Raw genomic sequence first — 115,343 nt, 5'->3', positions numbered from 1 at the left:
TGGTGTCGTTCCGCCACCACAATGAATTCCATGAACAGTGCGTCGAACGCATCTTTAATGATGTGCTGCGTTTCTGCCGTCCGGAATCGCTTTCCGTGTACGCTCGCTACACCCGCCGCGGCGGCCTGGACATCAATCCGTGGCGCAGCAACGGTGAATTCGTGCCGGCAACCGGCCGTCTGGCGCGGCAATAAGCGAAATTTTTCACACTTTGCGTGCGTTAACGCGTACGCAAGGTTGTGGAAAGACTACGGCCAGGGCTATTGTAATCACAGGAAGACGATAATCGTCCTGTAAGGAGTTCACTTGATTACACACGTTAGCCCGCTTGGTTCAATGGATATGCTGTCACAGCTGGAAGTGGATATGCTTAAACGCACCGCCAGTAGTGACCTGTATCAACTCTTTCGCAACTGCTCGCTTGCTGTGCTCAACTCGGGGAGCCTGACCGATAACAGCAAGGAGCTACTGTCTCGTTTTGAAAACTTCGATATTAACGTGCTGCGCCGCGAACGCGGCGTGAAGCTGGAACTGATCAACCCGCCGGAAGACGCTTTCGTCGATGGCCGTATTATCCGTTCCCTGCAGGCCAACCTGTTTGCCGTGCTGCGCGATATCCTGTTCGTCTACGGGCAGATCCACAACACCGTCCGCTTCCCGAATCTCGATCTCGAAAGCTCAATTCACATCACCAACCTGGTGTTCTCTATTCTGCGCAACGCCCGCGCGCTGCACGTCGGCGAAGCGCCGAATATGATTGTCTGCTGGGGCGGCCACTCTATTAATGAAAATGAGTACCTGTACGCGCGCCGCGTCGGTACCCAGCTTGGCCTGCGCGAACTGAACATCTGCACCGGCTGCGGGCCAGGCGCCATGGAAGCGCCAATGAAAGGCGCCGCCGTCGGCCACGCCCAGCAGCGCTATAAAGACAGCCGCTTTATCGGCATGACCGAACCTTCCATTATCGCCGCTGAGCCGCCAAACCCGCTGGTCAACGAACTGATCATCATGCCGGATATCGAAAAGCGTCTCGAAGCGTTCGTACGCATCGCCCACGGTATTATCATCTTCCCGGGCGGCGTGGGTACTGCGGAAGAGCTGCTTTATCTGCTGGGCATCCTGATGCATCCGGATAACAAATCACAGGTGCTGCCGCTTATCCTCACCGGGCCGAAAGAGAGCGCCGACTACTTCCGCGTGCTGGACGAGTTCATCGTTCATACCCTCGGCGAATCGGCTCGCCGCCACTACCGCATTATTATCGACGATGCCGCGGAAGTGGCGCGCCAGATGAAAAAAGCGATGCCATTGGTCAAAGAGAGCCGCCGCGAAACCGATGACGCCTATAGCTTCAACTGGTCAATTCGTATTTCGCCGGACCTGCAGATGCCGTTTGAGCCAACGCACGACAATATGGCTAATCTCAAACTTTATCCGGACCAACCGGTGGAAGTGCTGGCCGCCGACCTGCGTCGCGCCTTCTCCGGTATTGTCGCCGGCAACGTGAAAGAAGTCGGTATTCAGGCCATCGAGAAATATGGCCCTTACAAGCTGCATGGCGATCCGGAAATGATGCGCCGCATGGACGATCTGCTGCAGGGCTTCGTTGCCCAGCACCGCATGAAGCTTCCGGGCGGCAGCGCCTACATTCCGTGCTACGAAATCTGCTCCTGATAACGTGATACCTCTCCCGGGCGGCGGTCGATACCCTGCCCGGGTACTCCCGCCCGCAATTTCCAGTTAATTAATTTTTCTAATTAATGATTCGTAGAGTTTCCACATAGCCAATCGTTTGCGTTTCCAAAAAGAGCAATAAAATTCACCATAAAAATAACATTATGGCGAAAAAACGTCGTTTACATCACTTTTTTGCAGCAAAAACCTCGTTATTTGGTAACAGAGCTTTTATCTCATGTGCTGCAAATGATAGCCTTCGCGCCACATTTATCTGGCTGATCACCATAAACAGACTGTTGGGCTAAAAACGTTCAGATTTAAAGTGGATTATTGCATTTGGGATCCCGATCACTGATGTATTTTCCATATAAATGTATCTTGCCGCCCAATTGTTACGGAGAAAATTTCTAAAAAACCGTAAAGCAACGAATTTCATATTATTTAATCGTTTTTATTTACTAGATTTTGTTGATTCCTCCAGGAGATACAGATGGAAACCACACAAACCAGCACTATCGTTTCGGGTGAAACCCGCAGCGGATGGCGCAAAACGGATACCATGTGGATGCTGGGCCTGTACGGCACGGCGATCGGCGCGGGCGTTTTGTTCCTGCCAATCAACGCCGGCGTCGGCGGTATGATCCCACTGATTATCATGGCTATTCTGGCCTTCCCGATGACCTTCTTCGCACACCGCGGTATGACCCGCTTCGTGCTTTCCGGTAAAAACCCGGGTGAAGACATCACCGAAGTGGTTGAAGAACACTTTGGCGTGGGTGCAGGTAAGCTGATTACTCTGCTCTACTTCTTCGCAATCTATCCGATTCTGCTGGTTTACAGCGTGGCTATCACCAACACCGTCGAAAGCTTCATGGCGCACCAGCTGCACATGACGCCGCCGCCGCGCGCCATTCTGTCCCTGATCCTGATTGTCGGCATGATGACCATCGTTCGTTTCGGCGAGCAGATGATCGTTAAAGCAATGAGCATCCTGGTATTCCCGTTCGTTATCGCGCTGATGATTCTGGCTCTGTATCTGATCCCACAGTGGAACGGCGCGGCGCTGGAAACCCTGTCGCTGAGCAGCGCGACAACAACCGGTAACGGTCTGCTGATGACCCTGTGGCTGGCGATCCCGGTGATGGTCTTCTCCTTTAACCACTCGCCGATCATCTCCTCCTTCGCGGTCGCGAAGCGTGAAGAGTACGGCGAAGGCGCTGAGAAGAAATGCTCCAGCATCCTGGCGCGCGCTCACATCATGATGGTGCTGACCGTTATGTTCTTCGTCTTCAGCTGCGTACTGAGCCTGTCTCCGGCAGACCTGGCGGCGGCGAAAGAGCAGAACATCTCGATTCTGTCTTACCTGGCGAACCACTTTAATGCACCGGTTATCGCCTGGATGGCGCCGATCATCGCGATGATCGCTATCACCAAATCCTTCCTCGGCCACTATCTGGGCGCTCGTGAAGGTTTCAACGGCATGGTGATTAAGTCTCTGCGCGGCAAAGGCAAAACCATCGAAATCAACAAACTGAACAAGCTGACCGCGCTGTTTATGCTGGTCACCACCTGGATTGTGGCCACGCTGAACCCGAGCATCCTCGGCATGATTGAGACCCTGGGCGGCCCGATTATCGCGATGATCCTGTTCCTGATGCCGATGTACGCTATCCAGAAAGTTCCGGCCATGCGCAAATACAGCGGCCACATCAGCAACGTCTTCGTTGTGATTATGGGCCTGATTGCCATCTCCGCGATTTTCTACTCTCTGTTCAGCTAATTCTCTTAAGACCTCCCCTCGCGCCGCTTAACGGCGGCGCGCTTTCCGACAGTACTGGAATACATCATGATCAGCGTATTCGATATTTTCAAAATCGGCATTGGCCCATCCAGCTCCCATACCGTTGGACCGATGAAAGCGGGCAAACAATTTACTGACGACCTGATTGCGCGCGGCCTGCTGGCTGACGTCAGCAAAGTCGTCGTTGACGTTTACGGCTCCCTGTCCCTGACCGGTAAAGGCCACCATACCGATATCGCCATTATCATGGGGCTGGCCGGCAATCTGCCGGATACCGTCGACATCGACGCGATCCCGGGCTTTATCCAGGACGTTAACACCCACGGCCGCCTGCTGCTGGCGAACGGCCAGCACGAAGTCGCGTTCCCTGTCGACCAGTGCATGAATTTCCATGCCGACAACCTGTCTCTGCATGAGAACGGCATGCGCATTACCGCGCTGGGCGGCGACAAGGTACTCTACAGCCAGACCTACTACTCCATCGGCGGCGGCTTTATCGTCGATGAAGAGCACTTCGGCCTGACCACCGAAGCGCCGGTTGCCGTGCCTTATCCGTACAAAAACGCCGCCGACCTACAGAAACACTGCAATGAAACCGGCCTGTCGCTCTCCGGGCTGATGATGCAGAACGAGCTGGCGCTGCACAGCAAAGAAGAGCTGGAACAGCACTTCGCCGCGGTGTGGGAAGTGATGAGCGCCGGTATCGAGCGCGGTATCACCACGGAAGGCGTGCTGCCGGGCAAACTGCGCGTTCCGCGCCGCGCCGCCGCGCTGCGCCGCATGCTGGTGAGCCAGGACAATACCAACAGCGACCCGATGGCGGTCGTGGACTGGATCAACATGTTCGCGCTGGCGGTAAACGAAGAGAACGCCGCCGGTGGCCGCGTTGTCACCGCGCCAACTAACGGCGCGTGCGGTATCGTTCCGGCGGTACTGGCCTACTACGACAAGTTTATCCGTAAGGTGAACGCTAACTCTCTGGCCCGCTATATGCTGGTCGCCAGCGCCATTGGCTCGCTGTATAAGATGAACGCCTCTATCTCCGGCGCCGAAGTCGGTTGTCAGGGCGAAGTCGGCGTGGCCTGCTCGATGGCCGCGGCCGGTCTGGCGGAGCTGCTGGGCGCCAGCCCGGCTCAGGTGTGCATCGCCGCGGAAATCGGTATGGAACATAACCTCGGACTGACCTGCGACCCGGTTGCCGGCCAGGTGCAGGTACCGTGCATCGAGCGTAACGCCATCGCGGCGGTCAAAGCGGTTAACGCCGCGCGCATGGCCCTGCGCCGTACCAGCGAACCGCGCGTGTGCCTCGATAAGGTTATCGAGACCATGTATGAAACGGGCAAAGATATGAACGCCAAGTACCGCGAAACCTCTCGCGGCGGCCTGGCGATGAAAATCGTCGCCTGCGATTAACGCCTCTGGCCCGGCACGCTTCGGTATGTCGGGCCAACTCTCCTCCAGCCCTGGCTCATTCTGCGAGCCTGCTTCCCGAACTTCGCTCTACCAATAGCCTCGCCTTGCCACCGATGTTACCCTTACAACCTGAGAACAAAGGGAGGTATCTTGTGGCTGTTCATCTGTTAATTGTCGACGCGCTCAACCTGATCCGCCGTATTCATGCGGTACAGGGTTCACCCTGCGCGGATACCTGCCTGCACGCCCTGGAACAGCTTATCGTCCACAGCCAGCCGACGCACGCCGTGGCGGTGTTCGACGATGAAGACCGCGCCCACGGCTGGCGCCATCAGCGGCTGCCGGAATATAAAGCCGGGCGCGCGCCGATGCCGGAAACGCTGGAGGCGGAAATGCCGGCGCTGCGGGCGGCCTTCGAACAGCGCGGTATCCGCTGCTGGGCGCTGGCCGGCAGCGAAGCGGACGATCTGGCGGCCACACTCGCCGTTAAAGTTGCCCAGGCCGGGCATCAGGCGACTATTGTCTCGACCGATAAAGGCTACTGTCAGCTGCTGTCGCCGACCATCCGCATCCGCGACTATTTCCAGAAACGCTGGCTCGATGCGCCGTTTATCGCCAATGAATTCGGCGTGACGCCGGAGCAACTGCCGGACTACTGGGGTCTGGCGGGGATTAGCAGTTCGAAAGTACCGGGCGTTGCCGGAATTGGGCCGAAAAGCGCGGCGCAGCTGTTAACGGATTATCAGGATTTAGAAGGCATCTACGCGCGGCTTGCGGATGTGCCGGAGAAGTGGCGTAAGAAACTTGAAGAGCATAAAGAGATGGCGTTTACCTGCCGGGAAATCGCCCGCCTGCAAACGGATTTACAGCTCGATGGCAACCTGCAACAGCTGCGTTTGCCATCCGCGTGATCCCCGGCCGCGCTGATGCGTGGCCGGGGCTGCTGAGCGCTGATTAGCGCTCGTCGCGGCGGCCGCCGACCGCCGCCCACAGGCGACGCACGTGCACGGTCACTTCCTCACGGTCGTGATACAGCTGACGGGCCTGAATCTGCGCGTTAATACCGTGCTCATCAAGCTGCGCCTGGATATAGGCCAGGTTTTGCGACACCTCTTCATAGCGCTTTTTCATCGGCAGCTTAAGGTTAAAAATGGTCTCGCGGCACCAGCCGTTCACCAGCCACTGGGCCATTAACGCCGCCACCTTCGCCGGTTTCTCAACCATGTCGCACACCATCCACGAGATGTTGTTGCGGTTCGGACGATAGCGGAAGCCATCTTCACGCAGCCAGGTCACCTGTCCGGTATCCATCAGGCTCTGCGCCATCGGGCCGTTATCGACCGAAGAGACCCACATGTTGCGCTTCACCAGCTGATAGGTCCAGCCGCCCGGGCAGGCGCCGAGATCCACCGCGTACATGCCATTCGCCAGACGCTCGTCCCACTCATCCGCCGGAATGAAGACGTGAAATGCCTCTTCCAGCTTCAGCGTCGAACGGCTCGGCGCATCGGAAGGGAACTTCAGGCGCGGGATCCCCATATAAAACGGCGAGTTGTTATTGCTAAAGGAGTAGCCGGTGTAACAGCAGCCGGGGGCGATAAAGAACACGTGCACCACCGGACGCTTCGGCGTTTCATAGTTGGTCAGCACGCCGGCTTCACGCAGCGCCGCGCGCAGCGGCACCGTGAACTTGCGGCAGAACTTCATCAGCTCTTTGCTTTCGTTGGTATCCGCGACCTCAACGCGCAGATCGCCGCCCTTTTCCACCACGCCCTGCAGCATGCCGACGATTGGCGTGATTCGGTCTTCCGGCGGCAGGTCGCGCAGCAGTTCGCCAACAACGAACATCTGACGCGCGAAAATCAGCGAGCTAAACGGTAGATCGCGCACCAGCTTCTCGCCATCGCCCTGCTGATAGCACTCAAAAATCACATATCCGGAGTCGTCTTTGACCCGGGCAAAACCAAATACCTCAAGGCGGGCTGCCTTATCGGTAATTTCTGCTGCGCACTCTTTCTCAAACCCGGGGCGACAATAGAGGACAACCTTATTCATGAACAACGCCCTTACGTTTCAGACGAATTGCACCAATTAACATTAATACCCAACCGGCAAGGAAGCAGACGCCGCCTACCGGGGTAACGAACGCCCACAGGCGTAAATGCGACAGCGCCAGGCAATATAAGCTGCCGCTGAACAACACGGTTCCCAGCGCCAAAAACACGCTGCTCCAGTAAAACCAGATGCTTATCCGCCGCTGCATGGCGACAGACAGGCCTAAAATCGCCAGCGTATGAAACGCCTGATACTCAAGGCCGGTGTGGATCCAGGCCATTTCGGCCGCACCCAGCGATTTACTTAATACGTGTGCGCCAAAGGCGCCCAGAGCCACAAAAATAAAGCCGCTGATGGCGGCAAAAATCAGCATAAAACGGCTGGTCATGTTGATACCCTACAAAGTCAGTTAACGCCTGGTCATCAGGCCGTTATTGTTCGTAACGAAAGCGGAATTTTTCTTGTTCGCTCGCCGCCTTCGCTAAAATCCACTGGCGGAAAGCGGCTATTTTACCCAGTTCAGCCTGACTGTCATGACAAACAAGGTAAAACGCGTTCTTACTGACCAGAACATCATTAAACGGGCAGACCAAACGGCCTGCTTCAATTTCGGACTGGGCCATGACGTTATTGGCCAGTGCGACGCCTTGTCCATGGATTGCCGCCTGCAGCACCATCGCGCTGTGGCTGAATATCGGTCCCTGTTGCACATTGATATGATTTAGACCCAGTTGCCGGGTATAAGTTTGCCAGTCGCGGCGAGAGGCATCATGTAACAGCGTATGTTGCGCCAGATCGGCAGGCGTTTTCAACGCTTTGTCACCGGTTAACAACAACGGCGAACAAACCGGTAGTAAATATTCGGCGTACAGTTTTTCAACACGCAGCCCCGGCCAGTTGCCGCGGCCATAGAAAATCGCTACGTCGACGTCGTCGGCCAGTTTGTCTTCCTGACGGTCCACCGCCTGGATCCGCACGTCGATCCCCGGATAAGCTGAGTTAAAGCTTGAGAGTCGCGGCACCAGCCACTGAATGGCGAAACTGGGCAATAAACTAACAGTTAGCGCCCCTTTCGCGCTGCGCGCCTGCAGTTTACGCGTCGCTTCGGTGAGCTGCGAAAAAATCTCTTTAATATCCTGAAAATAGCTTTGCCCCTCTTCCGTTAACAGCAGCGAGCGATTGCGTCGACGAAACAGCTTCAGGCCCAGAAAGTCCTCTAGTGACTTGATTTGGTGACTTACTGCGGCCTGCGTCACAAAAAGCTCATCGGCTGCGCGAGTGAAGCTCAGATGACGTGCGGCTGCATCAAAAACACGTAATGCATTCAGAGGTGGTAATCGCTTCGACATGGTTATTCTGACTGAGATGTTAACGAGTTTTAACAAATAGGAAACAACAGTTAACCTATTAGTTTTTTTTATCTGAGCCATTATAAATTGTCCGTTGAGGTTCTACCAGCAAATACCTATAGTGGCGGCACTTCCTGAGCCGGAACGAAAAGCTTTTTTTGGAATGCGTGTTCCAACAAGCTTTTGGCTTACGGTTGTGATGTTGTGTTGTTGTGTTTGCAATTGGTCTGGGTTTGCAGACCATGGTAGCAAGGCTACCTTTTCACTTCCTGTACATTTACCCTGTCTGTCCATAGTGATTTAATGTAGCACCGCAATGCGCGGTGCTTTTTTTTGCCGAAAAATCACCGTTCTCCCCGCCTCCTCGCTATCACCAGCCTTGCCCTAATGGGGAATTTGCGCGACGATCGTGATATCGATATGAGGAATTCCATGAACGCATTCAATCCCGCCCACTTCCGCGCCCAGTTTCCAGCCCTGGCGGATGCCGGCGTCTACCTGGATAGCGCGGCGACGGCGCTAAAACCGCTGGCCGTGATCGATGCCAGCGACCAGTTTTATCGCCTGAGCGCCGGCAACGTCCACCGCAGCCAGTTTGCCGCCGCCCAGCGTCTTACCGAGCGCTACGAGGCGGCGCGCGAACGCGTCGCCAGCTGGCTTAACGCCTCTTCTGGCAAAGAAATCGTCTGGACCCGCGGCACCACAGAAGCCATCAATATGGTCGCACAGAGTTACGCGCGCCCGCGCCTGCATCCTGGCGATGAAATAATCGTCAGCGAAGCCGAACACCACGCCAATCTGGTGCCGTGGCTGATGGTTGCCGAACAAACCGGCGCGCGGGTGGTCAAGCTGCCGCTGGGCGCCGATCGTCTGCCGGATATCACTCAACTCCCTTCGCTTATCTCTCCGCGCAGCCGGGTGCTGGCGATTGGCCAGATGTCTAACGTCACCGGCGGCTGCCCCGATCTGCGACTTGCTATTGATTTCGCCCATCGGGCGGGAATGATAGTGATGGTTGATGGCGCGCAGGGCGCGGTGCACTTTCCGGCCGACGTGCAGGCGCTGGATATCGATTTTTATGCCTTCTCCGCCCACAAGCTGTATGGCCCAACGGGTATTGGCGCGCTGTATGGCAAAAGCGAGTTGCTGGCGGAGATGTCGCCATGGCTCGGCGGCGGCAAAATGATTACTGAAGTCTCATTCGATGGCTTTAAAACCCAGCCCGCCCCCTGGCGGCTTGAAGCCGGGACGCCCAACGTCGCCGGCGTTATCGGCCTCAGCGCCGCGCTGGAATGGCTGCAGGAAATCGATCTTTCACAGGCGGAAAGCTGGAGCCGTAGCCTGGCGACGCTTGCGGAAGATGAGCTGGCAAAGCGGCCCGGTTTTCGTTCGTTCCGCTGCCAGGATTCGAGCCTGCTAGCCTTTGATTTCAAGGGTGTACACCATAGCGATATGGTTACGCTGCTGGCGGAGTCTGGCATTGCGCTGCGCGCCGGGCAACATTGCGCGCAACCGCTGCTGGCGGCATTAGGCGTCAGCGGTACGCTGCGCGCCTCATTCGCGCCGTACAATACGCAAGATGATGTTTATGCGCTGGTGCACGCTATCGACCGCGCGCTGGAAATACTGGTGGATTAATGATGACCTCGCAACCTTTAAGCGCCGCGCTCAGCGAAGCGACGCTGCGCCAGACCTTCGCCCCGCTGACTCAGTGGGAAGATAAGTACCGCCAGTTGATTTTAGTGGGTAAGAAACTGCCGCCATTAACGGACGCCCAGCGGACGCAGGCGAAAGAGATTGCGGGCTGCGAAAACCGCGTCTGGCTGGGGTATCAGGTTGATGCCGAGGGCAAGATGCGCTTCTTTGGCGATAGCGAAGGGCGTATCGTGCGCGGTCTGCTGGCGGTGCTGTTAGCCGCCTGCGACGGAAAAAGCGCCGCTGAGATTTTAGCGAAAGATCCGTTGGCGCTATTCGATGAGCTGGGTTTGCGCGGGCAGCTTAGCGCTTCACGCAGTCAGGGGCTGCAGGCGCTAAGCGACGCGGTGCTCGCCGCCGCCCGCGAGAACTAATTCAAACGCCGTCTCCCCGGCTTGCGCTACGCTGAGCCGGGCTACGGTTCTGCGCCGTCCGGGGAAACGCCTGCCGGGCTATTCCCCCTGACGCTGCGCTTTCGCCAACATCTTCTTCAACGCATGGGATACGGCGACAAAACCAAAGGTCGCCGTCACCATAGTCGCCGCGCCAAAACCGGAGGCGCAATCCATCCGCTTCGGCCCTTCCGCCGTGCTTTTCATTGCGCATACGCTGCCATCCGCCTGCGGATAAACCAACGCTTCGGTCGAGAAGACGCAATCGACGCCCAGCTTTCCTTTACTGTTCTTCACTACGCCGAACTGGCTTTTCAGCCGCTCACGCAGTTTCGCCGCCAGCGGATCCTGAATTGTTTTCGCCAAATCGGCGACCTGGATCTGCGTCGGATCAATTTGCCCGCCGGCTCCGCCGGTCGTGACCAATGGGACTTTATAACGCCGGCACCAGGCGATCAGCGCCGCTTTTGGCCTGACGCTATCGATAGCATCGATAACATAGCTAAAGCCCGCTCCGAGGTATTCCGCTACGTTCTCCGGCGTGATGAAATCATCGATAACCGTAACCCGGCACTCCGGGTTAATGAGACGTATACGCTCGGCCATCACTTCCGCTTTCGCCAGCCCAACGTTGCCGCCAAGGGCGTGGATTTGGCGATTGGTATTGGTGACGCAGACATCATCCATATCAATCAGCGTAATCGCGCCAATCCCGGTTCGCGCCAGCGCTTCCGCAGCCCATGAACCGACGCCGCCGATCCCGACCACGCAAACATGCGCCTCGGCAAAACACTGCAGCGCCTTTTCGCCATATAAACGCGCCGTGCCGCCAAACCGCTGGCGCCAGGCATCGCTGATTACTACAGACATAAAACCTCAGAATAAAGTGGAGACCCCGGACCGGCGCGTTGCGCGGATCCGGGTTAGAAACATACGGACGTTTAAACGTTAACCGCTAAAGACGCTACCGGCGCCTGGCGCGTTTTTCAGTACCCACACGCGGCCATAGTGGTTATACCAACCGGCGCGATGACCCGCATCCGGGCCGATGCCCTGGTAGATATCGAAGTGCTGGCCTTTAATCGCCCCGCCGACATCCAGCGCCACCATCAGGCGTAGCTCGTATTGACCGTTAAACTTACCGTTATTATCCAGCAGAGGCACCTCGGCCAGCAAGGTGGTTCCCGGCGGAATAATCGAACGGTCAGAGGCGACCGACGCGCGGCCAATCAACGGTACCGCGCTCGCTCCTTTCACCGGCGCGTAGGACTGCGGTTTAAAGAAGACGAAAGAGGGGTTCTGTTCCAGCAGCTCGCGGACTTCCGCTTCGCTATGCTTTTCGCCCCATTCACGGATCGCCTGCATCGACATATCTTCCCGCTTCACTTCGCCGCGGTCTATAAGCACTTTACCGATGCTACGGTAAGGCCAGCCGTTTTTCCCGGCGTAGCTGAAGAAATTAAGCGGCGAACCGTCGCCAAAGTCGATATAGCCGCTGCCCTGAACGTCCATGATGAAGTTATCCATCAGCGAGTTGCTGTAGGCCAGCACGTAGTTATCGCTGAGCGCTCCGGCATAAATGCTGGCGCGGGAAGGCAGTTTGCCGTTTTTCGGCGGCATACGGTAAATAGGATACTGGAACTCGCCCTGGCGAGTGTGGCGGGCCTGCACGACCGGGGTGTAGTAGCCGGTAAACTGCACGTTGCCGTAGTTATCGGCCCCCTGCATCTGCCAGGCATCAATACCAAACTGGCGTAACGTGCGGGTATCGCCGCCGGAACGCAGCCACTCCTGAATCGCGTTATAAACGCTGCTCTGGCTATTATAGAGACGCGGAGAGGCGCTACGAATCTGACCAACCTGCTGAGAGAAGTCACCGGCGTTAATCGGCGCGCCGACCGCATCAGGTTGGTTTACCAATGAAAACGGCTGGGTAAACTTGCCATCACTATATTGCTGACCGCGATCGGTCGGTTTCGAGGAACAGGCGGCGAGCATCGCCAGCATTGCCCCCGTCGCTACATATTTTGCCCAACGTCCTTTCATGGTATCTCTTCTTTATTGCTGCTAAGCCTTAGTGCGTGATGAAGATAACAAACCCATGCGGCTAATGAAATGCGCGAAAGCGCGCCGCAGCCCAAATTGTGTAAAAATCCGCCCATCACTGTCTATTTCGCCGCCACACTTTACAAAATTGACGATTTCTACGAAAAAAGGTTGCATCAGAACGCTAGCGGAGTATAGTGCGCTTCCACGGACGCGGGGTGGAGCAGCCTGGTAGCTCGTCGGGCTCATAACCCGAAGGTCGTCGGTTCAAATCCGGCCCCCGCAACCAATTAAAATCTGAAGTAAATCTACTCGATGGAAGAGTAGACGCGGACGCGGGGTGGAGCAGCCTGGTAGCTCGTCGGGCTCATAACCCGAAGGTCGTCGGTTCAAATCCGGCCCCCGCAACCAATTACAATCAGAAGCAAATTTACTCGATGGAAGAGTAAAGACGGACGCGGGGTGGAGCAGCCTGGTAGCTCGTCGGGCTCATAACCCGAAGGTCGTCGGTTCAAATCCGGCCCCCGCAACCAACACATTGAACACCCTAAAGGGTGTTTTTTTGTTTCTGCCATCCGTAAATACCGCTACAAAAAAAGCGCCCGAAGGCGCTATTTTTTTATCCGCGTCTGGCCAACGTCGCCCCATCGGCAAAGTAGGCTTTGATCCCCGCCAGAATCGACTCCGCCACTTCCTGCTGGAATTTCGCGGTCTTCAGTTTACGCTCTTCTTCGACGTTACTGATAAAGGCCGTTTCGACCAGAATCGAAGGGATATCCGGCGCCTTCAGCACCGCAAAGCCCGCCTGCTCCACCTGATTTTTATGCAGCTTATTAATATTGCCCATTTTTTGCAGCACCGCTTTACCAAATTTCAGGCTGTCGGCGATGGTCAATGACTGCACCATATCGAACATGGTGTGATCGACGTAACGATCGCCGCTCTTGCTGACGCCGCCGATTAAGTCCGAGGCGTTCTGCGTTTGCGCGAGGTATTTTGCGGCGGTACTGGTCGCGCCCTTGGTCGAGAGCGCGAACACCGAAGAGCCGCTCGGCTGACGGCTGGTAAAGGCGTCGGCGTGAATCGAAACGAACAGGTCGGCACGCTGCTTCTGCGCCTTGGCGACGCGCACCTTCAATGGAATAAACACGTCTTCGTTACGGGTCATAAAGACCTTCATATTGCCTTCACGCTCAATGAGCGCGCGCAATCGACGGGCAATCTGCAGCACCACGTCTTTCTCACGAGTACGGTATTTACCAATCGCGCCGGAGTCTTCACCACCGTGGCCGGGATCGAGCATGATAACGATAGGACGATCGCGCCCGGCTTTCCCCGGCTGCGGCCCGCTCTCTGCCGGCGGTACCTGACGTTCCAGATCGCCTTTGTTGTAATCTTCCAGTAACGCCAGTAGCGGATCCTGCACATCGGTGGCCGTAGAGGGATAAAGGTCCATCACCAGACGCTCTTTAAAACCGGCGACCGGCGCCAGCGCAAACAGCTGCGGTTTGACGTTTTGTTTCAGTTCAAACACCATCCGCACGGTTTGCGGGTCGAACTGGCCCACGCGCGCGGATTTGATATACGGGTCGTCGTCGCGGATCTGCCCGCCCATCCCTTTCAGGACCGAATTCAGGTTAACGCCTTCAATATCAACCACCACTCGCTCAGGATTGCTTAACGCAAACTGCCGATATTTCAGTACATGATTGGATTCCACCGTGACGCGGGTGTAGGTCGACGACGGCCAGATACGCACCGCGACAACCTGCGCGGCGGCGGCCAAACCGACCGGACTTACACTCATTAACCACATGGCGCCCGCCCCTTGTAAAAAACGACGGCGGCTTAATCCCGACTTGTATCCCGACATGCCACTCCCAAGCAAAAAAACGCGTTTGAAGCCAAAATGAACAGATTGACCAGAAACTTTAACTAAAGCCGCATAACCTGTCATCTATAAAAGGGTAAACAAACTTTGACACCCAAGGTTTTGTCACAATGTTTTCGCAAATTAGTGACAAATTAGGGGTTGCGCCACGAAGCAAAACAGAATAAAAATACACTTATTACGAATAATCATGCATTGAGGATTTGTTATGGTGAAGGAGCGTCGCACTGAACTGGTCGAGGGATTCCGCCATTCTGTTCCCTATATAAACGCGCACCGGGGAAAAACGTTTGTCATCATGCTGGGCGGAGAAGCCATCGAGCACGATAACTTTTCCAGCATAGTCAATGACATTGGCTTATTGCACAGCCTCGGTATTCGCCTGGTGGTGGTCTATGGCGCCCGCCCGCAGATTGACGCCAATCTCGCGGAACATCACCACGAGCCGGTTTATCACAAGCAGACCCGCGTCACCGACGCCAAAACCCTTGAGCTGGTTAAGCAGGCCGCCGGTATGCTGCAGTTAGAAATTACCGCCCGCCTGTCGATGAGCCTCGGCAATACGCCCCTGCAGGGGGCGCATATCAACGTGGTGAGCGGCAATTTTATTATTGCTCAACCTCTTGGCGTCGATGATGGCGTGGATTACTGCCACAGCGGCCGTATTCGCCGCATCGATGAAGAAGCCATTCATCGCCAACTGGACAGCGGCGCAATCGTGCTCATGGGCCCAGTCGCGGTATCCGTCACCGGCGAGAGCTTCAACCTCACTTCTGAAGAGATAGCGACCCAACTGGCGGTAAAGCTGAAAGCTGAAAAGATGATCGGCTTCTGCTCGTCGCAGGGGGTCTACGACCAGCATGGCGAGATCGTTTCCGAGCTGTTCCCTAACGAGGCGCAGGCGCGGGTAGAGGAGCTGGAAGCGGAAGAAGACTATAATTCCGGTACCGTACGCTTCCTGCGCGGGGCGGTGAAAGCCTGCCGCAGCGGCGTGCGCCGCTGCCATTTAATTAGCTATCAGGAAGATGGCGCGCTACTGCAGGAGCTGTTCTCACGTGACGGTATCGGTACGCAGATCGTCATGGAAAGCGCCGAGCAGATCCGCCGGGCAACCATTAACGATATCGGCGGCATCCTCGATCTTATCAGCCCGCTGGAGCAGCAAGGCATTCTGGTGCGTCGTTCGCGCGAACAATTGGAGATGGAGATAGATAAATTCACCATTATTCAGCGCGACAACACCACAATCGCCTGCGCCGCGCTCTATCCGTTCCCGGAAGAGAAAATCGGCGAAATGGCCTGCGTAGCGGTGCACCCGGATTACCGTAGTTCGTCACGCGGCGAGGTACTGCTGAGCCGTATCGCCGCCCAGGCGAAGCAGATGGGGCTCAGCAAGCTATTCGTGTTGACCACCCGCAGTATTCACTGGTTCCAGGAACGCGGCTTTACCCCGGTGGATATTGATTTGCTACCGGAGAGTAAAAAACAGATGTACAACTATCAGCGTCGTTCGAAGGTGTTGATGGCTGACCTCGGCTGACGGATACTCCCCCGGATAGCGGCTTGCGCCTTATCCGGGCTACGGTTCGGTAGTCGGTTGGTAGCCCCGGTAAGCGTAAGCGCCACCGGGGGAGGATTCCCGGATAGCGGCTTGCGCCTTATCCGGGCTACCCGACTGCAAATAGGCATATCCCACGCCTTCAGAACAGTAATTTTGTTCTATCACCGCCACATCAGTGATACATTTCCAGCATCCGGGCTTTATTCCTGGTTTAATGTCGATGTATATCTTTATCACTGCATCAACGCTATGATCCCCCCTAACGAATGAAATCCCAGAACATTATTTATAAACATGATGGATAATGCCTAAATCTGATAATTGGATTACTAGTCGATCGCGGAAGGTTGTTTCCACCATTGCTATATATCCATGGTTAATAATATTGATAGTACATATTAATCAGAGTCTCACCCCCGACAATTTTACGGAAGATGGATTACATCTACTGGCTCTTATCACTTTATTATCGATTATTAACCTTACGCTTTCGCTTATCACTATCGGATGCATGAGTGTTTTTACATTGCTAAAACCGAGAAGGCTAAAAATCTATTTCTGCGCAATGAACACCATGTTACCGCTTTGGCTATATCTTTATACTTAACAGCAAATTACGATGTATTTCCGGTAAGAATAGTTCAAAAGCGCCATCAAGGACAGATATAATTATGGAAAAGAAAGGCAATTGGCTGGTCAGAAACATAGGATGTATTTCAACATTTATTGCATTGTACCCCTGGTTTTGTTTACTACTGGTGCACTTAACGAATAATGGCGTTGCAGCATTTTTCGGCTATTTGAAGGTTAGCTTTTTATCATCCATAGCCAACTTAATCATTTCAACAATCATCATTATTAATGCAAAACACTCAACACAACGGATAAGAAATAGTGCAATATCATATTTCTTTTACATGAATTCAATAGCGCCAGTCTGGATGATATTAATGTTTATAATATATTAAGCACATTCAAACAGAACAATATAGCCAATTATATTAGAGAACCACTCCAAAAGATAAAGGTTAACAATGAAAAAGAAAACCAACGTAATTACCAGAAACATAAAAAAATCACCACCGTGATTTCTATTTACCCTTGGATATTATTACTTTTAGCAATGATGAACCGTGGACCGGCCTATGCAGCCCTTGCCGCTGCCGCTATGGTTATTCTTTTATTTATCGTTTTATCCATCGTTAATCTTATTATTTCAGTGGTAATTATTGTTATTGCTGATATATCAACACCAAGTACTCCCAAAAGCTATGTAGCCTATTTCTTTGCCATGAACTCAGTCTCTTTACTCTGGCTATTACTTTTATTTGCTTACTAATCAGAGGTGAAGAGCGTATTCATGCCCTTCCCCACTACCCGTGTCCGGCGAAAATCTCCGCCAGGCCGCTGCGCCGCTCGGTCCGCGTCATGATGGCCTGCGCCAGTACCTGCTCGTCGGCGTAAAGCGACAGGCGCCGTTTGGCGCGGGTTATCGCGGTATAAACCAGCTCGCGGGTTACCAGCGGTACGCTACGAGAAGGTAAGATCAGCGCCGCATGATCGAACTCCGACCCTTGCGACTTATGCACCGTCATTGCCCAGGCGGTATCATGTTCCGGCAAGCGGCTTGGCTGCACCGATTTAATACTGCCATCCGGCATCGGGAACCACACGCGAAGTTCGCCATCCCTTTCCAGCGCAATACCGATATCGCCGTTAAACAGCCCCAGCGCGCTATCGTTGCGGGAAATCATCACCGGACGGCCATCGTACCAGCGTGAATGGCGCGGTAGCGTAATCGCCCGCTTACGGTGGAGCATCAGCTCCAGCTGTTCATTCACGCCGCTTACTCCATAAGGCCCTTCACGCAGCGCGCACAGCAGCTGAAACTCGCCAAAGGCGGCAATCATCTGTTCCGGCGCGGCCTGCTCGCGGCGAAGCTGCAGATAACGGCCGTAGCCCTCCTGCGCCGCCATCAGCATCGCTTCATACTCCTCGGTGGTACTGAGCGGCTGCAGAACGATATCCTCAAACGGCTGGCGTAACGTCGCTTTCACGTCCGCACGCGCACCGGCGTTGACCGCCCGCGCCAGGCTGCCGATACCGGAATGGCTGCCAAAGCGGTAGCTTTTTTGCAGCAGACACAGACTATCACGCAGCGCTCCGGCCATCTGCCCCTCGCCCGCCGGCACCGTTGCGCCAGTCAGCCGCGACAGCTCTTGCGCTCGCGCCGCGGTATAACCGGACGTCGCCCAGGCACAGATATCGCCAAGCACCGCCCCGGCTTCCACGGAGGCAAGCTGATCGCGATCGCCGAGAAAGATCACCCGCCCGTGTTCCGGTAAAGCATCAATCAGGCGCGACATCATCGGTAAGTCGATCATAGACGCTTCGTCGACCACCAGCACATCCAGATGCAGCGGATTACCGGCGTGGTAGCGCATGCGCTGGCTACCGGGCTGCGCGCCCAACAGGCGATGCAGCGTACTGGCATCGGCGGGAATCAGCGCTTTTTGCTCCTCGCTAAGCGGAAGTTTTCTTAACGCCGCCCCAAGGGATTCCGTCAGACGCGCTGCGGCTTTGCCGGTCGGCGCCGCCAGCCGAATTCGACAACGCGGCGTGTCGTTGATCTGAATCAGCGCCGCCAGCAGCTTCGCGACGGTAGTGGTTTTTCCCGTACCCGGGCCGCCGGAGATCACCGAAATGCGCCGGGTCAGCGCCACCGCCGCGGCGACTTTTTGCCAGTCGATATCGTCGGTTGCCGGAAAGAGTTCATTCAGGGTTGCCGTTAGCCGCTCTTCATCGACCTCAAGCACTCGGTTCGTCTCATTAAAGAAGCGGGCGACGGTGAGTTCATTACGCCACATGCGGTTCAGGTACAGCCTGTCGCCGCATAAAATCATCGGCGTCGGTTCGTCGCCGCGGCTCACCGCTGACGAAGAAAGCAACAATTGAGGCCAGTCCTGCGGCTCTCCGGCCATCGCCAGCAACTGGTCACGGATCTCGCCGGCCTTGCCGCTTAGCGCTTCTTCAGCGTTGAGGCGCGACAGCGGCAGACAGACATGACCTTCTCCGGCATCCCGGCTCAGCAGCGCGGCGGCCAGCTTCACTGCCGGAGGGGCATCCTGCGCCACCATCAGCGCAAACTGAACGTCCAACGGTCGCAGCAGGCGCTGCTCGGCGGCGGCCAGCAGCAGTTCATCCATAGTCATGAGTCCACCTCCAGGGTAACGCCGGCAAATAGCGCGTCGAGACCGTCAATCAGCGGCTGCGCCGGACGGGTGGTGAAGATCCCCTGCCCGCCTTCCTGCCCATCCATGCCGCGTAAAAAAAGATAAATGACGCCGCCAAAGTGCCGCTCGTAGTGATAATCGGCAATACGGTGACGCAGATAACGGTGTAGCGCCAGGCTATACAGCTGGTACTGCAGATCATAGCGATGCAGGCGCATCGCCTGGATCATCGCCTGCTGGGTGTAGGCTTCGCAGTCTTCGCCCAGCCAGTTCGATTTGTAATCCAGCAGGTAATAGCGGCCATCGTGACGAAATACCAGATCGATAAACCCTTTCAGCATCCCGCGGACCTGGCGGAAATCGAGCGCCGGGGTATCAGCCGAGAGCGGATCATAGCGGCGGATCAGCGCGTCCAACCGCAGCGGATCCAGCGGTTGTTCAATCGGTAGATAGAAGGCCATTTCCACCTGTTTATCCCGCGCGCCCAGCTGATTCAGAGCGATTTCCGCCCCCGGCAGGCGTGTTCGCAGCACACCGTCCAGCCATTCGCTCAACACCGGCGCCCACTCTTCGCCAAAACCGTGCAACTGTAGTTTTTGCGCCATCCAGTCAACCGGTACCGGCTGGCTGAAATCAAGATCTTCAAACAGGCTATGCAGGAAAGTCCCCGGCGACGCGCCGCGCGGGAACTGATGAGGCGTGAGCTGCGGCTCTTCCGCCACCTCGCCAACACCCGCGGCGTCGATATCGAGCCGCGGCAGCAGGTCCTGACCGGCGCTGGAACCATGCTGCTGCAGGCCGGAATAACTGGTCACCCGCCAGTCGTCCATAACCTGACGTTCAAGCGTCCGCGCCGAAAGCGGCGGTAGCGCGTTTTCCGGCGCCTGCCACGGCGTCTGGTCCATGGTATCGGGAAGACATAGCGCAATATCATCGTTGCACAATGCCTGTAGCCGCGCGGTCAATCCCGCCGCGTCCATCGGCTCGCCGTCCTGCAGCAGGCGGCCGAGGGCGCTGTGATGAAAATCGCTGTTGCCAGGTTTGTCGCTACGACGGGTACTTAACGGCGCGATCCCGAGACTGCAGTGCCACACCGCGCGGGTCAGGGCGACGTACAACAGGCGTAAATCCTCCGCCAGGCGCTCGGCTTCCGCCAGCTCAAGGCTATTCTCCCCCTCTCCGAGGTCGAGTACCGCAGCAAAGGAATCGCGATCGTGGTAGAACGCCTGCTCCTGTTTGCGAAAGCGCGCAATAAAGGGCAGCCAGACCAGCGAATATTCCAGTCCTTTTGATTTGTGGATGGTGACGATTTGCACCAGGTGCTTATCGCTCTCCAGACGCATCTGCTGGCTGGAAGCATTGCTGTCCGGTTCGGCGATATGTTGCGTCAGCCAGCGCACCAGCGCGTGCTCGCTCTCCAGCTGATTCGCCGCCTCTTGTAATAATTCGCTGATATGCAAAATATCGGTCAAACGGCGTTCGCCGCCGTGGGTCGCCAGCAGGTTTTCGGCGATATGACGCGCCCCCATCAGCGCGCGCAGCATCGGCATTACGCCGCGCTGGCGCCAGATGTGACGGTATTCACTGAACTCCTCTACCAGCGCATCCCAGGCACGTTCATCCTGATTGAGGTTTTCGATATCCTGCGCATTAAGGCCAAACATCGACGTTGCCAGCGCGCTGCGTAGCGTGTTTTCACGCTCTGGCGCCAGTACCGCCTGTAGAACCCACAGTAATTCCTGCGCTTCCGGGGTTTCAAAAACGCTGTCGCGGTTTGAGAGATAGACCGACGGGATCGACAAGAGCTGCAGCGCATCGCGAATAAGCGCCGCTTCGAGACGGTTACGCACCAGCACGGTGATATCGGAGGCGCGCACCGGCTCGGCTTTTTCGCCGCGCCACAGCAGCGCGCGCCCCTGCTGGCCTGCGCTGAGCCAATCGCGGATCTGCGTCGCGCACAATTGCGCCATAAAAGACTGATAATCGCCAGAACCGACGGCTTCGCCAGGCATTAACCACATGTTCATCGCCGGGATCGGCTTCTCATCAATGGTAAAGCGCAACGTCTGATTTTTAGCGGCAGGCTTCACCGGCAAGAATGGGATCTCGCGGAACATGAATGGATTATCACTCAGGCCGAACAGGCGGTTTACGCTCTGTACCATGCCTGGCGCCGAACGCCAGTTGGTATCCAGCGTATAGTGGGCAGCGACATCGCCGCGCGCTTTCATATAGGTAAAAATATCGGCGCCGCGGAAAGCGTAAATCGCCTGTTTCGGGTCGCCAATCAGCAGCAGGGCCGTATCCGGCTGACGGCGCCAGATGCGGCGGAAGATGCGATACTGCTGCGGGTCGGTATCCTGGAACTCATCGATCATCGCCACCGGGAAACGCTGACGAATAGCGCTGGCCAGCGCTTCGCCGCTGTCGCCGCGCAGCGCGTCGTCCAGGCGGCTGAGCATGTCGTCAAAGCCCAGTTCGCCTCGACGCCGTTTTTCGCGGGCGACCGCTTCGCGGATCTCCACCATCGCCCTGGCGATAACCAGATCGTTTAAGGTAAGCGGTGAGGCGAGCAGCGCTTCTACCGCGCTGAATAAGGGATGCAACGGTGGTTCGTCGCCGTCTTTGGTGCGCTCAATGAGGAACGGTTGCGAGAATTTTTCCAGCGCATCAGGCAACTGATAACTCAGCGTTTCTTCCTGCGCCCAGGCGCTTACCTTTTCGATCCACTTGCCCTGGTTGCCGCGGTTGAACTTGCGGCGATCGAGCCCTGAGCTTTCCAGCACGTTTTCAATTTCACCCACCTGTTCCCGCCACTGCTGCTTCAGCGCATTGATACGTTCCAGGATTTGCTGATGGCGGCTTGCCAGCGTCTCTTCCGCGGGCGGCGGCGATTTTAGCTGCGGCGCTTCGCCCTGCAGCCAGCGGTCGATCGCCTTAAGCAGGTCACGCGGCCCTTTCCACTGTTCATGGATCACCGCGGCGATATCGCGCGGCAGCGGATAGCAGTGGCGACGCCAGAAGTCGGCGCAGGCCTGATAACGCAGGCGGGACTCGTCTTCGATCAGTTGCTGTTCAAACAACATGCCGGACTCGAAGGCGTTGAGGCTCAGCATTCGCTGACAGAAACCATGGATGGTAAAGACTGCCGCCTCGTCCATCTGGCGCTCCGCCAGCATCAGCGTTTGCGCCGCCTGGTTTTTATCGGCGATTTCCGCGAGCAAAGAGGCATAGAGCGGATCGCTGGCGCTTTCGCGCAGGCAGGCAATCCGTAGCTCGTGGATATTACTGCGAATACGCCCGCGCAGCTCTTCCGTCGCCGCTTCGGTAAAGGTAACTACCAGCAGCTCTTCCACGCTGACCGGCCGGGGGAAAGCGGATTCTCCCCCCAGCCCCAGCAGCAGCCGTAGATATAGCGCGGCGATGGTAAAGGTTTTTCCGGTGCCCGCAGAGGCTTCTATCAGCCGCTCGCCCGTCAGGGGCAAGCGGAGTGGGTCAAGAGACTCAGCGGTTTCGGTCATTCATTCTCTCGCATCAGGGGTAAGGATTTCTGCAATGCGCTGACGCTTTCCCATACTTTACCGCCTTCAGGGGCGGCGTATTCCGTCTTGCCGTTCTGGCTGCCGGAAACTTGGGATAACAGTGCCATGCCTTGCGGATCCACCACCGTCTGATGGAAGAAATCGGCAAGTTTTTGCGGCGTCAGCAGTTTAATCTGAGCCACTACTTTATCACGTGAATCGAAGCGCATATTACCGCGATCGAAATCTTTGCTCAGCTTTGATGCTTCTTCGCTCAACGTTTGCGGCGCCTGCAGCATCTGGCTAATCGCCGCCTGCTGGATCTGAGCAAACTCTTCCGGTTTCATCGCCCGCAGTTTGGCTTCCGCCGTCGGGAAGAAGGCCTGGAAGCGCTGCCAGAGGAAAGCCGGCTGTTTATCGCTACTCTGTAACAGGAAGCCCATCCCCCACTGGCGGCCAACATTCATTGAGAAGGCGAAGACCGCATAGCCGAGTTGTTCTTCAGTACGTAACTGGTTATAGAACCAGGGCTGAATAATCTGCCCTAACAGCGAACTGGCGGCCATGCTGCTGTATTCATCAACGTTTGGCGGCGCGAAAACCGCCGCCAGCGCGGAGTCAGTGCTGCTGCCTGCTTTCTCAAACATCGCCAGCTGTTTGCTGTCGATCAGCACGTCTTTGTTGCGACACCACTCGTTGCCATCGGCGCCAAGCTGTTTTTGGATCTGGCGGGCCAGATCGGTGGACTGTCGGGCGCTCATGTTACCGATGACCAGCAGCTCCGGCCGCCCTCTTGCTTTCAGGTTATCGCGGTAGTTGATCACCTCTTTCAGGGTGATTGACGGTAGTAAATCGCGACGTGTTTTACGCTCAAAATAGGGTACCTGCGACAGCATCTGAATCGGCATAATCGCCTGGTCATAGGCTTTGCCTTTGTCCGCCGAATCCATCATCTGGGCATACCAGGACTTCGCCTGCTCAAGCTGCTCTTCGGTCGGCGTATAGCTAAAGTAGCCGTCCAGCAGCGCGGTAAAGAGCTGCGGCAGACGCTGGGTATAGCCGTTGGCATTAACCATCAGACCGTTATTGGCGCCGGTCGAGAAGCTTATCCCGCCTACCGCGGCCTGATTGCTAAGCTGATCGAGGGCGATACCGGCCAGGTAATCATTCAACGCGAACATCACCTGACGGCGCGCGCTGTCCATCGCCTGCGGGTTACGTAGCACCAGCGAGACGTCGGCCTTCGGTTCACTGGCAAAGTACTGGCTTGGCGCGTACACCACGCGCAGCGTCGGCTCATCGACGATAAGCTCCGGATGCGGGTACGCCTTATCGCTCTTAATCAGCGTGAAATCATCCGGAATATACGGGTTCAGCGTCGGCAGCTGCAGCTTGATGGCCGCAGATTTTTGCTGCCAGTCGGTGAAGGTCTGGGGGCTAATTTTATCAACCTGGTAAGGCGCGTTGACGAAATAAGCGGTTTTGTTGTGCGGCTCATTCGGACTGATGTACCAGATACGCGCATTTTGCGGCGTCATCATCGCCAGACGGTCTTTAATCGCCTGGACATCATAGCGGTCAGCGATATTAACCACGTCCAGTACGTGCTCTACCGGCACGCGAATCATGGTATCGGCCAGCCACTCCACATAATCCATATCGCGGCTAATCGACGGATAGCGGAAATCGAGCTCCAGCACGTGGGCTAATTCATCAAAGTAGCGCTTATCAATCCCCTGTGTACGCAGCAAATTCAGGTAGCTGAAGATAGCGGCGGTAACTTCATCGCGGTGCGCCAGGCCTTTATCGGTGAGGGTAGCGGAGATCGCCAGCACGCCGCTATTGCCGTTGACGGCCGGATCGGAATCCGCGCGAATCCCTTCCGCCAGCCCCTGCTTCTGCAGCCAGTCGGATAAGGTGCCAGGGCTGCGGTTGCCGATCATATAGGTCACCAGCTCATCGGTCTTGCTGCGAAACTGAGCGCTGTTGTTATCGATGCGGAATTCAACGCGCAGCACCTTACGCGGCATCGCCGGCACGTAGTGAATCACAATACCCTTCTGCGCATCGGTCACGACCGGTACGGTAATTTCCGGCTTACTGATGTCGTGATTTGGCACCCGTCCGTAGGTCGCGGCGGCAATGCTTGCCAACTCAGGCAGTGGCTTATTACTGTAGATGACCGCCTTCATCAGGTTTGCCGAGTACCAGCGGTCGCGGAAAGCGTGCAGCGCATCAAGCACCGGGCTACCAGGCTTGTCGCTCAGCGTATCGAGGTTACCGCCGGAGAATTGTGAAGCCGGGTGCGCAGGGTTGATGGTTTCGGCGCTCACCTGCGCCATGCGCATCCCGTCCCGGGTGCGCGCCATGGTCAATTCGGCGTTGACCGCGTTACGTTCGCGTTCGGCATATTTTTTATCCAGCAGCGGCGCGGCAATGGCATCGGCCAGCCGATCGACGGCGCCGTCGAGAGCATCGTTTTCCACTTCAAGGTAGAACGCAGTGCGATACGGCGCGGTGCTGGCATTATGGCTGCCGCCGTGCATTTTGAGGAATTCAGCAAGGCTGTCAGGCTGCGGATACTTCTGCGAGCCCATTAAGGTCATATGCTCGAGATAGTGCGCCAGCCCTTGATGATCGGCCGGATCCTGTAATGAGCCAACCGGCACCACCAGCGCCGACAACGATTTTACCGCCTGCGGATCGGATACCAGCAGCACGACCATGCCGTTTTGCAGGCGAATGGCCTGATATTGACGGGGATCTTTTTCGCTTTTGCGGATGGTTTCCTGAATCGGTTGCCATCCGGTGTCTGCCTGACTTAACGGCGCCCAGAGGGCGACCACTACAACAAGAACTTTGAACCATAAACTGCGGGGCATTCACGGACCTCATCATTAACAAACTTCGCGCTGCATAGCGTCAGCGTGGATACCCATCATCAGGCAAAACGCCATCTTCAAGGTATTTACAACATCAGTCCGTGATTCGTTGCGCATAATAAATGAACAACCTTCTTTTGCGCAATTTTTATACTATTACAATTTTATTCGGACTGATGGAAACGAAATATCGGCAACAGATAACGCTGAGCCTGCGCGATAATCTCTTCATAGTACGCAGGCTCAAGAGTGCGCCACAGGCGCTGGTACCAGATATCGGCACCTTCGCCGCTCACCACCATATTACCTTCGTAGGCCTGAAGGAACTTACTGCGCGCTTTTTGTTGCGTTTCGTCATCCATTAACATGACATCCTTTTCCGCGTCATAACAGGCTTTTAGCCACGCGCCGCCGCTTTCCGGCAACAGCAGTAGCGGTTTTGACATCCCCTGCAGGTAGCCTTCTACCAGCTCATTCAGATACGCCTGCGCCTGCTCCGCCGCCAGCGGCGGGAAACGCCACTCGCCTTCCTTGCGCACGAACAAGCGGCTTTCGCCGAGACCGCCGCTAGCACAATAGACAAGATGTTCCAGCCAAAGTTGCACGCCCTGAGAGACGCTCAGCAGCGACGGCCGCCAGCGCAATAGCCCATCCGGCTGTACCTGCTGTAGCCAGCCGGTGAGATTGATACCGTTGCACTGTAGGTCGATCTCCATACTTTGCGCGGGCTGACGACTGGCAATAACCCGCTCAGCCAGGTTCTGCATTTCCTGACGCTGCGCCTCCCATGCCAGTTCGCCAAACGCGCCAAAAGGTAGCTCACCCGCCGCACGAAAACGACGATACATCGCTGACGCATCCTGCTGTTCAATCAGCGTATTCAGCAACTGTTGGTTCAACTGGTAACGGCTTAGCCCTTCAAGCACGAAAGGCTCATCTTCGGGGATCTCGCTCTCTTCAGAGCGGAAACTTACCCGCAGACGCTGCTGGAAGAAAGCCCGCACCGGATGCTGCCAAAAGCGTAACAGCTGTTCGAACGGCAGCGTATCGATATCGAGCGGCGCAAGCGGCTGGATAAATTCACTATGCGCCTCTCCCTGCTGGCTGGCGGCGGCCAGCCACTCTCTTGCATAGCTCTGATCTTCATCCGGCAGGTAATTGGCGGCATCAAAAGGCATACGCGTATGCAGATGGGTAATGTGCTCTTTAACGCGGCGTTCGCTGGCATCGCAGTCCAGCGCTTCATCGCCTTCAAGGCAGTGGCTCTGACCGATATAGTCCGCCAGTTCCTGTACCAGCACCGAAGGATAACGCTCGCTATTATCCTGAATAGAGCGGCCGATATAGCTGATGTATAGCTTCTGTTCGGCCGACATCAGCGCTTCCAGGAACAGATAGCGGTCGTCGTCGCGACGGCTACGGTCGCCGCGCTGCGGTTTTTGGCTCATTAAATCGAAACCCAGCGGCGCGAGAGTACGCGGGTAGACGCCGTCGTTCATCCCCAGCAGGCAGACAACTTTGAAGGGAATAGAACGCATCGGCATCAGGGTGCAGATATTCACCGGCCCGGCCAGGAAACGCTGGCTGATCCGCTGCTGATCGAGGCGCTGCGCCAGCTCATCACGCAGCAGCGATAGCGGCACGGCAGCCCCGTACTGCGCATCCAGCCCACCATCGATGATGGCTTGCCATTGCTGTTCAATCAGCGCCAGCGCCGCTTCGGTTTCACTGTCCGGCAGGAAGAAATCTGTGAGTAGATCGCGGCACACCGGCAGCCACTCTGTCAGCGGGCGATCCTGCGCCAGACCGCGGCGCCATAGATTGAGCTGCATCAGTAACGACGCGAGATTCCCCACCAGCTCGGCAATCAGTCCGCTGGATTCATCATAGGGCAGCACCGACTGCCACTCGCCCTGGCTGCTGTCCATCGCATACCCCAGCAGCATACGCGTTAACCCAAAACGCCAGGTATGCTGGCCGGTCGCCGGAAGATCCATTTCGCGCACGTTATCGTCATCCATGCCCCAACGTACACCGGATTCATTGACCCACTGGCGCAGGTAGCGCAACCCCTCTTCATTGATATTGAAGCGCGCCGCCAGCACCGGCACATCCAGCAGCGCCAGCACGTCTTCACTGGCGAAGCGGCTGTCAGGCAGAGAAAGCAACGTGATAAACGCCTGTAACGCCGGGTGCGATTCCCGCGCCCGTCGGTCGGAAATCGCCCACGGCAGCCAGCGTTCGCCGCGCGCCGCGCCGAAAACCGCCTGAATATAGGGACTGTAGCTGTCGATATCGGCGACCATAACGATAATATCGCGCGGCGTCAGCGTCGGGTCTTCTTCCAGCATCGCCAGCAGCCGGTCATGCAGCACTTCCACTTCACGTTGCGGGCTATGGCAGACGTGGATAGCCAGGCTGCGGTCGTCATTCGCCAGCGGACGCTTACTCTTACTGCTGGCGAACTCTTGCGCAGTGCGCCCTGCCACCGCGGCGTTGCGCAGTTCCAGAATATCGGCCTGAAGGTTATGCAGCAGGTTATCGGGGGCGATATCGACAAAGGCGTCCAGCTCTTCATAGCGCTCCAGCCCTGCCAGCAGATAGATATAATCGCGCCCGAGCTTGCCCCACGAGGCCAGCAGCGGATTGCCGACATCCTGCTCGCCATCATCATTAAACAATCCCGGCGCCTGTTCAGTGTCGCGGAACAGCGGCAGCTCGCGTGCCTCGCGGTGGTGGCGGCGCTGGCGCGACATCAGTTTGGCAAGAAACGCCGGATCTTTAATATCGCCCCAGTAGTAGCGACAGGGGTTGGTGAAGAGTACATAGACATCGACATGCTTACCCAGCGCCTGCAGGGCCTGCAAATACACCGGCGGCAGCGCCGAGATGCCGCAGATAAAGACCCGCGACGGCAGCCCGGCTGGCGGCTGGTCAGCATTTTCCAACGCGCTGATAAAGCGCTGGTACAGATTGGCGCGGTGCCACAGCGGTTGCCCAAGCTCTGCGGTGTATTCGACTAACGCTTTCCACAGCGGCGCCTGCCACTGCTGAGCGTCGCCCAGCCCGTCCACCCGTTCATCGGCCTCCCAGCGCATCAGCCACTCCGGGCGATAGACCAGATACTGGTCATACAGGTCGGCCACCCGCGCGGCAAGCTGGAACAGCTTACGTTTGTCGCTATCATCGCTCAGATAGTGGCGCAGTAATGTGAAGGCTTCATCGTCGAGATACTGCGGTAGCAGGGTCATCAGCTTCCAGCTCATGCTCTGTTTACTGAAGGCGCTCTCGCCGGGAATATCGTCTAGCACGCGAACGAACATATCCCAGATAAAGCTGGCCGGCAGCGGAAACTCGATATTCGCCGCAATACCGAAGCGCTTTGCCAGCGTCATCTGCAACCATTGCGCCATACCGGTACTTTGCACCAGCACCATTTCCGGCATGAAAGGGTCATCCAGCCGCTGGCGCTCGACGATAAACTCCATCAACGCTTCAAGCACATCCAGACGGTTTGAGTGGTACACCCTTAACATATTCGCTCCTGACTACTGATTTACCGGACAATGTAGCCGGTTCATCTGCACCCGCTTAGCGGCGGGCATGGTGATCGTTACCGTGATGCTGACACAACTTTGCCTGGATGTCTGCAAGCGGCTTATTTGCCCTTTCGCGGGCTGTGCCGGGGGAATGAGCTGGCTAAAGCGCCACGCTTCCCGCCACTGCTGGCGATAGGCGTTCAATTGAGCGGCGCCGCTGGCCAGCCCGCGGTGATAACCGCCAAGCGCCGCGATGGTCATGATTAACAGCGCCATCGCTAATAATGTCTCCGCCAGACTAAAACCGCGCTGGCGCGCTACGGCATCAGGCATAACGCACTCTCCTTTAACGGGCAAAAATCGCTCCATCCATGCGCTAAATAGCGCAGCACGCCCTGTTCAACCCATGCTGACTGCCACAGCTGTACTGTGCCGCTGCCGGCGATAAGCAGCGCGCGGCCATCATTAAAAAGCCGCAGGCACGCTCGCCAGCGTTGGCTGTTTTCCTGTTGACACACCACAGCGCTCTGCAGCGGCCAGTTCACCCCTTTGCCCCACTGCAGCGCCGACTGCGCGGCGGCCGTATCGCGAATCGCCTGGGTTTCGGCGCTCACCTGCGCCAGCAGCGATCGCTGCTGCTGGTTCATTCCCTGCAGCAGCAGGCTGCCCAGCGCCAGTAATAGCAGCACCATCAGTAGCGATGAAACTCCGCGCTGGCGTTTCACAGGTTGAACCCCGTTACCCGATATTGCGCCTCGGTGGAAATACGCGAGTCCGATTGCGCCTGCCCCCCCAGGGTAACGATAAGTTCAGGAGAGAACCCGCTTATCGCCTGCCGCTCAACGTGAAAACTCGTTACCGTTATGGCTGCGGGATTGGTCATTTTCTCCCAATTTTTACCGCCGCAGTCAGTGACGCCGCGCCGCGTTTCCAGCGCCCCATCGCGCAGGCGAAAACCGGTAGAATCGGCATCGGCCTCCGGCGCCAGCTCCCAAATGCCATTGCTGTTGCCATCCCAGCGAACAATAACGCACTGCCCGCCGTCGGCAGTCACCAGCGCCTGACCATTACAGTGACCCGCGCAATATCCGGCGCGCTGCAAATGTTTGGCTAACGCATAGACCCGCTGCCATAGCTCATTTTCCAGCGCCTGCTGCTGCGTTTGGCGAAGAATCTGGCGCTGTAGCGCCGGAAGGAAACGAGCGGCTCCGAGCAGTAATACCGAGCCAATCGCCATAGCAATCAGCGTTTCAATGAGCGAAAAACCGCGCGCCGCTACTGGCATAATTCCTCCCCTTCCCGACACAGGCGTATGCGTCCCCAGTTAGAGACAACAATCCGCCACGCTTCGCCATCGCCTTGCAACAGGATATGTCCGCCCCAGGCGCTGTTGCGCAGGCCGTAAAAACCAATGCCCGCCGTCAAATGTTGCAGCGTAATTCCCGGCCATAGCGGCTGTAGGGTAAAAGGCGTTTTCGCGTGACAGTCAGCCTCCACCCCGCTTGCGCTCAGACACCAGCCGGCGGGCGATTGTCCGATGCTAATGACGCGGTCGCGGTTGTGCCAGTTGGCGTCATCGCGCAGCAGCACGAGATAATCGCGCACCTGGCAGGCGACCTGCCACAAGCGCTGTTGCTGTTGCCAGCGCTGCCAGCCGTACATACCGCTAGCGCTGAGGATGACCACCAGCATCATGGTGACCAGCATTTCAATTAGGGTGTAGCCATGCTGTCTGTTCATGGCGTCGAGTATGCATTGCTCCGATCATCCATTCGAATGGTAAATCTACGGTTCGCGTCGCGGCTCGGGAAAAAATTCGCCAGTTGCAGGATATTGAGCGGCGTCAGGAATCAGGCTCGCAAAATTCTGCAAAGGGCATAAAAAAACCGGCGCTGCTGGCGCCGGTTTGTCATCACTACAGAGACGTTAAATCGCCACAGGCGCTTTAATTCCCGGATGCGGGTCATAACCTTCAATTTCGAAGTCTTCAAAACGGTAGTCGAAAATCGACGCCGGTTTGCGCTTAATGACCAGCTTCGGCAGCGGACGCGGTTCGCGGCTCAGCTGCAGGTTAGTCTGCTCCAGGTGATTGCTGTAGAGATGAGTGTCACCACCGGTCCAGACAAAATCGCCCACTTCCAGATCGCACTGCTGCGCCACCATATGCACCAGCAGCGCATAGCTGGCGATGTTGAACGGCAGGCCGAGGAACACGTCGCAGGAGCGCTGATACAGCTGGCAGGAGAGTTTGCCGTCGGCGACGTAGAACTGGAAGAACGCGTGGCACGGCGCCAGCGCCATTTTATCCAGCTCACCGACGTTCCATGCCGACACGATGATACGGCGGGAGTCCGGGTCATTTTTCAACTGTTCCATGACCGTACTGATCTGGTCGATATGGCGGCCGTCCGGCGCGGGCCAGGAACGCCACTGTTTGCCGTAAACCGGCCCCAGATCGCCATTCTCATCCGCCCACTCGTCCCAGATGGTGACGTTATTTTCGTGCAGATAGGCAATGTTAGTGTCGCCCTGCAGGAACCACAGCAGTTCATGGATGATGGAGCGTAAATGACAGCGCTTGGTAGTCACCAGCGGGAAGCCTTCCTGCAGGTTAAAACGCATCTGATGGCCGAAGATAGAGATGGTGCCAGTGCCGGTGCGGTCATTTTTTGGCGTGCCCTCAGCGAGCACTTTCTGCATCAAATCAAGATACTGTTTCATGGTTCCTCAAGAGTTTTGTTGCTGCGGACGATGACGATAAGCCCAAACCATCATAATGATACCCGCAAGCACCATCGGGATCGAAAGAATCTGACCCATACTGATGTACTGCACCCAGCCGCCGGTAAACTGTGCGTCCGGCTGACGGAAGAATTCCACGATAATGCGGAACAGGCCGTAGCCAATCAGGAACAGGCCGGAAACGGAACCGGTCGGGCGCGGTTTACGGATAAACAGGTTCAGGATCAGGAACAGCACCACGCCTTCCAGCGCCAGCTCATAAAGCTGCGAGGCGTGACGCGGCAGCGCGCCGTAGGTATCGAATAATGATTGCCATTCCGGGTGCGACGGCAGCAGCGCCAGGTCCTCAGCGCGCGAGCCCGGGAAAATCATCGCATAATGGAAGCTCGGGTCAACGCGGCCCCACAGCTCACCGTTGATAAAGTTGCCCAGACGCCCGGCGCCGAGGCCAAACGGGATCAGCGGCGCGATGAAATCGGAGACCTGGAAGAAGGTACGCTTGGTGCGTTTGGCGAAGATAATCATCACCAGAATCACGCCGATCAGGCCGCCGTGGAACGACATGCCGCCATCCCAGACGCGGAACAGATATAGCGGGTCGCTAAGGAAGACCGGCAGGTTGTAGAACATCACATAGCCGATACGGCCGCCGAGGAATACGCCGAGGAAGCCCGCGTAGAGCAGGTTTTCCACTTCATTTTTCGTCCAGCCGCTGCCCGGACGATTGGCCCGACGGGTGGCCAGCCACATCGCAAAGACGAAACCAACCAGGTACATTAAGCCGTACCAGTGGAGAGAGACCGGTCCAATGGAAAATATTACCGGATCGAACTCCGGAAAATGCAGGTAGCCACTATTCATCTGTCACCATAAAGACTTGTTATTCCGCCGAAAGTGGACAGCGGTGATGATCCGTGCCCGCTTAAAACGGGCACTCCGAAGGAGGCGAATGATAGCATAAGCGTGTAGTGCGATCCGCGCTGAACGTGTAAAAGATATGTATACGGATGCTAACAGCGTGCGGTTTTTCCCCGGGCTCGCTACGCGGTGCCGTTTTTTTGTCGGGTGGCGGCTAACGCCTTACCCGACCTACGGTCCGTGCCATTGCGAGCTTAAGATCTCTACCTTGTCCCCATGGCTACTGAAACTGCCGGTGTTGGTGGCCTCAAAATCGCTGAGACGTTCCCGGCAGGCCGGGGCAGCCCGCATGGATGCGGGCTGAGGGCCGTGACTTGCAGGGACGCTGCCTCGGCCCGACCCGAAGCCTGCCGGGATAAGTCGAAGGTACCACGAAGTGGCGATTTTGGCGGCCAGAGCCCGGGAGTACAGAGGGCGGCGGCGACTGGCCGCCCTTTGTGCGCTCCCTGCGCCATGATAGACATAACGCAGAAGAAATATCGGGAGCGCAATCTGCTCTGAAATAATAAAAAACAACTGTTTTTCCCGGACCAAAAAAGTTGCAAACCGATAACACTATCTACGTTACCGTCCGCCGCGGATCAGGCCGCCGAGACCGCGGCGCTCCATAAACGCCGCCACCTGGTGGCGCACTTCCGTGGTCATCTGCGCTTCCAGACTGCGCCGTGACAGCTCCTGCGCTTCTTCGATATCGATACGGCGCAGCAGATATTTCACGCGCGCGACCGAACGGCCGTTCATCGACAAATGGCGATAGCCGAGGCCCACCAGGATGGTGACGCACATCGGGTCGCCGGCCATTTCGCCGCACAAGCGCAGATCGATACCAAAACGCTCGGCGTCATGGGCAATCATCGCCAGCGCCCGCAATACCGCAGGGTGCAGGCAGTCGTACATATTGGCGACGCGGGTATTATTGCGGTCGACCGCGAGGATGTATTGCGTCAGGTCATTGGTGCCGACGGAGATAAAGTCGATGCGGTTTGCCAACTGCGGCAGCATAAAGACCATTGACGGCACTTCCAGCATCACCCCAAGGCGCGGGCGCGGAATCGCGTAACCAATCATCTCTTCGACTTCGCGACTGGCGCGCTCGATCAGGCGGCGGGCTTCGTCAACCTCTTCGAGGCTGGTGACCATCGGCAGCAGAATGCTGAGATTGCCGGTGGCGGCATTGGCGCGCAGCATGGCGCGCACCTGGATCAAGAAGATCTCTGGCTGATCGAGCGTAATACGGATCCCGCGCCAGCCAAGGCACGGGTTCTCTTCGCTAATCGGCATATACGGCAGTTGTTTATCGGCGCCGATATCCAGCGTTCGCAGGGTCACGGGCTTGCTGTTAAACATCTGCAGCATGCCCTGATACTGGGCGACCTGCTCCTCTTCGGAGGGGAAGCCGCTTTGTAACATAAACGGAATTTCGGTGCGGTAAAGCCCGATACCATCGATAAAGCTGCCGAGCTTCTCTTCATGCTCCGGGCTCAGGCCTGCGTTGAGCATCACTTTTACCCGTTCGCCGCTTTTCAGCTCGGAAGCGCGTTCAAGATCGTCTTCCGCCAGCCGGCTCAGCTCGTTCTCTTCGCTGATTAACCGCTGATACTCTTGTAGCAGCACCGGTTCGGGATCGACCAACAGATCGCCGCGATAGCCATCAACGATCAACGTATGGCCATGCAGCAGTGACGGCTGAATGTCGGCGCCCATTACCGTCGGGATGCCCAACGCACGCACCATGATCGCCGCGTGGGAGTTGGCCGCGCCGTCGCGCACCACCACCCCGACTAAGCGGTCCTGCGGCACTTCCGCAAGCGTGGTTGCCGACAGTTCATCGGCCACCAGAATAATGCGCTCAGGCCAGGTATTCGGCCCCTGGGTGGTGTCGTCGAGATGAAACAACAGCCGCTGCCCGAGAGTACGCAAATCCCCCGCCCGCTCTTTCAGGTAGCCATCACTGAGCGCGGCAAACTGCTCGGCAAATTTCTCAATGACTTTTTTCACCGCCCATTCAGCGACGGAGCCTTTGTCGACTTCATCGAATAACTCACGGCGCAGGCGCGCATCGGATAACAGGTGCGAATAGAGGTCAAAAATAGCCGCCGTCTCTTTTTGCGCCCCGGCGGCGTAGCGCTTGCTGTAGCGACGAAACTCATTCGCCGCCTCTTCCAGCGCGCCGGTGAGACGTTCGCGCTCGGAAGCGGTATCCAGCGTCGAGGCCTCGTAGACCTGCTCCATCAACGGCAGGCTAGCATCCATCCAGCCTTCGGCAATCGCCACCCCGGATGATGCCGGCAGCGCGCGGATGCGGGTCTGACGATACTGCCCAAACAGCGCATTTAACTGTGATTGGGAGAGAATCGCGGCCATCTGGGTGGCGAGGGTGACAAGGAAGGACTCTTCGCTTTCATCGAACTGGCGCAGCTCACGCTGCTGGACTACCAGCACACCCAGCAGCTGACGCCGCTGGATAATCGGCACGCCAAGGAAGGCGCGGAAGCGTTCCTCCTTAACGGCTGGAATATACTTAAAGCTGGGATGTTTTTGCGCATCGGCCAGGTTGATAGGCTCGGCCAGACGCCCCACCAGCCCCACGAGACCTTCATCAAATGCGAGTGCGACTGTGCGCCCGCGAGGTTTTTTCAGCCCGCGCGTGGCCATCAGGTAATAGCAACGTCGATCGTTGTCAGCCAGGTAAACCGAACAAACTTCCGTTTCCATCGCTTTACAGACATCCGTAACCAGGATATCCAGCGCCTCGTTTAAACGCGGCGCGCTGGCGACCTTCTCGACTATTTCTCGCAACCGAGTGAGCATAATGTGCGTGGCTTAACCTCTTTTACGTCGATAAGCAGGCGCGCTTTGCGGCTTGGGTGTGGTTTCAGCAAGCGACATCGTGACGCCCGCGAACTCTTTCATCACCCGGCGGTAAACGTCGCGCTTAAACGACACCACCTGACGAACCGGGTACCAGTAGCTTACCCATCGCCAGCCATCAAACTCAGGTGTACTGCTGGTTTGCATATTAATAGCCGTATCGCTGCCGACCAGTTGTAGAAGAAACCACTTCTGCTTCTGACCGATACAAACCGGCTTTGTGTCCCAACGCACCAAACGTTTAGGCAGCTTGTAACGCAGCCAGTTACGGGTCGAGGCCAGGATCCGCACATCTTTGCGGCTTAACCCAACCTCTTCGAACAATTCCCGATACATTGCCTGCTCGGCGGACTCGCCTGGATTAATGCCCCCTTGCGGGAACTGCCACGAGTGCTGACCATAACGCCGGGCCCACATCACCTGGCCCTGACGGTTACAAATTACAATGCCGACATTTGGGCGGTAGCCATCGTCATCAATCACCGGACTACCTCAAAATAAGCTTCAATGTGAATGATTGTTTCACACTCGTTGGAAACGGTAAACCACTCTCTGTGTGGCGTGATAACGAATAACATTTGAATAACTCACAGTAATCACCCGAGTTATAAACAGTGAACGCCATCCCCGGGCCATTTTATTCACTTTTTCTGTGGATAGAGTTGTGAAGAAGTACGGAATTAACCAGGGAAAACCCGGAGTAGTCCGAACGACGTAGAGATGGAACCATTTAATAATGACATACTATTCATTAAGTTATCATACTTCTCGCCGACAAATTACAGCATAACGTGATGATCATCACATATGCGATCCGGCAACTGATGAAAGATCGAACAATGCCGCTTTTATCCACAGATAAAGCACATTCGTCGGGCACATTTTGTCTAAAAATTCGATTTTCGTCGCACGTCAAGGCTGTAAATCGAACCAGTAGTGAGGCTTTTCCCCAGTTATCCCATTTTTCTGTGGATAACATGGTGTAAGATCCTGTTCATTGTCAGTGACCAGTTCTGGAAAACCCGTTTTCACTGTTTTCACAAACGGAAAAGTAGGATAAAAAACATATATAAATCATCATATTGGTATAGTTACCCATAAAAAGGTAAACTCTATCCACAACGCACAAAAATAGCGCTCATTTTTTGACCAGAGGTTTTCTATCATGCCAGCCATCGCTCCGCTTACCGCTCCGCCGCAAAGTCAGGAGCAACTTCTTGCTCAGGCCCAGCGGCTGGCGGGTTATTCGCTGGGTGAACTGGCGGCGCTGGCAGGGATCCCTATTCCTCGCGATCTGAAACGCGATAAGGGCTGGATTGGCATCCTGCTGGAGATTTGGCTGGGCGCCAGCGCCGGAAGCAAACCCGAGCAGGATTTCGCCGCCTTAGGCGTGGAGCTGAAAACCATTCCCATTGACCGTCAGGGCCGACCTCTGGAGACCACGTTTGTTTGCGTAGCGCCGCTAACCGGTAATAGCGGCGTGACCTGGGAAAGCAGCCACGTACGGCATAAGCTGCAACGCGTGCTGTGGATCCCGGTAGAAGGCGAGCGCGAAATCCCGCTGGCGGAACGCCGCGTCGGCGCGCCGCTGCTGTGGACGCCGGACGAGGAAGAAGATCGCCAGTTGCGTATGGACTGGGAGGAGTTGATGGATCTTATCGTGCTCGGCCAGGTTGAACGAATCACCGCCCGCCACGGCGAAGTACTGCAGCTGCGCCCAAAAGCGGCCAACAGCAAAGCGCTAACGGAAGCGATCGGCGCCCACGGCGAGCCGATCCTCACCCTACCGCGCGGCTTTTATCTGAAAAAAAACTTCACCGCCGCGCTGCTTGCGCGTCATTTTCTCTTAGGCCATGAATAATTTTTTGTTCTGCCATAACGCCTGCATATAATTACCACTTTATTTTTTGCAGGACTTTGAACAATGTTATTTGCATGGATAACCGATCCTAACGCCTGGCTGGCGCTCGGCACGCTGACGCTGCTGGAGATCGTTCTCGGGATCGATAATATTATTTTTCTCTCTCTGGTTGTCGCTAAGCTTCCCACCGCTCAACGCGCCCATGCGCGGCGTATCGGGCTAATGGGAGCCATGCTGATGCGTCTCGGCCTGCTGGCGTCTATCGCCTGGGTCGTTAAGCTCACCAACCCGCTCTTCACCGTATTCGGGCAGGAGATCTCGTTTCGCGACCTGATCCTGCTGCTCGGCGGCCTGTTCCTTATCTGGAAAGCGAGTAAAGAGATCCACGAATCTATTGAAGGCGAGGAAGAAGGTCTTAAAACCAACGTCCACTCCTTCTTTGGCGCCATCGTGCAGATCATGCTGCTGGATATCATCTTCAGCCTTGATTCAGTCATTACCGCCGTGGGTCTCTCCGATCATCTGTTCATTATGATGGCCGCGGTGGTGATTGCGGTTGGAGTGATGATGTTTGCCGCGCGTCCGATCGGCGACTTCGTTGACCGTCACCCGTCGGTCAAAATGTTGGCCTTGTCGTTTCTGATCCTGGTCGGCTTCACCTTGATGCTGGAGAGCTTCGATGTGCATGTCCCGAAAGGTTACATCTACTTCGCGATGTTCTTCTCCATTGCGGTCGAAACGCTCAACCTGATGCGCAATAAGAAAAACCCGCTGTAAGCCACAAAATTGCAGTCCGGAAGCGGGCTGCAATCCTTTTTAAGACTTTACTGCTTTTTATGTCTCACAAATCAGGCTATTAATATACTGGTACGAGGTGCGGCCATAAGAGAGGTAATGACGATGAAAAAATGGGCAGTATTGATTTCCGCCGTAGGACTGGCGTTCTCGGTTTCCGGTTGCAGCAGCGATTATGTCATGGCGACAAAAGATGGACGTATGATTCTTACCGACGGTAAACCGGCGGTTGACGATGACACCGGTTTGATAAGCTACGAAGATCAGCAAGGCAATAAAATGCAGATCAACCGCGACGACGTGTCACAAATTATTAAGCGTTAAGCTTTTTCGTCGGTTAACCGCATATTTTCCGACAACCACAGCCACAGAAAAGAGTCGGGATCCCCCTGCTATATCCCCAGGGCAGCCCCCTTCAGGATCTCCAGACCCGGCTTTTTTGATATTTTCCCTTTCTCTTTTTCTCTCCCTCTGCCATGTTGTTATTCCCATCAGCCTGCAAGCGCTTTGAAGTTTGTGGGGAGATAGATTTGTCGGGAAACTCCTGACCTTGTTGATAAAAATAAGGAAGCCGGCTATGCAGTATCACCGTATCCCACACAGTTCTCTTGAAATCAGCACGCTGGGGCTGGGCACAATGACGTTTGGTGAACAAAATAGCGAGGCCGACGCTCATGAACAGCTCGACTACGCCGTAAGTCAGGGAATCAACCTGATTGATGTCGCCGAAATGTATCCTGTCCCGCCGCGCCCGGAAACCCAGGGTCTGACCGAAACCTACGTCGGCAACTGGCTGGCGAAACGCGGCAACCGCGAAAAGCTGATTATCGCCTCTAAAGTCAGCGGTCCGGCGCGCAATAACGACAGCAGCATTCGCCCGAATCACGCGCTGGATCGCAAAAACATTCGCGACGCGCTGCACGACAGCCTCAAACGTCTGCAAACCGATTATCTCGACCTCTATCAGGTACACTGGCCACAGCGCCAGACCAACTGTTTCGGCAAGCTGGGCTATACCTGGAGCGACTCCGCGCCGGTGGTCACCCTGCTCGATACGCTGGAAGCCCTCACCGAATTCCAGCGCGCCGGTAAAATCCGCTATATCGGCGTCTCTAACGAAACCGCCTTTGGCGTCATGCGCTATCTGCATCTGGCCGATAAGCACGACCTGCCGCGCATCGTCACGATTCAAAACCCGTACAGCCTGCTTAACCGCAGCTACGAAGTGGGGCTGGCGGAAGTGAGCCAATATGAGGGCGTTGAGCTGCTGGCGTATTCATGCCTGGCGTTCGGTACGCTGACCGGTAAGTACCTCAACGGCGCGCAGCCGGCTGGCGCACGCAATACGCTATTTAGCCGCTTTACCCGCTACAGCGGCGAGCAGGCGCAGAAAGCGGTGGCCGCTTATGTGGACATTGCCAAACGCCACAATCTCGATCCGGCGCAAATGGCGCTGGCCTTTGTGCGTCGCCAGCCGTTTGTCGCCAGCACCCTGCTCGGGGCCACGACCATGGAGCAGCTCAAGACCAACGTCGAAAGTTTGCATCTTGAGCTGAGCGAAGAGGTGTTAGCGGAGATTGAGGCGGTGCATAAGGTGTATACCTACCCGGCGCCGTAAGAGGGTAAAAACCCCGGGTAGCGGCTAACGCCTTACCCGGGCTACCGGAGAGCAGACATTTGTGAATCCGTCCCTCTCCGGGGATTATTTACGCCGTCCCCACCACCACAGCGCAGCGATGGCTAGCGCAAAGACCGCGCCAAATCCTATCCCCACGCCAACCGGCGGGATCCCAACGCTGACCGCCAGCGAGTACAGCCCCAGCATGAGCAACATCGCCACGTTTTCACCGAGGTTCTGTACCGCAATGGCGTTACCTGCGCCAACGGTATGTTTCCCGCGCTCCTGCAGCAGCGCGTTCAGCGGCACGATAAAGAAGCCGCCACACACCCCAAGCAGTAGCAGTAGGCCAAATGCCGGTAGTAGCGACTGCTGTACCGCGAAGACGATCACCGCGACGCCAATCAATATCCCGGCGGGCATACAGCGCGAGACGGTTTCCAGCGTGACCAGCTTCGCCGCTGCGCCAGCGCCAACCACAATCCCGACGGCGACCATCGCATTGAGGTAGGTCGGCATCGCGTTACTGGTGATCCCAAGCGCCACCGGCACCCAAATCACCAGCAGGAAGCGCAGCGTCACCCCCGCCCCCCAGAACAAGCTGGTGCCCATCAATGAGAAACGCGTTTCACTATTACGCCACAACGTCTTACAGGCGCTGAAGAAGCTATGCGTCATCGGCCTGAAACGCCACGACTGCCCAGGACGAGCCGCCGGTAGTTTCGGGATCCACAGGTTAGCAACCACTGCGCCGCCATAAACCAGCGCACAAACGATAAGCGCCGCCAGCACGTGCCAGTCCGCAAGAATACCGCCCGCCATCGAGCCCAGCAGGATCGCCGCGATGGTCGACGACTCCATCAGTCCGTTAGCCTTCACTAACTTATCGCCGGTGGTCAGTTCGCCCAGAATACCGTATTTCGCCGGCGAATAGGCCGCCGCGCCAATACCCACCAGCGTATAGCCGATAAACGGATTGACGCCAAAGCAAATACACCCGGCGCCGAGCAGCTTCAGGCCATTAGCGACCATCATCACCCGGCCTTTGGCGAAGCTATCGGCAAATTGCCCGACAAACGGCGCAAAGAGAATGTAAGCGCCCACAAACAACATCTGCAATACCGGCTGACTCCACTCCGGATAGTAGAGCTGCTTCATCAACGCCAGGGTGGCGAACAGCAGCGCATTATCGCCGAAGGCCGACAGGAACTGGGCGCAGATCACCGCCATCATCCCTTTCGAGTACAGTGAAGCGTTAGTGTGCACTGACTCACTCATGTGTATGTTCCGCCTCTTCAACCATGCCTTTCAGGGTGACAAAGTCCGGCTTGCCGCTGCCCAGTACCGGCAGCTGTTTCAGCCAACGAATATCGCGCGGCACCGCCAGCTCCGGTACGCCGTGTTCACGCGCGTAGCGCAGCAGCTTTTCGCGATTGAGTTCATTATCGGTGGTAAACAGCACCAGCGCCTCGCCTTTGCTGGCGTCCTGCTTAATGGCCGTGGCGTGCATTTTGTCCGGCGAGACCGCCAAAGCGACCTGCTCGACCATCTCCAGCGAGACCATCTCGCCGGCGATTTTGGCGAATCGCTTGGCGCGACCCTGAATACGGACGTAGCCCTGCTCGTCAAAGACGACGATATCGCCGGTGTCGTACCAGCCGCTCTCCACTTCACCGTGCTGGTTTTCCGCCGTCGGCGCTTCCAGCACGCCGGGGTTTTCTACCCGCAGATAGCCTTTCATGATGTTTGGCCCTTTCAACTGCAGGCGGCCCCCCTGCTCGATGCCCGGCATCGCCAGCAATCGGGCATCCATCCCCGGAAGAATGCGCCCGACGGTACCGACTTTCGCCGCCATCGGAACGTTGATGGAGACCACCGGCGCACATTCGGTCACGCCGTAGCCTTCAAGGATGCGCAGGCCAAATTTGTCCTGCCACAGCTGTTTGGTGCTGTCCTGCAGTTTTTCCGCCCCTGCCACCACATAGCGCAGACGATAAAAATCATATGGGTTGGCAAAGCGGGCATAGTTGGCGAGGAAGGTTGAGGTGCCGAACAACACGGTACAGTTACGATCGTAGACCAGCTCCGGCACCACCCGATAGTGCAGCGGGCTTGGATAGAGGAACACTTCCGCGCCGGTGAATAGCGGCGTCAGCAGGCCGACCGTCAGGCCGAAGGAGTGAAACAGCGGCAGCGCCGACATAAAGCGATCGTTGGCGGTAAAATCGGCGATGGTTTTAATCTGTTCCACGTTAGCCAACAGGCTTTTATGGCTATGCACCACCCCTTTTGGGTTCCCCTCCGAGCCGGAGGTAAAGAGGATCATCGCCGCATCTTCCGGCTGCTGCTTGACCTGCGCCAGACGCGGCGCCAGCAGATGGCCAAATATCCACAGCTTGTCGGCGGTAGTGACATCGCCTTTCAGATCTTCCAGAAACACCCAGCGCACCTGAGTCAGCTGCTCCGGCAGGTGCCAGAGTTTGCCTTTATCGAGGAAGGTACGGGAAGTAAAAATGGTTTTGATTTCCGCGGCGGTAATCGCGCTGCTGAGTCCTTTGACGCCGGCGGTATAGTTCATCATTGCCGGGATACGCCCGCGGGCAATCGCGCCGAAAATCACCGCCGCGCTGATACCGGCGTTAGGCAGCATCAGGCCGATTTTCTCGCCCTGCGCGCTGTATTTTTCCAGAATACGCGCGACGAACAGCGTTTTGGTCAACAGTTTCCGGTAGGTATCCGGCTGGAAATTAATATCTTCCACGCAGTTTTTACGCGCGCCAAAGCGGTCCTGCGCCGCCAGTAGCGACTCATACAGCGTTTCACGCGGGCGCACCGCCATGCGCGCTTCCATCATAATCTGGTGCAGCATTTCGCCGGCGATTTTTCGCCGATCGCGGGCGCGCGGCGCTTCCGGCATCGGCAGATGCGTCGGCGGCAGTAAATGGAGCTGAATACGCGGGAACAGACGGCGTTTTACCAGCCCCTTAAGACGGCTGAATGGCGTAAGTTCGGCGCCTTCGATTCGCAGCGGCACAATGGTCGCTTTCGACTTCGCCGCCACAAACGCCGCGCCGTCGTAGATTTTCATCAGCGAACCGCTTACCGAAATACGCCCTTCCGGAAAGATAACCACCGGGCGTCCCTGCTCAATCAAGCGCACCAGATGCTTAATTGACATCGGCTTGGTGGGGTCCAGCGGAACAAAGTCGATAAGCGGCGTCAGCGCCCGCATAAACCAGCGCTGGCTAATCGAGGTATAGACCGCAAACACCGGCCGAACGGGCAGAAATAGCGCCAGTAAAATACCGTCGAGAAATGAGACATGATTTGGCGTAATTAATACTTTTTCCTGATAGAGCGCCTGAGTGTCTCCGGTCAATCGTACCCGGTACAATCCTTTGAACAGTAATCGAAAAAATCCCAACAGCATAACGACTCCGCGTGGCTGATTTAGTATTCCGAGCAGGTTACATGAGAAGGCGGGGAAAAGCAGTGTGGGGGAAGAAAATTCAGAATAAAAAAAACCTGCGCATCCGCGCAGGTCGGTGCAAGATAATCAGTACGAAGTGCGTACTTAAGAAACTCACCAATCAATACCTCTGGGACCCTGATTGTCGCGTTTTTACCCACGACCGCGCCAGCGCGAAAACGCAAGGGAATGAGCCTAAGTGCAACCAGGTATTGCGATTTTCGCTGTCTGTAACAGGCTGAATGACAGGCAAAAAAAAACCTGCGCATCTGCGCAGGTTGGTGTAATTAAGTGGTCAACGTGACGTTGACTCCACCTATCAATACCTCTGGGATAGCCAGAGTATCAATGCATCACTCAACGAAACCAGCGAACATTCGCAACAGCTAATCGCAAAGTGTAAGCAAAGATGAGAATTCTCTTTTCACCGTTGCATCCCACGCATTGTGCTGTGTAACTTTGTCACCGCTAATCCTTGTCTGCGTCACATTTGTATCAACCAGAATAGCTGTAGCCTTGAATCTGCTGCGCTTTCCCGTAACATAACTATTATGTAAACGCTTACCCTAAAAAAGGTCCGGTATGGCGACAATTAAGGATGTAGCCCGACTCGCAGGAGTCTCCGTCGCTACCGTCTCACGCGTTATCAACAACTCGCCAAAAGCGAGTGAAGCCTCTCGTCAGTCGGTAACGGCGGCGATGGAAACGCTGAACTACCACCCCAACGCCAACGCCCGCGCGCTGGCGCAGCAGTCGACGGAAACCATCGGTCTGGTGGTGGGCGACGTTTCCGATCCCTTCTTCGGCGCGATGGTTAAAGCCGTCGAGCAGGTGGCCTACAGCACCGGTAATTTTCTGCTTATCGGCAACGGCTATCACAATGTGCAAAAGGAACGTCAGGCAATTGAACAGCTGATCCGCCACCGCTGCGCGGCGCTGGTAGTGCACGCTAAAATGATCCCCGACGACGAACTGGCGGGGCTGATGAAACAGATCCCCGGCATGGTGTTAATTAACCGCATCGTGCCGGGTTTCGAACAGCGTAGCGTGGCGCTCGATGACCGCTACGGCGCCTGGCTGGCGACGCGCCATCTGATTCAGCAGGGCCACAGCCGCATTGGCTATATCTGCTCTAACCACGCGATTTCCGATGCCGAAGACCGGCTGCAAGGTTATTACGATGCCCTGAAAGAGAGCGGCCTGCCCGTCAATGACCGGCTGGTCACCTTCGCCGAGCCTGACGAAAGCGGCGGCGAGCTGGCGATGACCGAGCTATTAGGCCGCGGCAGAAACTTTACCGCCGTCGCCTGTTACAACGATTCAATGGCCGCAGGCGCAATGGGGGTGCTCAACGATAACGGTATCGAGGTGCCGCAGGAAATTTCGCTGATTGGCTTCGATGACGTGCTGATCTCGCGCTACGTGCGCCCGCGCCTGACCACCGTGCGTTATCCGATCGTCACCATGGCGACCCAGGCGGCGGAGTTGGCCCTGGCATTGGCGGAACAGCGCCCGGCGCCGGAAATCACTCACCTCTTTAGCCCGACGCTGGTGCGCCGTCACTCAGTGATAACGCCCGCGGAAAGTGACAAGTCGTAGCGGTACAGGCTCACGGCGGTGGCCGGGTAATCCAGGCCCTCGCCGATATAGCGCCAGCCAAAGCGTTCGTAAAAGTCGCGGCAGGCGGAATAGAGATAAAGCTGCGGATAACCGCACTGGCGGGCATAGTCGATGACGTGCCGCTGCAGCTTCCCAGCCAGCCCCTGCCCGCGCGCCGTTTCGGCGACAAACAGTGCCGCCATCCAGGGAAACAGATCCTGACGGCTGAGCAAATCGCAACGCCACAGCCCTACGGTCCCCAGCAGCGCCTCGCCTTCGGTGGCGATAAAGGTCAGCGGCAGCGCCCCCGGCGTTTGGCTATGTTCAACAATACTGCTAAAAAACGCCTGCGGTAAGGCATCGCCGGCAAAAGCCTGCCATAGCCACTCCGCCACCTGCGGCCCATGCTGCGGCGCGGCGTACAACGGTTGAATCTGCATTTTTTCCCCCTGTGAATCGATGAATTCTAGCGCGCCGCGCCCGCCCGCGCATCAAGGGTCTGAAAATGCCTTCAACAGGATTTCCGCAAAAAGCGTGATCGCGATAGTCTTTGCCGTCGTCAGGTTCATATCCCTCTGAATGACTGTGATAAACTGCGCCCTATCACCGGTTATCAGGAATCGACGAATGGCAACAATGCTGGATGTCTCAATACGCGCAGGCGTCTCGAAAGCGACGGTTTCCCGCGTGTTGAACGGCACAGGTCAGGTAAAAGAGAGTACCCGTCAACAGGTCTTCAAAGCGATGGAAGAGCTGGGCTACCGACCCAATTTTCTCGCCCGTTCGCTGGCGAATCGCACCAGCAACAGCATTGGCCTGGTGGTATCGACATTCGACGGTTTTTACTTTGGCCGCTTACTGCAGCAGGCCTCGCGTCAAACGGAAGCCTGGGGCAAGCAGCTTATCGTCACCGATGGCCACGATGCGCCCGAGCGGGAAGAAGAAGCGGTGCAAATGTTGGCCGACCGTCAGTGTGACGCCATCGTGCTCTACACCCGCCATATGAGCGAACAGAAAATCATGTCGCTTATCGAAACCATTGAAACGCCGCTGGTGGTGATCAATCGCGATGTTAGCCAGGCGCGGGAACGCTGCGTGTTCTTTGAACAGCAGGAAGCGGCGTTTCAGGCCGTCGACTATCTGATTTCCCAGGGGCATCGCGATATCGCCTGCCTGACCGTGCCGATGCATACCCCAACGGGTAAAGCGCGCCTGGCGGGCTACCGCAGCGCGCTGGAAAAACACGGAATTGCGTGGGAACCGGCGCGGGTCAAATACGGCGATTCAACGATGACCCGCGGTTATGAGCTGTGTCGGGAATTATTAGAAGAGAAAACGCCGTTTAGCGCGCTCTTCTCCTGTAACGATGATATGGCGTTGGGCGCCTCGAAAGCGCTATATCAGGCGGGGCTGCGCATTCCGCAGGACGTATCGCTCTTCGGCTTTGACGACGCTCCTAGCGCGAAGTGGCTGGAGCCGGGATTATCAACGGTTTATCTGCCGATCGACAATATGATTACCACCGCCATCGACCAGGCGATTAAGCTCGCCAACGAACAGCCGATCGAAACCATCCCGCCGTTCACCGGTACGCTGGTACTGCGTGAATCGGTGACGACGGGGCCATTCTTTAAATAAGCTCCAGCGCCAGCAGTTCTTCAATGGTCTGGCGACGGCGAATCAGGCGCGCGCTGCCGGTATCAAACAGCACTTCCGGTAGTAGCGGGCGGCTGTTGTAGTTTGAAGACATCGATGCGCCGTAGGCGCCGGTGTCGTGCAGCACCAGGTAATCCCCCGGCGCCACCGCCGGCAGCAGGCGAGTTTCCACTTTACCGCCCTCCTGTTGGGTAAAGACGTCGCCGGATTCGCACAGCGGCCCCGCGACCACGGTTTCCAGCTGCGGTTCGCCGCTCAGGTCGCGCCCGTCCGCCGCCAGCGCGGTAATATGATGATAGCTGCCGTACATGGCCGGGCGCATCAGATCGTTAAAGCCGGCGTCGATCAGCACGAAGTGGCGGCTACCCATCTCTTTCACGCTACGCACCTGCGATACCAGCACGCCGGACTCCGCCACCAGGAAACGCCCCGGTTCGATCTCCAGCTTTATCGGATGCCCCAGATGTTTGGCGATCTGCTCGCGCGCGGCATTCCACAGGCCAAAGTAGTGATCGGTATCGATCGCCTCTTCGCCTTCGTGATAGGGGATCGATAAACCGCCGCCGGCGGAGATCGCCTGCAGATCCTGACCAAACTCCACCACCTGGCGCACCATCGCGCCGCACACCTGCTCAAGATGGCCGTAATCGACGCCGGAGCCGATATGCATATGGATGCCGACCAGCTGCAGTGAATGGCAGCGAATCACCTCCAGCGCCTGCGGCAGTTGGCTAAACCAGATACCGTGTTTGCTGTTTTCACCGCCGGTATTGGTCTTCTGACTGTGGCCGTGGCCAAATCCTGGATTGACCCGCAGCCAGACGCGGTGGCCCGGCGAGACTTCACCCAGTTGGCTAAGCATATCCACGGATCCGGCATTCACTGGGATCTGTAATGCTTTCACCCGCTCGAGGGTCGCGCGATCGATCAGATCGGCGGTAAAGACGATATCGTCCGGATGCTGCACGGGATCGTAACCTGCCGCCAGCGCGCGTTCGATCTCGCCAAGCGACACCGAATCCACCTTCACGCCCTGCTCGCGCATCAGACGCAGAATATGAATATTGGAGCAGGCCTTCTGCGCAAAACGCACTACGTCAAACTGGCTAAGTTGGGCAATCTGGCGGCGGATAATCTGCGCGTCATAGACCCATACCGGGCAGCCGAACTCAGCGGGCAGGCGCAGTAGATTGTCGGCGGTCAGATCGGTATCGGTGGCGTTCAGCGAGCGTGGCATAAGGACTCCGGTGCGTGCGTGTGTTTGTCGATGTTTTTTCCGATTACGCCACAGCGGGAAGAGAATAAAAAATATCGTTTTGTCGCGAGTCTATGCGAAAATGATATGGCTATCTGATGCTAACCGGGAGCCGCCCATGCCTGCCGTCAACTTACGCCATATTGAGATTTTCCACGCGGTGATGACCACCGGCAACCTGACCGAAGCGGCGCGGATGCTGCACACCTCGCAGCCGACGGTCAGCCGTGAACTGGCGCGCTTTGAGAAAGTACTCGGCTTAAAGCTGTTTGACCGCGCCCGCGGCCGTCTGCAGCCGACGGTCCAGGGGCTGCGACTGTTTGAAGAAGTACAGCGCTCGTGGTACGGGCTCGATCGCATCGTTAGCGCCGCGGAGAGCCTGCGCGAATTCCGCCAGGGAGAGCTGTCGATAGCCTGTCTGCCGGTCTTTTCGCAGTCATTTCTGCCGCTGCTGCTACAACCATTCCTCGCGCGCTATCCGCACGTCAGCCTGCAGATCGTGCCGCAGGAGTCGCCGCTGCTGGAGGAGTGGCTGTCCGCCCAGCGCCACGATTTAGGGTTAACGGAAACGCTGCATACGCCGGCCGGCACCGAGCGCACGCCGCTGCTGACCTTAAATGAAGTCTGCGTGCTGCCACAGGATCACCCGCTGGCCGCGAAAACCGAACTCACCCCCGCCGACTTCCACGGTGAAAACTATATCAGCCTGTCGCGCACCGACAGCTATCGTCAGCTGCTTGATGCGCTATTTATGGAGCACCAGGTGAAAAGACGGATGGTGGTGGAAACCCACAGCGCGGCGTCGATCTGCGCGCTGGTGCGCGCTGGTGCGGGCATTTCGGTGGTTAACCCGCTCACCGCCCTCGACTACGCTGAGAGCGGCGTGGTGGTGCGGCGCTTCAGCGTCGATGTGCCCTTTACCGTCAGCCTAATCCGCCCACTACATCGCCCCGGTTCCGCGCTGGTCGACGCCTTTGTCCAGCATCTGCAAACCAGCCTGCCGCGTATCGAACAGCCGCTGGCGGCGGTACTTAAGAGAGCATAAATTCCACCGCGTCGGCGGCATGGATTGCCGCGGTATCAAATACCGGCAGCGGACTACTCGTTTCCGGTACCAGCAGGCCGATTTCGGTGCAGCCGAAGATAACGCCTTCCGCCCCCTGCGCCGCCAGCGCCTCGATGACCTGCAGATAATAGTCGCGCGAGGCGTCGCTAAAGGTGCCGAGGCACAGCTCATCAAAGATAATCTGATTGATGCGCGCCCGATCTTCGGCCTGCGGGATCAGCGTCTCAATGGCAAACTGCTGCTGTAGACGGCCGCGATAAAAATCCTGCTCCATGGTGTAGCGGGTGCCCAATAGCGCGACCCGACGCTGGCCTTTAGCGCTGATAGCCCGCCCGGTGGCGTCAGCGATATGCAGGAACGGCACCTCGCAGCGGGCTTCAATCGCATCAGCCACCTTATGCATGGTGTTGGTGCACAGCACGATGCCCTCGGCGCCGGCCTGCTGCAGCCCCAGCGCCGCCGCGGCGAGGATCTCGCCGGCGCGATCCCACTCCCCTGCCGACTGGCAGGCTTCAATCTCATGAAAATCAACGCTATGAAGCAACAGGCTGGCGGAATGCAGGCCGCCGAGCCGCGCTTTAATGCCTTCATTAATTAACCGGTAATAGGGAATGGTGGATTCCCAGCTCATGCCGCCCAGCAGGCCGATGGTTTTCATTATCTGCTCCTTTATGGTTTGCTCCAGTGAAGCAAACCTGCCGATAACTTTCCACTGTTGCTGTTGGGCGGCGGCCACATCAGAAGAAATATTTAAAGCGCACGCGCGCGCCATAGCGTTCGTCGGCGTTCCCGCCCTGTTGGGCCGACGAATCCAGCCATGAGGCATAGGCGCCGAGATAAATATTAAAGTTCGGCATATCCATGATATTCGGCAGTTGCCAGGAGGTATGAATCGTGTGGATGTCATAGCGGCCCGGCGTCAGAATCGCGCAGTCGCCATCGCACTCGCCGCTGACCCCCGCCATGTTGAACTGGTCGATTTTGTTGTGCGCGTAGATATATCCCAGCTCGACGCGATGCCACAGCGCGTTAATACCGGCGCTGAAATCCTCTTCATCCGCCGCGTCCAGATAAGCGGTGCTGAGATTCACCACCATGCCATCTTCGGCATCGGTTTTAAGCGTATTCCAGCTCATCGTCAGACCGTAACCGGTACGGCTGGACTGATCGACCCAGCGTCCATTCTGGTTTTGATAGCCATAAGCATTGTTCACCAGATTGCTCTCAACCGCCGCCGCCACCGACCACGGCCCGGACTGCCAGGCCGCCACCGGCCGCACGTAGACCACGTTTTTACGATTATCGAGCGCGTTGCCGTGGTAGTTTTGATCGACAAACAGCGAACTGCCGTCTTCCACCAGCGTGTTGAGCTCAAAGTACCAGTTATCGAGGTATTTGCTCAGCAGGAAATTACCGCCGCTGCTGCTACGCCCGCGCCCCTCTTTCATCATGTAGATATAACCGTAACCGTCGCTATAGAGATCGTTGGCGGTATTACCAGAGTATTCAATAAACGTATCCTGATTCAGCGGGAACATATCGTAGGCTTCAAAACGCCCCACTTTTATTTTCCAGTCATTTTCCTGACCAAAGAAAAATACGGCATCATCAAGATTCATTTTTCCGGTCATATCCGCCAGCGGCTGTACGCTAAAGCCGGAATATTTACCATTAGCGCCTTTACGTAAGCCATCGAACCCTAACAAAATACGCCCATTGATATCCCAACGTTCTTTATCCCCCGGCGCCCAGTTTTTATTCGCACTGGTTTTTACCGAGGTCAGGCTGCCGGTTCGGCTGGCGCCATCCATATTAAATTCAACATCACCGTAAAATTTTAAATCGACATCTTTATTCACCGCCAGCGCGGGCGCGGCAACCGTCGCGGGCGCTGGCGCGCTGCTTTTAGCCGTCGCGCGCTCCTGCTGCTTCAGTTCGCGGATTTCCGCCTCGGCGTTTTGCGCACGCTGCTCGGTGGCTTTTAAGCGCTGCTCCATCTGCGCCAGGCGCTCCTCAAGCGAAAGCGTTTGCTGCGCGCCGGCGGCGGGAATAAATAAAGACGAGATAAGACATCCAACCCAGATTTTATTCATCGTTAGACCCTGCTTATTATATATTAAAGGTATTGTTTTATTATTTTGGTAAATATTAAATACCCGCCAGCGATTGCTAACGGGTGATTCTGGTTAATGACTCTTTAATTAGATATTCCACGCTCCGCCATCAATTAATGCCGCACTGCCGCTCCAGGAAAATAAAGCTAATTCCCGGCGCCGGGCATCAGGATAAATACGGCTGCTGAGGCAGGCTTCGCCATCATTGACGAAAACCTCAACGGATGAGCTATCGAAAAATAGCCGCAGCTTCAACGCCGAACCGGCCGGTAACGCAACGCTGCGGGTGCCGCACAAACCATATTGCGGATAGCGGCGCTCCAGCACCAGACGCTGCATCTGATTGTCGACATATACCCTCAGCCCTTCGCCAAAGCTCAAACCGTACTGCTCGGCGCAGCTATTGGCCGTATCCCAATGCAGGTTGACCTCCATGGTTTCGCAGTGCTCTACCATCGTCAGCTGCTGATTCTTCAACGAACTGACCGGCCACGGGAACCAGTCGCGGCGCAGGCCTTCCACCTCTTTTGCCGGACGCATCAATAACCGATTATTCGCGCCGAGGCTTAACTCGCGCGGCAGCGACAGCATACCGGCCCAACCGTCCTGCTGCTCCGGCAGCGGCGACTCCCACATGTCCAGCCAGCCGATAACAATTCGTCGGCCATCGGGGGTGAGGAAGCTTTGCGGCGCATAGAAATCGTGGCCGCTGTCGAGTTCAACAAACGCCTCTTCGCGGACAAAAGGTTGCCCCGGCTGCCAGTCTCCCAGCAGGTAGCCGCTCTGGAATAAATTGCGCCGGGCAAAGCCGTCTGCGGCCATCCCCTGCGGCGAGAACATCAGCACCCGCTTACCATCGAGTTCAAAGAAATCCGGGCACTCCCACATGTAGCCCATCCCCGCTTCGGCCTGGGCAAGAATACCGGCATCCTGCCAGTGGCGCAGGTCGGCGGAACGGTACAACCGCACCTGGCCGACGTCGTCTACCCGCGCGCCGACCACCATGTACCAGCTTTCACCTTCACGCCATACTTTCGGGTCGCGAAAATGGTGCATCCCCGGCGGGGTATCAATGACCATCCCCTGGCGCTCAAAATGGATGCCGTCGCGGCTGGTCGCCAGACACTGCACCTGGTACAGATTATTTTCATCAGCGGGATCGCCATGAAATTTATGGCCGGTGTAGATAAGCGCCAGCGTATCACCATCAACCACCGCCGAGCCGGAGAAGCAGCCGTCTTTATCTTCCGGCCCTTCCGGCGCCAGCGCCACCGGCAGGTGTTCCCAATGCACAAGATCCTTGCTGCGCGCGTGGCCCCAGTGCATCGGCCCCCACTGGTTTGAATACGGGTGGTGCTGATAAAACGCGTGGTACCAGCCGTCGAACCATACCAGCCCGTTGGGGTCGTTGATCCAGCCGGCACGGGCCGCCAGGTGATAACGCGGATACCAGCGCGGGTTGAGATCCACGCTTTTCGTCTGCAGTTCCCGCTCCGCGTTACTAATGGAATACATCATATTCATTTCTCTTTTCAGTCAGATAGTGGATGGCTGCGACATGAGCGAATCCGAAGAGGCCTTATTGGATCGCAGCAGGAAGATGGAGATGAAGGTGGTACAGAACACCAGTAGTCCCATGATCAAATAGGAGTCGGCGAAACCGTATTTTTCGTAGCTATAGCCCGCCAGCGGCGACAGGACGGTGGCGATAACCGAACTGGTGCAGGCGAAACCAACCAGGTACAGGGTGGAAGAAAGGCGTTTATCAAAGTTCAGGCTGTTGTATTTAAAGATGGAAACCAGCAGCACCGGCAATTCCACGGCGTGCAGCAGTTTCGTAATCGAGATCAGAACCGGGCCTTCCACCAGCCCGGAGGCCACCATGCGCATCGCCATCACCATGCCGGCGAAGATCAGGCCGTTTTTCGCGCCAATACGATTGACCAGCCACGGGGCGCAGAACATCCCCGCCGCTTCGAGGAACACCTGGAATGAGTTGAGATAGCCATACATCGCGTTCCCTTCATGCAGCGTGGCGAACTGCGAAGAGAAGTAGACCGGGAATTGCTGGTCGTAAACGCCGTAAATACAGGTGCCGACGACGAAAAACACCAGCGCCCAGAAGCGCGGCAGCGTCAGCAGGCGCAGCGCGTCTTCCAGCGTGACTTTACCGCCACTGACCGCCTCCTGCATGGCGTGCGGCGCTGAAGAAACCTTAAGCCGCGCCAGCAACATGAAGAAAACCAGACCGGAACAGCTGGCGACGGCGAAATTCAGCTGTGGGTTAATGTTGAACAGCAGCCCGGCGAAAAAGGTCGCCACCGCCCAGCCCAGCGATCCCCACATCCGCGCTTTGCCGAATTCAAACTGGCTTTGCCGCGCCACGCGCTCGGTATAGGACTCCAGCACGCCAATGCCGCCGTTAAAGGTCAGGCCGATATAGATGCCGCCAAAAATACTGCCGAGCAGCACGTTGATTTTGAGCAGATAGCCAAACAGCAGATAGGCCGGGCCGGAAAGGATCAGTAAGACGGTGATATACCAGAGTAAATTTTTGCGCAGCCCCAGTTTATCCTGGATAAAGCCGTAGCAAATCTGGGCGAATAGCGCCGAGACCGACAGCACCGCGTAGATAATGCCGGTATCCCCGGCTTTCAGCCCTACCTCCTGATGTAGCCAGATGGAAAGCAACGAGCCGGAAGAAGACCAGGTAACAAAAAAGAAAAACAGTAAGGCACTGAGTAAGGGGTAGCTGTGAGAGTGATGTGTCTTCATCATGACATTCTCGTGTTGGAGTAATGTGCAAATGGTAACGTTAACAAAAAACAACTCTCATCTGGTTTTGTGACGATTCATGATGTTAATCACAAAAGTTAACGTTAACATAATGGAGATGAGATCGCGATCAACTATTCCTCGCCATGCTTCACCATCGGGCTGGGATAGACTATCGTATGATCCTTTTACATCAGCGACTTAGTTGTATACCGGAGTAATCACCATGGCATCCCTGAAAGATGTAGCGAAGCTAGCCAACGTCTCACTGATGACGGTATCCCGCGCGCTGAACAGCCCGGAGCGCCTGAAGGCGGAAACGCTCGCCCGCGTACAAGCAGCGATTGAACAGACCAATTACGTCCCCGACCTGTCGGCGAAGAAAATTCGCGGCGCCCGGGCAACGCCGAGCACCATCGGCGTACTGGCGCTGGACACGGTGACCACCCCTTTCTCGGTAGAGATAACGCTCTCTATCGAAGAGACGGCGCGGGCCCACGGCTGGAACAGCTTTGTGGTCAACATGTTCTCGGATGACAACCCTGATGCCATTCTCGACCTGCTGCTTTCCCATCGCCCGGACGGCATCATTTACACCACCATGGGGCTGCGCCAGGTTCCGCTACCGGCAAAATTGTTGACGCTGCCCTGTGTACTAGCCAACTGCGAAAGCCTGAACGAGAACGTCGCCAGCTATATTCCGGATGATGAACAGGGCCAGTACGACGCGGTGAAAGCGCTGCTGGCCGCCGGCTATCGCCGCCCGCTCTGTTTGCATCTTCCGGCCAGGCATCTGGCGACGATACGCCGCCGACAGGGGCTGGAACGCGCCTGCCGTGAGGCGCAGGTTGATCCGGATACGCTCGATCACTGCTATATGACCTACGGTGACGAACACTATCGCGATATTCCCGGCCAGCTGCTGGCCCATATTGAGCAGGGTAAACCGCGGTTTGATTCCGTGGTGTGCGGCAACGATCGCATCGCCTTTATGGTCTACCAGACGCTGCTGGCGCAGGGTTTGCGGATCCCGGAAGATGTGGCGGTGGTGGGTTATGACAATATGGTGGGTATTGGCGATCTCTTCCTGCCGCCGCTGTCAACGGTGCAACTGCCGCATTATGAAATTGGCCGCCTGAGCGCCCTGCATATCATTAACGGCGACAGCCATCGGGATACCATTAAGGTTCCCAGCCCGTGGCTGCCGCGTGAATCCGTGTGATCAGTTGCCGATGTTACGCAGCTTTTCGCCGGACATCAGCTTGCGTTCGATGTGCTCCAGCGTCACGTTTTTGGTTTCCGGGATCAGCCAGAAGGTCACGCCGATAAAGGCCACGTTCAGCGCGGTATAGAGCCAGAACGTGCCTGCCGCGCCAATCGCGTCCAGCAGCGTCAGGAAGGTCGCGCCAATAATCATGTTCGACACCCAGTTGGTGGTGGTCGAACAGGTGATGCCGAAGTCGCGGCATTTTAGCGGCTGGATCTCGGAGCACAGGATCCAGACTACCGGCGCGGCGCTCATCGCGTACCCGGCAATACACATCATAGTCATCCCCACCGATAGCCAGGAGAGGCCGCTGCCGGCGGTACCGTTATCAAACTGCATCAGGCAGTAGCCCAGCACCAGGGTGCCCAACGCCATCACGCTAAAGCCGATTTTCAATGCCGGTTTACGCCCGGCCTTGTCGACGGTAAACACCGCGATAAAGGTCGCGAACATGAAGGTCAGGCCGACCACCAGCGTGGCGATCATCTGCTGCTCGGTGGTGGTAAAGCCGGCCATTTTGAAGATCCGCGGCGCGTAATACATGATGATATTCATGCCGGTAAACTGCTGCATCGCCTGCAATAACATGCCAAGGAATACCGCCCGACGCACGTTGCGGTTCACTTTGAACAGCGCCCAGCCGCCCTGCTTGAGCTTCAGGCTTTCGCGGATTTCATTCAGCTCATCGCGCGCCTTTTCCGAGGTATCGCGCAGCATGCGCAGCACTTCTTCGGCTTCGATATGGCGGCCTTTTTCCGCCAGCCAGCGCGGGCTGTTAGGCAGGAACACCACCAGGATAATCAGCAATACCGCCGGCAGCGCCAGCACGCCAAGCATCGCCCGCCAGTTGCCGCTGTAGCTGAAGGCGGTATCGGATAAGAACGCCAGCACGATGCCAAGCGTGACCATCAACTGATACATGCTGATCATCTTGCCACGAACGTTTTCACTCGCCATTTCAGAAAGATAAAGCGGCGCGGTATAAGAGGCGATACCAACGGCGACGCCAAGAATAATACGCGCCGCCAGCAGCATCTCGACGCTGCTGGCGAATGCCGAGCCGATAGAGCCCGCCACAAATAGCACCGCGCCGACCATCAGACTGTATTTACGGCCAAGACGGAAAGAGAGCCAGCCGTTGAACAGCGCGCCAATCGCCGCGCCAAGCATCATACTGCTGACCACCCACTCCTGCAGACGGCTGGATAAAACGAAATGATCGGTGATGAAAGGTAGCGCCCCGGCAATCACGCCGATATCAAGGCCGAATAACAAACCCGCCACCGCGGCGGCAATGGAGACAAACTGGTTCATGCGCCGGGTGTTGCGCTGCGCATTGGGGAGTAAACCCGGATCGGTGGTCAATGAAGTCATTTTTTTCCTGCCTCAACAGAGTATGCGTGCAGTGAAAGTACGGGATCGCAGGGCTAAGGTGTCAGGCGGGAGATGGCGAAGATATGGATAAAACGGCTGGTAGCATTGTTTTTGTGATGGACATTAAACTTTATCTTATGCAAAAAATGCTGTCCGTTCGTCAAAAAAACCCTGATGTATGGCGAGTATTTTATTTTCTATGACTGACGAGTATGGATTATTTAAACCTCATGATATGGACGATCATTGTTCAGAAAACAACCCGCCGGTTGGCGGGTTGTACGACTATGTCTGTTAGCGCGCCAGCCAACCGCCGTCTACCGCCACGGTATAGCCGTTGATGTAATCGGATGCGCTGGAGGCAAGAAACACCACCGGCCCCATTAAATCGCTCGGCAGCCCCCAGCGACCGGCCGGGATACGGTCGAGAATTTCCGCGCTGCGCTGTTCATCGGCACGCAGCTGCTGGGTATTGTTGGTTGCCATGTAGCCGGGGGCAATGGCGTTAACATTGATATTATGCTTCGCCCATTCGTTGGCCAGCAGGCGAGTTACGCCCATGACGCCGCTTTTCGAGGCGGTGTAGGACGGCACGCGGATCCCGCCCTGGAACGACAGCATGGAGGCAATATTGATGATCTTGCCGCCGTTACCCTGGGCGATGAAATGCTTCGCCGCGGCCTGGGACATAAAGAAGACGCTTTTAATGTTCAGGTTCATCACGTCATCCCAGTCTTTCTCGCTGAATTCGATAGCATCCTGACGGCGGATAAGCCCCGCGTTATTGACCAGAATATCGATGTGACCGAATTCCGCCACCGCGCGCTCAAGCAACTGCGGAATACCATCTATCTGCCGCAGGTCAGCGGTGAGGCTCAAAAAACGACGCCCCAGCGCGGTAACGCGCTCGATGGTTTCCGTCGGCTCAACGATATTAATACCGACGATATCGCAGCCCGCTTCCGCCAGCCCAACCGCCATGCCCTGGCCTAAACCGGTGTCGCAGCCGGTCACTACCGCGACTTTCCCCTGAAGAGAGAATGCATCAAGAATCATATCTGGTTCCTTTCTTTCACGGCCTGCTCACCACAGGCAAGGTTCTGAGGCTAAGAAGAACTCCTGGGGCATCCCCATCATAAAAATAAAACAGAGTTCCGTTTTGCTGATGGTCACATAGTAGACCGCTGAAAAATCATTTTCAACGACAATTAAAACAACGTTTCATTTTTTATGATTAAAAATGATAAAAACGCAAAACGGATCACATCGCCAGGAACTAGCAACCTATACAAAAGCTATAAATACAGTGAGTTAGGTTATCTTTGAAAAATAACCGCGAAGAGAGAAAATCGGAGAGAAAAACGAAGAAAAGAAGATCGGCGAGGAAGTTGGACATCGCGCCGAAGACGGCGCGAGATCGTATTATGCGCGCTCCACCGCCAGCGCAACGCCCTGACCGCCGCCGATACACAGCGTCGCGAGCCCTTTACGCGCATCGCGCTTGATCATTTCATGTACCAGCGACACCAGAATACGGCAGCCGGACGCGCCAATCGGATGCCCCAGGGCGATAGCCCCGCCGTTAACGTTAACCCGCCGTTCATCCCACTCCAGCACTCTGCCAACGGAAATCGCCTGGGCGGCGAAAGCTTCATTGGCTTCAATTAAATCCACTTCATCCAGCCGCCAACCCGCGCGCTCAAGACAGCGGCGGGTAGCGTGTACCGGCGCAATGCCCATTAGCGCCGGATCGACGCCGACGCTGGCGAAGGCGCGAATGCGCGCCAGAATCGGCAGCCCCAGCTCCTGGGCCTTTGACTCGCTCATCATCATCACCGCCGCCGCGCCATCGTTAATACTCGATGCATTACCCGCGGTCACCGACCCAAGCTGGTCGAAGGTCGGCATCAGGCTGGCTAACCCTTCAGCGCTGGCATCCATCCGCGGCTGCTCATCGGTATCCACCAGCCGTTTACTGCCGTTATGCTCGGTGGCGACTGGCACGATTTCATCGCGAAACCGCCCGGAGTCTATCGCCCGCCGCGCTTTTTGCTGCGAGCTAAGCGCCCAGGCGTCCTGTAATTCTCGGCTAATCCCATACTCTCGCGCCAGATTTTCCGCCGTTACGCCCATATGGTAATCATTGAAAGCGTCCCACAGCCCATCATGCACCAGGCTGTCGATAAGCTGGCTATTGCCCAGCTGCGCGCCGGTTCGGCTGTCGGTAAGCACATGCGGCGCGCGGCTCATGTTTTCCTGGCCGCCGGCAATCACTACATCCGCTTCGCCGCACTGGATGGCCTGAGTCGCCAGGTGCAGCGCTTTCAGTCCGGAGCCGCAAACGTCGTTGATGGTGATCGCCGAAACGGTATTCGGCAGCCCGCCGCGGATCGCCGACTGACGCGCCGGATTCTGCCCGGTGCCCGCGGTCAACACCTGACCGAGGATCACTTCATCAATGCACTGCGGATCGATTCCGCTCCGCTCGACTAACGCCTTCACCACCACGCTGCCCAATTCCACCGCCGAGTGACGCGCCAGCGTTCCCTGAAAACAGCCGATAGGCGTACGCAACGCGCCGACGATCACGACATCTTTCATCCTTTACCTTCTGCGCAAAGAACCATCAATAGATGCCGTTATAGTAGAGAATTGTTATCAAAAAATTTCGCAATTGTTTAAAAAAAGTGAGGAGGTTCACAAAGTTCGCCATCACGACTCGCGGCCTTGTCCTTCAAGGTGTTGGCGCAGCCAGCTGCCCGCTTCCCCCAGCGGCGCCCGCTTATTCCACAGGAGATCCACCGAGATCGACCGCGGCCAGCCGGCGATATTCAACGCTTTAAGCTTGCCGCTACCGGCGAACTCTTCCACTAGCGCGCAGGGCAAAATACACCAGCCAAAGCCCTGCACCGCCATACTCAGCAGCAGTAAATAGTTGGGCGCCGACCATACCTGGCCGCGAGAGGGATCCGGCGCGCTCTCAAGATAAGTGCTGAGACGCAGTTCACGCCAGCCGTGCAGATCATCCCAGAAAACCCGTTCCTGACCGGCCAGCGGATGCCCCGGCGCAACATAAATCCCCATTGCCGTTTGCAACGGTAAGCGCATGCTGCCGATCTCCATCGGATAGCTGTCCCTGGCTTCGATAAGCCCCACCTGCGCGCGCTCTTTTTGCAGCAGATCCACCACGTCTTCATCTTCGCCAATCAGACATTCAAACTCGGTATGCGGAAAACGCCGATCGAACTGTTCCAGCAAATTCTCCAGTACATCCGGGTGCAGAGTGTCCGACAAAACGAAGGTCAATCGCGGTTCAGTATTGCCAGATAAGGAGCGGGCAAGCTCATCCAGCCGCGAACTGGCGGCCAGTATTGCTTTCACATAGCCCAACACCTGCTCGCCCTGAGCGGTCAGCGTCGGCTGGCGAGTGGAACGATCGAACAGCACCACCCCAAGGTCGGTTTCAAGATTCGAAATCGCGGTACTGATGGTGGACTGGCTTTTACGCATCCGCCGGGCGGCGGCGGAGAACGAACCGCTGGCAGCGGCTTCTACAAAGGCGGTGAGAGCTTCGGGAGAATAATGCATAACCTATCTACTTTATCGATGGAATCTATCTTTTGTTTATCACATTTTTCCATAAAATGCCGGGTAAATCTGGATGACAGAACTAACACGAGGTATCCCAAAATGAAAACCAATAACCTGCAACGTAAGACGCTACTGGAACGCGTACTCCACGCGGCGAGCTTTGAAGGCCTCGCCACGTTAATTCTGGCCCCGACCGCTGCCTGGTTAATGCAGCGATCGGTGGTCGAAATGGGCGGCTTGGCCATCTTGCTTGCCACCATGGCGATGGTCTGGAACCTGATCTATAACGCCGCCTTCGACCGTCTGTGGCCGGTTTCACGACTGGCGCGTACGTTGTGGGTGCGCGCGCTGCACGCCATCGGCTTTGAGTGCGGCTTTATCATCATCGGCGTCACCGTCGTCGCGCTGGTACTCGGCGTGTCGCTGGTGCAGGCATTTATGCTGGAAATCGGCTTTATGCTGTTCTTCCTGCCCTACACCATGTTCTTTAACTGGGCGTGGGATACGCTGCGCGTGCGCGTCCTGAAGTATCGCCAGCCGCAGAGTCTGCCGAATAATTAACGTTCTCGATCGCGCGGATCGCCTAACCCTTTGGCGATCCGCAGGTTTATTTATCGCCGAAAACTATCACCGCAAACGATTCATAAATGTGGTAAATTGCACTCCTTTTTTTGGGTTATACGGTTGATAAATTCGCATAATGTCTAAAATTTGGTCTAAAGAAGAAACTCTATGGAGTTTTGCTCTATATGGCACTGCCGTAGGCGCCGGCACCCTATTCCTGCCGATTCAACTCGGTTCGGCCGGCGCCATCGTGCTGTTCCTTACCGCTTTGGTTGCCTGGCCGTTAACCTACTGGCCGCACAGAGCGCTGTGTCAATTCATCCTGTCGGCAAAAGTGGCGGCCGGTGAAGGGATCACCGGCGCGGTCAATCATTACTACGGCAAAAAAGTCGGCAATCTGATCACCAGCCTGTACTTTCTCGCCTTCTTCGTGGTGATCCTGATCTATGCCGTGGCAATCACTAATTCGCTGGCTGAACAACTGGCGAGACACGTGGCGATGACCCCTGGGGTACGCGCTCTGCTGAGCCTCGCCGTGGTGCTGGTACTGAATCTGATCTTCCTGATGGGGCGCCATATGACCATCAAAGTGATGGGATTCCTCGTCTTCCCGCTGATTGGCTGTTTCCTGTTCCTCTCCATCTACCTGATTGGCAGCTGGCAACCGGAACACCTCACCAGTCAGATGCAGCTGAACGCAAAGACCTGGCACCAAATCTGGATCTCGATTCCCGTGATGGTTTTCGCTTTTAGCCATACGCCGATTATTTCGACCTTCGCTATCGATCAGCAGGAGAAATATGGTGAGCTGGCCATGGGTAAATGCAAAAAAATCATGAAGGTGGCCTACACCATCATCTGCGCCAGCGTGCTGTTTTTTGTCTTCAGTTGCCTGCTGTCCATTCCGCTGCCGTACATCGAAGCCGCGCGTAATGAAGGGGTGACGATTCTCTCTGCGCTCTCCATGGCGCCGGGCGCGCCGGGCTGGCTTGCAGTGACCGGCATTATCGTCGCGGTGGTCGCGATGTCGAAATCGTTCCTCGGCACCTATTTTGGGGTGATCGAAGGCGCCAGCGAAATCGTTAAAACCTCGCTCGGCCAGCTCGGCATTCGTAAGAGCCGCGCCTTTAACCGCGCCATGTCGATTATGCTGGTCTCGGCGCTGACCTTTATCGTCTGCTTTATCAATCCGAACGCCATCTCGATGATTTACGCCATCAGCGGCCCGCTTATCGCCATGATTCTGTTCATCATGCCGACGTTGTCGACGTATATCATTCCGGCGCTCAAGCCCTACCGTTCGCTGGGTAATCTCATTACCTTAATCGTCGGCCTGCTCTGCGTCTCGGTGATGTTCTTCAGTTAAATCCCTCTCGCGGCGACGCCTTCAGCGTCGCCGCACGTTCTGCCAACATTCTCGCCCATCGCTTCTCCCTGACGGGATTACACTTACTCCTTGCCTATCATCGGAGGGAGTCATTATGTCCAGCGTAACATTATCCGGGGTCATGACCTTAGGCGACCGTCAGGTTTACCGGCTTGGATACGGCGCCATGCAGCTCGCCGGCCCCGGCGTATTTGGCCCGCCAAAAGATCCCGACGCCGCCATTCGCGTTCTGCAAGAAGCCGTCGCCGCCGGGGTGAATCATATCGATACCTCCGATTTCTACGGCCCGCATATCACCAATCAGCTAATTCGCCAGGCGCTGCATCCCTATGGCGATGATTTGTGTATCGTCACCAAGGTCAGCGCCCGCCGCGATGAGAAAGGCAACTGGCTACCGGCGATGTCGCCGGCGGAACTCACCCAGGCCGTCGAAGATAACCTGCGTAACCTCGGCCTGGAGAGGCTGGAGGTGGTTAATTTGCGCAGCATGCTCGGCACCCACGGCCCGGTGGAAGGTTCGCTGGAGGAACCGCTAACGACCTTACTGGAACTAAAAGCCCGCGGTCTGATTCGTCACATCGGTCTGAGTAACGTCACCGCCAGACAGGTTGCCGATGCGCAGAAGCTGACGCCCATCGTCTGCGTACAAAACCAATACAACATCGCTAACCGCGGTGACGACGCGTTAATCGACGCGCTGGCGCAGCAAAACATCGCCTACGTGCCGTTCTTCCCGCTGGGTGGTTTTACGCCGCTACAGGCGCAGGAGCTTAACGAGGTTGCCGCCGGGCTCAACGCCACGCCGATGCAGGTGGCGCTGGCGTGGTTACTGCAGCGCTCGCCGAATATTTTGCTGATTCCGGGCACCTCATCGGTGGCGCATTTAAGGGAAAATCTCGCCGCCGCGACGCTTTCTCTGCCCGCCGAGGCGCTGGCGACGCTGGATAGCATCACCCGCTGATGGCGTCAACTCCCCCCTTTACGGCGTTTGTCGTAAAGGGTTATCCCCTTAATATTAAGCTGGAATTAGGCCATCTCTGCTGGCACTATATATCCTACAAATCGGGTTTTGCTGATTCCTTATCCGGGCAATAACCTTATAAATTGCATTGAGTTACGTTATTTCTTAGGCCTCCTAATTGGGAGGCTGTTGTCGTTTGTATTGTTCCATGGTTTTTGTTAACACTCTTGATTACAGGAAAAAACAATATCGGCTTCGACGTTTATACAAATCAATTTGGCCACAAAGATAGTCAATATCATCGAACGTTCACAAAAACATCTGGTTAACATAATCAGTATGTCGCTATTGCTGTAAAAAAAATTAACTATGCACAGTAACGATTCAACAAGGATTACCCATGATAGAGGGAACGATAAAAACCAGTAAGTATGAAATCATTGCTATTTTCAGAGAGGAACAGAGAAAGCAAACAGAGATAGAAATTTTCTTTAATAACAAAAGCATCAGTACTCAGATTGCGCGTGTCGATTTTGCCGAATTCCATATCCGCAGCGAGAGCAAAATCCCGGCGGGGAATAAATTCAAATTTATTCTGCATAGCGATTCAGGAAAGATCGAGTTCACCTCCCAGCGGCAGAAGAATTCCGCTGGCGGCGCGGAGAATAGCAATAAGGTGGCATTTGCGTTACCAGAATGCATCCAGGTTGTACAAAGACGACGAGATCCCAGATTTCGTTTGCGCGATGAGAATGATTTCTTTTGTCATGGCCGCCACAAAAATGGCGAAAACTATGCTTTTGATATCAAAGATATTTCTGATGGCGGCTGCGCGCTGATTGCGCAAAGTCCAAACCTGAAATTCCTTGCCAACAACTCAACGTTGAAAAACGCCATTCTGTCTCTGGCGGAATATGGCGAAATCACCGTTGATCTGGTTATCAAGAACGTGGCGATGGTCACGCTGGATAGCGAAGAGAAGAATCAGGAAAACTACTATCAGATTTCCTGTCAGTTTAAGTTCCGCCGCAGCGACGACAGGAAGAAAATAGAAAAAACGCTGATCGATTTGATTCTGGAAGCCAAGCGGAAGAAGAGAGTTTAATGCCCTTGAACAATATCTTGCTGTACACCGACGACAATATCATTGGCCAATCTATTCACGATTATCTGAGCGATATTCACCAGGATATCACCCAGGCCAGTTATCAGGACATCGTACAAGGGGGCGTCGCGCCCCTGGCTGAGACGGTGATCCTCAATATGATCCACAAGGATATATCCGCTGCCGATACGGTCGTATTACTCAACAAGCTGCGCTTTCATTTCTCGCGCTGTACATTGTTGGTATTGATGGTAAAAAGCGATATCGCCAATCTGTGCCGGGAATTAATAGATCTGGAAAACCTGTTAATCCTGACGGAAAAATCTTCCTTAGACGCATTTTCGGCAATTACCAGAACGCAGGATGAAAACCCACAGTCCCGGTATTTGCGCACGCAGCGAAAGCTGACGGCCAGAGAGCTGCAGGTACTGGAACTTATTATCGCCTGCAATAACAATAAGCGAATTGCCTCGCTGCTGAATATCGACCATAAGACGGTGCACAGCCATCGCATTCACATCATGAAAAAGTTGGGAATGAATAGCTCGCAGGTGATGCATAAGCAAATCGTCAATATGAATCACTGCTGAACGGGCATACCGCTGCCGGGTCTACAGCGCCAAACCAAAGTGTTGACGCAGCGCTCGCTTACCGGGCTCGCTAATTGTCACTTCTCGGTAGCCGGGCACCAGCATGAACCAACCTTTTTGCACGCCCCACTGCAACAAGGCAGCGCCCGCGGCACCACCAAGATGAAAACGGCGCTCGCTCCAGTCGAGGCAGGCGCAGCAGGCTTTGCGGCGGGAGCCGCCATCGCACGCAATACCTAAGCGGGCGAAATGCGCCTCCCCCGTCGCGGTAAGCGCTGCGCCATTAGCCGTGAGCCACGCTTGCTGTTGCAGAAAATCATAGATGGCGACGGCCACCTCACCCGCCAGATGATCGTAGCAGGTACGCGCCATACGCAGCGTCCCCGGCGTTCGTGTGGCCAGCGGCACCGCGCTTTTTCCGGCCATCGTCATCATATTTTCCAGCAATCCGGCGACATCACCACTCGCCAGGCGATAATAGCGATGCCGCCCTTGCGCCAGGCAGATCAGTAAGCGACTGCTGACTAACCGGCTAAGATGCGCGCTGGCGGTCGACGGCGAAATGTCCGCCGCGACGGAGAGCTCAGTCGCTGTCCATGCCCGGCCATCCATTAGCGCGCAGAGTATTTTCACTCGTGAAGGGTCAGCCATCGCCGAAGCAACCGCCGCCATCGCCACGGCCAGCGCTTCGTCATCATTAATCACAACCGCAGGTTGCAGCATAACGCCTCCGCTTAATGTCGGTTACGCAGAGCGCGGACTCTGCATCTGATATTCACGCAGCACCTGCGCCACGCGAATCTGATAATCAGCAAAAATAGACTCCCGCCCTTCCCGCTGCGCCGCCTGATGACAAATATTGCACTTCCAGTCCGCCACCGCCTGCTCATCCCGCCACCAGGACAGCGACAATATCTTCCCCGGCGCACTGAGGCTTTGAAAACGCTCAATGGCGATAAAGCCGTCGATAGTCTCCAGCAGCGGTTTCAGCTGTGCCGCCAGCGCAAGGTATCGTTCCTGCTGCGCTGGCGTGACCTGTGCTTCAAAGAGTACCGCAATCATGGTTTTTTCCTCCAGTAACGAATGAAGCAGCACTGTAGCGCGCCGATGGCTAGCAATGCTTCGCCAGCGGGCGAAGTATCACCGTTACAGAAAGCCAAAAAACCACCAAACCATTCACACAATGAATGCCAAGCAAAATTCTGGCGAGGCTTAAACGCAGGTCAACGGAAATTAGCATTATCGAAGATGAGATATAACATTCTGTTTTTAAAGTTTTTTTCAATAAAAATTCCATTTGCAGTCATGCAACCGTCACAAAAATGTGATCTAAATCGCACTTTTTGCAACGTACGTTATAGTTAGCAGACTTATTATAAACCCATCGAAAGCACAACGCTTTCCACCATAAAAGTTAAAAGGATAAACACCATGAAAAACGTAAAATTACTTGCTGCTGCTGGTATGCTGTCTCTGGTTTCTTTCGCAAGCTTTGCGGCTCACCCGGTGAGCGTGACCTCTGATACCCTGGACAACGCAGAAGCAAAAATCGCTGCTATCGCTAAAGATCAGGGCGCCTCTTACCACATTACCGAAGCCTATACCGGTAATCAGGTACACATGACGGCGGAACTGTCTAAATAACCGAATGGTCGCAGAGGGAGCTGCCGGACAGGTCGTCTGAGGACGGCTGGTCTGGCTCCCGCCACGTAAAAAAACACGGCAATGTCGAGCCCCTTCATGGGGCTTTTTCACGTCAACGTTTCGCCAGCGCGCGCTGAATAGAGAGCACACTCGCCAGCACCACAATCAGCCCCGCCAACGCCATTCCCTCAATTCTCTGACCGAGAAAAATCCATCCCAGCAGTACCGCCGTCACCGGACTTAGCAGGCTCATTGCCGATACCGCCACCGGCGACAATCGACTGATACCGCGAAACCATAAGCCATACGCCAGCATCGCCCCGGCTACGCACAGCCAGACATAACCAGCGGCCTGTAATAGGGTGACGTTATGCAGCGGCGGGTCCACCAGCAGCGCGATAGGCAGTAAAACGATCCCGCCAATCAGCAATTGCCAGCCGGTCATCGCCACGACCGGCAACGATAGCGCCCAGCGCCGCGACAGCCAGGTGCCCAGCGCCATACTAACGGCGCCAAGAAAGGCGGCGCCGATACCTAACGAATCCAGCACCGTGCGCGGAGAAAGCAGCAACATCGCCATACCGATGATCCCGGCGCAGGCGGAAACCACCGCCAGCCACGGCGAACGCTGGCGATCCACGCACCAGGCCAGCAGCATCACCAGCAGCGGCTGAATCGCGCCGATCACCGCCGCCAACCCGCCGGGAAGACGATAAGCGGCGATAAACAGTAACGCCTGAAAGGCGCCGATATTTAATATTCCGGTGATGATCAGCTTCCACCACTCACCACGCTGCGGAAACTGACGGCTCCATAGTAACAACGCAATTCCGGCAGGTAACACCCGCAACAGCGCGGCGATAAAAGGACGGTCCGGCGGTAGGAACTGCGAAGTAACGATATAGGTGGTTCCCCAGATAGCGGGAGCCAGCGCGGTCAGCAGCAGATCGACCGCCAGATGACGAGTAAAAAAGGCCATGATTTTATCTTCATATCAAGTTAAATTGTGTAGCAAGTATGTATCGATAAATATCTTGATATCAAGATAAGTGAGCACGCATGGACAAATTACCGCCAACGGATGCCGTTGACCGCATTCTCGCCCAATGGCAGCGCGAGCGCCCGGATCTGGATTGCAGCCCGATGGGGCCAATCGGCCGCCTGAAACGCTGCGCCATGCTGCTGGAGCCGCGCGTTGAGACGGCTTTCATCAAACATTCTCTGGTACGCTGGGAGTTCGACATGCTGGCGACGCTGCGCCGCGCCGGCGAGCCATTCCTGCTGTCGCCGACCCAGCTCTTTTCGACACTGATGATTACCTCCGGCACGATGACCCATCGCCTCAAGGCGCTGGAAAAACGAGGGTTGATTACCCGCTTAGCAAATCCTCAGGATGCCCGCAGCATGCTGGTAGCGTTAACGCCAGAGGGACGAGCGCTGATCGATGAGGCGGTTGCCACCCACGTGGCGAATGAGCAACAACTGCTGGCGGGGCTTTCCGTCCCCCAACGCCAGCAGTTAGACGAGGCGCTGCGGGTATTGATGCGCCTGCTGGAAAACGACTAACATCCGGCGGCAATAAAATCGCCGTTGGCGCTGACCGGGATGACAGTTAGAAACAGCACTGTAGCAAACAAGATGAGCAGCACGCCGCCAATCATTTTCACCAACGGCACCAGCCAGCGTAGCTGACGGCTATCGGCGATAAACAAGTTGATCGCCCGATTGCGCGCATAGCGTACCACCAGCGACAATCCGAGGATTGAAAGCGCGGTGCCTAATGCCATGGTCATCACCGCGGCAATGCCCCAACTGACAATTCCCAGCGCATTAGCAAACATCAGGATCATGATTGCTCCGCTACAGGGACGCGCGCCAATCGCCAGCACGACGCCAAGGCGAGTTTTCCAGTCGACGCCGTGTAATTCGCGCCCAACGCCATGATGGCCACAGCCGCACTGTGCATCATGCCCATGCAAAGGCGTCACTGCGTTAATCGTCATTTTGCGCGGGCGCAGGCTTGCCAGCGCCCGGTAGATAACATATGCGCCAAAGGCGCCAATCATCAGGGCGCTAATTTTCTCCACGTACCAGCGGCTGGCGCTAAGGTCGCCAGAGGCCAGGTTCAGGCCAACCGCGAGGATAAAGACGAATAATATGGCGCTCACTCCCTGCATCAGGCTACCAAGGAACGGGACAATCCGCGCTGCCGCCACGCTCTCCTGGTTGGTACTGAGGTACGTGGTGACGATGAATTTACCGTGCCCTGGTCCAATGGCGTGCAGCACGCCATAGAGAAATGCCCCAACCAGCAGCCAGACGCCGCCACTGTACTGGTTATCGTTGAGCTGCAACAGGTACATGACCAGGTAGCGATGCAGGGTAATTTGCATCGCCAGACACCACTGAATAAACGCTCCCCAATGGGCATGCAGCGTCATGGCGGCCCATAGCAGCGTAACCCCCAGCACGCCCGCCAGCAGCAAGCGTGTTTCGCGGCTTAAATAACGTATGGCTAACATAATGTCGTCACCTTTTAGAGGTCTCGCATTGTGCCGAAGTCAGCTTAATCACCTCAGCATCGCAGGGTCTTATTACAGCGTATTGCGTTTTGCAATAACCGCCAAATACGCATACCATCTGCACATTCTATCGTCGTCAGGCAAGGAGATGCTTGTGGATAAGACTCACTCTTCGACCCCGCCAGAGAGCCACGAAAGCCGCTTTCATAAAGAAGAGTTTCCCTTCTTTTGGGTGGTTAACGTTTACGCCCGTTATACCCAATTAATGGAAATCGAGCTCAAAAAAATCGACATCGACCTTTCCCGCTTTCGCGTACTGATGCTGGTGCATCAGTACCACCGCGCCAGTATTTCGCGGATCACCGAATATGCCGTTAGTAAGATGCCAACGGTGACCAAAATTGTTGGCCGTTTGCGCGATGATGGCCTGCTCACGACCCACGTTAGCGTCAGCGATGGTCGGGTCACCGAAGCGGAACTTACCGCTGCCGGTGAAGCCAAGGTTGCCGAAGCCCGGGCGTTAGCGGAAACCGTGTTTGCTAAAGCCTTCAAGGGCATCACCTCAGCGCAGGAAAAAAAGATGAATCAGGTGCTGGCGCTCATTCTGCATAATCTCGATGACTAATCCCCTGCAATAATAACCATTTTCTATAAATGGTTATTCTTTTTATTTTGCCCTCCCCTGCGTTTTTCGCACACTTTTTTATCATTTTTTTAACTTATATTTTTCATTTATTTTTGTGACGCCCCTCAAGAGATTAAAATTTAAACACAATTTTTTATCCATAAAAATCAATAAATTAATAAAAATGATTGCCTTCATAGCGTCGTCTTATCATGAGTTTCGATGTAAAAAACGGGTGACAAATTACTTGAAATTTCAAGTTTTACTGACAAGATTATCTCAAACGCCAGCGGGTCGTTTTTTAGTCATTTAGCGCGGTAATTATCACCCCTTACGGAGTTGTGAAACATGGTTACTGAACATCGTACAGAGACAGAAAACGCACAATCCGGGTTTATCTCGCGCTTTACCCTTGGCGACGGCGAGCTGACGTTTGCGGTCAAAGACAGCCTCGATATTGCCGGTTTCCCGACCCGCGCCGGCAGCCCGGTATTGCAGGATGCGCCGCCTGCCGTCCGCCATGCGGCCGTAGTCGCGGCGCTACTGGATAACGGCTGCCAGCTGCGCGGCAAAACGACCCTACACGAGCTGGCCTTTGGCGTCACCGGCATCAACCCGCATAGCGGTACGCCGCGCAATCCGCATTATCCGCAGTTAATCCCCGGCGGTTCGTCCAGCGGCTCTGCCGCCGTGGTCGCGGCCGGTGAAGTCGACTTCGCCGTCGGCACCGATACCGGCGGCTCGGTGCGAATGCCCGCGGCCTGCTGCGGCGTGGCTGGCCTGAAGCCGAGCTTTGGCCGCCTGAGCCGCGCTGGCGTCATGCCGACTGAAAGTTCGCTCGACTGCGTCGGCCTGTTCGCCCGCGATATCGCCACATTGCGTCAGGCGCTGGCAAAAGCGCTGGGGGAATCAGTGTCTCCTGCGCGCCGGGAAGCCCCCGCGATAAGCTATCTGGCGGGCATGGCAACGCCGGAAATTGAGCAACTGATCGTCTCACGTCTGCAGCAGGCGGGTCTGACATGGACTAGCGCTGAACTGCCGGGGTTCAACGAAGCGCATCAGGCCGGGCTTACGGTGATAAGCCAGGAAAACTGGCTGGCGTTTCACAACATTATCGACGCGCCGAATCTGGCGCCGGACGTCGCCCAGCGGATCCGCGCTGGCGCGGAGATCGGCCCTCAGCAGCGGCAGGCTGCGGAAAGCGTGCGTCAACAATTCAGCGCCGCGGTGGATGCGCAACTGGCGAAAACCCCGCTGATTCTGCTGCCGACCCTGCCAGAATGCCCGCCAACGCTGGAAGAAGCGGCGGATCCGCTCAAAGTGGTCAACCTGACTCGCCTGGTGCGCCCATTTAATTTAAGCGGTCATCCGGCCCTGAGCCTGCCGCTTGGCGAAGTTAATCATCGCCCGGTGGCTCTGCAATTAGTCGCCAATAAAAATAAAGAGTTCGATTTACTTAATTACGCTGAGTATTTGCTGGAAAAATTAAAATAATAAAACCGTACTTTCATTAACTGGAAGAGGCTAAATCGCATGTTAAACCCCTCTGCAACTTCGCGTGCGGAAAAGACCCTGCACGCCACGACAATAGAATTTGCCGAATTACTCGCGGATATTAAAAAACGCAGCGAGGAGTTCGAGCAGCAGAAATATATCTCGGCAGATATCATTTCCCGCTTTAAAAAGATCGGTGTTTATCGCGCGCTGGTGCCAAAACGCTACGGCGGCGATGAAATATCACCTGCGGAGTTTTGTCAGTTAATTGAAACGCTCTCAACGGCGGACGGATCTGCCGGCTGGGTGGCGAGCTTCGGCATGAATCCGTTTTATCTTGGCGGCCTGCCGCCGAGCAGTCTCGATGAGCTTTACCGCCACGGGCCGGATATTGTCTTTGCCGGCGGGATCTTCCCGCCGCAAAAAGCGACGACTCAGGATGGCGGTTACCGCGTCAGCGGGCGCTGGAGCTTCGCCAGCGGCTGCAGCGGCGCCGAACTTATCGGCGTGGGCATTCTAACCGATGACGGTAGCGACCGTCCGCTACCGCGCATCGCGGTGCTACCCGCCGGGGAGTTCACCATCGATCCGGTCTGGAATACGGTCGGCCTCTCCGGTACCGGCAGCCATGACGTGGTGCTGAATAATGCCTTCGTGCCGCAGGAGTGGACCTTTATTCGCGGCGGCGAACTTAACCTCGAAGGCCCTCTGTATCGCTATCCGGTACTGTCGCTGGCCACTCAGGTGCTGTCGGTGGTCGCGCTGGGTATCGCCCGCGCGGCGTTATCGGAGATTTACGCCATTGCCGAACGACAAAGCTCGGTCACCGGCGCGCCGTGCCTGGCGGATCGTCAATTCGCGCAGATGGAAATCGCCCACTGCGAAGCGGATCTGCGTTCGGCGCGCAGCTGGTTCTACGACGCCATCGACGATGTCTGGCAGGCGATTCTGCGCGGCGATGAACCGGGAGAAGAGCGGATTAACGCCATGCGCCTCTCTTCCACCCATATTACCCGCGTCTCTGCTTCGGTCACCACCCGCGCGCTGAAACTGGCCGGGATGCCGGGCATTTCAATGCGCAGCCCGCTGCAGCGCTATGCCCGCGACTCCATGGTCATCACCCAGCACGCCTTTATGGGCGAGCTGACATACATCAACGCCGGCAATATGTTCTTCGGCCACTCGCCGCAGCCCGGCTATTTATAAGTCAACACGGAGCCGGTAATGAATGAAGAAATGCTGCAACGGCTGGAAAAGCTGGAAGCCGTGGTGCAGATCCGTAACGCCATCAGCCAGTATATGCATCTCTGTGATGATCTAACGCATCCGGATACCGCCCGAGAAATTGGCGCGCTATTTAGCGAAACGGCTATTTGGGAAGGCATCGGCGAATTATATCAACACAAGCTCGGGCGCCACTGCGGCAGAGCGGCGATCGTCGGGATGATGAACGCTTATATTAGCGAGCCGTCGCACTTCGCCATCAACGTACATTATTTAACGGCCGAGCATATTCGCGTTGGCGAAAATAACCGCGCGGTTGGCCGCTGGAAAATGCTGCAAGCTTCAACGTTTCGCCGCGGCGGCTCGCATTTAAATAGCGCGGAGCTCGTCATTGAATTTATTAAACAAGATCAACAGTGGTTAATTCATCATTTTACCACCCGTAATTTATTTAGCCGCCCGGTAGCTGACTGGCATTCGCTCGCCGATTTACCGGTGCCTGATGGTCATTAAAAGAGATATGTGGAGAGTGACAATGTCTGAATGTATTCCGGTAAAAAATATCGATACCAGCCATACCGCCGAAACGCTGGCGGCACTGGTGCAAAGCGACCGGGTCCATACCTGTCTCTATACTTCCGAGGAAATTTTCGACCTCGAAATCGACAACATTTTTAACCGTACCTGGGTATGGGTCGCCCACGAGAGCGAAATCCCTGACGCCGGCAGCTATAAATCCTCGATAGTGGGTACCCAGCCGGTGATCGTCGTGCGCGATCGCAAAGGCAATATCAACGTGCTGCTCAACCGCTGCCGCCACCGTGCCGCCACCGTTTGCGAACATCGCAGCGGGAAAACGAACGGTTTTACCTGCCCGTATCACGGCTGGGGCTATGGCCTCGACGGCGCGCTGCGCGGCGTGCCGCATCCGGAGAGCTACGGCGATACGCTGAACAAATCTGAGCTCGGCATGGTGCGCCTGCGCGTTGAAAGCTACGCCGGAATGATTTTCGCCAGCTTCAACCACGACATTGAACCGCTGACCGACTTCCTCGGCCCGGCGATGAAATGGATAGATCTGTTCATGAAACAGGGGGCTGGCTACGCGCTGCAGGCCACGGCCGCGCACCGTTTTCGCTTTCCCGGCAACTGGAAAATCCAGCTGGAAAATACCACCGACGGCTATCACTTCCCGATCGTTCATAAGTCGTTTTTAAGCTCGGTCGATAAACAGACCGAAGAGATGCTCAACTTCGTCGACGGCAAAGGTTTCGTGGAAGATCTCGGCAACGGCCACAGCGTGATGGTGATGATCCCCGAGCTTATCGATCTGGAAGCCAATCTCGATGCGCCAATCCCGGAGCGCTTTAGCGAGCTGGCCCAGGCCCTGCGCGAGGAAGGCCACGACGAGCAGCAGGTGCGGCGCATCGTACGCGCGGTCGGCGGCAGCGGTTTTAACCTTAACCTGTTCCCCAATGTCGCCTGTTCAATGGCCTTCTTCCGCGTGCTGCAGCCGATATCGGTAAAAGAGACGGAAATTCATCACATGGTGCTGACCATGAAAGATGGCCCGGCGATTGCCAACCAGGCGCGCCTGCGGCTGCACGAACACTTCCAGGGGCCGATGGGCTTCGGCACCCCCGATGATTCAGAGGCCTGGGAGCGGGTGCAGCGCGGCGGCGGCGCGGGCGACGATCTGTGGATCATGCTCAACCGCGGCCTGCCCGGCGAAGTCCGCACCGCCGACGGCCTGCGCAGCGACGTCAGCGCCGAAACCGGCATGCGTGCCGCCTATCAACAATGGAAAAAGTACATGACCGCTGATAACCGGGGGCAATAATGAACACATCACCTATCCTCAACGCCGCCATTCAGTTTATTAACCTGGAAGCGGACCTGCTCGATCAAGGCGAATTCCGTGAATGGCTGGCGCTGTGGCGCGCTGAGGGAATGTACATCATTCCCATCGACCAGCAGACCACCGATTTCGCCAACGTGCTCAACTACGCCTACGACAACCACGAGATGCGGGAAAAACGCGTGCAGCGTTTATACAGCGGCGAATCGATCTCCACCACCCCGCGCGCGCGCACTATCCGCATGAGCGGACGTTATCGCCTACTCGGCGTCAGCGATGAGGTCGTCGAAGTCCGCTGCGCCCAATTCCTTTACGAGTACCGCAAAGGCAATGAACAGCACTACGCCGCTGACGTCACCTGGACGCTGGCGCCGGAGGGCGACAGTTTCCGCATCCTGCAAAAGGTCGTACGCCTGATTAACGGCGACGATTACCTGCATAGCATTGGCTACATCCTGTGAGGACTTTATGACACGTAGCGTACTTATTACCGGCGCGGCCAACGGCCTCGGGCTGGTTATCAGCCGCCATCTCTGGCAACAGGGCTATCAGGTGGCGATGGCCGACCTCAATCTCGATGCGGTCACCCGCAGCGCGCAGGAGATCGATCCCAGCCAGCAGCGGCTGCTGCCGCTGGCGCTGGACATTCGCGAGCCGCAACAGTTCAGCGATGCGCTGGCGCAGATCCGCGCACGCTTCGGCGAACTCGACGTGCTGGTCAACAACGCCGCCTTAACCCTGACTACGCCGATCATGGAGATCGACGTGGAGGAGTTCGATCGCGTCACCAGCACCAACCTGCGCGGCACCTTCGTCGGCTGCCAGACCATCGGCCGCTATTTCAGCCAGCGCCAGCAGGGCAGCATTATTAACCTCGCGTCGCTGGCCGGGCAAAACGGCGGCACCGCCTCCGGCGCCCACTATGCAGCCTCCAAAGGCGGCATTATTACCCTGACCAAAGTTTTCGCCCGCGCCCTGAGTAACGCCGGGGTGAGCGTCAACGCAATTGCGCCGGGGCCGCTGGATCTTCCTTCCGTTCGCGCCGCGGTGCCGGAAGAGAAAATGCCGGCGCTGCTGGAGATGATCCCGATGAAGCGGCTTGGCGATCCGCTGCTGGTCGCCCGCGCGGTAGAACTGCTGGCGGCGCCCTCCGCCACCTTTATCACCGGTGCGACCTGGGATATCAATGGCGGCATTTATATGCGTTAAGCCCTTCGCGGGTGGAGAAAAACTATGGCTGAAACATTGACGGTACGCGTCACAGAACGCGAAATTCAGGGAGCCGAGGTGGTAGTCCTGACGCTGGCCTCGCCGGACGGCGCTCCCCTGCCCTCGTTTAGCGCCGGGGCGCATATCGATCTGCATCTTGGCGATGGCATCGTGCGCCAGTATTCGCTGTGCGGCAGCGCCCATCACCCGCAGCGCTATCGGTTGGGGATCCTCAAGGATCGCGCCTCGCGCGGCGGTTCGCTGGCGGCGCACGCTTTACAGCCCGGCGACGAGGTGCAAATTAGCCCCCCGCGCAACCTGTTCGCGCTGGAGATGTCGGCGCCTCATAGCATTCTGATCGGCGGCGGCATTGGCATCACGCCGATGCTGGCGATGGCCGATACGCTATTTCGCGCCGGGAAATCCTTCGAAGTGCATTACTGCGGCCACAGCCGTGAGGGAATGGCGTTTCTGGCCGAGCTGGCGGATTGCCACTTTAGCGCGCACGTTCAGCTACATATCAGCGATGAAAACGGCAGGATCCTCCCTCAGGAACTCCTGGCGCCTCACGCCGCCGCCGGCCACCTGTACGTTTGCGGTCCGGAGGGTTTTATGGCGTGGATTAATGAAACGGCGCAGGGGTGCGGTTTCAGCACGGAGCGGCTGCATCAGGAGTATTTCAACCGCGAGGTCGAAACCAGCGGCGGCAGCTTTGAGGTTGAGGTTCCGGAACTCAACCTTAGCGTTACCGTCGGCGAAAACGAGACCATCGTCGCCGCGCTGCAAAAGGCCGGCATCAAAGTGAAAGTCTCCTGCCAACAGGGCGTCTGCGGCACCTGCCTCGCCAACGTTTGTAGCGGCGTACCTGACCACCGCGACGAGTATTTAACCGAAGAAGAACGCGAAGACAACGACCAGATCCTGCTGTGCTGTTCGCGGGCCAAAACCCCGCGGCTGGTTATTGCAGGCTTCGAATACGTCAAACTGAAATAACGGGTATGACTATGAACCTGACATCTGATTTTCGTAATGCCATGGCGCAACTGGGCAGCGCGATCACCATTATTACCACCGATGGCCCGGCGGGCCGCTTCGGCTTTACCGCCTCGGCGGTGTGTAGCGTGACGGATTCACCGCCGACGCTGCTGGTATGCATGAACCGCTCGTCCTTCGCGCACGGCAAATTCCAGCACAACGGCGTGCTGTGCGTTAACGTGCTCTCCGGTCAGCATCAGCAATTGTCCGGGATTTTCGCCAACGGCCAAATCCGCTCTGAAGAGCGCTTCCTGCACGACGAATGGCTGGCGCTGGAGACCGGCTCGCCGGCGCTGGCTTCCGCCGTAGCGAACTGCGACTGCGTCATTGCCGACAGCCACGAAGTGGGCAGCCACAGCGTATTTTACTGCGAGGTCAAACAGATCCGCTTCGGCAACCCCAGCGACGGGCTGGTCTGGTTTAATCGCCAGTTCCACACCCTTAGCATGGCGTCGTGCCGTTAAGTTTCATCATAACCATAAAAACCCAGCCGACCCATCGCCCGGCGCCAGCAGGCGCCGCCTGATTCACCTGCACTGGAGTTAACCTTATGTCTGGAGCTGTGAGCGGTACAACGGTCCCCCCGGCGCAACCTATGCGCAAATTAATCATCGGGTCTTTTCTCGGCAACTCGCTGGAATGGTACGATTTTTTCCTGTACGGCACCGCGGCGGCGCTGGTCTTCGGGCCGCTGTTTTTCCCCGCCACGAATGACCCGCTGCTCGGTTCATTTTTAGCCTTTTCCGGCTTCGCCATCGGCTTTATCGCCCGCCCGCTCGGCGGCGTGATATTCGGCCATCTCGGCGATCGCTACAGTCGCAAAATGACGCTCATCATCACCCTGACGCTGATGGGCGCCAGTACGTTCTTAATTGGTCTGCTGCCAACCTACGCCCATATCGGCGTACTGGCGCCAATCGCCTTGATTACGCTGCGCTTTGTACAGGGCGTGGCTTCCGGCGGCGAATGGGGCGGCGGGGTGTTGATGCTCAGCGAAAACGCGCCGGAAAGCCAGAAAGGGTACTACACCGCCTGGAGCCAGGTAGGAGTCTGCGGCGGGTTTGTTCTTTCTTCGCTGGCATTCTATCTGGTACAGCTGCTACCACAGGAAGAGGTGATGTCGTGGGCGTGGCGTATTCCGTTTTTGCTCAGCCTGTTTATCTTTCTGGTCGGCGTCTATATTCGCCGTAATATCCAGGAGAACGCGGAATTCGTGGCGCGCAAAGCAGAAAACGACAGCAAACATGAGGCCCATCATTTACCGGTACTCAGCGCCTTTAAAAATCATCCACGAGCGATATTGCAGGCAATCGGCCTGCGGCTGGCGGAAAACGGCGCGGTGTATATCTTCTTCACATTTTCAGTGGTCTATTGCAAACATATCGGCATCGACACCCGCGACCTGATCGCGGCGGTCACCATCGCTATGACGGTGGAGATCGCCACGATTCTCGGCTGGGGATGGCTTTCCGATCGCATTGGCCGTAAGCGGCTTTACTACATCGGCGTGATAGGCATGGCGCTGGTGGCCTTCCCCTTCTTCTGGCTACTGAATATGCACACCTTCCCGGCGATGCTGCTCGCCATGCTGTTGGCATTGCCATTGTGCCATGGCGCGATGATTGCCGCGCAGCCGTGTCTGATGGTGGATCTATTTCCGGTGGAGGTACGCTACACCGGGCTGGCGCTGGGACATGAGATTGGGGCGGTGATTTCCGGCGGTATTAGCCCGATGCTGGCGGTGGCTTTTCTCATGATGTGGGATAGCTATATCCCCATTGCGCTGATGCTGCTGGCTTTCGCGCTACTGGCGCTGGTGGCGCTGGTGAGTATTCGCCAGCAGCAGTTGCGACCTGAACCGGTCGCAACCACGTAAACCACGTACACCGCGCGCAAAGGAAGGCGCGCGGTACAGAGGGTTAGTTATTGTTCACCACGATAATGACCCGGCTTTTAATCGTACCGCCGCGGATATTCTCGCCATATTTCATCGGTTTGATTTGCAGATAGATCGGGTTGTTGCTGCCATGCCGGGCCTCCTCGTCGGAGTGATAAAGGAAACCGCTGCCGTACTGGAGTTCCCCGCCCTGGCTATCGCGCAGATGAAAACCGACTTCTCCGGCGCCGGTGGCGGCATCCTGATCGTCATTCTTCAATATTTTGCTGGTGCCGGCAAAGCCGGAGGCGGCGACAAAGTAATAATCAATTTTACCGGGCGTCAGTTCGAATACCGCCGACTCGTTCTGGCTACAGTCGATATCAACGCTTTCCATGCGATATTGCGCTTTGTCTTCTTTAATGTCGAAGTAGCTGTAATCGCCCATATTGATGAGACGGCTCGGGACGTCAAAACCGCAGGTCATAATATTAATCTGCAGGGTGACGTTAAAGGTGTAATTGATGGTTATCACATGGCAATCTTTATTGCCTTTACAGTACTCAAAGCGCATCGAGTAAAGCAGTGGAAAGGATTCTCCTGGCCTCACCTGCGTCCCGACCGCCGCGCCTTCTTTAATCGTATAGCGAATACCGATCACGCTGTTGAAGATATCCGCTAAGTTATAACTCTGATTTTTTATGATATTACCATCCGCAAGCGCGTTGAGTTTTGCAGGATCGAGAGAAAACTCCATCACGTAGGTTTTACTGCCGACCACCACGTAGAAGTCTTTATTGTCAGGGGGCGACGATGCCACCGAGACGCTGACATTTTGCGTACTGTTGCAGATAAAGTGAAATCCGTCGGCCTGAATATCACTGTTTTGGACATTCAATTCACCGCTGGCCGCCAGCGGTTTAAATGTGTAATTACCACTAGCGTCAACCGTCAGCGATTTAACATCCGGGGTGACATCACAGTTCCCCGCCCGCGCTAAAAAAGAGCATAAGCTTAATACCAGCAAAATTATCCATTTCATGAAAATCGTCCTTTTAGCGGCAGACATAGGTCTTACCTTCATCAATGGTATGTTTAAATGTAATGGTGCAGTAATGGCCCTGCTGCTTATCGACCGCGATGGTTATCGACGGCGGTACGTTATCGGTGCGGATATACAGCATGCTGCCCTGACCGACGACGCCGACATTCTGTCCGTCGTTATCTTCAATTTCATAGCCAAATTTCAGCGGCGTACCGTCCGGGCGTTCGGCGTGAATAAGCCAGGGTTGACGTTGATCGGTATCGAAACGCGCCAGCACCACCGCGCCGCGGTACGGAGCGACCGCTTTACGGTTGCCAATCAACTCCGTTTTGCTCTGCGTATTGGCGGTATTCAGCAGTAACGAACTTTCGCGATAGGGCAATACGTGATCGAAAATGACCGTTCCCTGACCGTTGGTGGTGCGATATTTCTGACCATTAACGAAAGCATTTTCCAGGCCCGGCGCCTGAATAATGGCGAAGGTTTCCGACAGCTGGTTTGCGAAATTGACGCCGCCGGACCAGGCTACCACTCCACCCGACAGGCTGCCGCTGGCCTGGGTATATTTCGACGACTGGCTGTAGCTGCCGCTCAGCGTCGCCAGCGGCGCGTTCCAGGTAAGGTTGCCGCCGGCGGTGGTTTCATGATTTTGCTGCTGCCGGCTAAAGTTCACACCATAATCAAACTGGTCTCGTTGGCCGCCGGTTCCGCTGATGCCGGTGTTATTGGAGGCAAAACCGTCGTTATCGAAAGTCGTCGAATTCGACAACGTCAGACGACGCGCCAGCACGCTATCACTCTCTCCCCAGATAAGCGGAATCGAAATGAAGAGGTTAAAGCGCTTATCTTCATGATGATCCTCATCATAGGTCTGGCTGGCCGAAATGGTCCAGGAAACCCGCTGCCAGTTATTGGTGTAGCTCAGTTGATAATCTTTATTACTGCCGCTTTTTCCCCAGTAATCACGCCATAAAGCGCTCAGTGAGAAAGACCCTAATCCTTCCGGCAACGACTGGCTAATATTGGCGGAAAAACTATTTTTACGGCCAAAATCATAACGGTAATAATCATCAATGTTGTAAACGTCATTATCATCATGGTGATAACTATTACGGTTCTTCGCCCAGACATGATCGTTAAAGGTACGATAGTCGCTGGTTGAATAGCGATAAGCCGCCATACCGAAACGCGTTTTAGTCTGGGTGAGATATTTGTTGTAGGCAATCTGATAACTTTGCCCTTCAAAAGTACCGTTATCCTGATCGCTGCGCGCCCACGTGCCGTCGACGGATATCGCGCCAAGATGGGTATTCCACCCGGTTCCCATGGTGAAAGCCTGATAGTCGGTGCCGAGCATGGTACCGCCATACAGGGTCAGCAGGTTGTTCAGGCCATATTGATAGCTGGCCTGCATAAAGTCTTCCTGATTGCTGGCGCCTTCGATATGGCTGCGCCCGGCGGCAATGTCATATTTAGACACCCCCGGCTGCAACATATTAGGTACCGAGGAATAAGGCACGAGGTAGGTGGTTACCGAGCCGTCGGCTTCCCGGATAGTGACATCGAGATCCGCCCCGCCGCCGGCGAGTTGTAAATCGGCAATCGCGAACGGTCCCGGCGGCACCTCTTTCTGATAGACGGTGAAGCCGTTCTGCTCAATAGTCACCAGCGCGTTGCTCTGGGCAATCCCCTGTACGATCGGCGTAAAGTTCTGTTTTGAGTTTGGCAACATTTGCATGTCGCGGAACAGACGAACGCCGCGAAAGCGTACCGCATCGAAAATATCCGCTGAGGTATACATGTCGCCCGCGCGCAAGGTGCCTAAAATCGGCGCGAAGCCGCGTTCCAGATACAGGGTGTTGCTCTTCCAGTCGCCACCGCCGCTATCGGCCTTGCTGTAGGTGGCGTCAGAGTGCAACTGCCAGCTCAACAGGTTCAGCCCGCTGTTGAAACGGGCATAGGTGCTTTTGTTATTGCCGCTGTCTTTATAGTCGCTGTAATACTGGCTCAGATAATAAGAGGTATAGAGCGCGTTAACGCCGCGGTCCCAACTTTCCGGCGCGACGTAGCCGCGCTCAAGATCCTTCACGTAGGCCTGCGGAATTTCTAAATCAAGCTGAAAAATATTGATATTAAAGGTATAACTGCCGCTCCGCACCGCAGATTTTAGCGTCATACACTGGTTATCTTTCACCATCTGCGCGCTATCCGCTTTGATTCCCAGCTGATTTAATAATGCCGATGACAAGCAGGTATCATCCGGATTACTGGCGACTACGATTGGATATTTACCACGCCATTGTTTATTGACGTAAATATCCAATTCATATTCCCCAGGCAGCGGTTGATTATCCGCGAAGCGAAAGCTTGACGATTTCTCACCTTTCATTCCGCCGATCATAAAATTGGTATCAAAAGTCTCCTCAGCGGCCTGCAACTGGCCGGATAATAAAACCAACAATATCATTGAGGAAAGCGGCGTCATCCTTAACATGGCCAACTCCATTATTTATTATTTTACATTGAGCCTGTCGCTAATAAAGTTCCCATTATCATCAATCATCGTTAGCGAATACTGGCGGACGAGGTAATTTTTTAAAACCAGGTCCTGACTGGATAACGGCGCGAGCATAACGCTGCGTTCATTGACTTTAACACCGCTTACTTTAATTTCAGTAATCGTCAGCCAATTTGCCGAACCATTGGCAATATGCAGGGCGTTTTTACGCGAAGACAATGAAATATTTTTAAACGTATCTTTATTTACCGCCGCGATGCCTTTAGGGCGATAAAAAAGCTTAATACGGTTTTGCATGGCAAACCGTAGCGTATTCGCCCCCTCACTGCCTGGCGTATTCGGAGGAATATCGAGTACATTGAGATAAAACAGCGACTCTTTGTTAGCCGGAAGTTTATTGGCTAATTTTTTAATTCGCAGCTGCTGTCCGGAGTTACCCGCTATGCGCGCCACCGGCGGCGACAGCAGGAAAGGCACGTTGATTTTTTCCGGCGGCAACGAGGTATTGCCATCGTCTATCCACGACTGCACCAGTGAAGAGCGGGCGCCATGATTCATCAACTGTACGACCACTTCTTGTTTCTCAGCCGGATAGACAACCCGGGTACCGAAAATCACCACTCCGGCATGCGCGGGTTGCATAGCGATAAATAAGCCTGCTAATAAAATCCGTTTCATAGCACCACACCCTCAGCACAATAATTGCCGGCGAAACGCCGGCACAGGTCCTTACTCCGCAGATACGGCAATCGTTAACACCGAGCGGACTTCACCGGCGGTCACCGGAGTGGTGGCATTAATTCGTGCGTATTGCGCAGAGAAGTTCATTTGATAGACGCCATTGCCCACAGAAGTCACCGCCCGCGGCAAATTATTAACGTCATACATGGTATTTTCATTAATCTCCGAATCACCCAGTTTTAATTTAAAACCGACACCATTAGCAGAAGTTGTCGTCGCGATAGGATTAAGTACGCCGCCGGTAGTATAGGTCCCGCCGCTAATATCAATCGATTTCAATACTGTGCCTTCCGGGCAAACGATAGTTAATGGATCGCTACTGGTAGCGAAATTACCGGATAAGACTTCACCGGCCGCCATGCCGGCAAAACGGGTTGCATCAACATCAGCCAGCTGAATTGTACTGCTATAATCGGTTTCAAAACGACAGGAAGAATTAATAACATTACCAATAATAACTAACTCGCCCTGCTCTGCATTTGGCGCCGCAGCAAAAGCATTAACATTCATCAGCACGGTTGAAAATACTGCAGCAGCAATAATTGAACGCTTCATATAATATTCCTTTTATTAACAATTCCATTTAACTTCTCGGGGACTGAGAAAAATCTCATGCCGCGAGCATCGCACGGCCAAATATCCGCCACAACCGGATGAATAAGGATCGTTGATAAAAATCAAGGCAAATACTTAAAGCGACTGAGCCCTGATGCTATATTCGTAATCTCTTTAGCGTAATAAGCTAAAATACGTAGCAACGAGAATAATAAAATGAGAACTTACCGGGCTTGTTTAATAATAAACTAAAAAAAAGAGAGTTCAGCACATTTTGTATCGATTTACATAAGATTACGAACCACAATTATAACCTTCCGTGATTTATTTTTATATTTAAGGTTCCGACAATGAAAAAAATAATCCTGCCTCTGCTTACCGCCGCCCTGTTGCTGCCGACCCTCACCGCGCACGCCACCTACCGCGCGGAAAAACGCCAGGATGCTCGCGATATCCGTCAGGATGCGCGCCAGAGTGGACGTGAAGAAAAACGTGAATGCGTGAGAAATGACGACAAGAGCAATATGCGCTGTCGCGAAGATAAGCGAGAAAATCGGCGCGAAGGCCGCCGCGACGCGCGTGATGAGAAGTGGTAATCACCATACTGCAATGCCCTGGCCGCAGGGCGTTAGCGGGAAGCGTTTAACGTCTCCAGTGGAAAAGGGCGATCTTGCACCACGGTTTTCATCACCAGCGTCGAACGTAAATGTTGCACGCCGGGCATCGCCGACAGTTTGTCATCATAGAGTTTCTGAAATGCGGGAAGATCCCGGGTAACGACATGCATCAGATAATCCGGATCGCCAAACAAACGTTGCGCCAGCACAACCTGCGGGATCTCCGCCACCGCCTCCTCAAAAGCGCTGACCGCTTTCTTATCGCCCTCTTTCAACGTGGCGAAAACGATAGCCAGAAAATTGAATCCCATTTTTCCCGGATCGAGATTGGCGCGATAACCGGTAATCACCCCCTCTTGCTCCAGCGCGCGTAGTCGCCGGTGGCAGGGAGAGAGGCTCAAGTTTACCCGCTCCGCCAGTTCAGTTATCGACAGACGACCATCCGCCTGCAGCTCAGCAAGAATTTTTCGATCTATGCTATCCATTTGGAAGATTTTCTCTTTAAACGCCGGTTCAGGACATAACATTGAAAGCTCATTTCGCTTCTATGTCGATATTCTTTCTCACACGATAACCTAATTTTGCGAGTGTGTGATGTCTAATATCATTAAGGAGCGTTGCTGATGGAAATGAGCCTGATCGCCAGCTTCTGGGTAGTCTCGTTTCTGTTGATTATGACTCCCGGTGCCGACTGGGCCTATGCCATTAGTGCCGGTATCAACGGTCGTCGCGTGGTCCCGGCAGTGATGGGGCTGATGTCAGGTCATCTGCTGGCGACCATTGTCGTCGTCGCTGGCGTCGGCGTGTTGATCGCCGGCCATCCGCTGGCGCTATCAGCGATCACGCTGGCGGGCGCGATCTATCTACTGTGGCTCGGGGTCATGATATTACGCCATCCGGCGGCGCCGTGCGCGGCGAAACAATCGGCTGGCAGCTGGAATAGATGGGCGGTTAAAGGGTTATGTATTAGCGGCCTTAATCCAAAAGTCTTTCTGTTGTTCCTCGCCCTGCTGCCGCAGTTTACCGATCCCCACGGCAGTTGGCCGCTGGCACTGCAGATGTCGGCGCTGGGCGCGATGCATCTGATGACCTGTACGCTAATTTATCTGTTGGTCGGATACGGTTCACGCGCGGTACTGGCAGCCCGGCCGCAGGCGGCGAAGGGAGTAAGCATGGTTTCAGGGCTTATCATGATTGCCATCGCTATTATCCTGTTCTACCAGCAGTTAAGATAATTCGTAAGCGACGGCGCTCATAGGGTAACTTCTTTAGCGCCGCACCGTCTTACCAACTAATATAATCGTGGGTCACAGGTAGCTATTAAGTTGCTAAACCAGGGAAGCTAGCTCATCTATTTCCATGAGCTCCTGAAGATGAATTATCTATGTATCATAAGCGGTTACGGCTGAGTGACCAACATCGATAACTTCCTAAAATTGCTGAAAAACTCCGATTAAGCCCCCCATTAACTGATTACTTGAGCGGAAAATTCCGACTGCTCGATAATAAGTAAAATCTCTCTTTGAAACGTCTGCACATTTATTAACGCTATTCTCCCTACGATTTTTGCAGTATGGTTTAATCGCTGTTGTAGTGTTGCAGTGAATGCTAACAATCGCCGGACGCTGTTTGCCTACGGTAAAACATTTACGCAATACCAACCTGTTTATTGAGGCAATTATCCTCATGGATAACGGTCATAGCGTTATCCAGCCAGGACTCAGTTTATCAGCCGGTAGTCAATGACCTTGCTGTAAGCGCGCATACTCAAGAGGAGAAAGGATGAACAGGACGTGTAAACCCCCAGGAAAATCGATATACATCAAATGCCTGAGCGCATCGCATCAAAAATTCGCCAGCGCACTCCACTCCGACGGCGGGGAGACTTCATTATACCCACTGGATTTCGCGCAGCGTTACCGCGACACGGTCCTTGTTACTTGAGGAATATTAAAAACGATCCGCATCATGCTTACTTATAAAATGCGAAACCTATCTTCGGATCCTGTAATAGGCCAACCAGAGCCTATGGGATAGTAATGTACGCCTGCAATAGAAAGGGAACATAATGAAGAATAATAGCGAAATAAAAAAAAGGAACTTCCTGACTCAGAATGAAATCGAGTCACTACTTAACGCTGCCAATAGTGGACCACATGCTGCTCGTAATTATTGCCTGACATTGCTTTGCTTTATTCATGGATTTCGTGCCAGTGAAATTTGCCGACTGCGAATTTCGGATATTGATTTGCGTTCAAAATGTATTTACATCCACCGTTTAAAAAAAGGGTTCTCAACGACACACCCGTTGCTGAATAAAGAGATTCTGGCACTAAAGCGCTGGCTGGATATTCGTGATGAATATCCACAATCCACCAGCGAGTGGTTATTTCTATCACGTAAGGGTAACCCGCTTTCACGCCAACAGTTTTACCAGATTATTTCCGCCTCTGGCGATCAGGCAGGACTACCGCTGGAAATTCATCCGCACATGTTGCGTCACTCCTGTGGCTTTGCGCTGGCCAATATGGGCATCGATACGCGTCTTATCCAGGATTATCTCGGCCACCGTAACATTCGCCATACCGTCTGGTACACGGCCAGTAACGCCGGACGCTTTTACGGGATTTGGGATAAATCCCGCGAGAAGCAGAGAACGTCGCTTTTCCAGTAAGGTAACCTTACGCCACGGATGGCGTTTCGTTATCGGTGCATGGCATTTCCCCCTGCAGACATTGCAAACCCTTCCCACGGTCTGGCTGTTGCAAATTTGCTCTGTTTAGGCTGCGATAAAATGCAGCTTTCCTCATATATAGATTTTTTCTTGCGAAACATTAATAAAAATTAACCATACGTTAAATATGTTTATTGTTCTTAAAAGTTCTTATTTAGAACATGAAAAAAAACGTTCCTATGCACCTGTAAACCATCAGGATATTAGTTCGTTATTTATTGTTAAATTAATCCTTTCAGCACATGTTTTCCGTTCAATAAATAGCTGGTATTAACTTTTTTCCTTGCTATTTTATGCACCTGCCAGCGACCTTGCGCGGCTCTATTGTGGTAAAGAATAAAATAGATAAAAATAAGAATTATCGCGTGGCGATAATTTATGCATGTGTAAATGTAATGTGATACCTGTTTTGTCATTAGCCCCTTCAAATAATACGGCCTTTGCATTCAGATTGTTTTTTATCCAGCCAGGGATCTTTTTCCCAGGCTGTTCCTTGCGAGTAAACTTAAATTCAGGAGCTTAAAATTGTGAACCGACGTCGTTTTCTCACCGCCAAAGAAGTACAGGCAATGATGCAGGCGGCCCAGCACGGCCCAACCGGCGAACGAGATTACTGTCTGATCCTGTTGGCGTTTCGTCACGGGATGCGTATCAGCGAATTACTCGATCTGCACTATCGCGATCTCGACCTTAACGAAGGACGCATCAATGTCCGCCGCTTAAAGAACGGTTTCTCTACCGTACATCCGCTGCGTTTTGATGAACGCGAAGCGATAGAACGCTGGACGCAACAACGGGCCAACTGGAAAGCAGCAGGTAAAAGCGACGCGCTATTTATCTCGCGCCGCGGTACCCCGCTTTCACGGCAACAGGCCTATCGTATTATCCGCGCCGCCGGGGAAGAGGCAGGAACCGTGACGCATACGCATCCACATATGCTGCGCCACGCCTGCGGCTATGAGCTAGCTGAAAGAGGGGCAGATACCCGTTTAATCCAGGATTATCTCGGACATCGTAATATTCGCCACACTGTCCGTTATACCGCCAGTAATGCAGCGCGTTTTGCCGGGATATGGGAAAGAAACAACCTTTTAGAGGAAAATTTACAAGCGAGGAAGAAATAGGATAACCAATTGATAAAAATGAAAATTTTTAAGATTGAACAAGTCAATTGGGGCCAAACTGTCTATATCATAAAAATGTTTTGTAATCTTTTGCAACTGACAAGTGCATATTTCATCAAAAAAAATCTTATCTGATTGATTTACATTAACTTCTATAACGACCTTTCTTTACTTATCCTCCTCCGACTATCTACCACACACTCACTTCTCAGCATTGAACTCAAGCACGTCGTTTTTCCATACCCGGCAGAGTCGTAGTTTTTAAATCCATTAAATAAAAAAAATCAGTATATAAATCCAAGAATACACCAACATAAACAAAATAAAAGCCATAAATCCCGACGAGTCAAAATGGCCCCAATTGACTCATCAGTAGGGGCGAAAACTGTGCAGAACCGGCAGTCGCACCATTCGGCTGATTTATGGAATGCCTGGAAGGCAAAACGGCTGCCAATTTTGGTTCGTAATATCGATTTTGTTTAAAGGAAAACAGCATGAAAATCAAAACACTGGCAATCGTTGTTCTGTCAGCTCTGTCCCTGAGCTCCGCGGCGGCCTTGGCCGATACCACCACGGTAAATGGCGGTACAGTGCATTTTAAAGGAGAAATCGTCAACGCAGCCTGTGCAGTCGATGCCGGTTCTATCGATCAGACCGTTCAGTTAGGCCAGGTTCGTTCGGCAAAACTGGCTACCGCGGGCAGCACCAGCTCCGCAGTCGGTTTCAACATTCAGTTAGATGACTGTGATACCACTGTCGCGACCAAAGCCTCTGTCGCTTTCTCCGGTACCGCGGTTGATAGCACCAACACCAGCGTTCTGGCACTGCAGAGCTCCGCTGCTGGCGGCGCGACCAACGTCGGCGTACAGATCCTCGACAAAACCGGCACTCCGCTGGGCCTGGATGGCGCAACCTTCAGCGCGGCCACCACGCTGAACGACGGCACCAACATCATTCCTTTCCAGGCGCGTTACTACGCCACTGGCGCGGCTACTGCCGGTACTGCTAACGCAGACGCCACCTTCAAAGTGCAATACGAGTAATTCAAACATCAGACAGGGAAGCATTCCGGGCCAGGATGGCCCGTTATCCACTACGGGATTGGGGTGATAACGATGCAAGGAGTGAAGACAGGTCTGCTGATGTTTCTGCTTTCGCCGCTGGCGCAAGCCGGCAACCACTGGAACGTCACGGTCGCCGGGGGAAACATGCGTTTTCAGGGCGTCATCATCGCCGAGTCCTGCCGCGTTGAAGCCGGCGACCAGCAGATGACCGTCAATATGGGGCAGATCAGCAGCAATCGCTTTCATTCAGCCGGGGAAGATGCCAACCCCGTGCCATTCGATATTCACCTTCAGGATTGCAGCACCGCAGTCAGCCAGCATGTCGGCGTGTCGTTTCGCGGCGTGGCCGATGGCAAAAATCCGGATGTGCTCTCGGTTGGCGAAGGACCGGGTATCGCCACCGGCGTAGGCATCGCGTTATTTGATAATGAAGATCAATTGATTCCGCTGAATAGCCCGCCGGGCGCCTGGCGGCGGCTGTATACCGGCCCCACCACGCTACATTTTGTAGCCAAATATCGGGCGACCGGCAATCAGGTCACCGGAGGAGCGGCAAACGCGCAAGTTTGGTTCTCTCTGACCTATCAGTAATTAACCAGCAGACATCCGGAAACAGGAAACAACGGTGAGTACAAAAGGGGTAAACGTGAAAAAGAGACTGGGGATGACGCGCGGACTACTGGCGGGATTATTGATGATGGCCGCAAGCGGTTACTCCGCCTGGGCTCAGGCCGGCGTTGCGCTCGGCGCCACGCGGGTTATCTATCCGGCCGGGCAAAAACAGGTACAGTTAGGGGTAACCAATAATGATGACAGCAGCACCTATCTGATTCAGTCCTGGGTGGAAAACGCTGACGGCGGCAAAGATGGCCGCTTCGTGATTACGCCGCCGCTGTTTGCCATGCAGGGCAAAAAAGAAAATACCCTGCGCATCATTGACGCCACCAATAAACAACTGCCGCAGGATCGCGAAAGCCTGTTCTGGATTAACGTGAAAGCCATCCCGTCGATGGATAAATCCAAGCTGAGCGAAAATACCCTGCAACTGGCGATTATCAGCCGCATCAAGCTCTACTATCGCCCGGCGAAGCTGGCGCTACCGCCGGATCAGGCGGCGGAAAAGCTGAGCTTTAGCCGCAGCGGTTCGTCGTTAACGTTGACTAACCCTACCCCTTATTACCTGACCGTCACCGAACTTAACGCCGGCACTCGGGTGCTGGAAAACGCGCTGGTGCCGCCAATGGGTAAAACCTCCGTCAAGCTGCCGCCGGATGCCGGTAGCAACATAACTTATCGCACGATTAATGATTACGGCGCGCTGACCCCAAAAATGACTGGCGTGCTGCGTTAACACAGGTTTGGCCCGCCGGGCGGGCCATGCCGCGCATAACAATAAGAACTGACAGCCGGGCGAATTGAGACCGGAGGGACTATGTCACATCTCAAATATGGACTGGACCGTTTTGGTTCCCGCAGCGCCAGGCTCCGCCCACGCGCTATTTTGGCCATGGCGAAATTCCCCGTGGCGCTCTGTTTTGTCCTGCAGGCGGGCCACGCGCAGGCTGAACTCTATTTTAACCCGCGTTTTTTGGCTGACGACCCTGCGGCGGTGGCCGATCTTTCCGGTTTCGAAAACGGGCAAGAGGTGCCGCCCGGCACCTACCGAGTCGATATTTATCTTAACGACGGCTTTATGACCACTCGCGATGTCACTTTTAACCGCGGCGAAAAAGGCCATGGGCTAAGCCCGTGTCTGACCCGCGGGCAGTTGGCCGGAATGGGGGTCAACACCGCGGCGGTGACCGGGATGAACGCCCTCGCCGCCGACGCCTGCGTGCCGCTGACCGAACTTATCACCGATGCCACGACGCGCTTCGACGTCGGCCAGCAGCGCCTGTATCTCACCGTACCGCAGGCCTTTATGGGCAACCGCGCGCGCGGCTATATTCCGCCAGAAATGTGGGATGACGGCATCAACGCCGGACTGCTGAACTACAACTTCACCGGCAACAACGTCCATAACGATACCGGCGGCAGCAGCAACTACGCCTATTTAAATCTACAAAGCGGCCTTAACCTTGGCGCCTGGCGACTGCGTGATAACACCACCTGGAGCTACAGCAGCGGCGGCAGCAGTTCCAGCAATGAGAACAAATGGCAGCATGTTAACACCTGGCTTGAGCGCGACATCACGCCGCTGCGCTCGCGTCTGACCCTCGGCGACAGCTACACCAACGGCGATGTTTTCGACGGCATTAACTTCCGCGGCGCCCAGCTGGCGAGCGATGACAACATGCTGCCGGATAGCCAGAAGGGCTTTGCGCCGGTGATCCACGGTATCGCCCGCGGCACCGCGCAGGTGTCGATCAAACAAAACGGCTATGAGATTTACCAGAGCACGGTCCCGCCGGGCCCGTTCACCATTAACGATCTCTATGCTGCGGGCAACGGCGGCGATCTGCAGGTGACGATTAAAGAAAACGACGGCACCAGCCAGGTCTTTAGCGTGCCGTGGTCAACGGTGCCGGTACTGCAGCGCGAAGGGCATACCCGGTACGCGCTGACCGCCGGCGAATACCGCAGCGGCAACGATCAGCAGGAAGAGCCGAAGTTCTTTCAGAGCACCCTGTTACACGGCCTGCCTGCGGGCTGGACTTTGTATGGCGGTACGCAACTTGCCGACCGCTACCGCGCCTTTAATCTCGGCGTGGGGAAAAACATGGGCGATTTCGGCGCCGTCTCGCTGGATGTCACCCAGGCCAACGCCACCCTACCCGACGACAGCGATCATCAGGGGCAGTCGATTCGCTTCCTCTATAACAAGTCGCTGAGCGATGTCGGCACCAATATCCAACTGGTGGGCTATCGCTACTCCACTAAAGGTTATTACAGCTTTGCCGATACTACCTACCGCCGGATGAGCGGTTACGACGTACAGACCCAGGATGGCGTGATCCAGGTGAAGCCGAAATTCACCGATTACTACAACCTCGCCTATAACAAGCGCGGCAAAGTGCAACTGAGCGTGACCCAACAGTTGGGGCGTACCGCCACGCTCTATCTGAGCGGCAGTCATCAGACCTACTGGTCGACCGGCAAGGCGGACCAGCAGCTGCAGGCCGGACTCAACGCGGCGGTGGACGACATCAACTGGACGCTGAGCTACAGCCTGACTAAAAACGCCTGGCAGCAGGGCCGCGACCAGATGCTGGCGGTCAACGTCAATATTCCGTTCAGCCACTGGCTGCGCTCCGACAGCAAATCGGTATGGCGGCACGCCAGCGCCAGCTACAGCATGTCGCACGATCTTAATGGCCGGATGACCAATCTGGCGGGACTTTACGGCACCCTGCTGGAAGACAATAACCTGAGCTATAGCGTGCAGACCGGCTATGCCAGCGGCGGCGAAGGCGATAGCAGCGGCACCGGCTACGCGGCGCTGAACTATCGCGGCGGCTACGGCAACGCCAACGTCGGTTACAGCCGCAGCGACGGTTTCAAACAGCTGTACTACGGCGTCAGCGGCGGGGTGTTGGCCCACGCTAACGGCGTGACCCTGAGCCAGCCGCTGAATGACACCGTGGTGCTGGTGAAAGCGCCGGGCGCCGGTGATGTAAAAGTGGAAAACCAGACCGGGGTACGTACCGACTGGCGCGGCTATGCGGTACTGCCTTACGCCACCGAATATCGCGAAAACCGGGTGGCGCTGGATACCAATACCCTTGCCGATAACGTCGATCTCGATGACGCGGTGGTGAGCGTCGTCCCTACCCACGGCGCTATCGTGCGGGCGGACTTCAAAGCCCACGTCGGGGTCAAGTTACTGATGACGTTGACCCATAACGGCAAACCGGTGCCGTTTGGCGCGATGGTCACCTCAGGCAGCAACCAGAGCGGCAGTATCGTGGCCGATAATGGCCAGGTCTACCTGAGCGGGATGCCGCTCGCCGGCAGCGTGCAGGTGAAATGGGGCGAAGGCGCGGACGCCAGCTGCGTGGCCAGCTACCGCCTGCCGGAAGAGAGTCAGCGGCAGGCGCTGAGCCAGCTATCGGCAGAGTGCCGTTAAGGAACGCATGATGATGAAAAAACCACTTAACCTGTTCGGCGCCGTCCTGACGCTGGTCTGCGCTAACGCCTTTGCGGCGGACAGCACCATCACCATCAGCGGCTACGTGCGCGACAACGCCTGCGCGGTGGCCACCGAATCGAAAGAGTTTACCGTCGATCTGATGGATAACGCCGCGAAGCAGTTTAACGCCGTCGGCGCAACCACGCCGCTGGTGCCGTTTCGTATCGTGCTGTCGCCCTGCGGCAGTTCGGTGACGGCGGTCAAAGTCGGCTTTAACGGCACTCCGGATAGCGACAATAACGACCTGTTAAAAATCGACGGCGGCGCCTCCGCGGCGGCGGGGATGGCGGTGCAGATCCTCAACGGCCAGCTGACGATGCTGCCGGTCAACGCGCCCTCTTCGTCGATCGCCTGGACCACCTTAACGCCGGGGCAGACCAACACCCTCGGTTTTTACGCCCGGCTGATGGCAACCCGCGTACCGGTGACCGCCGGTCACGTCTATGCCACCGCCACCTTTACCCTTGAATTCCAGTAACCGGAGGCTGAGATGAAAGCACACTACGCAGGATGGCTTCTGGCAGGCGCGCTGGCGTTAAACATTATCCCGCTGCAGGCCGCCGACATCACCATCACGGTGAACGGCAAAGTGGTGGCCAAGCCGTGTACGGTCTCCACGACCAATGCCAACGTTGACCTCGGCGATCTTTATACCTTCAGCCTGGTGTCGGCGGGTTCCGCTTCGGCCTGGCACAGCACCGCGCTTGATTTAAGCAATTGTCCGGTCGGTACATCGCGCGTCGTCGCCACCTTTAGCGGCACCGCGGACAGCACCGGTTATTACAAGAATCAGGGTACCGCGGGCAACATCCAGCTCGAACTACAGGACGACAGCGGCACCACGCTCAATAACGGGGCGCAAAAGTCGGTTCAGGTCGACGATAGCTCGCAGTCGGCGCGTTTTCCGCTGCAGGTCCGGGCCCTGTCGGTTAACGGCGGCGCCACCCAGGGAACCATTCAGGCGGTGATTAGCGTCACCTATACCTACGCCTGAGTCAGGAGAGTTTGTTTATGAAAAAAGTCATCGCTCTGTTAACCACCCTGCTGCTGATGGGCTGGTCGATTAACGCCTGGTCCTTCGCCTGTAAGACCGCCACCGGCGCAACTATCCCCATCGGCGGCGGCTCGGCCAACGTGTACGTCAACCTGACCCCGGCCGTCAACGTAGGGCAAAACCTGGTGGTCGACCTGTCGACGCAAATTTTCTGCCATAACGACTACCCGCAAACCATTACCGACTATGTGACGCTACAGCGCGGATCCGCCTACGGCGGCGTACTATCGAGCTTTTCCGGTACCGTAAAATATAACGGCACCTCTTATCCGTTTCCGACCACCACGGAAACCTCGCGGGTGATCTACGATTCGACCACCGATAAACCCTGGCCGACCGTACTCTATCTGACTCCGGTCAGTACCGCGGGCGGGGTGGCGATTACCGCCGGATCGCTGATTGCCGTGCTGATTCTGCATCAAACCAACAACTACAACAGCGACTCCTTCCAGTTCGTGTGGAATATATACGCCAATAACGACGTTGTCGTGCCGACCGGCGGTTGCGATGTCTCCGCACGCGATGTGACCGTGACCCTACCCGACTATCCGGGTTCGATGGCGGTGCCGGTCACCGTCCACTGCGCGCAAAACCAGAATCTTGGCTATTACCTTTCCGGCACCACCGCCGATAGCGCCAACTCCATTTTCACCAATACCGCTTCCGCTTCGCCGGCGCAGGGTATTGGCGTCCAGATGACGCGCAACGGTACCGTCGTTCCGGCCAACAGCAATGTCTCACTGGGTACAGTTGGCACTTCGCCGGTGAATCTCGGGCTGACCGCCACCTACGCGCGCACCAGCGGCCAGGTAACGGCGGGTAACGTCCAGTCGATTATTGGGGTGACGTTTGTCTACCAGTAAAGCCGATATCCCGCAGGCGACGACAGACTACATCCTGTCGCCCTGCGCCATGGCGGCGGCGGGATTAGCTGATATGGTCGACGACGGTTGCCGCCAGTTGGTATGGCTACAGCCGCGGATGCAGACCATGCTGTCGATATCTGCGCCCGCCGACGTCCGGAAAATTGTGGTTTTTCTGCCCGACGATCCCTGGTGGCTACTGTTCGTCCTGCGTGAAGCCGCCTGGTTACTCACCCAGGCCAAACGGCCTTTGCCCATGGTGATCTTAAGCCGCAGCCCGGCGCCGTGGCTGTGGCAAACCTTACTGCACCAGGTTGGCGACCGCCGCCTGCTGGCCGCCGTGCAGGCAATCTCCTCCGATCTACCCTGCCGCCGTCTGGCGGCATTGTTGAAAGGCGGCCTGGTCGGCTACCCCGCCCTGCAACAGCTTTCGGCCATCGAGGCGTTGGCGCGCGGCAAACCGCCGTCGGGCTTAAGCAAAATCGAACTTAACGCCACCCTCGCCCTGCTGTATGGCCACAGCATCACCAGTCAGGCGCAGATCCGCGGCGTCAGTCAGAAAACGCTCTACAACCAAAGAACCTCAGGATTAAACAAGATGGTGGAGTATCATCCGCATCTGGCGAGCCGGTTTCCGGGCAGCCGAAGCAAACGCGTAGCTGGTCAGGGCATCACTGCGCTGACTCCCTTCGAACGTGAGTTTATTCATGCCATTCATGGACGGCAGATCTTTCCGGTCTTTCAGCCGATTGTCGACGACCGCATACGCCTGCAGGGCATCGAGATATTATCGCGCTGGCGCAAAGATGGCGTGGTACTGCCGCCGGGCGAGTTTCTCCCGCATATCCACTCCGAATACGCCTGGCTATTACTGACCGCCTTTGTCCTGCAGGAAGCGGTGCAGAATATCAATCGCTATCAGGGCGAGTTCTATTTTTCGGTCAATATCCCTCCCTGTATCGCCTATCACGATAATCTTGCCCGTATGATGGAAACCGCCTGGCAACAGCTACAGAACCCGCAGTGGGCCGACCGGCTGGTGCTGGAATTTGCTGAAACCGTCGATTTACAGCAGCAAGGAAAAGCGGTGGCGAATATGAGCAATATTCAGCAGCAAGGCTTTCGCATCTTTCTCGACGACTGCTTCTCGCACAGCAGCGTCATGTTCCCTGTGCGCACGGCGCGTTTTAGTGGCTACAAGCTGGATATGAGTATCGTCAATGATTTTCAGCGCGACCCGCACGCACTGGTGCTGATTAAAAGCCTGGTCTACTACTGCCAGCTGACGCAGAGCCGCTGTATTGCCGAGGGAGTGGATAGTCTGGAGAAATTTAATCAGCTAAAAGCGCTGGGGGTCGATCGTTTCCAGGGGTATCTGTTCTCACCACCGGTCACTCGCGAGCATCTGGGAGAGATCATTCAGCGCTTTTTACCGGATCATGCCACCTGCCGGTTGGCCGGGTGATCGCAGCACGGCGCCAGCCACAGCTGGCGCCGTATTTCAGGCGCGAATGTCGTCGTACTCGCGGGTGTTATCGAATTCGTGTTTGGCAAACGGGCACAGCGGAATGATTTTGCGTTGTTCCTGGCGCATTTTCTCGACCACTTTCGCTACCAGCTGTTTACCCACGCCCTGGCCTTTCAGGCTGGGATCGACATCGGTATGCTCAATAATGCTCAGATGTTCACCGGTTGGAACAAAGACAATTTCCGCCACCTGGTTTCCCTCGGCGTCATTAACGTAGAACTTGTTATGGCCTTCCAGAATTTCCATCATTTCCTCGCTTATTTGTGGCGATACTTCAATGCGCCGCTGGGACAGGTATCGATCACTTTGACCACCGTCGCCACATCCACCTGATCGGGGATGATCCACGGTTTACGTTTCAGATTGAACAGCTTCGCGCTGCCGCGCACGCAGTTACCCGAGTGCTGACAGATATCGGTATTGAAATAGACATCTATCTTCTCGCCGGTATAGGCCCGGTAGCCCGCTTCCAGTAGTTCTTTATCCATGACATTGCCTCGGTATTTTTATTGTACTTACCTAAGAGCCTATCTCATTAGGGCTATTTTGCTTGCCATTTTGAACCTGGGCAGTGCTCAAAATCCTCACGTACTACGTGTACGCTCCGGTTTCTGCGCGCTGTCCGTGTTCAAACTGGCTGCGCCAATTACGCCTACTGGGATAGGCTCTAAGAATAGCTCGCGGCATAGCCGCTGACTATGGAGAAATGAGAAACGCCCTATTTCAATTATTTCGCTAATGATAAAGCGACTTTTTAATACCTACGCGAAATTAAACTATTATCAGAGGATAACCATAACTCGGCTAAGCAAACCATCAGCGCTATAATTTAGGCGGTGTATGAGGGTTTATTTGATCAAAAACGAATAAACTCAATTGTTCAATGGCATGAACATTCAGGTATCTTCCTTTGAAGCAAATTGTAAAACGGGCGCGCCCGGCATTGTTATTACTTCTTTTGGCGGTCTCCGGTTGCTCTTTATCCCCCGCCATACCGGTATTAGGCGCAGCATTCCCCGGCTGGTTCTTCTGCTTTTTAGGCGGCGCATTACTGCTGATCCCTTGCCATATCTTGATTGCCCGTAAAGGCTGGCAGGCGCGCTTTTCCCCGCTGGTATTAAGTTACCTGGCGTTAATGTTTCTATTTGCCACTATTCTGTGGTTTCTTCTTTTCGCACATTAAATACCTATGACTGAATCCAGCCCAAGCGTTTTACGGAAAAAATGGCCCTTGTTGGCTCTCGTCCTCGCCGCCATTGTGGCGCTGATCGTGGTTATCTGGCAGTTGCAGACTTCGCCGGAAACCAACGACGCCTACGTCTACGCCGACACCATCGATGTGGTGCCGGAAGTCAGCGGGCGGATCGTTGAAATGCCGATCCGTGATAATCAGCGGGTGCAGAAAGGCGATCTGCTGTTCCGCATCGATCCGCGCCCCTACCAGGCGATGCTGGACGATGCCAAATCACGGCTGGCGGCGCTTGATGCGCAGATTATGCTGACCCAGCGCACCATTAAAGCCCAGCAGTATAACGCCCAATCAGTGAGCGCCGCGGTAGAGCGTGCGAAGGCGCTGGTGAAACAGACCACCTCGACCCGTATCCGCCTGGAACCGCTGGTGCCGCAGGGATTCGCCGCGCAGGAAGATCTCGATCAGGCGCGCACCGCGGAAAAAGCCGCCCGCGCCGAACTGGAAGCCACGCTGCTGCAGGCCAAACAGGCTGATGCCGCGGTCACCGGCGTCGATGCGATGGTCGCGCAGCGCGCCGGGATCGTCGCGCAAATCGCCCTTGCGGAACTGCACCTGGAGTTCACCGAAGTTCGCGCGCCGTTTAACGGCGTAGTCATCGCCCTGAAAACCACCGTCGGACAATATGCTTCCGCCCTGAAACCGGTCTTCACGCTGCTGGATAACGACCACTGGTACGTGATTGCGAACTTCCGCGAAACCGACCTGCAAAACGTTCGGCCTGGCGTGCCGGCAACCGTGACGGTGATGACCAACCACAGTCGCGCCTTTGACGGCGTCGTCGATTCCGTTGGCTCAGGCGTACTGCCGGAAGGCGGTAGCGTCATTGGCGGGCTGCCGGTGATTCAGAAGAGCATCAACTGGGTACATGTGTCGCAGCGCTTCCCGGTCAAAATTGCGGTGAAAGATCCCGACCCGGAACTGTTCCGCATGGGCGCTTCCGCCAGCGCCGTGCTGCAGGCGAAATAAGGGTCCGGCATGCATAATTTCTGGTTGTTTCTGCAACGGGAACTCGCCGACGCGCCGGGGCGGGCCAACTATACTCTGCGCCTGACGCTGAGCTGCGCGGTGCTGATCACCCTGTTTATGACCCTGCAGATCCCGTTTCTCGCCGTAGCGCTGATCGTGGTGTTTTACGTCAGTCAGCCGAACATCCTGATGATTAAGCTGGGCAGCGTCCTGTTTTTTGTCACCATCAGCGTGGCGCTGGGGCTGGTGCTGCTGATCATCAAGTGGACCTATGATTTCCCGCTGATTCGCCTGGTCGCTTCGGTATGCCTGTTCTTTGGCGCGATGTATCTGATGCGCGTGCTGGGCAAACTCGGGCTGGCGTTTTTCGTGGTGGCGCTGGCGGTGATTTATGCCCAGACCTTCCCGTCAATGACCAGCCAAAGTGAAGTTCTGGTGCGCCTGCTGCTGTGGCTTTGGGTGGCGATCAATACCGCAACGCTGGTCACGCTCCTGGTCAACGCCTGCTTTCGCCAGGCCTTTCCCGGCTATCAATTCCGCGCTCAGCTGGTGGTGATGCAACGGCTGGTCGCCGACGTACTGACGCAGAACGCCGCGCCGCCGACCTTCAAAGAGATCGCCGGGCGTTTTAATCAGTTGCAAGGATTGTTTAAGCAGGCGCGCTTTGCGGCGCCGGAAATTGCCGCCGATCCGCCGCACTGGCAGGCGCTGATGGCGGCCACCCTGCGCTGCTATCACCTCGCGGCGCTGCTGCAACCGGGCGATGACCACGCCGCGGCGCGCCAGCAGATCGCCGCCGCGCTACAGGCGCTGACACCGTCGATGAACGAGGGTACGCCGTTTTCATTCTCCGCGCCGGTCATTGATGATCGCGGCGCCAATACGCTGATTTTACAAGAGATGGCGGATGTGCTGGCGAAGCTGGCGCGCGGTGAAAGCATCGACCTGCCGCAGGGCGAAGCCGAGAAGTCGCCGCTGCTGCTACCGGATGCCTGGCGCAATCCCGCTTATCTGCATTTCGCCCTGAAAACCCTGCTGGCCACGCTGCTGTGCTACGTCTTCTATACCGCCGCCGACTGGCAGGGCATCCACACCATTATGCTGAGCTGCGTGATTGTCGCCCAGCCGGGGCTGGGAGCGACGATGCAAAAAACCTGGCTGCGTATCGGCGGCGCGCTGCTCGCTACGCTGCTGGCGCTATTGTTGATCGTCTTCGTACAACCGTGGACCGAGTCCATCGTCGGCCTGCTGGCGATGGTTCTGCCGGTAATGGCGCTCTCGGCGTGGATTGCCGCCGGCTCAGAGCGTATTGCCTACGCCGGGATCCAAATCGGCTTTACCTTCTCGCTGGCATTCCTCAGCTGGTTTGGTCCACTGACCAACCTGACGGAACTGCGCGACCGCGTCATCGGTATTTTGCTCGGCGTACTGGTCTCGTCGATCGTCCATCTTTATCTGTGGCCGGATAGCGAAGCGCCGCAGCTCAAATCGCGGCTGGCGCAACTCTATCGCCAGATAGCCGACTTCCTGCGCACAAAAGATGATAAGCCGCAGATGGTGCCGCTGTTCCAGGCGCTGACTACCAGCGAAACGCTGCTGCATCGGGTCGCCGCCGAGCCGCTGGGCACTTTTGCGCATCCGTGGCCGCAGGCGAAATCCTGGCCGAGCAAAGCCACCTGGCAGCAGGCGCAGGAGATAGTCCGCCTGAGCGAGGGTTACCGGCTGTACGCCGCGCCGGGAGATCCCTTCTTAAGCCGCTGCGCCGAACAGTTACAGGCGTATGCCGATGATATTGAACGTCAGCAGCCGACGGCGCCCGTCGCGCCGCTGGTTGTCGATCCGGCTAATCCGTTCGGCGCACCGCTGGCGGCTTTACTGACCACCCTGCCGGACTGGTCAGACAAACCTTCTGAATTTACGCGACAGGCAGAACCGTCATGATAAAAATGAATGCCGCAGCACGTTTTCTGCGCTACTCACCGCTGGCCTTCGTCATCAGCCTGTTGACAGGATGCGCGCTGATTCAGGACGATCCTGGCGAAGTACCGATCGTTAATCCGCAACAGGCGCAGCTGGCGCAGGTGATCCACCTGGCGAATAGCGGCTGGCCGGCGGCCCGCTGGTGGGAGGGGTATCACGATCCCCAGCTCAACATGCTGGTAAACCGCGCGCTGCAAAACTCGCCGACCATGCAGGCGGCGCGGCTACGCATTTCACAGTCGCAATCCACCGTCGAGCTGGCGCAGTCGGCAATGGGCGTGCAGGCGACCGCCGTGGCGGCGCAGAATCGGATGCGTATAACCGATAAATCCTTTAGCTGGCCCTACTCCTATTCTCTGCCGGTTGATAAAAACGGCCCGTGGTACACGCTCAATACCGTGGGCGTCGGCGCGACGCTGAATATCGATTTGTGGGGTGCCGACCGGGCCCGCGTCGCGGCGGCTATTGGCGAAAAGAACGCTCGCCAGGCGGAAACCGCCGGTATCGAACTGGACCTTGCCAGCAGCGTGGCGCAGCTGTACTTCGCCATGCAGGCCACCTTCCAGAAGATCGTTCTGCTGCAGCAGCTAGAAGAAATAGCGCGGCTGTCGGTACAGGCGCATGAACACCGCACCCAACGCGGCGTGGAGGATAGCGTCGATATCGCCAATGCGCAGGCGGAACTGCTGGGCGCGCAGCAGCAGGTGATTACCGCCCGCGGCACGCTAACCCAGTACCGTGAAACGTTGCGGGCGCTGATTGGCGCCGACGCGCAGAGTATGCCGGAGATCCACCCGGTCGCCCTGCCGGCGTTGCAGGAAACGCTGCCGGATTCACTCTCCTTCGAATTGCTGGCGCGTCGCCCGGATCTGCAGGCCCTGCGCGGTTATGTGACCGCTTCTATGAGCCAGGTCGATGCGGCGAAAGCGGCCTTTTATCCGCATTTTGATATTAAAGCCTTCTGGGGATATAACGCGCTGAGCGTCGGCGATCTGTTTAAGTCGTCCTTCCAGCAGATTAACCTGCTGCCGGGGCTGTATTTGCCGATATTCGATGGCGGCCGCCTGAACGCCAATCTGAAGTCGGTACGTACGGCGAGCAATATCCTGATTAAGCAGTACAACCAGGCAGTGCTGGATGCGGTACGGGACGTGGCGATAAGCTCCAGTCAGCTTAACGATCTCAACCAGCAGGTGGCGCTGCAGGAGCTGAAGGTGACGGCGGCGATGGCCACCACCCGCAGCGCCAACGCCCATCACCAGCGCGGCCTGTTAAGCCGCTATGCCGCACAAGAAGCGCGGCGACCGGCCATCGCCCAGCAGATGTTATTGCTGGATATCCAGGCCCAGCGCCTTAGCACCGATATCACGCTGATTAAGGCCCTCGGCGGCGATTATCGCGGTCCGGCGGTGGGTTCTGCAAAACCGTAACCCTGCTAAGCGCAGCGCGAGCAGGGAAATCCCCGGATGGCGGCTTATGCCTTATCCGGGCTACCGTTTCCATACTCTGCTTACTATAAAAAAGCCGGCGCTCAGCGCCGGCTTTTCATTGACCGCTTGCGCAATCAGGCATTGGTCGCCGGTTTTTGCTCGACGGATTTGCTGTTCTCCAGCATACGGCGCACCGGCACAATTAGCACGCACAACACCGCGGCGCAGATCAGCAGCGCCGTCGAGCAGCGGGCGAACAGATCCGGCAGCATATCCAGCTGGTCGGCCTTCACGTGGCCGCCAATCAGCCCCGCCGCCAGGTTACCCAGCGCGCTGGCGCAGAACCACAGCCCCATCATCTGGCCGCGCATTCTTTCCGGCGCCAGTAGGGTCATAGTTGCCAGGCCTATCGGGCTCAGACACAGTTCGCCCAGCGTCAGCATCAGAATGCTGCCCACCAGCCACAGCGGCGATACGCCGGCGCCGCCGTTGCTCAGCACGTTCTGCGCCGCCAGCATCATCAGGCCGAAGCCCGCCGCCGCGCACAGAATCCCGATAACAAACTTGGTGATGCTGCTCGGGCGCACGTTTTTGCGAGCCATTGCCGGCCATGCCCAGCTAAATACCGGCGCCAGCAGGATGATAAACAGGGCGTTAATCGACTGGAACCACACCGCCGGGATTTCGAAATCGCCGATCATGCGGTTGGTGTAGTCGTTAGCAAACAGGTTAAACGAAGTCGGTTTCTGCTCGAAGGCTGACCAGAAGAAGGCGGCGGAAACCAGCAGAATAAAGCAGACCAGCAGACGCGCGCGCTCTTTACGGTTAAGCCCCGCAAAAACAAACAGGTAGATGAAATAGAGCACCACCGACGCGGCAATCACGTACACCAGCATGCTGGCGACCGCCACCGGGTTAATGACTATCACCCCCTGAGCAATCAGCGTAATCACCACCGCCACGCCGACCGCCAGCGCCAGCAGCCAGGCGCCAACGCCGTTTTTCTTCGCGACGGGACTATTCCAGGTAGAGTCGAGACCCACTTCGCTGTCGTAGCGTTTCATTGCCGGGACCGCGAAAAGGCGGAAAATCACCAGCGCCACCAGCATACCGATACCACCGATGCCGAAGCCCCAGTGCCAGCCGTGGGATTTAATCAGCCAGCCGGAAATCAGCGGCGCGATAAACGACCCCATATTGATACCCATATAGAACAGCGAGAAACCGCCATCGCGACGGCTATCGCCTTTCTTATACAGCGTACCGACCATCACCGAGATGCAGGTTTTAAACAGGCCGGAACCGAGCACGATAAACATCAGCCCGATAAAGAACAGGTTGTTGCCCATAAACGCTGACAGCGCAATCGACAGATGGCCCAGCGCGATCAGAATCGAGCCGTACCACACCGCTTTCTGCTGGCCGAGCCAGTTGTCCGCCAACCAGCCGCCCGGCAGCGCCGCCAGATACATGGCGCCCGCGAAGATGCCGACGATGGCCGACGCGTTCTCACGAGCTAAGCCCATACCGCCGTCATAGACGGTGGCCGCCATGAACAGGATCAGTAACGGACGAATGCCATAAAACGAGAATCGCTCCCACATTTCGGTGAAGAACAGCGATCCCAGAGGGTAAGGGTGACCAAAGAAGGTCCGGCTTTCATTTTTGTTAACAGAGGAATGCATAACTTCTCCCAATAAGGCGATCTTAGCGCTTTGTCATGCCGAAAAGCGTATTGACCATTTTTTCTACCTGCCTATCATTCACACAGGCGTTAATTTTATTTAACCATTTGATAACCAGACGGTGGTTTTGTCTAGCCCCTGGGCGATATCTTTTAGATGAAAACTCGACCAGGCTCTCTTTTCCCAGATTTTATGTTGGCAATAAAGGGATAATGATTGACAGCGTTCTTTCGTACTACAGGAACCTCTTAATCCTTAATAAACATAATGTTAAGAGGGTAGAAGTCAGAAAGTCCCGAGTATACGACATATTTCCGTCATATGGCTGAAATAACGCAATGATTAACCGGCCATTATTCATTTTAACCACATTGCAACACAATATATTTACATATAAACAACAAACCAGTGAATAATGTTGGATAAGATCAAAATACCAGCTATTGATATCATAATGAGAGGCTATTAGTGATCGGCGTCACAGATTAAGTCTAAGCCGGATATAGAATATGCCATACCTTCAGTCAATCATTTGAAAGGTGTATATCATGGAAAACAATAACAGGATGATGCCACACATAAGGCGGACAACGCATATTATGATGTTTGCTCACCGTAACAGCTTCGATTTTCATTTCTTTAATGCCCGGTAGTCTTCCGACTACGGGCGCTTCAGCATACAGGTCTTCCTGCATCTTTTGTTGTTAATACAGGCATTCGCCTGTAGCTAACCGCGCTCGCCCTAATAAATCCTGCTATTTACCAGCCACCGGACTGGTAGGGTTTATTGCATCTCAAAAGGTACTCTACTGATATTTATTATATCAGCGGCAGACTATTACCTTTTGTCCGGCGTAATCAATTTCTCATTCGAGAAATTGAGGGCCTGCTATTATCTGAAAATAAAGAGATAACAATGACTGATTTAAAAATTGCCGTTAGCCGTACATGTCCAAACTGTTTTTCTACCCAGCGTAATATTGTCAATACTACCGAAACCAACTTTATTGATGTGGCCGCGGTAGTATTAACCCTGGAAGATATCGAATGCGGTAAACTCGATGAGTTAAAGGCTACCGGCTATAACATCCCGGTATTTATCGCTATTAATAAAGAAGAAGTTGTCCCAGCCGAATATATGGCTTCGGTGCAGGGGGTATTTGAACACGACGAAACCCGTAACGACTTCTACGGCCGCCAGTTAGAAGCCGCTGCGCATAAATATGAAACCGAACTGCGTCCGCCGTTCTTTAGCGCGCTGGTCGATTACGTTAAACAGGGCAACAGCGCCTTTGACTGCCCGGGGCATCAGGGGGGGGAATTCTTCCGCCGTCATCCGGCCGGTAATCAGTTCGTCGAGTATTTCGGCGAGACGCTGTTCCGCTCCGACCTGTGCAACGCCGACGTCGCCATGGGTGACCTGCTGATCCACGAAGGGGCGCCATGCATTGCCCAACAGCATGCGGCAAAGGTCTTTAACGCCGATAAAACCTACTTCGTGCTCAACGGCACCTCCTCTTCTAACAAAGTGGTGCTCAACGCGCTGCTGACCCCGGGCGACCTGGTACTGTTCGATCGCAACAACCATAAATCCAATCACCATGGCGCGCTGCTGCAAGCCGGGGCGACACCGGTCTATCTGGAAACCGCGCGTAACCCGTACGGTTTTATCGGCGGTATCGACGCCCACTGCTTCGAGGAGCGCTACCTGCGCGAGCTGGTCGGTGAAGTGGCGCCGAATCGGAAACAGGATGCCCGCCCGTTCCGCCTGGCGGTGATCCAGTTAGGTACCTACGACGGCACCATTTATAACGCTCGTCAGGTGGTCGATAAAATTGGTCATCTGTGCGATTACATCCTGTTTGACTCCGCGTGGGTCGGCTATGAACAGTTCATTCCGATGATGGCTGATTGTTCGCCGCTGTTGCTGGAGCTGAACGAAAACGATCCGGGCATTCTGGTAACCCAGTCGGTGCACAAACAGCAGGCAGGTTTCTCCCAAACCTCGCAAATCCACAAAAAAGACAGCCATATCAAAGGCCAGCAGCGTTACGTTCCGCATAAGCGTCTGAATAACGCCTTTATGATGCATGCCTCCACCAGCCCGTTCTATCCGCTGTTTGCCGCGCTGGATATCAACGCCAAAATGCATGAAGGCGAAAGCGGCCGCAACATGTGGATGGACTGCGTCATGAACGGCATCAAGGCGCGTAAGCTGATCCTTGAAAGCTGTAAGCACATCCGTCCGTTTGTGCCAAAAATGGTCGATGGTAAACCATGGCAGTCATATGAAACCGCGCAAATCGCCGTTGACCTGCGCTTCTTCGAGTTTGGCCCAGGCGAACGCTGGCACGCCTTTGACGGTTATGCCGAGCATCAGTACTTTGTCGATCCATGCAAACTCCTGCTGACTACGCCGGGTATCAATACCGCCAGCGGCGAATATGACTCCTTCGGCGTACCGGCCACCATTCTCGCCAACTTCCTGCGTGAAAACGGCGTGGTACCGGAAAAATGCGACCTTAACTCCATTCTGTTCCTGCTGACCCCAGCGGAAGATATGGCCAAACTGCAGCAGCTGGTCGCCCTGCTGGCGCGCTTCGATAAACTGCTCGACGCCGATGCGCCGCTGCAGGAAGTTCTGCCGTCTATCTACAGCCAGCACAAAGAACGTTATGCCGGTTATACCCTGCGCCAGCTGTGTCAGGAAATGCATGACCTGTACGCCCGTCACAACGTCAAACAGCTGCAAAAAGAGATGTTCCGTAAAGATCACTTCCCACGGGTGGTGATGAACCCGCAAGAGGCTAACTACGCCTATCTGCGCGGCCAGGTCGATTTGGTGCCGTTGCCGCAAGCCGAAGGCCGCGTGGCCGCTGAAGGCGCCCTGCCTTACCCGCCGGGAGTGCTGTGCGTAGTCCCGGGCGAAGTCTGGGGCGGCGCAGTGCTGCAGTACTTCACCGCACTGGAAGAAGGGATCAACCTGCTGCCGGGCTTCGCGCCGGAACTGCAGGGGGTTTATATCCAGGAGCACGATGGCCGTAAACAGGTCTGGTGCTATGTCATCGCGGAAAGCGAGAAACAAAGCGCGCTGTTGAAAGGGGAAACTGTATGAGCAAATCCAGTAACAAGATGGGAGTGGTACAGCTCACCATCTTAACCATGGTCAACATGATGGGCTCCGGCATCATCATGCTGCCCACCAAGCTGGCGGAGGTGGGGACTATCTCCATTATCTCCTGGCTGGTGACGGCGGTAGGATCGATGGCTCTGGCGTGGGCCTTCGCCAAATGCGGGATGTTCAGCCGTAAATCGGGCGGGATGGGCGGTTACGCCGAGTACGCGTTCGGCAAGTCTGGCAACTTTATGGCCAACTATACCTACGGCGTCTCGCTGCTGATCGCCAACGTCGCTATCGCTATCTCCGCGGTGGGTTACGGCACCGAGCTGTTCGGCGCCACCCTGTCGCCGGTACAGATTGGCCTGGCGACTATCGGGGTACTGTGGATCTGTACCGTAGCCAACTTCGGCGGCGCGCGCATTACCGGCCAGATCAGTAGCATCACCGTATGGGGGGTGATCATTCCGGTCGTCGGCCTGTGCGTCATCGGCTGGTTCTGGTTTAGCCCGACGATGTACGTCGAGTCCTGGAACCCGCACCACGTGCCGTTCTTCGGCGCCGTTGGTTCGTCAATCGCCATGACGCTGTGGGCCTTCCTCGGTCTGGAATCCGCTTGCGCCAACACCGATGTAGTCGAAAACCCGGAACGTAACGTGCCGATCGCCGTACTCGGCGGTACCCTCGGCGCGGCGGTTATCTATATCGTTTCGACCAACGTCATCGCCGGGATCGTGCCGAACATGGACCTGGCTAACTCCACGGCGCCGTTTGGCCTGGCGTTTGCCCAGATGTTCACGCCTGGCGTAGGTAAAGTGATTATGGGGCTGATGGTGATGTCCTGCTGCGGTTCGCTGCTTGGCTGGCAGTTCACCATCGCGCAGGTCTTTAAATCATCGTCTGACGAAGGTTACTTCCCGAAAATCTTCTCCCGCGTCTCGGCTTCCGGCGCGCCGATTCAAGGGATGCTGACCATCGTTATCCTGCAAACCGGCTTGTCGCTGATGACCATTAGCCCGTCGTTGAGTAATCAGTTCAACGTGCTGGTTAACCTGGCGGTGGTGACTAACATCATCCCGTACATTCTGTCGATGGCCGCGCTGGCGATTATCCAGAAAATGGCCAATGTGGAACCGGGCAAAGCGCGATCCACCAACGTGATTGCCTTTATCGGTGCGGTATACAGCTTCTATGCGCTGTACTCCTCCGGCGAAGAGGCGATGCTCTACGGCGCGATTGTGACCTTTATGGGCTGGACGCTGTACGGCCTGGTATCACCGCGTTTTGAGATGAAAAACAAACACAGCTAATGCTGAAGCCGGCGGCGCGTCTGTCGCCGCCGGCGCTATCCGTGGCCGCTATTTGATATAGGAATCCAGCACCTTCAGCACCACGTCCAAATCCTCTTCACGTTTCACTTCATCGCCTTCATGAACGATATGTTCCGTCAGATGGCCCTTGATCACTTCACGCATTAGCCCGTTTACCGCTCCGCGAATAGCGGCAATTTGCTGCAGCACGGCGGCGCATTCGTGCGGCTCATCCAGCATCTTTTTCAGCGCGCTCACCTGCCCCTCAATCTTGCTGGCTCTGGCCTGCAGCTTCTTTTTATCCCGAATCGTATGCGACACGTTAACCTCACTGGCGAACTCAATGCCTCAATTATAGGTTTGTAATCTACTGGGGGGTAGTATCTTATACTGGGGGGGAGTAGAATCCCGTTCACCAACGACAACCAACTCTCTTCTTATGAACGATTTCTTACCTTTACTTCAGCAGGGCAATGCCTGGTTTTTCATTCCCAGCGCCATTCTGTTAGGCGCGCTACATGGCCTGGAACCGGGCCATTCAAAGACCATGATGGCGGCGTTCATCATCGCCATTAAAGGCACGGTACGTCAGGCGGTGATGCTGGGCCTCGCCGCGACCCTTTCGCATACCGCCATCGTCTGGCTGATCGCCTTTGGCGGCATGTATTTTAGCCAGAAATTTACCGCCGAAGCGGCTGAACCCTGGCTGCAGCTGGTTTCCGCGTTCATCATTCTCGGTACCGCAATATGGATGTTCTGGCGCACCTGGCGCGGTGAACGTAACTGGCTGCAGGCCATGCAGGATCGGGATGCGCATCATCATGATGATGAAACGCAAATCGTCGACACCGGCCACGGTAAAATCGCCCTTTCCATCTTCGAAGAAGGAGAACCGCCGCGCTGGCGCATACGCACGCTAAGTGGCAACCGATGGGCCGCTAGCGATGTCTCACTGGCGACACGGCGCAGCGGGAGCAGCTTCGCGCAGATGTTCTCTTTTGTTGATAAAGGCGATTATTTAGAATCCGCGCAGACCATCCCGGAACCGCATGACTTTAACGTACGCCTGACGCTCGGCCACCAGCGCCATACCCACGATTATGATCTGGCGTTTCATGAACATCATCATCATGAACTGGACGGCCTTGAGGAAGGAAGTCAGGCCTATCAGGACGCCCACGAGCGGGCCCATGCGAACGATATTCAACGTCGCTTTGACGGCCGGGAGGTCACCAACTGGCAGATCTTACTGTTCGGCCTGACCGGCGGATTGATTCCCTGCCCGGCGGCGATCACCGTACTGCTTATCTGCATCCAGCTCAAAGCCCTGACCTTAGGTGCGACGCTGGTCCTCTCTTTCAGCATCGGCCTGGCGCTGACGCTGGTCACCGTCGGCGTTGGCGCGGCGGTAAGCGTTCGCCAGGTGGCCAAACGCTGGAGTGGTTTTAACACGCTCGCCCGACGGGCCCCCTACTTTTCCAGCGTGCTAATCGGCGCGGTGGGGATCTATATGGCGATCCACGGTTATCTCGGCGTGAGAGGTTAATTTGAGATGAATTCAGCGCCGCGTGAGGTTGCGCGGCCTGACATTTCTGGGGAAGGATAGCAGCCCTTCAACATGCTACAGTTGGCGCTGGATGTATTTACTTCAGGAATGACTTGATGTCCGAGTTCCAGCGCCCACAGCTGACGTTGCCCAACGGAGCCGATAAACTGCTGCTCCACTCCTGCTGCGCCCCCTGCTCCGGGGAAGTGATGGAGGCGATTCAGGCCTCCGGTATCGACTACACCATCTTCTTCTATAACCCCAACATTCACCCGCAGAAAGAGTATGAAATCCGCAAGGAAGAGAATATTCGTTTTGCGCACAAACACGGTGTGCCGTTTATCGATGCCGATTATGACACCGATAACTGGTTCGCGCGGGCCAGGGGGATGGAATGGGAACCCGAGCGCGGCGTGCGCTGCACGATGTGCTTTGATATGCGCTTCGAACGCACGGCGCTTTATGCCTACGAGCACGGCTTTAGCGTTATCAGCAGTTCGCTGGGCATTTCACGCTGGAAGAACATGCAGCAAATCAACGACTGCGGCGAGCGCGCCGCCGGGCATTATCCAGGCATGGTCTACTGGGATTATAACTGGCGTAAACAGGGCGGATCCTCGCGGATGATCGATATCAGCAAGCGCGAGCGCTTTTACCAGCAGGAGTACTGCGGCTGCGTCTACTCGCTGCGCGATAGCAATCTGCACCGTAAATCCCAGGGCCGACCGCTAATTAAGATCGGCAAACTCTATTATGGCGATGAAGGTGAATAGCTGAAGAAAAGGGAATGATGTGGAGAAATAACGGGCCAGCAAAGGTCCGTTGTTTAATAACTTCACATATATTTCATACCCTATTTCCTGGCATAATCTTACGGATGAGATAGTTCAACGCCACGGTCACAATCACCATCAACGTCAGCAAAACCCACAAGAAAGAGGGGTCGGCATCCCCATCGGCAAACCCCAACCCCGTGCTGTTCAAGAAATCGTTGCTAGTCCGGGATAAATAATCTAACAGCTAAACATAATGACAGCGCGCTCTTAAAGTCAATATCCAGACTATGATATCGTCACGCATTGAGTATTCAAATAGTAACTGACGCGTAGATATGAACAATCATCGACACCCAAAATATTTACCTGATGAGTGTTGCAATTTTATTTGCTGGCGGGAGACCCGATTTAGTAAGTAAAATGCGATTGTTTTAGTGAACATAACCGTATTGAGGCATTTGATGCCTATCGCAATAAAAAACACCGCTAAAATAGCACCGATGAGATCGCCCGCATCATCACCTCCCCCCATAATGAAAGTAATAACAGCGAATAAAAAAAATGCTATTGCAATGATTCCTGTCCCAGCAATGACACATAAAAAAGATTTCAGACCTATTAACCGGCCTCGTGCAGTAAGAAACCCCGGAATACAAATCAATATGCTATACAAAACTCCCGAGGGAAAAGCCGCAGCCAGTATAGCATAATCAGGCCATCCATTAAGTCTGAAAATAATTTCCCACACGGTAATTTGCGGCATAACAAAGCAAAAAATAGCAAATAGTATTCCGCCCACCATTGGAATACTGAACGTATGTCCACCAACTCTCGCCCCTATATATTCGGTCAAACGCTGCTTAACCACCTCAAGTTGTCGGGGACTCATTGACGCAAGATTTTTTTCCACATCAATATTTAACACAAGGCTTTTTTTGATATGCTCAATCATTATGCCAACCAATTTTTATGTTAATGAAAAGGATTGTATTATCCCAATCACATATTGTCCTGTTTTTTTTAGATTGTGTGGATTTCTAACAGTTCCGGAAATGCCGCTTCCTGCAAATGCTGATGAGTTAACAATCACTTGCATCAACTCCCTTTGTAGAGTTCGTTGTAATGCTTCAGATGGAAATCGTTTAGGATAACGCCCCATTTCTATAGCAGCTTTTATGCCAGAGTTAGATATTCCCGGATTTTCATTACGAATGATTTCATAAGTAAGCCGCTTACGCTCAAATCTACTTAGGCCTCTGAGCCATGATAAAGCTTCTGCTGAAGATATTTTTTTCATCGTTTTCCACACTTCGATAGATTTCGCTAACCCAGCTCCGGCACCTGCAAGAGAAATGATATCAAGGATAGTAGTCGTAGTAAGATACCAATCCTGCGAATCAAGCCATGCTAAACGCTCTTCCCTACCTCTACTTATTGTCCATAATCTTCCCGCACCGATAAAACATTGCCCAACGGTAGCTACGCCGCTGGCAGCAATAACTCCGGCTACCAGCACCGATGCTCCAGCCGTAATGGGAAGTATCGCCGTTCCAGTAAGAGCAAGGGCTAATGTGATTACAGCCGCTCCGCATGAAAGTGCCGTTGATGTAATTTCGGTGGCCAGTGATGGTGCCTGAAGTGTCTTAACAATAGCTTTTGTGGAACCTTCTTGTGAGATATCACAAACCTTTGTGACAATAACATGACTTGCTATGCTTTGGGCCGAATTGGCAATCCGCCGGGAGGGTCTTACCAACCATTGGCTCACACCATTAGAATAAATAATACCAACTCGATTGAAATTCCGCGAACAGTCCAATTGTTTTGCTAGATCATGAAAATTAAAATCAACCGGACCTGGCCCTCCCCATGTTGCTGGTCTATCAAAAGGAGAGATATTGTGGAGGCCATCATGGCCAAAATAATATTCAACCATTGCATAAATCCTTTTTAGCTTTAACTTACTCCCACGAAAATGGTGGCATAAAATCCAACAAAACCAATATCACACCAACCCAATTTAGCCCGCCAATAAATATGACTATTACCAACCTCTTCAATATGTTATTAATTGAAATATTAAAAACCCCCTACTCTTTAAAGTAAATATCTATACTATTACAGAGCACTACCTTGAGAAGTTAAATGGTAACCAACTCCTGAGTTGTGAACAATCTTAGCGCACCTAAATGTTTTCCTAAAAATTCCAAAAAACCAAGGCATATTACATAAAGACGTAACAAAACTCAGAGGAGGCTTGCTTATTTTTTCTCTCAGGAAATTAGTGCCATGCGTCCATTAAACCAATATCTCTGGAATTATTACTCGAATCACTAACGCTTTTAAGCAATACGCCATATTCCTTCTATTTCCGCTAAGGATTATGGCGTTTGCGCTGATTAAAGAACCATATTCACCGGCGGTACCGCGCTTTTATCGATCTGTTTACCTAAGGCCTCCAGCGCGGACTGATACGGGCATAACGTGCCCACGCTGGTCTGCTGGCAATCAGGCTGACGCCACTCCTGTTGCAGCATCGGGTGCTGACGCTCCGGCATATGCAGGCGTCGCAGGTCGTCCAGGCTTTGCGCCTGGAAATAGACGCGCAGATAACGTTCGCCGCTTTTGCTGTTGCGCCAGCGCTCTATCACCAGACTGCTGCCCGGCGGAATATTGCCCCGGCTGTAGCCCGGCAGCTGCCAGCTAAAATTCATCAGCGTGCGCACCATCGCGATATTGGTGTCATGGGCCACCAGCAGCAGCCAGCGTACGTTCGGCGTGGCGTCCGCTTTCACTCCGTCCAGCATCGCGTTGAGCAGCACCGAGCCGCGCTTTTGCGCGGTGTACAGCACGTCATTACTGAGATCGTAGTTTTCCGTTAACAGCGGCAGAATAGCTGTGATCTGGCTGGCGCGGGTAATCTTCCCCCACGCCAACTGGCTTAGGGGCAGGTTTTCACTCCAGCCCAGACGCAGCGTTTCAACCATATTGGCCATCACGCTCAGCCCGCTAATGGTAGTTTTACCGCTTTGGTTTTGCTCCACCTGCCAGGGCTTATCAAAAATGGGGCACGGTTTATCCTGTTGGCAAACCGCGGCTTTTAATAACTGGATCGTCGGCGCCAGCGCCTGCCGACGCTTAGCCAGATCGCCGGCTTTCGCCTTCACTTCCGCCAGCTGGCGGACGGGATCGGTTTGCGTCGCGCTAAACTTGTCGGTCTGGAACAGCGGATCGGCATCGCCGCTGACATAATGAATCGCCACGCCGCAGCCGGGAAATGCCCCATCTACCAGCGCCTGCGCGGTTGCCCGGGTACGCTGTAGCGGGCTGGCGCGAACATAAATATCCTCCGCGCTGGGACACTGCCCCTGCAGCAGGCCAAGCTGGCGATAATGCTGCCCTTCCGCGCGCCCTTTATTGGCGACCGCCGCATAGCCATGTCCGGTCAGCTCCCCATCGTGGGTGGTCCATTCAGTCCATGGACGCTGGGTCGCGGCTTCAATAGCTTCACGATTGCCGGGCGTTGGCGGACGAATGCCGTGGCGGCTTAACTCCACCACTTTTTCCAGTTGCCAGTTCGCCGCGACGGCGGATTGCATCGCCAGCAGCGGCAGCGCACAGGCGATAAACAGGCGTAAAAGGCCCTGATGTCTTGCAGGCATCATAAAATCTTCCTTATCGATTAATCAGTTATGAGGAGAATGAAGTCTGCCGTTCGACGGCATGGCGTCGGGCGACGATGGCGGCGGTGGTAAAACAGAGTAACGCGGAACCCAATCCGGTGCCTATCCAGAACAACGCCAGCGTGCTGAAATCATAAAGCGTTTTCCCGTTTTCGAGGATCGCGGTTTTATCGATAATGATCCCGGTCAGAAATTCGCCCAACCCCGCCCCGGCATAGCTGGCAATACCAATGGTTCCCAGCGCTGCCCCCGCCGCTTTGCGTGAAGAGATATCGACGGCGATCAACCCTCCGAGGAAACAGGTTAACGCGCCGATGGTCGCGCCGAAGACGATCATCGCCAGGATGTCGGTGTAGTAATTATGCGGCGACCAGAGCATTAAGGCGAAACCCGCGGTGTTCAGCAGGCTGATAAACCCGGCCATGACGCTGCGATTGCGCGGGAAAAAGCGGTCAGAGAGCATGCCGGCGATGATCGTCCCGGCGATACCAGCGATCGCGTTAACGCCGATGATGCCTGAAGCCTCAAGGGTGGAATAGGCTTTATCCTGCTCCAGAAAGAAGATCCCCCACGAGTTCACCGCATAACGGTCGATATACATAAATGCCGATGCCAGCGCCAGCGTCCACAGCGCCGGGTTACGCAATGCCAGCAGTTGGTTTTTAAACACCGATCCCCGCGCTTCAGTCTCTTCCTGCGGTTCATCACGAATCACGTTAATGGAGGGAAAGCCGCTGCTCTGTGGCGAATCGCGCATAAACAGCAGCAACAGCACCACGCCAGCGGCGCCGAGCGCAGCCGTGGAGAGGTAACCCATTTGCCAGCCAAAACCCGCGATCACCGCGGCGATCACCATGTAGGTCATGGCCTCGCCGATGTTATGCGCCGTCGACCAGATGGCGTAAAACGTTCCCCGCTCTTTAAAGCCGTACCAGCGCGCCAGCGAAACCGCACAAGGACCGACGCCCATCGACTGCGCCCAACCGTTGATCCCCCAAAAGATAGCCAGCAGCATGGCATTGGTGGTCATGCCCATCAGCAGGTTCATCCCGGCGCTGAGCAATAGACCAAGGCTCATGTAGCGCACCACGTTGGCATGATCGGCGATAAAACCGTTAACCAGTTTGCCGATGGCGTAGCTAAAGAATAGCGTCGAGCCAATCATCCCCAATTCCGTTGGGGTAATGCCTAATTCCACCAGCGCGCTTTTCGCCACGGTGAACGATAAGCGGCAGACGTAGAACGTCACGTAGGCCAGGGTCATAGCAATAAACGTTTGCCAACGTACCCGGCGAAAACGTTTTTCATCAAACGCGGCGCCCGCTTGCGGCGGCGACGCCCGGAAAAAATGAATAATTCCAGACATAATAGTTTCTCCGACGGTCGGAGGCTTGACTGATTGATGTGCTTCGTCCGTGAGGGTCGTTATCGTTACTGTGTAGGGTACATAATCAGAAACAGCCCGAACCTGTAAGGGTTAATGTAATGGTTGAAGGATCATCTTT

At 55.5% G+C, this 115,343-nt stretch carries 104 protein-coding genes and 3 tRNA genes (2 of these 107 only partly in view); 59 read left to right on the top strand and 48 right to left on the bottom strand.

Annotated elements, in window-relative coordinates:
- The 5 genes from queF to xni all read left to right on the top strand — a co-directional run.
- Window positions 1-194 carry the 3' end of an NADPH-dependent 7-cyano-7-deazaguanine reductase QueF gene (queF, locus tag PGR29_RS15290; RefSeq protein ID WP_045377479.1) on the top strand. The gene continues 652 nt to the left of window position 1, outside the view, so only the last 194 of its 846 coding nucleotides appear in the window; its start codon lies beyond the left edge, outside the window; the stop codon is at window positions 192-194.
- Between the two features lie 112 nt (window positions 195-306).
- On the top strand, window positions 307-1,674 hold the full coding sequence (gene ppnN / locus PGR29_RS15285) for a nucleotide 5'-monophosphate nucleosidase PpnN (protein ID WP_045397613.1): 1,368 nt from the start codon (window positions 307-309) through the stop codon (window positions 1,672-1,674).
- Between the two features lie 493 nt (window positions 1,675-2,167).
- Window positions 2,168-3,457: an HAAAP family serine/threonine permease gene (locus tag PGR29_RS15280; RefSeq protein WP_087858603.1), complete on the top strand. Its 1,290-nt coding sequence runs from the start codon at window positions 2,168-2,170 to the stop codon at window positions 3,455-3,457.
- Window positions 3,458-3,523: 66 nt separating this feature from the next.
- Entirely contained in the window at window positions 3,524-4,891 is a 1,368-nt protein-coding gene (locus PGR29_RS15275; protein ID WP_213793485.1) for an L-serine ammonia-lyase, read from the top strand.
- A 152-nt stretch (window positions 4,892-5,043) separates the two neighbouring features.
- Window positions 5,044-5,802: a flap endonuclease Xni gene (gene xni / locus PGR29_RS15270; protein WP_213317155.1), complete on the top strand. Its 759-nt coding sequence runs from the start codon at window positions 5,044-5,046 to the stop codon at window positions 5,800-5,802.
- 43 nt (window positions 5,803-5,845) lie between these two features.
- On the opposite strand, the gene rlmM is transcribed toward xni, so the two are convergent.
- From rlmM to gcvA, 3 genes are read right to left on the bottom strand one after another with little or no spacing between them, the layout of a single operon-like run.
- Window positions 5,846-6,946: a 23S rRNA (cytidine(2498)-2'-O)-methyltransferase RlmM gene (rlmM, locus tag PGR29_RS15265; RefSeq protein WP_015369947.1), complete on the bottom strand. Its 1,101-nt coding sequence runs from the start codon at window positions 6,944-6,946 to the stop codon at window positions 5,846-5,848.
- A complete protein-coding gene (locus PGR29_RS15260; protein ID WP_015369946.1) occupies window positions 6,939-7,334 on the bottom strand; it encodes a DUF423 domain-containing protein in 396 nt (131 codons plus the stop codon). The genes rlmM and PGR29_RS15260 overlap by 8 nt, the downstream gene beginning before the upstream one ends.
- Window positions 7,335-7,377: 43 nt before the next feature.
- Window positions 7,378-8,295, bottom strand: a complete 918-nt coding sequence (gcvA, locus tag PGR29_RS15255; protein WP_015369945.1) for a glycine cleavage system transcriptional regulator GcvA — start codon at window positions 8,293-8,295, stop codon at window positions 7,378-7,380.
- Window positions 8,296-8,727: 432 nt separating this feature from the next.
- Between gcvA and csdA the strand changes: the two genes are divergently transcribed.
- Window positions 8,728-9,933 (top strand): cysteine desulfurase CsdA, encoded by a 1,206-nt coding sequence (csdA, locus tag PGR29_RS15250; protein WP_087858606.1) that lies wholly within the window; start codon window positions 8,728-8,730, stop codon window positions 9,931-9,933.
- The gene (gene csdE / locus PGR29_RS15245) at window positions 9,933-10,364 is read left to right on the top strand and encodes a cysteine desulfurase sulfur acceptor subunit CsdE (RefSeq protein WP_087858607.1); all 432 of its coding nucleotides are present in this window, start codon (window positions 9,933-9,935) and stop codon (window positions 10,362-10,364) included. Before csdA ends, csdE begins: the two co-directional genes overlap by 1 nt.
- A gap of 78 nt (window positions 10,365-10,442) precedes the next feature.
- Here the strand turns inward: csdE and tcdA are convergent, their stop codons facing one another.
- Both tcdA and mltA read right to left on the bottom strand, forming a co-directional pair.
- Window positions 10,443-11,252 carry a tRNA cyclic N6-threonylcarbamoyladenosine(37) synthase TcdA gene (gene tcdA / locus PGR29_RS15240; protein ID WP_072382456.1) on the bottom strand — a complete coding sequence of 270 codons (810 nt, stop codon included), beginning with the start codon at window positions 11,250-11,252 and terminating at the stop codon, window positions 10,443-10,445.
- Window positions 11,253-11,330: 78 nt separating this feature from the next.
- Complete coding sequence (gene mltA, locus PGR29_RS15235) at window positions 11,331-12,428, bottom strand: murein transglycosylase A (RefSeq protein ID WP_045377497.1); 1,098 nt, start codon at window positions 12,426-12,428, stop codon at window positions 11,331-11,333.
- A gap of 212 nt (window positions 12,429-12,640) precedes the next feature.
- Between mltA and PGR29_RS15230 the strand changes: the two genes are divergently transcribed.
- The 3 genes from PGR29_RS15230 to PGR29_RS15220 all read left to right on the top strand — a co-directional run bounded on the left by PGR29_RS15230 (window position 12,641) and on the right by PGR29_RS15220 (window position 12,961).
- A tRNA-Met gene (locus PGR29_RS15230) sits at window positions 12,641-12,717 on the top strand.
- Window positions 12,718-12,762: 45 nt separating this feature from the next.
- Window positions 12,763-12,839: transfer RNA gene (locus PGR29_RS15225), tRNA-Met, on the top strand.
- Between the two features lie 45 nt (window positions 12,840-12,884).
- A tRNA-Met gene (locus PGR29_RS15220) sits at window positions 12,885-12,961 on the top strand.
- 86 nt (window positions 12,962-13,047) lie between these two features.
- Here the strand turns inward: PGR29_RS15220 and amiC are convergent.
- Window positions 13,048-14,301, bottom strand: coding sequence for an N-acetylmuramoyl-L-alanine amidase AmiC (gene amiC / locus PGR29_RS15215; protein WP_015703319.1), 1,254 nt, complete (start codon window positions 14,299-14,301; stop codon window positions 13,048-13,050).
- Window positions 14,302-14,527: 226 nt separating this feature from the next.
- On the opposite strand from amiC, the gene argA reads away from it, so the two are divergent.
- Both argA and PGR29_RS15205 read left to right on the top strand, forming a co-directional pair.
- On the top strand, window positions 14,528-15,859 hold the full coding sequence (gene argA, locus PGR29_RS15210) for an amino-acid N-acetyltransferase (RefSeq protein WP_015369939.1): 1,332 nt from the start codon (window positions 14,528-14,530) through the stop codon (window positions 15,857-15,859).
- A gap of 1,105 nt (window positions 15,860-16,964) precedes the next feature.
- A complete protein-coding gene (locus PGR29_RS15205; protein ID WP_316424791.1) occupies window positions 16,965-17,219 on the top strand; it encodes a hypothetical protein in 255 nt (84 codons plus the stop codon).
- 34 nt (window positions 17,220-17,253) lie between these two features.
- Here PGR29_RS15205 and recD read toward each other — a convergent pair whose 3' ends face one another.
- The 12 genes from recD to rppH form a co-directional block, all read right to left on the bottom strand.
- On the bottom strand, window positions 17,254-19,092 hold the full coding sequence (recD, locus tag PGR29_RS15200) for an exodeoxyribonuclease V subunit alpha (RefSeq protein WP_316424790.1): 1,839 nt from the start codon (window positions 19,090-19,092) through the stop codon (window positions 17,254-17,256).
- Window positions 19,089-22,634, bottom strand: a complete 3,546-nt coding sequence (gene recB / locus PGR29_RS15195) for an exodeoxyribonuclease V subunit beta (protein ID WP_316424789.1) — start codon at window positions 22,632-22,634, stop codon at window positions 19,089-19,091. The genes recD and recB overlap by 4 nt, the downstream gene beginning before the upstream one ends.
- Entirely contained in the window at window positions 22,631-25,516 is a 2,886-nt protein-coding gene (gene ptrA / locus PGR29_RS15190; protein WP_316424787.1) for a pitrilysin, read from the bottom strand. The genes recB and ptrA overlap by 4 nt, the downstream gene beginning before the upstream one ends.
- Before the next feature lie 164 nt (window positions 25,517-25,680).
- Window positions 25,681-29,052 (bottom strand): exodeoxyribonuclease V subunit gamma, encoded by a 3,372-nt coding sequence (gene recC / locus PGR29_RS15185; protein WP_316424786.1) that lies wholly within the window; start codon window positions 29,050-29,052, stop codon window positions 25,681-25,683.
- 12 nt (window positions 29,053-29,064) lie between these two features.
- The gene (locus tag PGR29_RS15180; protein ID WP_213793496.1) at window positions 29,065-29,388 is read right to left on the bottom strand and encodes a prepilin-type N-terminal cleavage/methylation domain-containing protein; all 324 of its coding nucleotides are present in this window, start codon (window positions 29,386-29,388) and stop codon (window positions 29,065-29,067) included.
- Window positions 29,373-29,780: a DUF2509 family protein gene (locus PGR29_RS15175; protein ID WP_308958588.1), complete on the bottom strand. Its 408-nt coding sequence runs from the start codon at window positions 29,778-29,780 to the stop codon at window positions 29,373-29,375. Before PGR29_RS15175 ends, PGR29_RS15180 begins: the two co-directional genes overlap by 16 nt.
- A complete protein-coding gene (locus PGR29_RS15170; RefSeq protein WP_316424784.1) occupies window positions 29,777-30,340 on the bottom strand; it encodes a prepilin peptidase-dependent protein in 564 nt (187 codons plus the stop codon). Before PGR29_RS15170 ends, PGR29_RS15175 begins: the two co-directional genes overlap by 4 nt.
- Window positions 30,331-30,795 carry a prepilin peptidase-dependent protein gene (locus PGR29_RS15165; RefSeq protein WP_316424783.1) on the bottom strand — a complete coding sequence of 155 codons (465 nt, stop codon included), beginning with the start codon at window positions 30,793-30,795 and terminating at the stop codon, window positions 30,331-30,333. The genes PGR29_RS15170 and PGR29_RS15165 overlap by 10 nt, the downstream gene beginning before the upstream one ends.
- Before the next feature lie 186 nt (window positions 30,796-30,981).
- Window positions 30,982-31,776, bottom strand: coding sequence for a thymidylate synthase (gene thyA, locus PGR29_RS15160; RefSeq protein WP_048231318.1), 795 nt, complete (start codon window positions 31,774-31,776; stop codon window positions 30,982-30,984).
- Window positions 31,777-31,782: 6 nt separating this feature from the next.
- Window positions 31,783-32,658: a prolipoprotein diacylglyceryl transferase gene (gene lgt / locus PGR29_RS15155; protein ID WP_087858619.1), complete on the bottom strand. Its 876-nt coding sequence runs from the start codon at window positions 32,656-32,658 to the stop codon at window positions 31,783-31,785.
- 621 nt (window positions 32,659-33,279) lie between these two features.
- Window positions 33,280-35,526, bottom strand: coding sequence for a phosphoenolpyruvate--protein phosphotransferase (gene ptsP / locus PGR29_RS15150; RefSeq protein ID WP_047078964.1), 2,247 nt, complete (start codon window positions 35,524-35,526; stop codon window positions 33,280-33,282).
- Between the two features lie 12 nt (window positions 35,527-35,538).
- Entirely contained in the window at window positions 35,539-36,069 is a 531-nt protein-coding gene (gene rppH, locus PGR29_RS15145; RefSeq protein ID WP_015703328.1) for an RNA pyrophosphohydrolase, read from the bottom strand.
- Between the two features lie 453 nt (window positions 36,070-36,522).
- Here rppH and PGR29_RS15140 point away from each other — a divergent pair, with 453 nt between their 5' ends.
- From PGR29_RS15140 to PGR29_RS15120, 5 genes are all read left to right on the top strand, one after another.
- Window positions 36,523-36,687, top strand: a complete 165-nt coding sequence (locus tag PGR29_RS15140; RefSeq protein WP_259678470.1) for a hypothetical protein — start codon at window positions 36,523-36,525, stop codon at window positions 36,685-36,687.
- Between the two features lie 64 nt (window positions 36,688-36,751).
- Entirely contained in the window at window positions 36,752-37,447 is a 696-nt protein-coding gene (gene mutH / locus PGR29_RS15135) for a DNA mismatch repair endonuclease MutH (protein WP_101705384.1), read from the top strand.
- A 63-nt stretch (window positions 37,448-37,510) separates the two neighbouring features.
- Window positions 37,511-38,224 carry a TerC family protein gene (locus PGR29_RS15130; RefSeq protein WP_045396707.1) on the top strand — a complete coding sequence of 238 codons (714 nt, stop codon included), beginning with the start codon at window positions 37,511-37,513 and terminating at the stop codon, window positions 38,222-38,224.
- A gap of 123 nt (window positions 38,225-38,347) precedes the next feature.
- On the top strand, window positions 38,348-38,566 hold the full coding sequence (locus tag PGR29_RS15125; protein WP_004867116.1) for a YgdI/YgdR family lipoprotein: 219 nt from the start codon (window positions 38,348-38,350) through the stop codon (window positions 38,564-38,566).
- 253 nt (window positions 38,567-38,819) lie between these two features.
- Window positions 38,820-39,860, top strand: a complete 1,041-nt coding sequence (locus PGR29_RS15120) for an NADP(H)-dependent aldo-keto reductase (protein WP_213316470.1) — start codon at window positions 38,820-38,822, stop codon at window positions 39,858-39,860.
- Window positions 39,861-39,944: 84 nt separating this feature from the next.
- On the opposite strand, the gene lplT is transcribed toward PGR29_RS15120, so the two are convergent.
- Together lplT and aas are read right to left on the bottom strand one after the other, a co-directional pair.
- Window positions 39,945-41,138: a lysophospholipid transporter LplT gene (gene lplT / locus PGR29_RS15115; RefSeq protein ID WP_113372966.1), complete on the bottom strand. Its 1,194-nt coding sequence runs from the start codon at window positions 41,136-41,138 to the stop codon at window positions 39,945-39,947.
- A complete protein-coding gene (gene aas, locus PGR29_RS15110; protein WP_113372967.1) occupies window positions 41,131-43,290 on the bottom strand; it encodes a bifunctional acyl-ACP--phospholipid O-acyltransferase/long-chain-fatty-acid--ACP ligase in 2,160 nt (719 codons plus the stop codon). Before aas ends, lplT begins: the two co-directional genes overlap by 8 nt.
- Before the next feature lie 621 nt (window positions 43,291-43,911).
- On the opposite strand from aas, the gene galR reads away from it, so the two are divergent.
- Window positions 43,912-44,928, top strand: a complete 1,017-nt coding sequence (gene galR, locus PGR29_RS15105; RefSeq protein ID WP_063416337.1) for an HTH-type transcriptional regulator GalR — start codon at window positions 43,912-43,914, stop codon at window positions 44,926-44,928.
- Here galR and PGR29_RS15100 read toward each other — a convergent pair.
- Complete coding sequence (locus tag PGR29_RS15100) at window positions 44,889-45,368, bottom strand: GNAT family N-acetyltransferase (RefSeq protein WP_213316478.1); 480 nt, start codon at window positions 45,366-45,368, stop codon at window positions 44,889-44,891. The genes galR and PGR29_RS15100 overlap by 40 nt on opposite strands.
- 196 nt (window positions 45,369-45,564) lie before the next feature.
- Between PGR29_RS15100 and PGR29_RS15095 the strand changes: the two genes are divergently transcribed.
- Window positions 45,565-46,566, top strand: coding sequence for a LacI family DNA-binding transcriptional regulator (locus tag PGR29_RS15095; RefSeq protein ID WP_183269118.1), 1,002 nt, complete (start codon window positions 45,565-45,567; stop codon window positions 46,564-46,566).
- On the opposite strand, the gene lysA is transcribed toward PGR29_RS15095, so the two are convergent.
- Window positions 46,559-47,821, bottom strand: coding sequence for a diaminopimelate decarboxylase (gene lysA / locus PGR29_RS15090; RefSeq protein ID WP_316424781.1), 1,263 nt, complete (start codon window positions 47,819-47,821; stop codon window positions 46,559-46,561). The two genes, PGR29_RS15095 and lysA, sit on opposite strands and share 8 nt — an antisense overlap.
- 136 nt (window positions 47,822-47,957) lie before the next feature.
- Between lysA and PGR29_RS15085 the strand changes: the two genes are divergently transcribed.
- A complete protein-coding gene (locus PGR29_RS15085; RefSeq protein WP_316424780.1) occupies window positions 47,958-48,884 on the top strand; it encodes a LysR family transcriptional regulator in 927 nt (308 codons plus the stop codon).
- On the opposite strand, the gene PGR29_RS15080 is transcribed toward PGR29_RS15085, so the two are convergent.
- From PGR29_RS15080 to PGR29_RS15065, 4 genes are all read right to left on the bottom strand, one after another.
- Window positions 48,871-49,563: an aspartate/glutamate racemase gene (locus PGR29_RS15080; RefSeq protein ID WP_026612224.1), complete on the bottom strand. Its 693-nt coding sequence runs from the start codon at window positions 49,561-49,563 to the stop codon at window positions 48,871-48,873. The genes PGR29_RS15085 and PGR29_RS15080 overlap by 14 nt on opposite strands.
- 79 nt (window positions 49,564-49,642) lie before the next feature.
- Window positions 49,643-50,998 (bottom strand): carbohydrate porin, encoded by a 1,356-nt coding sequence (locus PGR29_RS15075; protein ID WP_087859684.1) that lies wholly within the window; start codon window positions 50,996-50,998, stop codon window positions 49,643-49,645.
- A 108-nt stretch (window positions 50,999-51,106) separates the two neighbouring features.
- Complete coding sequence (locus tag PGR29_RS15070; protein WP_162750117.1) at window positions 51,107-52,537, bottom strand: glycoside hydrolase family 32 protein; 1,431 nt, start codon at window positions 52,535-52,537, stop codon at window positions 51,107-51,109.
- 18 nt (window positions 52,538-52,555) lie between these two features.
- The gene (locus PGR29_RS15065) at window positions 52,556-53,797 is read right to left on the bottom strand and encodes an MFS transporter (protein WP_045373827.1); all 1,242 of its coding nucleotides are present in this window, start codon (window positions 53,795-53,797) and stop codon (window positions 52,556-52,558) included.
- A 223-nt stretch (window positions 53,798-54,020) separates the two neighbouring features.
- Between PGR29_RS15065 and PGR29_RS15060 the strand changes: the two genes are divergently transcribed.
- The gene (locus PGR29_RS15060) at window positions 54,021-55,016 is read left to right on the top strand and encodes a LacI family DNA-binding transcriptional regulator (RefSeq protein WP_087859686.1); all 996 of its coding nucleotides are present in this window, start codon (window positions 54,021-54,023) and stop codon (window positions 55,014-55,016) included.
- Here the strand turns inward: PGR29_RS15060 and araE are convergent, their stop codons facing one another.
- From araE to PGR29_RS15040, 4 genes are all read right to left on the bottom strand, one after another.
- A complete protein-coding gene (gene araE, locus PGR29_RS15055) occupies window positions 55,017-56,435 on the bottom strand; it encodes an arabinose-proton symporter AraE (RefSeq protein WP_087859687.1) in 1,419 nt (472 codons plus the stop codon).
- 294 nt (window positions 56,436-56,729) lie between these two features.
- Window positions 56,730-57,491, bottom strand: coding sequence for a 2-dehydro-3-deoxy-D-gluconate 5-dehydrogenase KduD (gene kduD / locus PGR29_RS15050; protein ID WP_015703339.1), 762 nt, complete (start codon window positions 57,489-57,491; stop codon window positions 56,730-56,732).
- Between the two features lie 366 nt (window positions 57,492-57,857).
- The gene (locus PGR29_RS15045) at window positions 57,858-59,036 is read right to left on the bottom strand and encodes an acetyl-CoA C-acetyltransferase (RefSeq protein WP_045396653.1); all 1,179 of its coding nucleotides are present in this window, start codon (window positions 59,034-59,036) and stop codon (window positions 57,858-57,860) included.
- A gap of 111 nt (window positions 59,037-59,147) precedes the next feature.
- Window positions 59,148-60,023 (bottom strand): LysR family transcriptional regulator, encoded by an 876-nt coding sequence (locus PGR29_RS15040; protein WP_087859688.1) that lies wholly within the window; start codon window positions 60,021-60,023, stop codon window positions 59,148-59,150.
- Window positions 60,024-60,125: 102 nt separating this feature from the next.
- On the opposite strand from PGR29_RS15040, the gene PGR29_RS15035 reads away from it, so the two are divergent.
- From PGR29_RS15035 to PGR29_RS15015, 5 genes are all read left to right on the top strand, one after another.
- Window positions 60,126-60,587, top strand: a complete 462-nt coding sequence (locus PGR29_RS15035) for a multidrug/biocide efflux PACE transporter (protein ID WP_087859689.1) — start codon at window positions 60,126-60,128, stop codon at window positions 60,585-60,587.
- 139 nt (window positions 60,588-60,726) lie between these two features.
- Window positions 60,727-61,956: an amino acid permease gene (locus PGR29_RS15030; protein WP_087859690.1), complete on the top strand. Its 1,230-nt coding sequence runs from the start codon at window positions 60,727-60,729 to the stop codon at window positions 61,954-61,956.
- Between the two features lie 115 nt (window positions 61,957-62,071).
- On the top strand, window positions 62,072-62,938 hold the full coding sequence (locus PGR29_RS15025; protein ID WP_316424779.1) for an aldo/keto reductase family oxidoreductase: 867 nt from the start codon (window positions 62,072-62,074) through the stop codon (window positions 62,936-62,938).
- A gap of 400 nt (window positions 62,939-63,338) precedes the next feature.
- Entirely contained in the window at window positions 63,339-64,043 is a 705-nt protein-coding gene (locus PGR29_RS15020) for a flagellar brake protein (RefSeq protein ID WP_045396640.1), read from the top strand.
- 5 nt (window positions 64,044-64,048) lie between these two features.
- Window positions 64,049-64,633, top strand: a complete 585-nt coding sequence (locus PGR29_RS15015) for a helix-turn-helix transcriptional regulator (RefSeq protein ID WP_045396712.1) — start codon at window positions 64,049-64,051, stop codon at window positions 64,631-64,633.
- 21 nt (window positions 64,634-64,654) lie between these two features.
- On the opposite strand, the gene PGR29_RS15010 is transcribed toward PGR29_RS15015, so the two are convergent.
- Together PGR29_RS15010 and PGR29_RS15005 are read right to left on the bottom strand one after the other, a co-directional pair.
- Complete coding sequence (locus tag PGR29_RS15010) at window positions 64,655-65,356, bottom strand: ArsR/SmtB family transcription factor (RefSeq protein ID WP_087859692.1); 702 nt, start codon at window positions 65,354-65,356, stop codon at window positions 64,655-64,657.
- A 21-nt stretch (window positions 65,357-65,377) separates the two neighbouring features.
- The gene (locus PGR29_RS15005; protein ID WP_087859693.1) at window positions 65,378-65,695 is read right to left on the bottom strand and encodes an antibiotic biosynthesis monooxygenase family protein; all 318 of its coding nucleotides are present in this window, start codon (window positions 65,693-65,695) and stop codon (window positions 65,378-65,380) included.
- 369 nt (window positions 65,696-66,064) lie between these two features.
- Here PGR29_RS15005 and PGR29_RS15000 point away from each other — a divergent pair, with 369 nt between their 5' ends.
- Entirely contained in the window at window positions 66,065-66,277 is a 213-nt protein-coding gene (locus tag PGR29_RS15000; RefSeq protein WP_015369896.1) for a YdgH/BhsA/McbA-like domain containing protein, read from the top strand.
- Window positions 66,278-66,389: 112 nt separating this feature from the next.
- Here the strand turns inward: PGR29_RS15000 and PGR29_RS14995 are convergent, their stop codons facing one another.
- Window positions 66,390-67,256 (bottom strand): EamA family transporter, encoded by an 867-nt coding sequence (locus PGR29_RS14995; protein WP_087859694.1) that lies wholly within the window; start codon window positions 67,254-67,256, stop codon window positions 66,390-66,392.
- Window positions 67,257-67,336: 80 nt separating this feature from the next.
- Between PGR29_RS14995 and PGR29_RS14990 the strand changes: the two genes are divergently transcribed.
- Window positions 67,337-67,843, top strand: a complete 507-nt coding sequence (locus tag PGR29_RS14990; protein ID WP_316424778.1) for a MarR family winged helix-turn-helix transcriptional regulator — start codon at window positions 67,337-67,339, stop codon at window positions 67,841-67,843.
- Here the strand turns inward: PGR29_RS14990 and PGR29_RS14985 are convergent.
- Window positions 67,840-68,799, bottom strand: a complete 960-nt coding sequence (locus PGR29_RS14985) for a nickel/cobalt transporter (RefSeq protein ID WP_087859696.1) — start codon at window positions 68,797-68,799, stop codon at window positions 67,840-67,842. The genes PGR29_RS14990 and PGR29_RS14985 overlap by 4 nt on opposite strands.
- Window positions 68,800-68,947: 148 nt before the next feature.
- Between PGR29_RS14985 and PGR29_RS14980 the strand changes: the two genes are divergently transcribed.
- From PGR29_RS14980 to PGR29_RS14935, 10 genes are all read left to right on the top strand, one after another.
- The gene (locus tag PGR29_RS14980) at window positions 68,948-69,424 is read left to right on the top strand and encodes a MarR family winged helix-turn-helix transcriptional regulator (protein ID WP_375372103.1); all 477 of its coding nucleotides are present in this window, start codon (window positions 68,948-68,950) and stop codon (window positions 69,422-69,424) included.
- A gap of 348 nt (window positions 69,425-69,772) precedes the next feature.
- Entirely contained in the window at window positions 69,773-70,918 is a 1,146-nt protein-coding gene (locus PGR29_RS14975; protein ID WP_087859697.1) for an amidase, read from the top strand.
- A 39-nt stretch (window positions 70,919-70,957) separates the two neighbouring features.
- Entirely contained in the window at window positions 70,958-72,124 is a 1,167-nt protein-coding gene (locus PGR29_RS14970; RefSeq protein ID WP_087859698.1) for an acyl-CoA dehydrogenase family protein, read from the top strand.
- 18 nt (window positions 72,125-72,142) lie between these two features.
- On the top strand, window positions 72,143-72,655 hold the full coding sequence (locus PGR29_RS14965) for a nuclear transport factor 2 family protein (protein ID WP_087859699.1): 513 nt from the start codon (window positions 72,143-72,145) through the stop codon (window positions 72,653-72,655).
- A 22-nt stretch (window positions 72,656-72,677) separates the two neighbouring features.
- Window positions 72,678-73,982 (top strand): aromatic ring-hydroxylating oxygenase subunit alpha, encoded by a 1,305-nt coding sequence (locus PGR29_RS14960; RefSeq protein ID WP_316424777.1) that lies wholly within the window; start codon window positions 72,678-72,680, stop codon window positions 73,980-73,982.
- Window positions 73,982-74,461 carry an aromatic-ring-hydroxylating dioxygenase subunit beta gene (locus tag PGR29_RS14955; RefSeq protein WP_087859701.1) on the top strand — a complete coding sequence of 160 codons (480 nt, stop codon included), beginning with the start codon at window positions 73,982-73,984 and terminating at the stop codon, window positions 74,459-74,461. The genes PGR29_RS14960 and PGR29_RS14955 overlap by 1 nt, the downstream gene beginning before the upstream one ends.
- A gap of 7 nt (window positions 74,462-74,468) precedes the next feature.
- Window positions 74,469-75,209, top strand: coding sequence for an SDR family NAD(P)-dependent oxidoreductase (locus PGR29_RS14950; RefSeq protein ID WP_087859702.1), 741 nt, complete (start codon window positions 74,469-74,471; stop codon window positions 75,207-75,209).
- 24 nt (window positions 75,210-75,233) lie between these two features.
- Window positions 75,234-76,202, top strand: coding sequence for a PDR/VanB family oxidoreductase (locus tag PGR29_RS14945; protein WP_316424776.1), 969 nt, complete (start codon window positions 75,234-75,236; stop codon window positions 76,200-76,202).
- A gap of 11 nt (window positions 76,203-76,213) precedes the next feature.
- A complete protein-coding gene (locus PGR29_RS14940; protein ID WP_015703350.1) occupies window positions 76,214-76,708 on the top strand; it encodes a flavin reductase in 495 nt (164 codons plus the stop codon).
- Between the two features lie 131 nt (window positions 76,709-76,839).
- Entirely contained in the window at window positions 76,840-78,120 is a 1,281-nt protein-coding gene (locus PGR29_RS14935) for an MFS transporter (protein ID WP_316424775.1), read from the top strand.
- A 43-nt stretch (window positions 78,121-78,163) separates the two neighbouring features.
- Here PGR29_RS14935 and PGR29_RS14930 read toward each other — a convergent pair whose 3' ends face one another.
- The 4 genes from PGR29_RS14930 to PGR29_RS14915 are packed head-to-tail and all read right to left on the bottom strand — an operon-like array spanning window position 78,164 to window position 82,979.
- Window positions 78,164-79,162, bottom strand: coding sequence for a hypothetical protein (locus tag PGR29_RS14930; protein WP_087859705.1), 999 nt, complete (start codon window positions 79,160-79,162; stop codon window positions 78,164-78,166).
- A gap of 13 nt (window positions 79,163-79,175) precedes the next feature.
- A complete protein-coding gene (locus tag PGR29_RS14925) occupies window positions 79,176-81,659 on the bottom strand; it encodes a fimbrial biogenesis outer membrane usher protein (protein WP_316424774.1) in 2,484 nt (827 codons plus the stop codon).
- Between the two features lie 18 nt (window positions 81,660-81,677).
- Window positions 81,678-82,361 (bottom strand): fimbria/pilus periplasmic chaperone, encoded by a 684-nt coding sequence (locus PGR29_RS14920; protein WP_087859707.1) that lies wholly within the window; start codon window positions 82,359-82,361, stop codon window positions 81,678-81,680.
- A gap of 51 nt (window positions 82,362-82,412) precedes the next feature.
- The gene (locus PGR29_RS14915; protein ID WP_087859708.1) at window positions 82,413-82,979 is read right to left on the bottom strand and encodes a fimbrial protein; all 567 of its coding nucleotides are present in this window, start codon (window positions 82,977-82,979) and stop codon (window positions 82,413-82,415) included.
- A 350-nt stretch (window positions 82,980-83,329) separates the two neighbouring features.
- Between PGR29_RS14915 and PGR29_RS14910 the strand changes: the two genes are divergently transcribed.
- A complete protein-coding gene (locus PGR29_RS14910) occupies window positions 83,330-83,575 on the top strand; it encodes a hypothetical protein (protein WP_015369878.1) in 246 nt (81 codons plus the stop codon).
- A 32-nt stretch (window positions 83,576-83,607) separates the two neighbouring features.
- Here the strand turns inward: PGR29_RS14910 and PGR29_RS14905 are convergent, their stop codons facing one another.
- Window positions 83,608-84,081 carry an Lrp/AsnC family transcriptional regulator gene (locus tag PGR29_RS14905; protein WP_032706451.1) on the bottom strand — a complete coding sequence of 158 codons (474 nt, stop codon included), beginning with the start codon at window positions 84,079-84,081 and terminating at the stop codon, window positions 83,608-83,610.
- 138 nt (window positions 84,082-84,219) lie between these two features.
- Here PGR29_RS14905 and PGR29_RS14900 point away from each other — a divergent pair, with 138 nt between their 5' ends.
- The 11 genes from PGR29_RS14900 to PGR29_RS14850 all read left to right on the top strand — a co-directional run bounded on the left by PGR29_RS14900 (window position 84,220) and on the right by PGR29_RS14850 (window position 96,029).
- Window positions 84,220-84,831 carry a LysE family translocator gene (locus PGR29_RS14900; protein ID WP_213316526.1) on the top strand — a complete coding sequence of 204 codons (612 nt, stop codon included), beginning with the start codon at window positions 84,220-84,222 and terminating at the stop codon, window positions 84,829-84,831.
- Window positions 84,832-85,664: 833 nt separating this feature from the next.
- Complete coding sequence (locus PGR29_RS14895; protein WP_087859712.1) at window positions 85,665-86,270, top strand: tyrosine-type DNA invertase; 606 nt, start codon at window positions 85,665-85,667, stop codon at window positions 86,268-86,270.
- A gap of 587 nt (window positions 86,271-86,857) precedes the next feature.
- Window positions 86,858-87,454: a type 1 fimbria switch DNA invertase FimE gene (fimE, locus tag PGR29_RS14890; protein ID WP_087859713.1), complete on the top strand. Its 597-nt coding sequence runs from the start codon at window positions 86,858-86,860 to the stop codon at window positions 87,452-87,454.
- Window positions 87,455-87,948: 494 nt separating this feature from the next.
- A complete protein-coding gene (fimA, locus tag PGR29_RS14885; protein WP_045373910.1) occupies window positions 87,949-88,497 on the top strand; it encodes a type 1 fimbrial major subunit FimA in 549 nt (182 codons plus the stop codon).
- A gap of 72 nt (window positions 88,498-88,569) precedes the next feature.
- A complete protein-coding gene (locus tag PGR29_RS14880; RefSeq protein ID WP_123273292.1) occupies window positions 88,570-89,109 on the top strand; it encodes a fimbrial protein in 540 nt (179 codons plus the stop codon).
- A 73-nt stretch (window positions 89,110-89,182) separates the two neighbouring features.
- The gene (locus PGR29_RS14875; protein WP_183269119.1) at window positions 89,183-89,869 is read left to right on the top strand and encodes a fimbria/pilus periplasmic chaperone; all 687 of its coding nucleotides are present in this window, start codon (window positions 89,183-89,185) and stop codon (window positions 89,867-89,869) included.
- Window positions 89,870-89,950: 81 nt separating this feature from the next.
- The gene (locus PGR29_RS14870; protein WP_087859717.1) at window positions 89,951-92,584 is read left to right on the top strand and encodes a fimbrial biogenesis usher protein; all 2,634 of its coding nucleotides are present in this window, start codon (window positions 89,951-89,953) and stop codon (window positions 92,582-92,584) included.
- Window positions 92,585-92,594: 10 nt separating this feature from the next.
- Window positions 92,595-93,125: a fimbrial protein gene (locus tag PGR29_RS14865; protein ID WP_431193886.1), complete on the top strand. Its 531-nt coding sequence runs from the start codon at window positions 92,595-92,597 to the stop codon at window positions 93,123-93,125.
- A gap of 12 nt (window positions 93,126-93,137) precedes the next feature.
- A complete protein-coding gene (locus tag PGR29_RS14860; protein WP_087859719.1) occupies window positions 93,138-93,641 on the top strand; it encodes a fimbrial protein in 504 nt (167 codons plus the stop codon).
- A 17-nt stretch (window positions 93,642-93,658) separates the two neighbouring features.
- A complete protein-coding gene (locus tag PGR29_RS14855; protein ID WP_087859720.1) occupies window positions 93,659-94,564 on the top strand; it encodes a fimbrial protein in 906 nt (301 codons plus the stop codon).
- The gene (locus PGR29_RS14850) at window positions 94,551-96,029 is read left to right on the top strand and encodes an EAL domain-containing protein (protein WP_316424773.1); all 1,479 of its coding nucleotides are present in this window, start codon (window positions 94,551-94,553) and stop codon (window positions 96,027-96,029) included. Before PGR29_RS14855 ends, PGR29_RS14850 begins: the two co-directional genes overlap by 14 nt.
- A gap of 36 nt (window positions 96,030-96,065) precedes the next feature.
- Here PGR29_RS14850 and PGR29_RS14845 read toward each other — a convergent pair whose 3' ends face one another.
- Together PGR29_RS14845 and yjdI are read right to left on the bottom strand one after the other, a co-directional pair.
- Window positions 96,066-96,338: a GNAT family N-acetyltransferase gene (locus PGR29_RS14845; protein ID WP_015369862.1), complete on the bottom strand. Its 273-nt coding sequence runs from the start codon at window positions 96,336-96,338 to the stop codon at window positions 96,066-96,068.
- An 11-nt stretch (window positions 96,339-96,349) separates the two neighbouring features.
- Complete coding sequence (gene yjdI / locus PGR29_RS14840) at window positions 96,350-96,580, bottom strand: 4Fe-4S mono-cluster protein YjdI (RefSeq protein ID WP_015369861.1); 231 nt, start codon at window positions 96,578-96,580, stop codon at window positions 96,350-96,352.
- A 422-nt stretch (window positions 96,581-97,002) separates the two neighbouring features.
- Between yjdI and PGR29_RS14835 the strand changes: the two genes are divergently transcribed.
- From PGR29_RS14835 to PGR29_RS14820, 4 genes are read left to right on the top strand one after another with little or no spacing between them, the layout of a single operon-like run.
- Window positions 97,003-97,275 carry a YtcA family lipoprotein gene (locus tag PGR29_RS14835; RefSeq protein ID WP_015369860.1) on the top strand — a complete coding sequence of 91 codons (273 nt, stop codon included), beginning with the start codon at window positions 97,003-97,005 and terminating at the stop codon, window positions 97,273-97,275.
- Window positions 97,276-97,281: 6 nt separating this feature from the next.
- Complete coding sequence (gene mdtN, locus PGR29_RS14830; RefSeq protein ID WP_316424771.1) at window positions 97,282-98,310, top strand: multidrug transporter subunit MdtN; 1,029 nt, start codon at window positions 97,282-97,284, stop codon at window positions 98,308-98,310.
- Window positions 98,311-98,319: 9 nt separating this feature from the next.
- A complete protein-coding gene (locus tag PGR29_RS14825) occupies window positions 98,320-100,251 on the top strand; it encodes an FUSC family protein (RefSeq protein ID WP_316424770.1) in 1,932 nt (643 codons plus the stop codon).
- 5 nt (window positions 100,252-100,256) lie between these two features.
- The gene (locus PGR29_RS14820) at window positions 100,257-101,720 is read left to right on the top strand and encodes an MdtP family multidrug efflux transporter outer membrane subunit (protein ID WP_410477035.1); all 1,464 of its coding nucleotides are present in this window, start codon (window positions 100,257-100,259) and stop codon (window positions 101,718-101,720) included.
- Window positions 101,721-101,854: 134 nt separating this feature from the next.
- Here the strand turns inward: PGR29_RS14820 and PGR29_RS14815 are convergent, their stop codons facing one another.
- On the bottom strand, window positions 101,855-103,405 hold the full coding sequence (locus PGR29_RS14815; protein WP_015369856.1) for a peptide MFS transporter: 1,551 nt from the start codon (window positions 103,403-103,405) through the stop codon (window positions 101,855-101,857).
- A gap of 548 nt (window positions 103,406-103,953) precedes the next feature.
- On the opposite strand from PGR29_RS14815, the gene speFL reads away from it, so the two are divergent.
- The 3 genes from speFL (at window position 103,954) to potE (ending at window position 107,833) form a co-directional block, all read left to right on the top strand.
- Entirely contained in the window at window positions 103,954-104,058 is a 105-nt protein-coding gene (speFL, locus tag PGR29_RS14810) for a leader peptide SpeFL (protein WP_006819052.1), read from the top strand.
- A gap of 263 nt (window positions 104,059-104,321) precedes the next feature.
- Window positions 104,322-106,520, top strand: a complete 2,199-nt coding sequence (gene speF / locus PGR29_RS14805) for an ornithine decarboxylase SpeF (RefSeq protein WP_113372992.1) — start codon at window positions 104,322-104,324, stop codon at window positions 106,518-106,520.
- Window positions 106,517-107,833, top strand: a complete 1,317-nt coding sequence (gene potE / locus PGR29_RS14800) for a putrescine-ornithine antiporter (RefSeq protein ID WP_015369854.1) — start codon at window positions 106,517-106,519, stop codon at window positions 107,831-107,833. Before speF ends, potE begins: the two co-directional genes overlap by 4 nt.
- A gap of 48 nt (window positions 107,834-107,881) precedes the next feature.
- On the opposite strand, the gene rcnR is transcribed toward potE, so the two are convergent.
- The gene (rcnR, locus tag PGR29_RS14795) at window positions 107,882-108,154 is read right to left on the bottom strand and encodes a Ni(II)/Co(II)-binding transcriptional repressor RcnR (RefSeq protein ID WP_015369853.1); all 273 of its coding nucleotides are present in this window, start codon (window positions 108,152-108,154) and stop codon (window positions 107,882-107,884) included.
- Window positions 108,155-108,272: 118 nt separating this feature from the next.
- On the opposite strand from rcnR, the gene PGR29_RS14790 reads away from it, so the two are divergent.
- Window positions 108,273-109,379, top strand: a complete 1,107-nt coding sequence (locus PGR29_RS14790; protein WP_316424767.1) for a nickel/cobalt efflux protein RcnA — start codon at window positions 108,273-108,275, stop codon at window positions 109,377-109,379.
- A 116-nt stretch (window positions 109,380-109,495) separates the two neighbouring features.
- Window positions 109,496-110,152, top strand: a complete 657-nt coding sequence (locus PGR29_RS14785; protein ID WP_020078001.1) for an epoxyqueuosine reductase QueH — start codon at window positions 109,496-109,498, stop codon at window positions 110,150-110,152.
- Window positions 110,153-110,498: 346 nt separating this feature from the next.
- Here PGR29_RS14785 and PGR29_RS14780 read toward each other — a convergent pair whose 3' ends face one another.
- The 5 genes from PGR29_RS14780 to PGR29_RS14760 all read right to left on the bottom strand — a co-directional run.
- Window positions 110,499-111,107, bottom strand: coding sequence for a hypothetical protein (locus PGR29_RS14780; RefSeq protein WP_087859729.1), 609 nt, complete (start codon window positions 111,105-111,107; stop codon window positions 110,499-110,501).
- Window positions 111,108-111,122: 15 nt separating this feature from the next.
- Window positions 111,123-112,091, bottom strand: a complete 969-nt coding sequence (locus PGR29_RS14775) for a hypothetical protein (protein ID WP_162750119.1) — start codon at window positions 112,089-112,091, stop codon at window positions 111,123-111,125.
- Between the two features lie 463 nt (window positions 112,092-112,554).
- Entirely contained in the window at window positions 112,555-113,820 is a 1,266-nt protein-coding gene (locus tag PGR29_RS14770) for a histidine phosphatase family protein (RefSeq protein WP_316424765.1), read from the bottom strand.
- Between the two features lie 25 nt (window positions 113,821-113,845).
- Window positions 113,846-115,204 (bottom strand): MFS transporter, encoded by a 1,359-nt coding sequence (locus tag PGR29_RS14765; protein WP_015703372.1) that lies wholly within the window; start codon window positions 115,202-115,204, stop codon window positions 113,846-113,848.
- Window positions 115,205-115,315: 111 nt separating this feature from the next.
- Window positions 115,316-115,343 carry the 3' portion of an inositol monophosphatase family protein gene (locus tag PGR29_RS14760; RefSeq protein WP_087859732.1) on the bottom strand. Its footprint extends 782 nt past the window's final position, so only the last 28 of its 810 coding nucleotides appear in the window; the start codon falls outside the window, past its right edge; it ends in the stop codon at window positions 115,316-115,318.

The organism is Klebsiella sp. 141203, assembly GCF_032601985.1.
Taxonomy (GTDB): Bacteria; Pseudomonadota; Gammaproteobacteria; order Enterobacterales; family Enterobacteriaceae; genus Klebsiella; species Klebsiella aerogenes.
The sequence above is the reverse complement of the archived record's forward strand: the minus strand, read 5'-3'. Positions and strand labels throughout refer to the sequence as shown.

Coding starts and splice junctions, on each gene's coding strand:
- PGR29_RS14870 (WP_087859717.1), top strand. CDS start 89,951: ATGTCACATCTCAAATATGGACTGGACCGTTTTGGTTCCCGCAGCGCC.
- aas (WP_113372967.1), bottom strand. CDS start 43,290: ATGCTGTTGGGATTTTTTCGATTACTGTTCAAAGGATTGTACCGGGTA.
- PGR29_RS15075 (WP_087859684.1), bottom strand. CDS start 50,998: ATGAATAAAATCTGGGTTGGATGTCTTATCTCGTCTTTATTTATTCCC.
- PGR29_RS15025 (WP_316424779.1), top strand. CDS start 62,072: ATGTCCAGCGTAACATTATCCGGGGTCATGACCTTAGGCGACCGTCAG.
- PGR29_RS14875 (WP_183269119.1), top strand. CDS start 89,183: ATGACGCGCGGACTACTGGCGGGATTATTGATGATGGCCGCAAGCGGT.
- PGR29_RS14910 (WP_015369878.1), top strand. CDS start 83,330: ATGAAAAAAATAATCCTGCCTCTGCTTACCGCCGCCCTGTTGCTGCCG.
- PGR29_RS14980 (WP_375372103.1), top strand. CDS start 68,948: ATGCTTGTGGATAAGACTCACTCTTCGACCCCGCCAGAGAGCCACGAA.
- PGR29_RS14895 (WP_087859712.1), top strand. CDS start 85,665: ATGAAGAATAATAGCGAAATAAAAAAAAGGAACTTCCTGACTCAGAAT.
- PGR29_RS14915 (WP_087859708.1), bottom strand. CDS start 82,979: ATGAAGCGTTCAATTATTGCTGCTGCAGTATTTTCAACCGTGCTGATG.
- recC (WP_316424786.1), bottom strand. CDS start 29,052: ATGTTAAGGGTGTACCACTCAAACCGTCTGGATGTGCTTGAAGCGTTG.
- thyA (WP_048231318.1), bottom strand. CDS start 31,776: ATGAAACAGTATCTTGATTTGATGCAGAAAGTGCTCGCTGAGGGCACG.
- PGR29_RS14925 (WP_316424774.1), bottom strand. CDS start 81,659: ATGTTAAGGATGACGCCGCTTTCCTCAATGATATTGTTGGTTTTATTA.
- PGR29_RS15035 (WP_087859689.1), top strand. CDS start 60,126: ATGAAAACCAATAACCTGCAACGTAAGACGCTACTGGAACGCGTACTC.
- PGR29_RS15095 (WP_183269118.1), top strand. CDS start 45,565: ATGCTGGATGTCTCAATACGCGCAGGCGTCTCGAAAGCGACGGTTTCC.
- recD (WP_316424790.1), bottom strand. CDS start 19,092: ATGACTATGGATGAACTGCTGCTGGCCGCCGCCGAGCAGCGCCTGCTG.
- PGR29_RS15260 (WP_015369946.1), bottom strand. CDS start 7,334: ATGACCAGCCGTTTTATGCTGATTTTTGCCGCCATCAGCGGCTTTATT.
- PGR29_RS15100 (WP_213316478.1), bottom strand. CDS start 45,368: ATGCAGATTCAACCGTTGTACGCCGCGCCGCAGCATGGGCCGCAGGTG.
- PGR29_RS15170 (WP_316424784.1), bottom strand. CDS start 30,340: ATGCCAGTAGCGGCGCGCGGTTTTTCGCTCATTGAAACGCTGATTGCT.
- PGR29_RS15180 (WP_213793496.1), bottom strand. CDS start 29,388: ATGCCTGATGCCGTAGCGCGCCAGCGCGGTTTTAGTCTGGCGGAGACA.
- PGR29_RS14960 (WP_316424777.1), top strand. CDS start 72,678: ATGTCTGAATGTATTCCGGTAAAAAATATCGATACCAGCCATACCGCC.
- gcvA (WP_015369945.1), bottom strand. CDS start 8,295: ATGTCGAAGCGATTACCACCTCTGAATGCATTACGTGTTTTTGATGCA.
- PGR29_RS15040 (WP_087859688.1), bottom strand. CDS start 60,023: ATGCATTATTCTCCCGAAGCTCTCACCGCCTTTGTAGAAGCCGCTGCC.
- PGR29_RS14955 (WP_087859701.1), top strand. CDS start 73,982: ATGAACACATCACCTATCCTCAACGCCGCCATTCAGTTTATTAACCTG.
- PGR29_RS14990 (WP_316424778.1), top strand. CDS start 67,337: ATGGACAAATTACCGCCAACGGATGCCGTTGACCGCATTCTCGCCCAA.
- PGR29_RS15020 (WP_045396640.1), top strand. CDS start 63,339: ATGATAGAGGGAACGATAAAAACCAGTAAGTATGAAATCATTGCTATT.
- PGR29_RS14865 (WP_431193886.1), top strand. CDS start 92,595: ATGATGAAAAAACCACTTAACCTGTTCGGCGCCGTCCTGACGCTGGTC.
- PGR29_RS14965 (WP_087859699.1), top strand. CDS start 72,143: ATGAATGAAGAAATGCTGCAACGGCTGGAAAAGCTGGAAGCCGTGGTG.
- PGR29_RS14785 (WP_020078001.1), top strand. CDS start 109,496: ATGTCCGAGTTCCAGCGCCCACAGCTGACGTTGCCCAACGGAGCCGAT.
- ptsP (WP_047078964.1), bottom strand. CDS start 35,526: ATGCTCACTCGGTTGCGAGAAATAGTCGAGAAGGTCGCCAGCGCGCCG.
- PGR29_RS14985 (WP_087859696.1), bottom strand. CDS start 68,799: ATGTTAGCCATACGTTATTTAAGCCGCGAAACACGCTTGCTGCTGGCG.
- PGR29_RS14970 (WP_087859698.1), top strand. CDS start 70,958: ATGTTAAACCCCTCTGCAACTTCGCGTGCGGAAAAGACCCTGCACGCC.
- csdE (WP_087858607.1), top strand. CDS start 9,933: ATGATGACCTCGCAACCTTTAAGCGCCGCGCTCAGCGAAGCGACGCTG.
- PGR29_RS15130 (WP_045396707.1), top strand. CDS start 37,511: ATGTTATTTGCATGGATAACCGATCCTAACGCCTGGCTGGCGCTCGGC.
- PGR29_RS14905 (WP_032706451.1), bottom strand. CDS start 84,081: ATGGATAGCATAGATCGAAAAATTCTTGCTGAGCTGCAGGCGGATGGT.
- PGR29_RS15000 (WP_015369896.1), top strand. CDS start 66,065: ATGAAAAACGTAAAATTACTTGCTGCTGCTGGTATGCTGTCTCTGGTT.
- PGR29_RS15280 (WP_087858603.1), top strand. CDS start 2,168: ATGGAAACCACACAAACCAGCACTATCGTTTCGGGTGAAACCCGCAGC.
- PGR29_RS15070 (WP_162750117.1), bottom strand. CDS start 52,537: ATGATGTATTCCATTAGTAACGCGGAGCGGGAACTGCAGACGAAAAGC.
- galR (WP_063416337.1), top strand. CDS start 43,912: ATGGCGACAATTAAGGATGTAGCCCGACTCGCAGGAGTCTCCGTCGCT.
- araE (WP_087859687.1), bottom strand. CDS start 56,435: ATGACTTCATTGACCACCGATCCGGGTTTACTCCCCAATGCGCAGCGC.
- lysA (WP_316424781.1), bottom strand. CDS start 47,821: ATGCCACGCTCGCTGAACGCCACCGATACCGATCTGACCGCCGACAAT.
- tcdA (WP_072382456.1), bottom strand. CDS start 11,252: ATGTCTGTAGTAATCAGCGATGCCTGGCGCCAGCGGTTTGGCGGCACG.
- PGR29_RS15010 (WP_087859692.1), bottom strand. CDS start 65,356: ATGCTGCAACCTGCGGTTGTGATTAATGATGACGAAGCGCTGGCCGTG.
- PGR29_RS15165 (WP_316424783.1), bottom strand. CDS start 30,795: ATGAACAGACAGCATGGCTACACCCTAATTGAAATGCTGGTCACCATG.
- PGR29_RS14880 (WP_123273292.1), top strand. CDS start 88,570: ATGCAAGGAGTGAAGACAGGTCTGCTGATGTTTCTGCTTTCGCCGCTG.
- rlmM (WP_015369947.1), bottom strand. CDS start 6,946: ATGAATAAGGTTGTCCTCTATTGTCGCCCCGGGTTTGAGAAAGAGTGC.
- PGR29_RS14775 (WP_162750119.1), bottom strand. CDS start 112,091: ATGGTTGAATATTATTTTGGCCATGATGGCCTCCACAATATCTCTCCT.
- speF (WP_113372992.1), top strand. CDS start 104,322: ATGACTGATTTAAAAATTGCCGTTAGCCGTACATGTCCAAACTGTTTT.
- PGR29_RS15005 (WP_087859693.1), bottom strand. CDS start 65,695: ATGATTGCGGTACTCTTTGAAGCACAGGTCACGCCAGCGCAGCAGGAA.
- PGR29_RS14855 (WP_087859720.1), top strand. CDS start 93,659: ATGAAAAAAGTCATCGCTCTGTTAACCACCCTGCTGCTGATGGGCTGG.
- mltA (WP_045377497.1), bottom strand. CDS start 12,428: ATGAAAGGACGTTGGGCAAAATATGTAGCGACGGGGGCAATGCTGGCG.
- PGR29_RS15080 (WP_026612224.1), bottom strand. CDS start 49,563: ATGAAAACCATCGGCCTGCTGGGCGGCATGAGCTGGGAATCCACCATT.
- amiC (WP_015703319.1), bottom strand. CDS start 14,301: ATGTCGGGATACAAGTCGGGATTAAGCCGCCGTCGTTTTTTACAAGGG.
- PGR29_RS14930 (WP_087859705.1), bottom strand. CDS start 79,162: ATGAAATGGATAATTTTGCTGGTATTAAGCTTATGCTCTTTTTTAGCG.
- PGR29_RS14935 (WP_316424775.1), top strand. CDS start 76,840: ATGCGCAAATTAATCATCGGGTCTTTTCTCGGCAACTCGCTGGAATGG.
- PGR29_RS14945 (WP_316424776.1), top strand. CDS start 75,234: ATGGCTGAAACATTGACGGTACGCGTCACAGAACGCGAAATTCAGGGA.
- PGR29_RS14845 (WP_015369862.1), bottom strand. CDS start 96,338: ATGGAAATTCTGGAAGGCCATAACAAGTTCTACGTTAATGACGCCGAG.
- PGR29_RS14975 (WP_087859697.1), top strand. CDS start 69,773: ATGGTTACTGAACATCGTACAGAGACAGAAAACGCACAATCCGGGTTT.
- PGR29_RS15030 (WP_087859690.1), top strand. CDS start 60,727: ATGTCTAAAATTTGGTCTAAAGAAGAAACTCTATGGAGTTTTGCTCTA.
- PGR29_RS14950 (WP_087859702.1), top strand. CDS start 74,469: ATGACACGTAGCGTACTTATTACCGGCGCGGCCAACGGCCTCGGGCTG.
- lgt (WP_087858619.1), bottom strand. CDS start 32,658: ATGAATAGTGGCTACCTGCATTTTCCGGAGTTCGATCCGGTAATATTT.
- PGR29_RS15065 (WP_045373827.1), bottom strand. CDS start 53,797: ATGATGAAGACACATCACTCTCACAGCTACCCCTTACTCAGTGCCTTA.
- PGR29_RS15060 (WP_087859686.1), top strand. CDS start 54,021: ATGGCATCCCTGAAAGATGTAGCGAAGCTAGCCAACGTCTCACTGATG.
- kduD (WP_015703339.1), bottom strand. CDS start 57,491: ATGATTCTTGATGCATTCTCTCTTCAGGGGAAAGTCGCGGTAGTGACC.
- speFL (WP_006819052.1), top strand. CDS start 103,954: ATGGAAAACAATAACAGGATGATGCCACACATAAGGCGGACAACGCAT.
- lplT (WP_113372966.1), bottom strand. CDS start 41,138: ATGAGTGAGTCAGTGCACACTAACGCTTCACTGTACTCGAAAGGGATG.
- potE (WP_015369854.1), top strand. CDS start 106,517: ATGAGCAAATCCAGTAACAAGATGGGAGTGGTACAGCTCACCATCTTA.
- ptrA (WP_316424787.1), bottom strand. CDS start 25,516: ATGCCCCGCAGTTTATGGTTCAAAGTTCTTGTTGTAGTGGTCGCCCTC.
- argA (WP_015369939.1), top strand. CDS start 14,528: ATGGTGAAGGAGCGTCGCACTGAACTGGTCGAGGGATTCCGCCATTCT.
- PGR29_RS15085 (WP_316424780.1), top strand. CDS start 47,958: ATGCCTGCCGTCAACTTACGCCATATTGAGATTTTCCACGCGGTGATG.
- PGR29_RS15045 (WP_045396653.1), bottom strand. CDS start 59,036: ATGAAAGATGTCGTGATCGTCGGCGCGTTGCGTACGCCTATCGGCTGT.
- PGR29_RS14920 (WP_087859707.1), bottom strand. CDS start 82,361: ATGAAACGGATTTTATTAGCAGGCTTATTTATCGCTATGCAACCCGCG.
- mutH (WP_101705384.1), top strand. CDS start 36,752: ATGCCAGCCATCGCTCCGCTTACCGCTCCGCCGCAAAGTCAGGAGCAA.
- PGR29_RS14815 (WP_015369856.1), bottom strand. CDS start 103,405: ATGCATTCCTCTGTTAACAAAAATGAAAGCCGGACCTTCTTTGGTCAC.
- PGR29_RS14860 (WP_087859719.1), top strand. CDS start 93,138: ATGAAAGCACACTACGCAGGATGGCTTCTGGCAGGCGCGCTGGCGTTA.
- PGR29_RS14765 (WP_015703372.1), bottom strand. CDS start 115,204: ATGTCTGGAATTATTCATTTTTTCCGGGCGTCGCCGCCGCAAGCGGGC.
- yjdI (WP_015369861.1), bottom strand. CDS start 96,580: ATGGATAAAGAACTACTGGAAGCGGGCTACCGGGCCTATACCGGCGAG.
- PGR29_RS14790 (WP_316424767.1), top strand. CDS start 108,273: ATGAACGATTTCTTACCTTTACTTCAGCAGGGCAATGCCTGGTTTTTC.
- PGR29_RS14780 (WP_087859729.1), bottom strand. CDS start 111,107: ATGATTGAGCATATCAAAAAAAGCCTTGTGTTAAATATTGATGTGGAA.
- PGR29_RS14900 (WP_213316526.1), top strand. CDS start 84,220: ATGGAAATGAGCCTGATCGCCAGCTTCTGGGTAGTCTCGTTTCTGTTG.
- PGR29_RS14770 (WP_316424765.1), bottom strand. CDS start 113,820: ATGATGCCTGCAAGACATCAGGGCCTTTTACGCCTGTTTATCGCCTGT.
- csdA (WP_087858606.1), top strand. CDS start 8,728: ATGAACGCATTCAATCCCGCCCACTTCCGCGCCCAGTTTCCAGCCCTG.
- PGR29_RS14820 (WP_410477035.1), top strand. CDS start 100,257: ATGAATGCCGCAGCACGTTTTCTGCGCTACTCACCGCTGGCCTTCGTC.
- recB (WP_316424789.1), bottom strand. CDS start 22,634: ATGACCGAAACCGCTGAGTCTCTTGACCCACTCCGCTTGCCCCTGACG.
- PGR29_RS14825 (WP_316424770.1), top strand. CDS start 98,320: ATGCATAATTTCTGGTTGTTTCTGCAACGGGAACTCGCCGACGCGCCG.
- PGR29_RS15275 (WP_213793485.1), top strand. CDS start 3,524: ATGATCAGCGTATTCGATATTTTCAAAATCGGCATTGGCCCATCCAGC.
- mdtN (WP_316424771.1), top strand. CDS start 97,282: ATGACTGAATCCAGCCCAAGCGTTTTACGGAAAAAATGGCCCTTGTTG.
- PGR29_RS15125 (WP_004867116.1), top strand. CDS start 38,348: ATGAAAAAATGGGCAGTATTGATTTCCGCCGTAGGACTGGCGTTCTCG.
- fimA (WP_045373910.1), top strand. CDS start 87,949: ATGAAAATCAAAACACTGGCAATCGTTGTTCTGTCAGCTCTGTCCCTG.
- PGR29_RS15120 (WP_213316470.1), top strand. CDS start 38,820: ATGCAGTATCACCGTATCCCACACAGTTCTCTTGAAATCAGCACGCTG.
- PGR29_RS14940 (WP_015703350.1), top strand. CDS start 76,214: ATGAACCTGACATCTGATTTTCGTAATGCCATGGCGCAACTGGGCAGC.
- PGR29_RS14995 (WP_087859694.1), bottom strand. CDS start 67,256: ATGGCCTTTTTTACTCGTCATCTGGCGGTCGATCTGCTGCTGACCGCG.